Here is a 110,138-nt window from a genome sequence, read left to right on the forward strand (position 1 = left end):
CCCGGCACGATCAGGCGCTGGCCAAACGGAAACTCGCTGCTGTGGCCCTGGGCCAGGGGCGCGCGCCGGGGCAGGTAGGGCATGTCGGGGGCGGTCTCTTCCAGGCCTGCGGCGGCGATCACGTGGCGCTGCATCCAGCGGGCGTAGTCCGTGCCCGTAACCTGCTCCATCATCAGCCCCAGCAGGCCATAGCCGTGGTTGGAATACTTGAGCTGTACCCCTGCCTCCAGTGGCGGCTTGGCGCGCAAGTCGGCCAGCAGCTCGGCGCGGGAGAGGTACGGCCGCCGGTCCAGGAACTGGCCCGCATCGGGCCCGTCACGCGTCACGCCTGCGCTGTGCGACAGCAGCTCGCCAACGCGCGCCCGGGCCAGGTCCTTGTGCAGGCCATCAACATAGCGGCCAATGGGGTCGTCCAACCCAACCTTCCCCTGCTCGCGCAGCAGCATGACACCCGCTGCCGTGAAGCTCTTGGAGTGCGACGCAATGCGCAGGCGGTGCCGGGGCGTGAGGGGTTGGTGGGTGCGCAGGTCGGCCACACCCAGCGCCAGTTCTGCCACCGTTTTGCCACCGCGTGCGATGGCCACGGAACAACCGGGCTGGCGGTAGCGCTCCAGCTGCAGATCCAGCCATTGCGGCAGGTAGTCCAGCGCGGCGTTGATCCAGGCCGAATCGGCGGTGCTTTTCTTCATGGGTTGCTCGGCTCCATGCATCCAGAAACAGGGTGGGCAGTGTAGGCCACACATTGCGAAGGGCACGCGGACACACAAGGCAGGCAGCACTGCGGTCGGGTGCGGCGGCACAATCCTTTCTTTTCACACCCGCCCCCATGCCCCCCATCGCCGTCATCGACTTCGAAACCACCGGCATCTCGCCCGGCCAGGGCGCGCGCGCCACCGAGGTGGCGATCGTGCTGCTGGAGCAAGGCCAGGTGGTAGACCGGTTCCAGAGCCTGATGAAGACCGGGGTGTGGATTCCATCGTTCATCACCCAGCTCACCGGCATCACCAACGCAATGGTCAACGCCGCGCCCGACGCGGCGCAGGTGATGCAGGACGCCGCGCGGTTTGTGGGCAACGCGCCCATGGTGGCGCACAACGCGTCGTTTGACAGCAAGTTCTGGCAGGCCGAGCTGGCGCTGGCGGGGCTGCCTGCACCGCAGCCGTTTGCGTGCACGGTGCTGCTGTCACGGCGGCTGTACCCCGACGCGCCCAGCCACCAACTGGGCACGCTGGTGGACTACCACGGCTTGCCACGCACGGGCCAGGCGCACCGGGCGCTGGCCGATGCGGAGATGGCGGCCGCGCTGCTGGCGCGCATGCAGCACGACCTGCGCACGCGCTGGCGCGTGGCCGAGCCCAGCTACGCGCTGCTGCAAACACTGCAGCGCTGCGCCAAGCCCAAGGTGGGAGCGCTGCTGGCACGGCACGCGGTGGCCTAGCCAAGCCCGTGGGGGGCGCGCCAAACGGCGCACCAATACTATCAATTTGATAGCTATCAGGGCATGATGGACGCGCGGAGAAGGCCTTTTTTATTCAAACTTCTTGCATACTGGGGCCGCGACAGCCCCACACAAGGGGGCTGCGCCCACAACAACCCCGATGAAAGGTTTTGCCATGGGAATTCTGGTTTTGGGACTGGTGCTGTTTCTGGGTGTGCACTCGGTGCGCATCGTGGCCGATGGCTGGCGCACGCAAACGCTGGCGCGCATGGGCGAGATGCCGTGGAAGGGGCTGTATTCGCTGGTGTCGGCCGTGGGCCTGGCGCTCATCGTGTGGGGCTATGGCCTGGCGCGGCAGCAGCCCATGGTGCTGTGGGTGCCGCCCATCGGCATGCGGCACGCCGCTGCGCTGCTGACGCTGATCGCCTTTGTGCTGCTGGCCGCCACCTATGTGCCGCGCAATGCGATCAAGGCCCGGCTGCACCACCCCATGGTGCTGGGGGTGAAGGTGTGGGCACTGGCGCATCTGCTGTCCAACGGCAACCTGGCCGATGTGCTGCTGTTTGGCAGCTTCTTGCTGTGGGCGGTGCTGAGCTTTCGCGCCGCGCGCCAGCGCGACCGTGCCCAGGGCACGGTGTACGCCGCAGGCAGTGCTGCGGGCACGGCCGTTGCCCTGGTGGTGGGCCTGGTGGCCTGGGCGGGCTTTGCGTTCTGGGGCCATGCGTGGTTGATTGGCGTGGCGCCGCTGGGGCGGTGACCGGGCGCCGGAAAAGCCCCCGCCCCAAATGCCGGAGAATCCGCGCTTTGCGTTTTCTCCTTTCTCGCTGAGACCTCTATGACCGAAGCCACCACCCCCAACACCCCCGCCCAGCCGCCCCTGCCCGACCACCTGTCGGTCAACCCCCGCAGCCCGCACCATGTGGCCGCCGTGTTCGAGCACGACATCGGCATCCGCCTGAACGGCAAGGAGCGTTTTGATGTGGAGGAATACTGCATCAGCGAAGGCTGGGTGAAGGTGCCCGCAGGCAAGACGGTGGACCGCAAGGGCCAGCCGCTGCTCATCAAGATCAAGGGCACGGTCGAAGCGTTCTACAAGTGACGGCTGCACGGGCGGCCGCGCCGCTCTCCCCCAGCGCCTGGGTGATCCACTGCGACGGCAGTGCCTGGCCCAACCCGGGGCGCATGGGCCTGGGAGCGGTGCTGACGGGCCCCGACGGGACTGTGCAGCACCAGATCTCCGAAGTCACCACCTTCACCGGCTGCAACAACGAGGCCGAGCTGCGCGCGCTGATGTTGGCGCTGCAGTGGCTCGCGCAGCAGGGCATTGCCACATCAACCCCGGTGCACGTGTTCAGCGACAACAGCGTGCTGGTGGAACAGCTGGGCGGCCCACCCACGGCACCGATTGCGCGGCTGGCAGCGTTGTTTGATGAGGCGCGCCGCGCTTTGCAAGCCTTCCACCACGTTCGCCTGCAGTGGATTCCGCGCCACCGCAACGGCGCCGCCGACACCCTGGCACGCGCTGCGCTGGGGCTGGCGCCCAAGGCGGCCCTACCGCCGGGGCACCGCGAGAAGAAGAACAAGCGGCGCTGAACACGCCCCCCTCAATCCCCCGCCGCACGGGCCAGCAGCAAGGCCTTTTCCTGCGCATTGCGCGTGAGGCCCGCCGCGCGCTCAAACTCGGCCCGCGCTTCCGCCCCCCGGCCCAGCTTGGCCAACAGATCGCCGCGCACGCTGGGCAGCCAGTGGTAATGGCGCAGCGTCGGGTCGCGCACCAGCGCATCCACCAGCACGAGCGCAGCGCCGGGCCCCTCGGCCATGCCCACCGCCACCGCGCGGTTCAGCGCCACCACGGGCGAGGGCGCGACCTGCAGCAGTGCGTCGTACAGCGCCACGATATGGGGCCAGTCGGTGTCCTGCGCCTGCCGGGCGCGTGCATGGCAGGCGGCAATGGCGCCCTGCAGCGCGTACGGCCCCCAGGGCTTGCCGGTACGCGCGAGCTGCTCGGCCTTGTCGAGCGCGGCCAGACCGCGGCGCACCAGCAGGTGGTCCCAGCGCGCGCGGTCCTGGTCCATGAGCAGCACGGGCTGGCCCTGCGCATCAGTGCGTGCGGGCAGGCGCGAGGCCTGGATTTCGAGCAGGGCCACCAGGCCTTGCACCTCGGGCTCGTCGGGCGCGAGGCTGGCCAGCACCCGCGCCAGGCGCTGGGCCTCGCCGCACAGTGCGGGGCGCATCCAGTCGTCGCCCGCTGTGGCGGCATAGCCTTCGTTGAAGATGAGGTAGATCACCTCCAGCACCGAAGCCAGGCGTGGTGCACGCTCGGCCGCACCGGGCACTTCAAACGGCACATGGGCGGCCGTGAGGCTGCGCTTGGCACGCACGATGCGCTGCGCGATGGTGGGCTCGGGCACCAGGAAGGCGCGCGCGATCTCGGCCGTGGTGAGGCCGCCCAGCAGCCGCAGCGTGAGGGCCACACGCGCCTCGGTAGGCAGCACAGGGTGGCAGGCGGTGAACATGAGGCGCAGCAGGTCGTCGCCGATGTCGTCCTGCTCGGCGTGCATCAGGGTGTCCACCACGTCGGGAGCGTACTGGGCTTCGAGCGCTTCGAGGTCGTGGCCCAGGGCTTCGTGCTCGCGCTGGTGCAGGGCCTGCTGGCGCAGGTGGTCGATGGCGCGGCGCTTGGCGGTGGTCATGAGCCAGGCGGCCGGGTTGGCGGGCAGGCCGGTTTGCGGCCAGTGCTCCAGCGCAGCCAGCAGCGCATCCTGCGCCAGCTCTTCGGCCCGGCCCACGTCGCGCGTCATGCGCGCCACGCTGGCGATGATGCGTGCGGCCTCGATACGCCACACGGAGTCGATGCTGCGGTGCAGGGCATCACGGTCGGGCAGGGCGGGCGCGCTCACCGGCCGTCAGCCCAGGGCTTGGCTGGCATCCACCATGTGCACAAATTCCCAGGTGTGGCCATCGAGGTCATCAAAGCTGCGCGAGTACATGAAGCCAAGGTCCTGCGCGGGGCGGGGGGTGGTGCCACCTGCGGCCACGGCCTTGTCCACCAAGGCATCGACCTCTGCACGGCTGCCGCATGAGAAGCACACCAGCACTTCGGAGGTGGTGCGTGCGTCGGCAATCGTTTTGCTGGTGAAGGTCTGGTAGAAGTCTTTCACCAGCAGCATCACGAAGAGGTTCTCGCCCACCACCAGGCAGGCGCCCTGGTCGTTGGTGAACTGGGGGTTGAATTCATAGCCCAGGGCGCGGAAGAAGGCCTGCGAGCGGGCCATGTTCTCGATGGGCAGGTTCACGAAGATCTGTTGGTGCATGAGGGTCTCCTGAAGGAAGGGAAGGTATAGGGAAACGGGGGGGTTTGCAAAGCAGGTCGTTCAGCCCGCAGGCTTTTGCACCACGGCCTGCAGGTTGGCCAGGCCGTCCTCGAAGTCCTGCCCCACCATGCGGTCCATGTTGAAGAACAGGTGGGCGATCTTGGCGAGGTAGGGCACGGGGCCCTGCATGGCCCAGGTGACGCGGGTGGCGCCGACGCCCTCGGGCAACAGCGTGAACTCGACCTGGTTGTGGGCTTCAAAGGGCTTCACAAAGTCGAGCTTCATGCCCACGCGGCGGGGGGCCGTGGCGTCCACGATCTCCATGCTGCCGGTGCCCACCTTGTCGCCCTGCCAGGCGTAGCGTGCGCCGGGGCCGGCGGTGGTGGCGCTGTACTCGCCCTTGATGGCGGGGTCCTTGCGTTCGTAGGGGTTCCAGGTGTTGAACTGGCGCAGGTCGTGGATGAGGCCATAGAGCTGCTCGGGCGGGGCCGCAATCACGCGGCTGCGTTCCACGCGGAAGGTGTCGGGGCGTGTGGCGGCATAGGCCAGCAGCAGGGCCAGGGCGGCGAGCAGCACGAGGGCAACGGTCTTGATCATGGTGGGGTCTCCTGTGTCACAAGGCAGCAGGGCTCAGCCGCGTGCGGCGTCGAGGTCGCGAAAACGCTGCACGGCCTCGCCGGGTGCGAAGTCGTCCAGCTCAAAAACCGGGCGCACCTCGATCTCGGCCTCCAGGCCTTCGCCGCGCGGGTTGGGGAAGCGCCGCGCCCATTCCATGGCCTCTTCGCGGGAGCGCACCTGGATCAGCGTGTAGCCCGCCAGCAGCTCCTTGGTTTCAGTGAACGGGCCATCGACGACCGTGCGCTCGCCCCCCTTGCCGTAGCGCACCCGCCAGCCCTGGGCACTGGCCTTCAGGCCCACGCCGTCCAGCAGAACGCCCGCGCGGGCCAGTTCCTCGTGGTAGGCGCCCATGGCAGCCAGCAGGTCCTCACCGGGCATGACACCGGCTTCGCTCTCGGGGCTGGCCTTGACCAAAATCATGAATCGCATGGCATTTCTCCTGTGGTGGTGAACAAGTGGATGTGTGAGACGGCAGGTTTTTGCCGCTCTCATCCACCACGACGAACGGGGGTCGCCGGATTCGACATGTTTTTCGACAAACAAGGGTTTTCACCTAGAAAATCGGTACACCGAGGGAAAGGCTGCGCCCACGCAAGCCCAAAACCAGCCGCCTGTGCGCATGCCCCTCGCGATTACGTCCTATTACGTGTGTGTGGTGGTGCGTGGCTACGATCCGCGGCGGAGGAAACGGAGCCCATGCACAACACACAACAACACACCCAGAGCCCGGCCGCGCCCCCGCGCATCGCCAACATCCCGCTGTCGCCCGACGGTGCCCGCCATGCCTGTGTGATCGTGCACGGCCCCGGCCGCGCCAGCAGCCCGCCCGAAGGCCTGCAGATGGTGTTTCGCTTCAGCGCCGACGGACAGGGCGGCTGGATTGCGGCCGCCATGGCCGACGACGGCCGCTGGGGCTACATCGATGGCGAGGCCCGCTGGCGCACGCCCCCCACACTGGACAGCGCGCGCAGCCACTCGGACGATGGCATGGCGCGTTTTCTGCAGGACGGGCACTGGGGCTTTGTGAACCGGGCGGGCGAGGTGGTGATCCCGCCCCGGTTTGAAGACACGCGGCCTTTTCACGACGGCCTGTGTGCCGTGAAGGTGGGCCCCAATGCCTGGCGCATCATCGACCGCGAAGGGCGTTTTACCTGCGAGGACAGCTTCCACGACCTGAGCCTGTTCGGCGCCGAGGGCCTGGCCCGTGCTGTGGTCTGGAAGAAGGACAAGAACCAGCGCCGCCAGGGTTTTGTGGACCGCCACGGCCAGTGGGTGATCGAGCCCCGCTTCAAGGCCGTCGAACCCTTTGGCGAGCTGCCCGTCACCCCGGCATCGCTGGACGCGGAGACCTGGGGCCTGATCGACACCCGGGGCGAGTGGGTGCTGGAACCCCGCTACCCCCGCATCGATGCCTTCAACAGCGAAGGCCTGGCCTTTTTTGACGAACCCGACGCCTGGAACAACGGCCATGGCTACCTGGATGCGAAGGGCCACGTGGTGGTCAAGGGCGAACGCCATCTGTCGCACTACATGGCCTGTGGCTTGGCCGCCAACACCTACAACGGCACGGATTTTCTGCGCGCCGATGGCACCACCCTGCCCACACCACCCCTGGCGTTTGGCAGCCACTTCCGCACCGAAGGCCACTTTGCCGTGGCGCGCACCGCAATGCGCCGGGGCGACACGAGCCCGCCCACCTGGGCGCTGCTGCACACCGATGGCCAGCTCATCCCGCTGGGTGACCCGCTGCTGGAGCCGCTGACCAACAGCGACGGATGGCTGGTGGAGGAGCAGCCCGACACTCCGCTGGTGCCCTTTCTCACCCGCGATGGCCAGGTGGCCTGGATCGACAAGGACGGCGCCATGGTCTGGCGCGCCACCTACGACGGCCAGCACGCCACGCTGCAGGATGCCGATGGCACCCTCCTGTGGCGCAGCAGCGCTGGGGACAACTGCCAGCCCCCCCGGCATTTCTTTGAGCCCCCAGTGACGGAACACCTGGAGGGCATCGCCACGCTGGACGGCATCGCCCCCCTGGCCCAGACCCTGCTGGCCGAGGCCGAGACCCGCCTGCACCGGCTGGCGGCGGGCGAGACCCTGGAGCCCGAGACCGCATCGGACGAAGACGATGATGATGACGACGAAGAGGAAGACGAAGACACCGTGCAGGCCCACCGCGCGGTGGTGGTGCGGCGCGTGATGCGCACCTACATCAGCGAAGAGCACAACGGGCCCTACGAGTTCTTGTGCGGCCAGCTCAGCGACACGGTGGAACAGGCGCGCACGGCGATGGTCCGGGCCCTCACGGAGCCATACGGCACGCCCGACCCCGACCCGGAGCATGCCGCGCCCACCCAGTACAGCACCAGCCACACCCTGGCCTGGGCCGTGCCCCTGTCCCAGGCCCTGCCGGGCGACAGCGGCGTGCTGCGCGAAACGCGCGAGCAGTGGCTGAGCCTGTACAAACACGCCGACTCGGGCGATGGCGACGCCTGGTGGGAACTCTGGCTGATGGCCGCCCCCAGCCTGGATGCACTGGAAACCGCCCAGCGCGCCCGCCGCCAGGCCATCGCCCAGCACGCCAACGCAGAAGGCGCCGACGATGCCGCCAAGAACGGCGAGGACAGCGAGGGGGGCGACCCTCCGCAGGCCGAACGCCCGCTGCCCCAGACCCGCGAAGAATGGTTGCAGGCCGTGGCCAGCGACCGCTATGCCATCGCCCAGGTGCCCGCGCCCTGGTGCGACGATGCCATGGTGGATGCGGCACTGGCCAGCGACGTGGAGGCGCTCGCCTGGGTGCCCGCCGCCTTCCAGACCCCCGAGCGGCTGGCGACCCAGATCCGCCGGGGCGCAGAGATCGCCGCCAACATCCCGCCCCAGTGCATGACGACCGAGGGCCTGGCGCTGGCGCGCGCACTGTATGCGGGCCAGCACGAATGGGACTGGCGCGACGAGCGCAACAGCCGCCTGCCCACCGAGTGGGACCACAACAGCCTGTACGACCTGTGGGGCTGCCTGCTGACCCCCGCGCTGGCGCTCCAGGCCGTGCGCGCCGGGGCCCCGCTGCGCGCCCTGGCGCACTGGCTGCGCACCGACGCCGTGGAGCAGGCCGCCCTCAAGGCCGACATCTACAACATCAGCTACATCGACAAAAACCGGATCACGCCGGAGCTGGCCGCGCTGGCAGTGCGGCACGACTATGGCTGCCTGATTGAAGAGATTCCGCCCGCACTCATCACGCCTGCGCTGTGCCTGGCATCGGCCCGCACCAACGGCCTGTCGCTGGCCAAAATCCCCGCGCCGCTGCGCAGCGTGGAGGTCTGTGTGGCTGCGCTGCAGGACCGCTCGGACATGTTCCCGCACGTGCCCGAGCCCCTGCGCCTGGAGGTGACCACGCGGCTGATCGAGGATGACCTGGCCGAGGCCCGCAAAGAGGGCGATGCCCGCGAAGGCAGCCACTGGCATGGCGCCCGCGCCTGGGTGAAGCTCTGGGCCGGGGACTACCAAGGCGCCCTTGCCGACGCGCAGCGGGGCCGCCCCGAGATGCGCTACGAACAGCACGCGCACTATGTGATGGCCAGCGCCCACCGCGCGCTGGGCAACCACCAGGCAGCGGCGCTGGAGGCCTCCACGGTGCTGTCGCTGGACGCGACCTATCGCGCGCAGTGGGACGAAGCCGAAGACACCCGCTGGCTGCAGGCACTGGCCCAGGGCCAGGCCGCAACAGCCGACGATGCCGCGCTGGTGGCGCAACTGCACACGCACCCGCGCACGCTGGCCGACATTCCGCGCGAGCGCATCACCCACGCCATGGTGGACGCAGCCCTGGCGGCCGATGAAGACACGGTGCGGTTTGTGCCGCGCCGCCTGATGACCCCGGCACGCTATGCAGCCGCCCTGCGCCAGAGCGTGAAGGAGTTCGGGCAGATCCCGCCCGCCATGCTGAGCGAAGAGGCCTGCATCGAGCATGTGCGCAGCGGGGGCTGGCGGCTGGAATCGGTGCCGCAGGCCCAGCGCACGCTCACCGTGTGCGCCTGGGCCGTGCGAAGCAACGGAAGCGCCATCGAGCATGTGCCCGAAGCCCTGCGCAGCCAGGTGCCGGGCGCCATCCGGCAGTTGCCGCCCGAGAACGACGACGATTCCAGCAGCACCGCATCTGGCAGCGACTGGCTCACGCGCAAGCTGGTCGATTCGATGATGAGCAGCCACGAGACGGCCTCGGGGCGGCTGCGGCAAAAAGGCCTCTTCACGGCCTTTGCGCTCAAGACCATGCTGGGCGCCAAGTCGGCAGACTTGCCCACGCTGGGTGGACTGGCCGGCTGGTTCGAGGTGCGGCCCTTCCTGGCCATGGTGACCCACCTGGTGCTGGGGCTGGCCGCCCTCGTGGCCCATGCCTTCGTGTCGGTGGCTGCCTGGCGCGCCGAGGGCCCCTGGATCGGGCTGGGCACGGCGCTGCTGATGGGCTTTTCGGAGCTGTACTGGGCCTGGCGCTTCCTGTTTTCCGCACCGCTGAGCCCCTGGCTGGGCGCCGCCTGCGCGGTGGTGCTGCTCTACACCTTTGGCTGGCGCGGGCTGTACCGGCGCGTGGGCCTGGTCTATGCCGCCCGGGCCCGGGAACGGGGAGAGGACTGAGGGCTTTCCTAGGGACATCACCGATCCCGGGCCCTGTGATCTGTACCTCTGGCTGGATACAATTTGTAAAGACCTGATCCACGCTTGACGCGCCTCCCGCACGCCAGCCTCGAACGACAGAGCGCCAGCCAGCCACACACGGAGCCCAGCCCATGGCACGAGGATCGAGCAACCCGCAGCAGCCACCAAGGCCCCTGGTGGCCAGGGCTTTTTGGGCCCCCGGGGTGCTGGCCTGGCTGTGTGCTGCCGCTGCGGCCAATGTGTCTGCACAAACCCAGGTGGCCGTGGCCGACCTGCCGCTGGAGCAGCTCATGCAGATGCAGGTCACCACGGCCAGTCGCTATGCACAGACCGCACTCGAAGCCCCCGCCGCCGTGAGCGTGGTCACGGCCGACGACATCCGGCTGTTTGGCTACCGCACGCTGGCCGAGGTGCTGGGCAGCATGCGCGGGCTGTACATCTCCTACGACCGCGCCTACCACTACCTCGGCATGCGGGGTTTTGCCACCCCGGGCGACTACAACACGCGCGTGCTGCTGCTGGTCAACGGGGTGCGTTTCAACGACAACCTCTACGACCAGGCAGGCATTGGCACCGACTTTCCGCTGGACCTGGACCTGGTGGACCGGGTGGAGTTTGTGCCCGGGCCCGGGTCGGCGGTGTATGGGGCCAACGCCTTTTTTGGGGTGGTCAATGTGATCACGCGCAATGGCCGCCAGATTGCCGGGCCGCAGGTGAGCGCCGAAGCAGGCAGCCATGGCAGTGCCAAGCTGCGGTTGTCGGTGGGCACGGTGGATGCGCTGGGCGCCGACTGGCTGGTCTCGGCCACGCGGGCCACCACGCGCGGCGCCGACCAGTATTCCCCCGCCTTCGACACGCCCGGGAACCCCGGCGGCCTGGCGCAGCGGCTGGACTATGACCGCAGCACCCAGCTGTTCGTGCGCCGGGCGCACGGGGGGCTGGCGCTCACGCTGGCCCATGGCGAGCGCACCAAGGGCGTGCCCACGGCGGCGTTTTCGCAGGTCTTCAACGACCCACGTTCGCGCTTCATCGACCAAACCACGCTGCTGGCGGCCGAATACACCACACAGCTGCAGCCCACGCTGGCCTTCACCGGGCGGCTGCATGCAGGCCGCTACCAGTTCGTGGGCGACTATGTGTACGACTACCCGCCCATCACGCAGAACCGCGATGTGGGCACCGGCCAGTGGTGGGGCACCGAGTGGCAGTGGGTGAGCACGGCGCTGGCGCGCCACAAGCTGTCCTGGGGCCTGGACTACCGGCGCGACACACGCATCGACCAGACCAACATCGACCTTGCGCCGCCCGCCCAGTACCTGGATGCCCGCCGCAAGGGTGACGTGCTGGGCCTGTACTTCCAGGACGAGTTCGCGCTCAGTGCCGACCTCACGCTCCATGCTGGGCTGCGCTGGGGCAAGCAGTCGGGCAGCGCAAGCGCCGTCCACCCCCGCCTGGGGCTGGTGTATTGGTGGAACCCCGCCACCGCCGTCAAGCTGCTGCACGGCACGGCCTACCGCCCCCCCAACGCCTACGAGCGCGACTACCGCGTGGACCTGCCGGGTGGAGTGGTGGAGGGTGCTGGGCTGCGCCCGGAGCGCGTGCGCACCACCGAGCTGGCGCTGGAGCACGCACCCACCGGCGCCAGCCGCTGGCTGCTCACGGCATTCCGCTCTTCGGTGACCGATCTGATCGTGCTGGACGCTGCGGGCCATGTGGACCGGCTCACGGTGGGCAACACCCGCGCCGTGCAGGTGCACGGCCTGGAGGCCGAGGCCGAACAGCGCTGGCAGGGCGGCCAGCGCCTGCGCGTGGCCTACGGCTGGCAGCGGGCGCGCGACCCCTCGCAGGCCGGGCCGCTCACCAACGCCCCCCGGCACCTGCTCAAGCTGCAATGGTCGGACACCCTGCGCTGGGGCGCGGTGCCGGGTGTCGGCACGGGGCGCTATGCCATCGAGGCCATCGGCATCGGCCCGCGCAACACGCTGCGCGGCACGCGCCTGCCAGGGCACGTGCTGGCCAATGCCACCTACACCACCCGCGTGGCCGATGTCGATGTGTCGGTGGGGGTCTACAACCTGTTCAACCGCCAGCATGCCGATCCGGCCTCGTTCGAGATCCGCGACGACACCGTGCGCCAGGACGGGCGGACCTACCGCATCAAGCTCACCTACGCTTTCTGAGCCATGTGCCCCCCCCTGCGCCTACACACAAAGCTGGTGGCCTGGCTGTGGGTGGCGCTGTGCGCGGTGGGTGGAGGCGCCAGCCACGCCAATGAACCCGTGGGCGAGCTGGAGCTGAAGGCCGCCTACATCTTCAACTTCATTCAGTTCATCGAGTGGCCCGACAGCGAGGCGGACTCGCCCCAGGAGATAGGCCTGTGCGTGTCACCCTTCAGCCCGCTCAAGCGCCCCCTGAGTGCGCTGGAGGGCAAACCCGCCAGCAAGGGCCGCACCCTGCGGGTGAAGCTGCTGGAACCCGCCAGCCTGCGCCAGTGCCGGGTGGTGGTGCTGAGCAATGCAGATGTCGAGCCCGCGCTGCGCGCGCTGCGGGCCCTGCCTGCGGCGCACGGCGTGCTCACGGTCTCTGATGAGCTGACCTTCGTCAACCCCGAAATCGTCATCGCACTGGCCCAGCGCGATGGGCGCATCGTGTTTGGCATCAACCCCGATGCGGCCGCGAAAGCGGGGCTCACCATCAGCTCCAGGCTGTTGCGCCTGGCCCGGACGGGCAAATGACCCCCCTGCAGCCCACACCCACCCCCCAGGCACCGGCCCCGCTGCTGCCGCCCATCCTGCTGTCCTCGCGGCTGGTGGCCACGGGCATCCTGTCGGCGGGCCTGGCGCTGCTGACCGTGGTGCTGGCGCTCACGGCCATGGACTACTGGAGCACCCGCAGCTCCATGCTGCAGGACAGCCGCGTGGAAGCCGCCATCGTGGCCGACAACATCTCGGCAGCCGTGATGTTCCGCGACACGGGCACGGCCAATGAGATGCTGGGTGCGCTGCGCTCGTCGTCGATGGTGCTGGCGGCGGGTGTGTATGACAACAACGGCGTGCTGTTTGCCCACTATGTGCGCGAGCGCGACCCGGAGTTTCCGACCACGCTGCGCGCGGCGGACATGCATGGTGCGCTGGAGCGCTCCAGCTGGGAGAGGCTGGAGATCGCCCGCGCCATCCCGGGTGCGGTGGGCACGGCGAACCCCCTGGGCACGCTGTACATCCGCAAGTCGATGCGCGAGCTGCACACCCGGCTGGCCCTGCGTTTTGTCAGCGCACTGCTGGTGGCCGTGTGTGCGATGGGGGTGGCCACGGCCATGGTGCTGCGCAGCCGCGCCGCGGTGCGCGAGGCCGAGCACCGGCTGCACACGCTGGCCCACACCGACGCCGTCACCGGCACTGGCAACCGCCATGCGTTCAACGAACGGCTGGCTGCCGAGCTGGAGCAGGCCCGCAGCCAGGGGCACCGGGTGGCGCTGGTCTACATCGACCTGGACAACTTCAAGACGCTCAACGACACCTTCGGGCATGCGGCGGGCGACGGCCTGCTGCGCCAGGTGGCGCAGCGCCTGCAGTCCGTGGTGCGCAGCGACGACACTATCGCACGCCTGGGGGGCGACGAGTTTGCGCTGATCCTGCGGCTGGACATGGACGACGCCGCGCTGGACAAGTATGCGCAGCGCATCATCGGCGTCTTCCAGGCCGCCTACACCGAGGTGGGACAGCAGATGAATGTCACGGGCAGCGCGGGCATTGCGACTTTTCCCGACGATGCGCCCGACGTCAACGCCCTGGTCAGCAACGCCGACACCGCCATGTACCGCGCCAAGGAGATGGGCAAGAACCGCTGCGTGCGCTTCGAGCCGTCGATGAACCAGGCCGTGGTGCGCCGCCAGGCCATCGAACATGCGCTGCGCGCCGAGCTGGAGCAGCAGGGCGGCGGGCTGGCACTGCATTACCAGCCGCTGTTTTCCGCGCGTGGCCAGGCCCTGGTGGGGGCCGAGGCGCTGCTGCGCTGGACGCACGCCGAGCTGGGCCCCGTGTCGCCACTCGAAGCCGTGTCGGTGGCCGAGGACTGCGGCCTCATCGTGCCGCTGGGCTACTGGGTGCTGCGCACCGCCTGCCGCGACGCCGCGCGCTGGACCGCGCCCGGGCCGCTGCGGGTGGCCGTCAACATCTCGGCGCGCCAGCTGGGCGACCCACAGTTTCTGGAGCGCGTGATGGACATCCTGCGCGAAGAAGGCCTGCCTGCCCACCTGCTCGAAATCGAACTCACCGAAACCGTGCTCATGGAAAACATGGAGGCCGGTGCCCACACGCTGCACCGCCTGAGCCAGCTGGGCATCCACCTGGCCATCGACGATTTCGGCACGGGCTACTCATCGCTGGCCTACCTGCGCCAGTTGCCGATGCGGCGCCTGAAGATCGACCGCAGCTTTGTGCGCGACCTGCCCGAGCAGGAACACAGCCGCACCATCGTCACCGCCATCGTGGCGCTGGCGCATGGCCTGGGGCTGCAGGTGACTGCCGAGGGCGTGGAGACCCCGCAGCAGGCCGACTACCTAGTGCAGCAGGGCTGCGATGTGCTGCAGGGATATGCGCTGGCGCGGCCCATGCCGGTGGCGCAGTTTCTTGCGCTGCAGGCGGGCGCCACGGCCTAGCGTGCGGGGGGCACAGGGTGGTTCAAGCCTCGGCGCCGTGGTAGCAGGGTGCGACCTCGCGCACTTCGACGGTGGCCCATTCGGCGGCCGGGCATGCACGCGCAATGGCCACGGCCTCGTCGCGGGTGGCGCAGTCCAGCAGATAGAAGCCGCCCACCATTTCCTTGGTCTCGGCAAACGGGCCATCCACCAGCCGGGCCTGGCCCTCGCGCACCTGCAGGCGCACGGCCTGGTCGGTGGAAGCCAGCGACTCGGAGGCACGCAACAGGCCCCGCGCCTGCAGCCCTTCGCCAAACCGCTGCATGCGCGCATAGGCCTCCTGCCCCCCCGCCAGCCCCCGCTCGGCGCGTTGGCCGTGGGGTTCCATGATGAGCAGCATGTAGGGCATGGGGTGTCTCCTGAGCAGAAGGAAAAAAGGGGTAGGGCCCGCGTGGGCCGCCATCTGCGGGCGGTTTTAGCTATCATATCAATAGCTTAAAGTGCTTATCCGTCGCGCGGTAGCGGCCATTTTTTATCATATTCTTGCGCGCTGCAGCAGGCCTGTGCTATCTTTGGCGCCCTATGCAACGCAGCATCCTCCTATCCACCCTATCGCTAGGCCTAGTGCCTGGCCGGGGTCTGCCTGCGTTCGCCACCCTCGTTGCCTGACTCGCTCAGCGCAGCACCTGATCTCCCCCTGACCCCGGCCCGCGAACCAGCCTTTGCACACGCAAAGGGCTGCAGGGGATGTCATTCGTTTTGATTTCGTTTGACCCGTGCACCGTGCGTGATTTGCGCACCGCACACACCGTTCGTGGAGCCCCTCATGATTGCCAAACCCGCCACCAAATACCAGCCCATCGCCCCCATTGCGCTCGCCGACCGCCAATGGCCCAGCCGCAGCATCACCCGCGCCCCTGTGTGGCTCTCCACCGATCTGCGCGATGGCAACCAGGCCTTGTTCGAGCCGATGAATGGCGAGCGCAAGATGAAGCTCTTCCACGAGCTGGTGCGCATCGGCTTCAAGGAGATCGAGGTCGGCTTTCCCGCCGCGTCGCAGACCGACTTTGACTTCGTGCGCCGCCTTATTGACGAAAACCTCATCCCCGACGACGTGACCATCATGGTCATGACCCAGTCGCGCGAAGACCTCATCGCGCGCACCGTCGAGGCCGTGCAGGGCGCACCCCGCGCCATCGTGCACCTCTACAACGCCACCGCGCCCGCGTGGCGGCGCATCGTGTTCGGCATGAACGTGACGCAGGTGATGCAGCTGATTGCGCACCACGTGGGCTACCTCAAGCAGCTGACCGACGCGCAGCCCGAAACGCAGTGGACCTTGCAGTACTCGCCCGAGACCTTCAGCGCCACCGAGCTCAGCGTGTCGCTCAAGGCCTGCCAGACAGCGATTGCCGCATGGAACGCCGGCCCCGGCCGCCCCATCATCATCAACCTGCCCACCACGGTGGAGAACGCCACGCCCAACGTGTTTGCCGACCAGATCGAGTGGATGGACCGGCACCTCACACCCCGCGAGCACATCGTGCTGTCGGTGCACCCGCACAACGACCGGGGCACGGGCGTGGCGGCGGCAGAACTCGCGATGATGGCCGGTGCCGACCGCGTGGAAGGCTGCCTCTTCGGCAACGGCGAGCGCTGCGGCAACGTGGACATCGTGACCCTGGCGCTCAACATGTACACGCAGGGCGTGCACCCGGGCCTCGATTTTTCGGACATTACCTCGGTTGCGCGCATTGCGGAGGAATGCACGGCCCTGCCCGTGCACCCGCGCCACCCTTATGCGGGCGACCTGGTGTTCACCGCGTTCTCGGGTTCGCATCAGGATGCGATCAAGAAGGGCTTTGCCGCGCAGGACCCGAATGCCTTGTGGGAAGTGCCGTACTTGCCCATCGACCCGGCGGACCTCGGCCGCACCTACGACAGCGTGATCCGCGTGAACAGCCAGTCGGGCAAGGGCGGCATTGCCTTCTTGCTGGAGCGCGAACACGGCGTGGTGATGCCGCGCCGCATGCAGGTGGAGTTCAGCGCCGTGGTGCAGCGCCAGACCGATGCGAGCGAAGGCGAGATGACGGGCGATGCGCTGTGGAGCCTGTTCCAGGCCACCTACCTGCAGGCCCCCGCGCAGGCCGCCATCACCTGCCATAGCCACAAGCTGGATGAAGACGGGCAGGGCATCGAGCTGGACGTGACCATCGACGGCACACGCCAGACGCTGCGCGGCCAGGGCAACGGCCCGATTGCCGCCACGGTGGATGCGCTCGGCCTGCCGCTGCGGGTAGACCACTACGAGGAACGCGCCACCGGCACTGGCGCCAACGCGCAGGCGCTGGCCATTGTGGAAGCCGCGATGGAGGGTGTGGCGGGTGCCACCTTTGGCGCGGGGGCCAGCCACAACATCGTGACCGCCTCGGTGCTGGCCATTGTGGGCGTGGCCAACCGCTTGATGGCGCGGCGCACCGCATCCCATCCAACGGATTCCGCCATGGCAGCATGAGCGGGACCATGGAGATTCGCCCCGCTTTGGCCCGTGATGCGCCAGCCATCAGCGCCCTGGCATTGTCAGTGGCGCACTTTTTTACGCGCGACCGGGAGGGGCGGGGTGCCGAGGAGTTTTTGCAAACCTTGCGGCCCGAGGCGGTGGCACTGCGGCTGGCGACACCATCGTTCACGAGCTGGGTGGGATGGGGGCCCGGGAATACTCTGGCGGGCGTGGTGGTGGTGCGGGATGGCACCCACCTGTTTCACCTGTGTGTGGCCGAGTCCTTCCAGGGCCGCGGCTGGGCGCGGCAACTGTGGCAGCACGCGCTCTTCCACATCTCCACCGGCGCCGCACCCGACGTGACCGTCAACGCGACGCTCCGTGCCCGGGGCTTTTACGAACGCATGGGGTTTGTGGCGACAGGTCCCGCTGTGGAAACCCGGGGGATTGCCTTCGTTCCGATGCGCCGCCCTGGCGACGCATCAGGCAGCGCGCTCTGGCAAACCACGTAAGGTGCTTCTTCCTGCCAGGGACCAGCCGGTTGTCTCGCGCTGGCAGCGGTGCATGCAAAACCTGTTGTCAAAGACCTTGTGTCGCCTCGGGAAACTGCAGCGTGCCGCGCCAGTCCATTAACCTCGGGCCCATGCGCGTTTTTCACCGCCTGGCTCTTGCCACCTGCACCGCCGCCCTGCTGGTCCTTGCCGGATGTGGCACCTCACGGCCCCCGCCGTCGCCCGTATCCAGCGCGCCCTTGCGCACCACGCCGCCGCTCACGGCCGAGCAGGCGCACGACATCGCCATCCACGCGCTGGGCTTGGTGGGCACGCCGTACCGCTATGGCGGCAACACGCCGGACTCGGGTTTTGACTGCAGCGGCCTCATCGGCTACGTGTACCGCAACCAGGTTGGCGCGCCGCCGCCACGCACGGTGGCCCAGCTCAACACCTGGGGTACCCCCATCGACAGCAGCGAGCTGCGCACGGGCGACCTGGTGGTGTTCGGCACGGGCCGCCAGCCCAGCCATGCGGGCATCTATGTGGGCGAGGGGCGGTTTGTGCACGCACCCTCCACCGGCGGCACGGTGCGGCTGGATCACCTGCAGTCGCGCCACTGGGCGCGGCAGAATGCGGCGTTCCGCAGACCTTGAATTCGGACACCCCCTGAGCGGCTTCGCCGCTTCCCCCCGCTCTCGCATCGCTGCGCGCTGCGGGCAGGGGGACGACGCCCTTGCTGCGGGGCGGCCCTTGCTCGGCGTCTCTGGCCTGGGCCGCGCCAGTCTCTAGCAACGCACCTCAATTCGGCCAGCGACCGGGCTCCGCGACAATCGGGGCCACCATGACCCACGCACACCGCTCCGCCACCCCCATCTCCACCCACGACACGACGCGCATCGATGACACGCGCATCAAGGCCGTGAGGCCGCTGATCACGCCTGCGCTGCTGCAGGAATGGCTGCCCACGCCCGATGCGGCGCAGACCCTGGTCGAATCCAGCCGCGCCGCCATTTCGCGCATCCTGCACGGGCAGGACGACCGGCTCATCGTGGTGGTGGGGCCTTGCTCCATCCACGACCATGGCCAGGCCATGGACTATGCGCGCCAGCTGAAAGCACAGGCCGATGCACTGCAGGACGACCTGCTCATCGTGATGCGCGTGTATTTTGAAAAGCCGCGCACCACCGTGGGCTGGAAGGGTTACATCAACGACCCGCACCTCGATGGCAGCTTTGCCATCAACGAAGGGCTGGAGCTGGCGCGCCAGTTGCTGCTGGACGTGCTGGCGCTGGGGCTGCCGGTGGGCACCGAGTTCCTGGACCTGCTCTCACCGCAGTTCATCAGTGACCTGGTGAGCTGGGGCGCGATTGGCGCGCGCACCACCGAGAGCCAGAGCCACCGGCAGCTGGCCAGCGGCCTGTCGTGCCCCGTGGGGTTCAAGAACGGCACCGACGGCGGCGTGAAGGTAGCGAGCGATGCCATCCTGGCGGCCAGCGCCGCGCACGCGTTCATGGGCATGACCAAGATGGGCCAGGCCGCGATCTTCGAGACGCGTGGCAACAACGACTGCCACGTGATCCTGCGCGGTGGCAAGCAGCCCAACTACAGCGCCGCCGATGTGGATGCGACCTGCGCCGTGCTCAAGGCCGCCGGCCTGCGCGAGCAGGTGATGATCGACGTGAGCCACGCCAACAGCAGCAAGCAGCACCAGCGCCAGATCACCGTGGCCGAAGATGTGGCACAACAGATTGCTGCGGGCGATGCACGCATCACCGGTCTGATGATCGAAAGCCACCTGCAGGAAGGCCGCCAGGACATCGTGGCGGGCCAGCCACTCACGCCCGGCGTGTCGGTGACGGATGCCTGCATCAGCCTGGCGCAGACCGTGCCGGTGCTCGAAAGCCTGGCCGCCGCCGTGCGCGCCCGCCGCGCCCGCCCCTGACCGCAAACGGCAAGCACCGAGGGCGGGCGGGGCCTGCGGGGCATAGGAATGCAGGGGCCCGTTTCATTTGGGGCAAACCCCCATGCAGTGCCCCGGCGGGGGGTGCCTGTGCGGTGTAGCATTGCCCTTTCGACCCTTGGGGCTCCCCCCCTGGATTTTTCACTGCGGTGCTGGCATTGGGCCAGTGCCCACCTGCTGCCCGACTGCCTTGTTGTTCCCGCTGCCCTGCGCCTGCCTACCCACCCCGGTCGCCCTGGCCCGGCGGTGCCAGTGCACGCGCCTGGGCACCGTGGTTGCCTGACCACCATGCCACCAGCGCAAGCCACCGCAGAAGCCGCCAGGCTCCAGGCACTGCAGTCTTACGCCATCCTCGACACCCCGGCCGAAGAAAGTTTTGACCAGCTGGCCAAGCTGGCGGCACAGGTGTGCCGCTGCCCCATGGCGGTGGTCAACTTTGTGGACCATGAGCGCCAGTGGTTCAAGGCCACCGTGGGTGTGCCTTTTCGCGAGACCGACCGCGCGATTGCGTTCTGCGCCCATGCCCTGAGCGGCAGCCGCGAGCCCCGCGTGGTGCCCGACACCACCCTAGACCCCAGCTTTGCCCACAACCCTCTGGTGCTGGAGCAACCCCATGTGCGGTTCTACGCCTGCGTGCCCCTGGTGACGAACGAGGGGTTTGCGCTGGGCACCCTGGCGGTGCTGGACTCCGTGCCACGCAACCTGTCGCCCGAGCAGCTGGAGGGTCTGCGCATCCTGGCCGAGCAGACCATGATGCAGCTGGAGCTGCGGCGCCAGAAGCAATTGCTGGGCGAGCTGGTGCAGCAGCGCGACCAGATGCACGCCGAGCTGGCCGCGCAGGGCGAGGCGTTGCGCGTGACGGGGCAGATTGCGCGGGTCGGTGGCTGGACGGTCGAGCTGCCCGGCATGCAGCTGAGCTGGTCGGACGAAATCGTTGCCACCTATGGCATTGCACAGCGCACGGGCTCGGCCACCCAGCTGCTGCAGCTGTACACCCTGCCGCACCGCGCGACGGTACAGAAGGCGTTTGACGACTGCGTGCTGAAGGGCACGCCGTTTGACATCGAGGCCGAGGTGGTGATGCCCGGCGACCGGCATTTCTGGGTGCGCACGGCGGGCCAGGCGGTGCGGGATGCCAACGGCCACATCGTGCGCGTGCAGGGTGCGTTCCAGGACATCTCGGCACAGCACCAGGCCCACCAGGCGCGGCAGTTCAGCGAAGAGCGCTTTCACCTGGTGTCGCGCGCCACGGCCGATGCCGTGTGGGACTGGAACCTGCACACCGATGCGATGTGGTGGAACGAGGGCATGCAGAACCTGTTTGGCGTGCCGCTGGACCAGCTGCCGCCCGACAGCACCTCGTGGACCTTGCGGCTGCACCCCGACGACAGTGATGCGGTGCTGGACGGGATCCACGCCGCCATCGAAGGCACGGCCAACCACTGGTCGGACGAATACCGCTTTCGCCGCAGCGACGGCAGCTATGCCTGGGTGCTGGACCGGGGTTTCCTGATCCGCGACCTGCAGGGCAAGGCCGTGCGCATGGTGGGCGGCATGACCGACATCAGCGCCCAGAAGCTGGCCGACCTGGACGCCCAGCGCGATGCGCAGAACCATGCCGAGCTGCTGCGGGTGCAGCAGCGCATCTCGTCGCTGGACATGCCCTTGCCCGAGGTGCTGCAGCTGGTGGCCAGCACAGTGCTGCGCCAGACCGGGGCGCGCGGCGCGATGGTGGAGCTGCTGCAGGGCCGCCAGCTGGTGGCGCAGGCCTCGGCGGGCGACCATGTGCGGCCCGTGGGCAATCTGCTGCCGGTGGACCAGAGCCTGCTCTGGCCCGCGCTCAGCCAGGGCCAGACCGTGGTGTGCAACGACACCGAGGCCGAGGGCTGGGACATGGCGTCGATGCCACACCGCCACGGCGTGCGGTCGGTGATGGCCGTGCCGCTGCGCAGCGGCGATGCCATCGTGGGCTCGCTCAAAGTCACCTCGGACAAGACCAATGCGTTTTCGCGCCGCGACGTGGCCCACCTGGAGATCCTCACCGAATCCCTGGGGGCCATGGTGCAGCTGCGCCATGTGGCCGGGCAGCTGCACGCGTCCGAGCTGCAGTACCGCATGCTGTTTGACGAGCACCCGCACCCGATGTGGGTGTACGACAAGGAGACGCAGCAGCTGCAGGCGGTGAACCGGTCGATGGAAACCCACTACGGCTACACCGAGGCCGAGCTGCTGACCATGCAGATGACCGACCTGTGGCCGGCCGAGCGGCGCGATGCCATCCGCGCGTCCATCGACGCCATCCCCATGGACCAGCGCAACAAGCCGGTGATCAGCCGCCATGTCAAAAAAGACGGCTCGTTCATGGACGTGGAGATCACGGCGGGCAGCATCAGCTTCAACGGCCGCCCGGCCCGGCAGGTGCTGGCCACCGACGTGACCGAGCGCCTGCGCACCGAGCGCGAGCTGGCGCGCATGGGCCGCGCGCAGCGCCTCTTGAGCGCCTGCAACGAAACCCTGGTGCGCGCCACCTCCGAAACCGCCCTGCTGCAGGCCGTCTGCCAGATTGCGGTGGACATTGGCGGCTACCGCATGGGCTGGGTGGGGCTGGCGCTGGACGACGAACGCAAGTCCATCCAGCCCGTGGCCCACGCGGGCTACAACGAGAACTACCTGGAGAACCTGCACCTGTCCTGGTCGGCCGACGACCCCTACGGGCGCGGCCCGGCGGGCATGGCCATCCGCTCGGGCCAGCCGGTGATCGTGCAGGACATCCGCACCGAAGGCGACTTTGCCGACTGGACCGAACGCATGCTGGGCCACGGTTTCCATGGCGTGATCTGCCTGCCCCTGCAGCACCGCGACCAGGACCGCGCGTTTGGCCTGCTCTACCTGTACGCGCCCGACATCCTGCAGATCAGCCCCGAGGAAGCCGCGCTGCTGCAGGAGCTGGCCAGCGACCTGGCCTTTGGCATCACCAGCCTGCGCGCGCACAAGGCGCAGCAGCGGCTGCAGGCCTCGGTGCTCAAGGTGGCGGCGGCCGTGTCGGCCAGCACCGGCACCGAGTTTTTTGTGCAGCTGGTGCGCAACATGGCCGACGCCCTCGATGCCCAGGGGGGCTGCGTGGTGCGGCTGCTGCCCGCCACGGCGCGGGACCAGCCCCCCCGCGTGGTGACGCTGGCTGCCGTGCTCGATGGCCAGATGCTGCCGAACGACGAATACACCCTGGCCGGCACCCCCAGCCTGCTGCTGATGTCGCAGCGCACCCATGTAGTGACCGACAAGGCGCAGCAGCTCTACCCCGAGGCGCCCATCCTCGCCAAGGTGGGCGCGCAGGCCTATGCGGGCCAGCAGCTGTGCAATGCCGATGGCGAGGTGGTGGGCATTGTGTTCGTACTGTTCCGCCAGCCGATCGCCGAGACCGGCTTCATCGCCTCCACCCTGCAGATCTTTGCCTCGCGCGCCTCGGCCGAGATCGAACGCCAGCTGGCCGATGCCCGCATCCGCCACCAGGCCTCGCTGCTGGACAAGGCGCAGGACGCCATCGTGGTGCGCGACCTGGAGCACCGCGTGATCTACTGGAACAAAAGCGCCGAGCGCCTGTATGGCTGGTCGCAGCTGCAGGCGCTGGGCCAGTCCATCGAGACCCTGCTCTACGACGACCCCACCCATTTCCGCCACGCCACACAGACGGTGCTGGAGCAGGGCGAGTGGACGGGCGAGCTGATGCAGCGCCACCGCCACGGCGGCACCATCGAGGTCGAGGGCCGCTGGACCCTGGTGCGCGGCGACGACGGCCGCCCACAGTCCATCCTGGCCATCAACACCGACATCAGCCAGCGCAAGGCCAACGAGCGCGAGATCCAGCGCCTGGCGTTCTACGACGCCCTCACCGGCCTGCCCAACCGCATGCTGCTCATGGACCGCATGCACCAGGCCCTGGCCACGGCGCAGCGGCGCCACCAGGGCGGGGCGCTGCTGTTCATCGATCTGGACAACTTCAAGCAGCTCAACGACACCCTGGGCCACGATCAGGGCGACCTGCTGCTGCAGCAGGTGGCGCAGCGCCTGAACACCTGCGTGCGGGCGGTGGACACCGTGGCGCGCCTGGGCGGCGACGAGTTTGTGGTGATGCTCGAAGAACTCAGCCCCAAGCCGCACGAACTGGCCATGCATGCCCGCAGCGTGGGCGAAAAGATCCTGACCATGCTGGCCGTGCCCTATGCGCTGGCGGGTTACCAGTACCGCAGCACACCCAGCATCGGCATTGCGCCGTTTGCGGGCGAGCTGACCAGTGTGGGCGAGCTGCTCAAGCAGGCCGACCTGGCCATGTACCAGGCGAAGACCGCCGGGCGCAACACGCTGCGCTTTTTCGACCCCGATATGCAGGCCGTGGTCACGGCCCGCGCCGCGCTGGAGGCCGACCTGCGCTCGGCCCTGGCGCAGGAAGAATTTTTGCTGCACTTCCAGCCGCAGATGCGCCACACCGGCCAGTGTGTGGGGGTGGAGGCGCTGGTGCGCTGGGCCCATCCGCAGCGCGGCATGGTCTCGCCCGCGCAGTTCATCCCGCTGGCCGAAGAAACCGGGCTCATCCTGCCCCTGGGCCGCTGGGTGCTGCACAACGCCTGCCAGTTGCTGGCCAGCTGGCAGCAGGACCCGGCCCTGGCCCACCTGACCATGGCCGTGAACGTGAGTTCGCGCCAGTTCCGCCACGCCAGTTTTGTGGACGACGTGGCCCGGGTGCTGGCCATCACGGGTGCGCCGTCGGGCCAGCTCAAATTGGAGCTGACCGAAAGTGTGCTGGTGGAGGACATGGAAACCACCATCGCCACCATGGAGGCGCTGCGCAGCTATGGCGTGGGCTTCTCGCTGGACGACTTCGGCACCGGCTATTCCAGCCTGAGCTACCTGAAGCGCATGCCGCTCGACCAGCTCAAGATCGACCAGAGTTTTGTGCGCGACCTGCTCACCGACCCCAACGACGCCGCGATTGTGGACACCATCATCGGCCTGTCGCGCAGCCTGGGCCTGGAAGTGATCGCCGAGGGCGTGGAAAGCACCGAGCAGCGCGAGCTGCTGGCCCGCGCAGGCTGCCAGCTCTACCAGGGCTACCTGTTCAGCCGCCCCCTGTCTGTGGACGTCCTGGACGCCTTCCTGCGCACTCCGGCTGCTTAGGTGGCCTGCCCTCGGGGCAGGCCCCTCACTTTTCCTTTTTTAAAACTGGACAAAACCACAGCCAAGGCTGTGGTTTTTTGCTTTCCGAAGGCGCCGGGGCCATCGCCAGGCCGACGGCCGACCATCCGTGGGCTGCGAAGGCCCTTGGGTTGGGCCCACACAGCACCTCCCCAGCGGCCCGGGAGTTGTTCCCTGTCTTTCTTCTTATATCTTTTATAAATACATAGTCGTAGTAGTAAGGGGTGGCCCTTGCTGTGGACAACTGGTTTTTCTGCAGTCTGGGCGCGCACTTAGCCATCTGCCAACTCTGTGCACCGATCCCTGCTCCCGCTGTCACGGCAACGGGGACAAAAGCCAGCCGTCGCCTTTTTCTGTGGATAACCCGGCGCTTGTGCCAGAACTATCCCCAGTTTTACGCACCGGACGTCAGCGAGGCAAAAATAGCAGTCAAAAACGCCTTCTCCGCGCAATGGATAAGCGCTTATAGCTATTTAATTGATAGCAATCAGGGCTCTCTGTGCAACCAGACACCCTGCATTCCCCTGCGCCAGGCACCCGCCCGTCCTGACCGGCCCCGACCGATCGGATCGCCGTGCGGAATCCCTTCTTCCTTTTTTGCCATCAGCCCACCGGGGTACCGCCGCCTTCCTGTGTGCAGGGATGCCCGAGGGGCCCGGGAGTTGGGGTTCTGGTTATTCTTTGATAGCTCTATATATAGATAGCAGTAGTAATAGAGTCGGCCCTTTTCTGTGGACAAGGGCTTTTTCCTGAATGCTGGCGCGGGCTTGCGTCGCCGCAAAGTCTGTGCGGCGGGCTGCACAAAGCGCGGGGCCCAGGTACAACAACTTTTCGGCAGCGGCTGTTCGTGTGGATAACTGCCCGGTTGTGCCAGAACTCTTCCCAGACTTATCCACAATCCGGGGTGCTGGCCTCGATTTTTTGGGGCTCCCGGGACCTGAGAGGCGTCTGCAGAGCGAAAAAAAAGCCCGGCGTCTGCGGAAAGACGCCGGGCGGGTGGGGATGCAGCGGCTGGCCGCTGATTCGTGTCTTACTGGGCGGGTGCCGGGCCGGGCTTGCCGCCAGGGCCACCGTGGCCCCCATGGTGGCGGCCTTCGCCCCCCTTCATGCCACCCATGCGGTGTCCTCGGTGCGCCTGGGCGTCAAAGGTCTTTTGCTGCTCGGGCGTCAGCGCGGCGTAGAAGGCCTTGGTGGCCTCGCCCCGGCGGTCGGCCTCGGCAGCGTGCTGGGCGCGCAGGGCCCGCATGCGGTCGATGCGTTCGGGGGTGGTGAGCTTGTCCATGTCCTGGCGGTCCAGGCGCGCGGGGCGCTCGCCGGGCTGCATCGCGGTGGTGAAGGTGGTCCAGGCGGGTTCCTGGGCAGCGGTCAGCTTGAGCTGGGCCTTGAGTTCGGCCAGGTGCTTGGCATGGCGCTGGGTATGGTCGCCGTGGCGGCGCTCGTGCCGGGCTTCGGGGGCCTTGGCGGAAGCGGCAGGAGGCGTGGCGGGCGGCTGCTGCGCCAGAACGGGCAGGGCCATGGCCGCCAGCAAGGCGGTGGCAGCAAAGCGGCGTTGGAAGGGGGATGCCATGGTGGGAGTCCTTTCACGGGGGGTTGGCTCGCTGCAACGACCGTTTCAGCGATTGAGGTGCAGTGTCTGCCCCGCATGTAACGCCGCCGTGCGCGTTGGATGAGGCTGTGTAAAGTTGTGACAAGAAGCTCCATCGGTGGGCGGCTTCTTCCCCTGGCCAATCATGGTAAAAATGCCGCCTCCCGCTCTATGGGTAAGTCTTTATAGCTATCAAACTAATAGCTTTTGACAAGCGTCAAGCTGCCGCCCCCGCAGGCGGGCGACTGGCCCGGGGTGGCGACCGCCGACAATGGCGGGTTCCGAGCCCGTTGGCTTGTTTTTTATTCACCAACGCCCCCAACAAAAGGTTTTCCGTGTTCAAGAACATGATCGTGTACCGCATTGCTCCGCAATGGCAGGTGGAATTGACGCAGGTCGAAGAGGCGCTGGCCAAGGCGCCCTTCATGGAATGTGGCGCCACGCAGGAAAAATCCCTGGGCTGGGTGCCGCCGCGCGGCGAACCGCATGGCCCGTTGGCCGAGTCGGTCGGGGGCCAGTGGATCCTGCGCTTCATGGTCGAATCCAAGGTGCTGCCCGGCAGCGTGCTGGCGCGCAAGGTCAAGGAAAAAGCCGAACGCATCGAGCAGGAAACCGGCCGCAAGCCTGGCAAAAAGGAAAGCAAGGAGCTGAAAGACGAGGCCAAGCTGGACCTGCTGCCCATGGCCTTCACCAAGCAGGGCTCGATGTGGGTGTGGATCGACACCGCCTCGCGCCTGCTGGTGCTGGACACCTCCAGCCAGGGCCGCGCCGACGAGGTGGTCACGCTGTTGGTCGAATCCCTGCCCGGCCTGTCGGTGTCGCTCATCAACACCCAGACCAGCCCCCAGGCCGCCATGGCCCACTGGCTCAAGGAGCAGGAGCCGCCCGTGGGCTTCACGGTGGACCGCGAGTGCGAACTCAAAAGCGCGAATGAAGAAAAAGCCGTGGTGCGCTACGCCCGCCACCCGCTGGACATCGAGGAGGTGCAGGCCCACATCGACGCGGGCAAGCTGCCCACCAAACTCGCCCTCACCTGGGACGACCGCGTGAGCTTCATGCTCACCGAAGGCCTGCAGATCAAGAAGGTGTCGTTTCTTGACACCGTGTTCGAAGGCACCAAGGCCGACGACGGCGGTTTTGACACCGACGTGGCGATTGCCACGGGCGAGCTGGTGAAGCTGATCCCCGATCTGATCGAGGCGCTGGGGGGTGAGGCGGAGAGCGGCGTGGCCAGCGCGGCTGAGGCCGTGGCAGCCGCTGCCACTGCTGCCCCAGCCACGGCCGCGCCACGGGCTCCGGCGCCTTCTGCGCCCATCGCACCTGCACGCAAATCAGCGGGCGGCGGCGTGGTGACCGGGCCCCGGGAGGCCCCGGTGGATACGGATCCGGGGGCGGCGCCGTTTTGAGTTGATCACGTCCGCAGCAAGGTATGCCCGGCAGGCGCTCAGGTGCAGGGTTCAGAGGGCATCGCTGCAGGCCATGGCACGCACCAGCGCTGCCAGCTCGTGCACATACCCATCCCTGATCCCCAGCACCTCGCACTGCCGCACCAGCTGCTCCAGATAGTCCCGGTTGCTGCCAACGCGCCCGCAGGCCGTTGCAATGGTCGCTGCGGTGGCCTGCATCGACAGGTCGCCCCGGTAGAGGGGGTGGGTGGTGTTGGCCACCAGAACCAGCGCCTGCACATCACCCTGGGGTGTGGGCAGTGCAAGCAGTTGTGGGCAGTAGGCGCCGGTGATCATCTCGCGGCGCCAGAGCAGGCGGGATTCGGTATCGACCAGTGGCGCGGGAATCCTGAATGCCAGGCCTTCACAGGTCTGGCTGGCGTCCGGCTCCAGCGTCAGCACCAGCCCGGGGCAGTCGGGCGTGCCCCGGCCGATGGTGGTGCCCAGGGCAAAACGGCGTGCGTACCCGGGCAGGTGGGCCCGGCGCACTTCGTCGAAATGAAAACCCGGGTTCCACATCAGCGAACCATAGGCAAACACCCACAGGTCGAGCGATTGCGCGGTGATGGTGGCGAGCACCTCGCGGCGCGAGCGTTCCACCTCGCTGTCGGGCAGGCGCCAGTGGGCAGGCAGGCCCTGGCTGCGGGCCTGGGCGTCCCATTCGGCCAAGGCCTCATCGGTCAGGCGCAGGCCCGAGTCGTGGGCCGGGGTGAGCCGGCCTTGCAGCTCGGGCAGGTGGAGGAAGGCGTTGGGGCGGGGCATGGTGGCGGGCCGCAGCTTACCGGCGGGCCAGGTCGAACACCAGCACGTTGGCGCCGGTGCCATGCCGCAGGGTCAGCTGGTTTTCATCCTCCAGCAGCGCACCGTCGCCTGCGGCCAGTGGCACGCCGTTGACCTGCACGGTGCCCTGTGCCACGTGCACGTACGCCAGGCGCTGGGGGTCGAGGGCCTGTGTGGCCGTTTCGGCATCGCCGTCGAACAGGCCTGCCCAGAGGGTGGCGTCGGCATTCATGCTGAGCGAGCCGTCGATGCCCTTGCGCGAGGCCATGCGCACGAGTCGGCCCCGGCGGTCTGCAGCCGCAAAATGCTTTTGCTCGTAGCTGGGGCGGATGCCGGTGAACAGGGGTTTGAACCAGATCTGCAGGAAGTGGGTTTCTTGGTCCTGCAACGCGTTGAATTCGCTGTGCTGAACGCCCCAGCCTGCGCTTATGCGCTGCACATCGCCGGGGCGCAGGATGCCGGTGGGGGGTGTTGGCGCAGGGGGGGCGCCGTCCGGATGGCTGCGCTGCGGCAGGTTGTCCTGGTGGGCCAATGCGCCGCTGAGCACATAGCTCACGATCTCCATGTCGCGGTGGCCGTGGCTGCCAAAGCCCTGGCCAGGGGCCATGGTGTCGTCGTTGAGTACCAGCAGGTTGCCATGGCCCTGGTGGCGCAGGTCAAAGTAGCTGCCAAACGAGAAGCTGTGGGCGCTGTGCAGCCAGCCGGTGGAGGAGCGGCCCCGGTCTGCGGCTGCGCGGACGGTGATCACAGTGAAGGTGTCCTGCTGTTGGAGAAAGGGTTGTGCACATCGGGCGATGGCATGCACCCACTGTAGAGGGCGGAGCGGCCCGGATAAACGGGCCGCACGCAAACGGAGTGTTCCGTAAACGGGGCTAATAGGGGCCCGTGAGAATGGTGCGCGAGCTGGCGCGTGTCCTGCGTTGGAAATTTTGTGTAGAACGAGTTATCAATTCAGGACACCAGGCGCTACCGCCCCGCGAATGACGGGCTCTGGCGCTGGTGAAACGCCTCCACCCCCGCACGAAAGTCCTCCGTGCCCGCGCACTGCACAAAGGCGTCTTTTTCGGCCGCCAGCTGTTCGGGCAGGGCGCGCTCCATTGATTCGCGCATCAGGCGCTTCATCGCGCCGTAGGCCAGGGTGGGTCCAGAAGCCAGACGCTGGGCCAGGGCCGTGGTGCTGCTCTCCAGCTCGGCGGCGGGCACCACGCGGTTGATGAGGCCCAGGCGCAGCGCGTCGTCAGCGGCGAAGGCCTCGCCCAGCAGCGCAATCTCCAGCGCCTGGCGCAGGCCCACGATGCGCGGCAGCGCCCATGAGGCACCCACATCGCAGCTGGTGCCCAGGTGGATGTAGGCCAGGTTGAAGCGTGTGCCTTCGGCAGCGATCACGTAGTCGGCCATGAGCAGCAAACTCAAACCTGCACCGGCGGCCGCACCGTGCACCTGCGCGATGACGGGGGCGTTCATCTGCGTGAGCAGCAGCAGGGCCTGGTTCAGCGGCGTGAGGATGTCGATGGCGCCCTGCACGGGCGCAGCGCGCAGTGTGGCCAGGTCGCCCCCGGCCATGAAGCCCCGGCCGTTGCCAGCCAGCACCACGGCGCGCACACCCGGGTCGGCGGCGATGGCCTGCACGGCGGCGAGGAAGGCGTTGGCCATGGGCACGTCGATGGCGTTGAGTGCCTCGGGCCGGTTGAAGCGCAGGGTGGCGATGGCGCCGTTGCGCTCCATCAGCAGGGGCTGTGTGGCAGGGTGGGTGGCGGTGTTTTTCATGTCAATTTGGCCCTCTGCGCGCAACAGTAAAGCGTTTTTAGCTCTTGTTTTTATAGTGAATGGCCTGAGTGGGGCTGCCAAAGCGATTCGGATCGCCTCAAGAACTCTCAGTGGTACAGCGCCTCGATCTCGGCCGCATAGGTTTTGTAGATGCTCGCGCGGCGCACCTTCATGGTCGCAGTCACCTCGCCGTCGTCGTGGTCCAGCTCCTTGGTGAGCAGGTGAAACTTGCGGATCTGCGACACCTGCGCGAGGCGCTGGTTGCCCTGGTTGATTTCGGCATCGATGAGGCCGCGCACCTCGGGGTGTTCCACCAGCGAGCGAAAGTGCGTGAACGGTATGCGCCGAGCCTCGGCCCACTTGCCCACGGTCTCGTAGTCGATCATCACCAGTGCGCCGACGAACTTGCGCGCCTCGGCGACGATGATGCATTCCTTGATGAAGGGGCTGCCCTTCATCGTGTTCTCGATTTCGGACGGCGTGAGGTTCTTGCCGCCAGCCGTGATCATGATGTCTTTGAGGCGGTCCACGATCTTGATCTGGCCTTGCTCTTCGCGCACCACGTCGCCTGTGTGCAGCCAGCCGTTCACGATGCTGCTGGCGGTGGCTTCGGGGTTTTTGTAGTAGCCCGCAAACACCATGTTGCCTCTGAGCTGCAGTTCGCCGTTGTCGGCAATGCGGTGCTCCACGCCCAGCGTGGGCACGCCCACGGTGCCCACCGCCACATGATCGAGCCGGTGGCCCGTGACCATGCCGGTGGATTCGGTGAGGCCATACACCTCGATGAGCGGCACGCCCAGCACGCGGAAAAAGCGCACCACATCGGGCGGAATGGGCGCGGCACCGGTGAGTGCCACATGGGCGTTGCGCAGACCGATGAAGTTCTGCAGCGCGCGGAAGATGAGCCAGTAGCTCGCGGCAAAGGTGAGCTTGTCGGTTGCGCTCCAGGCACTGCGGGGTTTCTCGGCCAAAGGCTTGCAGGCGTTGTAGGCCTTGTGGAACAGCGCGCGGCGCAGGCCACCAGTCTCTTGCAGCTTGATGTGGATGGCGGCGTGCAGCTTTTCCCAGATGCGCGGCACGCCCAGGAACATGGTGGGCGCGACCTCGCGCAAGTCCTCCTGCACGGTGCGGATGGACTCGCCAAAGTTCACCTGCGAGCCGATGTACACGGGCACAAAGCTGGTGAGCATCTGCTCGGCCACATGGCACAGCGGCAGGTACGACAGGTGCGTGGTGCCTTGCGACAGCTCCAGCCGGTCCACGATGCCGGGCACCACGCCCCGGATGTTGCGGTACGAAATCATCGCGCCCTTGGGCTTGCCGGTGGAGCCCGAGGTGTAGATCATCAGGCCCACGTCATCGAGCCGCTGGCGCGCCAGGGCGTCGTCGATGATGGCTTGTTGGCCCGACGCTGCGCCCAGCTGCTCGACCTCGTCAAAGGTGGTGATGAACTGCCGCACCTCGGGCGCAAAGCTGCGCAGGCCCTTGGTTTCCATGACCACGATCTTTTTCAGGCGCGGCAGATCGGGCAGTGCGGCCAGCAGCTTGTCGGTCTGCTCCTGGTCTTCGCAAACCATGATCTCGATGTCGGCATGGCCCACCACATAGGCCACCTCGTTGGTGGGGCTGGTGGGGTACACGCCCACCGTCACGGCGCCCACCAGGCCTGCGCCCATCTGGGCCAGCACCCATTCAATGCGGTTCTCGGCGATCACGCCCACATGCCCGCCCGCAGCCAGGCCCAGAGCGCGCAGGCCCAGGCCGAAGTGGCTGGCGCGCTGGTGGTACTGCGCCCAGGTGAAAGGCTTCCAGATACCGAAGTCCTTTTGCCGGATGGCGATGCGCTGTGCGTCGGTGCGCGCGCGCTCGCGCAGCAATTGAGGCAGGGTGAGGTCGGGGAGCGTCATGACAGCCATCTCTTGCGGCGCTTGTAGTGTTTGATGTCCTTGAAGCTTTTCGCCTCGCCACCGCCACCCATGCCGAGGTAGAACTCGCGCACATCCGGGTCGTTGGCCAGGCGCTCGGCCGTGCCGTCGATCACGATCTTGCCGTTCTCCATGATGTAGCCCCGGTGCGCTACGGCCAGCGCTACGGTGGCGTTCTGCTCCACCAGCAGCATGCTGGTGCCCCGCTCGGCGTTGATGCGCGCAATGATGGTGAAGATGTCTTCGACGAGCTTGGGAGACAAGCCCAGCGAGGGTTCGTCGAGCAGGATGAGCTGGGGCTGCGCAATCAGCGCGCGGCCGATGGCCAGCATCTGCTGCTCGCCGCCTGACAGGTACCCAGCCAGGCCCTTGCGCCGCTCATGCAGGCGCGGGAAGTAGCTGTAGACCAGGTCGAAATCCGGCGTCGCATCCTTGCGCCCTGTGAGCGCATAGGTCGCCGCCACCAGGTTCTCTTCGACCGTGAGGTCTTCGAACACGCGGCGGCCTTCCATCACATGGCTCAGGCCGTTGCGCACCAGCTGCTGCGGGGCCACGGCGGCCGTGGGCTGGCCGTTGAAATGGATGCTGCCGCTTTCGACCACACCATCCTCCAGCGCCAGCAGGCCCGAGATGGCCTTGAGCGTGGTGCTTTTGCCTGCCCCGTTGCTGCCCAGCAGCGCCACGATCTGCCCCCGCGGCACGGCCAGCGACAGGCCGCGCAGGGCCTGCACCACCTTGTTGTAGATGACCTCGATGTTGTTGACTTCGAGGACGTTGGCCGGGGTTGGCTGGGTCATGGCAAAGGCGAGGTCAGAGCTTGATCCAGTCAGATGCGGCAACCATCTTCTGGGCCTTCATATCGGCGCGGTACACACGGCCCACGGGGATGGAGTTGCCACTGATGGTGATTGGCACGCCGATCAGCCCGCCGGTGTCGAAGTCCTTGATGGAGTTGAGCGCGGCCTTGAGGTTGGGGCCTGTGAGGGGCTTACCTGCATCCAGCGTGCGCTTGGCTGCCTCGGTGAACAGCATCGCCGCCAGGAAGCCCTGGATGTAGGCCGTGCTCTGGTACTCGGGGCGCACGGCACGGATCTTCTCCAGCATGGGCGCCTTTTCGGTGTCGTAGTAATAGCGGTAGGGCATCACGCCCATGAAGCCGTCGGCGGCCTCGCCCATCTTCATGACGGTGGAGCTGTCCATGGTCCAGAACGTGCCCATCCACTTGCTGGTCATGCCCTGTTGCTTGCCCTGGGTGATGAACTCAGGGATGGGCGCGAGGATGTAGCCGTGAAAGATGGTGTAGTCGGGCGCCGCGCGACGCAGCTTGATGACCTCGGTGGACACGTCCACGCTGCCGGCGGGCGTCATGATCTTGATGGGCACCGACAGGCCCAGCTGCTTGGCCATGGCTTCGCTGGACTCGATGGGGTCGCGGCCGAATTCCGAATCGGAGTACACAAACGCCACCTTGGCGCCGGGCTTTTCTTTGGCGATGTGTTTGAGCAGGATGCCGAACATCTCTGTGTAGTCGGGGCCCACGAGGAACTGGTTGGGGTACTTCTTGGGGTCGTTGAGTTCGGTGGCAAACGATGCGCCCGCCATCAGGATGTTGCCGTTGCGGTCCAGCTCGGGGTTGATGGTTTTGGAGAAGCCGGTGGAGTCGCCGTAGTACAGGTTGACCTTGTTCTGGCTGGTGATCTTCTTGAACGCAGCCACCGACACATCGACCTTGTAGCCCGTGTCTTCGGGCACGTACTTGACCTTGCGGCCCTTGATGCCGCCCGCGTCGTTGAGCATCTTCACGTAGTCGCCCATGCCAGCGTTGATGCCAACCCCCGCAAACGCGAACACGCCGGTGAGCGGGATGGAGCCGCCGATCACGATCTCTTCAGCGCCTTGGGCCAGTACCGACAGCGGGCTGGTGAGGGCAGCGGCGCCAGCGGCTCCGAGCAAGAGTTGGCGGCGCTGGAAGGAAGTGCGTTGTGTGTCCATGGTTGTCTCCTGTGGATTTAGTTGCGGAAAGGCCAGAGATGGAAGAAACGACGGACGCGCCGCCACACTTCGGCCAGGCCATGGGGCTCGAAGACGAGAAAACCGATGATGAGCAGGCCAAAGATGACCGTGCGCACGGGCGAGAGAAACACGGTGAGTTCGCTGCCGCCGGGCAGCATGTCCACCACGAGCTTGAGCAGCTCGGGCACCATGGTCATGAACACGGCGCCCAGGATGCCGCCCAGGATGGAGCCCATGCCGCCGACGATGATGGCCGCGAGGAAGAAGATAGACATGAGCAGCGGAAAGCTCTCGGGCGTGACCACGCGAAAGAAGTACGCCCACAGCCCACCTGCCACGCCCGCGTAGAACGACGACAGCCCAAACGACAGCAGCTTGTAGCGCAGCAGCGGAATGCCCAGCACCTCGGCCGAGATGTCGCGGTCGCGAATCGCGATGAAGGCTCGCCCCACGCGCGTGCGGAACAGGTTGGCCGCACCCAGCAGCATGAGGATGGTGACCGGCACGATGAGCCAGTACAGGCGGAACGAGGTGTCGAGCGCCATGCCAAACAGCTTGGCGGGCGGCACGCTCAGGCCTCCGGTGCCGCCGGTGAACTTCCAGTTGGCAAAGATAAAGTGCGCGATGAACGATGCGGCAATGGTGGCAATCGCCAGGTACAGCCCCTTCACACGCAGCGAGGGAATGCCCACCACGATGCCGCCCAGCATGGCGACCAATCCTCCGGCCAGCAGGTTGAGCACAAAAGGCGTGCCGACCTTGGTTTCGAGGATTGCCACGGTGTACGCGCCCAGGCCCATGAAGGCGGCCTGCCCCAGGCTGACCAGCCCTGTGTAACCCGTGAGGATGTTGAGGCCTGTGGCACTGGCCACATTGATGCTGACCAGGCAGGCCAGGTACAGCCAGTAGTCGCTGGCCATAAAGGGGAACAGCACCAGCAGCGCAGCACCCACGGCCAGCCACACTTTTTGCGTGCGCGAGTCGAACAGCGCCGCGTCGGCGATGTAGGTTTCCTTGAGGGTTCCGATTCGCATGGGGGCGGCCTTAGAGTCTCTCGATTTCGTGGGTGCCGAACAGGCCATACGGGCGCACCAGCAGCACCGCGACCAGCACGATGAACGTGGCCAGCAGCTTGTATTCGCCGCCCAGGTAGGCCCCGGCCAGCGCCTCTATCAGGCCGATGAGGATGCCGCCGACGAGCGCGCCCAGCACGCTGTCGAGCCCGCCCACGATGACGACGACCAGCACCGACAGCCCGAACACGCCCATGCTGGACGAGATGCCGCCAATCGAGCCAACGATGATCCCGGAGATGGCCGCCAGCATGGCGGAGGCCACCCAGGCCAGCGAGAACACACGCGGCACGTTGATGCCCACCGAATATGCGGCGGCCTGGTCGCTGGCCGTGGCGCGCAGCGCCACGCCGCCACGCCAGAAGCGGAACACCACCAGCACCGCTGCAATGAACACGATGGCAATCACGGCGCCCCAGAACACCTTGGGCGCGAGAAAGGCATCGCCCACCATGATGGGCTGCGTGGGCATGAAGTCGGGCAGGCGGCGCTGGTCGGCCGTCCAGATCATCTCGACCAGGCCCACCAGCACCGAGGCCAGGCCCACGGTGACCATGAAGACGGAGATCGGCGGCTCGCCCAGCAGCGGGCGGATCATGGTGCGCTCGATCACCGCGCCCAGCAGGCCCGTGCCCAGCACGGCGGCGGGGATGGCCAGCCACAGCGGCAGCGCAAACATCGATGCAAAGGTGAAGAACAGGTACGCACCCACCATCAGCAGCTCACCAATGGCAATGTTGACCACGTGGGTGGCCTTGTAGACCATGACGAAAGCCAGTGCGGCCAGCGCATAGAGCCCGCCACCGGCGATGCCGGTGAGGCTGATCTCAAACAGGTAGGCCCAGTCGAAGTTGCCGGTCATGCGGTGGTCACTCCCTGCAGCTTGGCACGCAGGTCGCCCACGTCGCCCGCGCCCAGGTAGGCGCGGATGACTTCGGGATTGGCCTGCACAGCGGCGGGCGTACCCTGGGCGATGACCTGGCCGAAGTTGAGCACCACTACGTGGTCCGACAGGTCCATCACCATGCCCATGTCGTGTTCGACCATGAGCACCGTCACGCCCCATTCCTCGCGCACGTCGAGAATGAAGCGCGCCATGTCTTCGGTCTCTTCGCGGTTCATGCCGGCCACGGGCTCGTCCAGCATCAGGATCTGCGGCTGCATGGCGAGGGCGCGTGCCATTTCCACGCGCTTTTGCAAGCCGTAGGGCAGGGCCGAGACGGGGGCGTGGCGGATGTGGTCGATTTCGAGAAAGTCGATGATGCGCTCCTCGATGTCGCGGCGCAGCTCGGCCTCTTCGCGGCGTGCGCGGCCCAGGTAGAACAGCGCGTCGAGCACGTTGGTTTGGAGGTGCGCGTGGCGACCGAGCTTGATGTTGTCGAGCACCGTCATGCCGCGAAATAGCGCGATGTTCTGAAAGCTGCGGCCCAGGCCCAGCTTGGCGCGTTGCGGCGCCGGGATGCGCGTGATGTCCTGCCCCTGAAAGCGGATGGACCCCTGGCTGGGCCGGTAAAAGCCCGAGATGGTGTTGAACAGCGAGGTCTTGCCCGCACCGTTGGGGCCGATGACGGCGGTGATGGAGCCGGGCTGCACGTCAAACCCCACGCCGGTCAGCGCCTTCACGCCGCCAAACGCCAGGGTCACGCCCTGCACCTGCAGCAGGGGCGTGGCAGCAGCGGGGCCGGAAGGGGTTGTCTCCATTGGCTTTCTAATACGGGTTGTCCGCAGCTTCTGAACAGAAATTTCTTGCAGACCCTGCAGAAATTTCCTACTTGTGCGTAAACTGTTTACTCGTGAGTAGATTCTGGAAGCCGCCACCCCGTTCAGCATCCGTACTTTCCCGAGGAATCGCCCCCCATGCCCCAGGCCAAAGCGGCATCGACCCGACGCAGCAGCAAAAGCAGCACGAGCAGCGGCAGCAGCCTCCAGCGCGCGGTCCCCAAGCCCTTATCCGCAGCCCCGGCCCCCGGGCCCGAAGACGCGCCCGACGCCGCTTCGCCCTGGGCTCCTGTCTCGCACCGCGAGCGACAGCGAGAAGCCAAGCGCAACGCCGTGCTGCAGGCGGCGGCCCAGCTGTTCAACGAGCGCGGCTTTCACGCCACCTCGCTCGACGACATCGCTGCGCGCCTGAACGTGACCAAGCCCACGCTGTACTACTACGTGAAGAACAAGGACGAGATCCTGTTGCAGTGCGTGGGCAAGGGGCTGGCGATGATGCTCGAAGGCATCGACGCATCCCGCGCCGCAGGCGGCAAGGCCATCGACCAGCTCATGACCTGCATGCAGGTGTATGCGCGCATCGTCACCATGGACTTCGGCATGTGCCTGATCCGCGTGGGCGACGAGCAGGTGCCCCCCGAAAGCCGCAAAGAGCTGCGCCGCCTCAAATCCGCCATCGACCAGGAGTTCCGCCGCCTGGTGGCCGAAGGCGTGGCCGAGGGCTCGATCCAGCCATGCGATCCCAAGATTACGGCCTTTGTGATTGCGGGTGCGCTGAGCTGGATCGGCCGCTGGTACCAGCCCGGCGGCGAGTACACAGCCGAGCAGGTGGCGCAGCAGTGCATTGCGACTTTGTGTGACGGTGTGCTGCGGCGGCCTGTCCAGGCTGCTGTGCCGGAGGTGGTGCCTGTCCCTGCCGCCCAGCGCAAGGTGGGGGGTGCCAAGGCCAAGATCCCGGCGCGGTCCGGCAAGGCCTGATGCTTCCCAGGGGCTAGTATCTCAAGGTTTTTTGGCCTCTTCCACTCGATGGCTATGCCTTTGTAGCTATTTGTTTGATAGCGTCTTGCGCGGCGCCGTGCTGCGGGGCTCGCTGTGCCCCGCCGCCAGGTCGTCCAGGATGGGGCAGTCCGGCCGGTCGTTGCCTTTGCAGCAGGAGACCAGCGTTTGCAGGCTGCGCTGCATGGCCTGCATCTGGGCGATGCGTTCGCTCAGGTCGTCGATGTGTTGCTGCGCGATGCGCTTGACCTGGCTGCTGGCGCGGCTGCGGTCGTGCCACAGGCCCAGCAGCTCGGCGATTTCTTCCATCGAGAAGCCCAGGTCGCGGCTGCGGCGGATGAAGTGCAGGGCGTGCACATCGGCCTCGGTGTACTGGCGGTAGCCGCTGTCGGTGCGCGCCACGCCGCTGATGAGGCCCAGCGATTCGTAGTGCCGCACCATGCGTGCCGAGATGCCAGCGCGCCGGGCGGCGACGCCAATGGGCACGGGCCAGGTGGTGGCGCGGGGCGTTGCGGCCTTGGTGCGCGGGGCCCGTGCTGTATCTGGGGACTGGGGCGTGGTCATGGTGTGGCCCTCGCTGGGGTGTGTGGTGGCGGGGCGCTCAGGCCGCGACGGTGTAGCCTTCTTCGGCAATGGCGGCGGCCAGGGCTTCGCGGGGGGCGGTGCTGTCCACGTCTACCTTGCCGCTGGCGCGGTCAATGCGCACCTGGGCTTCGGGATCTATCTGCTGCACGGCCTGGGTGACGGCGCGTTCGCAGTGGCCGCAGGTCATGCCTTGAACTTGGAAAGTAGTGGTGGTTGTCATGGGGTGTCCTCGGGTTGGTTTTCAAGAGGGCCGTTAAAGCGACCGAAGTGAATGTTGAAGCTTGACATCGTGGCAGAGTCAAACGCCGTTCAAGACACTCATGATGTGAGGGTTGATCAATATCAATGCTTGACCTTGCCATCACGTCAAGGATCAGCATCCCGGCCATGAACACTCCAACTCTCCATTCCTCAGAGGCAGTCCATTCGCTGGACCTCGGTATCTCCGGCATGACCTGCGCAAGCTGCGTGGGCCGCGTGGAGCGTGCGCTGCGCAAGGTGCAGGGCGTGCAGGAGGCCTCGGTCAATCTGGCGACCGAGTCTGCGCGCATTGCCTTTGTCACGCAGGTGGGCGCTGATGCTGCCGCCATGGAGGCGGTGCTGCGCCGCGCGGTGCGCAACGCGGGCTACGAGCCGCGTGCGGTGGGGCAGGAGGACGCACCCGAGGACTTGTCGCCCTGGGCGGGCTTCATGCCCGTGGGCATTGGCCTGCTGCTGTCGGTGCCGCTGGTGCTGCCGATGATCGGCGACCTGTTTGGCCAGCACTGGATGCTGCCCGCCTGGGTGCAGTTCATGCTGGCCACGCCTGTGCAGTTCATCCTGGGGGCGCGGTTTTACAAGGCGGGGTGGCATGCGGCCAAGGCGTTGAGCGGCAACATGGATTTGCTGGTGGCACTGGGCACCAGCGCGGGCTGGGGCCTGTCGATGTGGCTGTGGCTCACGGCGCCCACGGACCATCCGGGGCATGTGCCGCACCTGTACTTCGAGGCCTCGGCCGTGGTGGTCACGCTGGTGCTGCTGGGCAAGTGGCTGGAGGCGCGCGCCAAGCGCCAGACCACGGCGGCCATCCGTGCGCTGCATGCGCTGCGGCCGGATGTGGTGCATTTGCTCACCAAGCAGGGCGAGGTGGATGTGCCGGTGGCCGAGGTGCTGGTGGGCGACCAGCTGGTGGTGCGGCCGGGTGAGCGCATTCCCGTGGATGGCCGGGTGTATGAGGGCCATACGCAGGTGGATGAATCCATGCTGACCGGCGAGCCGCTGCCCGTGGCGCGTGATGTGGGCGCGGCCCTGACGGGCGGCTCGATCAACGGCGATGGTCGCATCGTGATGGCGGTGACGGCCGTGGGCGCCGAGACGGTACTGGCCCAGATCATCCGGCTGATGGAAGATGCCCAGGCCGCCAAGGCGCCCATCCAGCGGCTGGTGGACCAGGTGTCGGCCATTTTTGTGCCGGTGGTGCTGGTGGTGGCGCTGGTGACCCTGGCGGGCTGGCTGGCCATGGGCGCAGGGCTGGAGGCGGCGCTGATCCACGCCGTGGCCGTGATGGTGATCGCCTGCCCCTGTGCGCTGGGGCTGGCCACGCCCGCGGCCATCATGGCGGGCACGGGCGTGGCGGCCAAACACGGCATCCTGATCAAGGACGTGCAGGCGCTGGAGCTGGCGCACAAGGTGGACACGGTGGCCTTTGACAAGACCGGCACGCTGACCGTGGGCCAGCCCCGGCTCACGGCGTTTGAGGTGGTGCCTGGCCTGGACGACGCTGCGGTGATGGCGGCTGTGGCGGCGGTGCAAAGTGGCAGCGAGCACCCGCTGGCGCGCGCGGTGGTGGCGGCTGCGGGCGAGCGGCAGATCCACGTGGCCACCGCGCAGGACGTGCGCGCTGTGCCGGGGCGTGGCACCGAGGGCGAGGTGGACGGCCAGAGCTACCTGGTGGGCAGCCTGCGCTGGATGCAGGAGCTGGGGGTGGGCCTGGGCTCGCTGTCTGACCGCGCGGAGGCGTTGCAACGCGAAGGCGCCACGGTGTCCGCCGTGGCCCAGCGTGTGACTGAGGGATTGGCATTGTGCGCGGTCATGGCCTTTGGCGACGAACCCAAGCCGGGCGCGCGTGATGCGTTGGCGGCACTGAAGGCGCGTGGCATCCGCACGGTGATGGTGTCGGGCGACAACCGGGGCGCGGCCGAGGCCATGGCGCGCAGACTGGGCTTGGACCCGGCGGCGGACGAGGTGATGGCCGAGGTGCTGCCGGGGGACAAGGCGGCCAAGGTGGCTGCGTTGCAACAGGGGAGCGACGGCAAGCGCCATCATGTTGCGATGGTGGGCGACGGCGTTAACGATGCCCCGGCATTGGCTGCAGCGGATGTGGGCATGGCCATGGGCAACGGAACCGATGTGGCCATGCATGCAGCGGGCATCACGCTGATGCGTGGCGATCCGATGCTGGTGGCGGCGGCGCTGGATATTTCGCACCGTACGGTGATGAAGATCCGCCAGAACCTGTTCTGGGCCTTTGCATACAACGTGGCGGGCATTCCGCTGGCGGCGCTGGGGTATCTGAACCCGGTGGTGGCAGGGGCGGCCATGGCGCTCAGCTCGGTCAGTGTCATGGCGAATGCCCTCTTACTCAAGCGGTGGCGCATGTGATAAATACGTACAGCACGGTCATCGATGTCTGGCAAACTGCAACGTTTTGTTGCATATCCGTGGCCTCGGGGGAGGTGCGGCGACCGCATTGGCATAGCTATATCAAGGACGACAGATCATGAATCTCTTCTCGCTCATGCGGCAGTTCACCATACGTTTGCGCATGCTGGGCGCCATTGGCGTGGTTCTGGGGCTGCTGGGGCTGCTGGGGGGCGCGGGCATGCTGGGCATGTTCCGCATCCATGACATGAGCCAGAACTTCATGGACAACTCGTTCGCCAAGGTGAGCAACATGGCCGAGCTGCGCGGCGAGATGGGCGCCATCCGCCAGTATGAGAAGGACATGATCATTGGCTACGAGAAGCCCGAAGCCGTGAAGGCCGCCCACACCAAGTGGCTGGCCAGCCACGACAAGGCCAAGAAGATTGCGGGCAAGTTCCTGGAAGGGGGCGAGGATGCCGACAACGTGGTGGTGCGCAACATCATCACCAAACTCGACAGCTACAAGGACTTGTTTGCCCATGTGGCGCGCCAGCTCGAAGCCAGCGGCTACGACACGGCCACCATTGCCAACCGCATGAGCGGCAAGGCCGTGGCCGAGTTCGATCAGGCGGACAAGCTGATGCTGGAGCTGGACACGGTGTTGCGCAACGAGGTCACGCAATCCGTGGCACAGCAGGGTGAGGTGTCCAACCAGACCAAGTGGCTGTTTGTGCTGGCCGTGCTGATCACGGTGGTGGTGGTGGTGCCTACCACGCTGATGAACATGAACTCCATCTGCAAGCCCCTGGAAGAAGCGCGCAAGATGGCGCAGGCGATTGCAGGGGGCGACCTCTCGCAGCACATTGCGGCCGAGGGTAAGGACGAAGTGGCCGACCTGCAGCGCGCACTGCGCGAGATGCAGCAGGGCCTGGGCGCGCTGGTGGCGCAGGTGCGCGATGCCAGCGGCAACATCGCCACGGCCAGCCAGGAGATCGCCACGGGCAACCAGGACCTGTCGCTGCGCACCGAACAGACAGCCAGCAACGCGCAGGAGGCCGTGGCCTCGCTGTCGCAGCTGACCTCCACCGTGCAACAAACCGCATCGTCGTCGCAGATGGCCAACCAGCTGGCAGCATCGGCCTCGCAGATCGCCACACACGGCGGCGGTGTGGTGCAGCAGGCCGTGGCCAGCATGCATGAAATCTCGGCATCGAGCCGCAAGATCGGCGACATCATCGGCCTGATCGACTCCATTGCTTTCCAGACCAACATCCTGGCGCTGAACGCGGCCGTGGAGGCCGCCCGCGCAGGCGAGCAGGGCCGGGGCTTTGCCGTGGTGGCCAGCGAGGTGCGCAGCCTGGCGCAGCGCAGTGCCGCAGCGGCCAGCGACATCAAGGGCCTGATCCAGAGCAGCGTGACGGCGGTGGATGGCGGCGTGCGCCATGTGGAAGAAGCGGGCACGGCCATGAAGGACATCGTGAGCAGCGTGCAGCGCGTGGGCGACATCATTGGGGAGATCACGGCGGCTGCGTCCGAGCAGTCGGCCGGCATCGGCCAGGTGAACAGCTCGGTGGGCGAGATCGACCGCATGACGCAGCAGAACGCCGCGCTGGTGGAAGAGTCTGCCGCCGCCGCCGAGTCGCTGCGTGAGCAGGCCGCGCGCCTGTCGCAGGTGGTGCAGCAGTTCCGCCTGGCCGAGGCCATGGGGCATGGCCAGCACCACGCCTCCCGCAGCGTGGCCGCGCCGTACCAGGAAGAGCCCCAGGCACTGGCGGCGGGCCCTGCCCAGGCCCGGCTGACGCGCTGAGTCTGCCCACCCATCCCCCTGGCGCCCTGTGCGCCCAAGGCCCCGCAGGCTTGGCTTGCGGGGCCTTTGTTTTGGGCGGGTTGCGCCGCGCCGCCATGCACCGGGTTTGTTGACCTGCGTCATGGGTGCGGCCACCCTGCCGTGGCACCCTTGGCTTCCCGTTGTTTATCCTGGAGCGCGCGCCATGCCATCGATCAGCCTGCGAACCATTCGCGAAGAGCATGCGTCGCTGTCGGCCATGCTCCACTCCCTGCGCCTGATGCTGGACCAGGGCCCGGGCGACGAGCCCGCCGCGTTTTTTGATGTGATGCGGGCGATGCTGTTCTACATCGACGAGTTTCCCGAGCGACAGCACCACCCCAAGGAATCGCAGTGGCTGTTCCCCCGGGTGGCCGAGCGCTCGCCCCAGGCCGCCGAAGCCATTGCGCAGCTGGAGCGCGAACACGCGGGCGGCGAGGCGGCCGTGCGTGAACTGCAGCATCTGCTGCTGGGCTGGGAACTGATGGGCGATGCGCGGCGTGAGGTGTTTGCCCAGGCGCTGCAGAAGTACGTCCGCTTCTACCTGGACCACATGCGGCTGGAAGAATCCGTGGTGTTGCCTGCGGCCCAGGAATGCCTGCAGCCGGGCGACTGGGTGGCCATCGACGCGGCCTTTGCCAGCAACACCAACCCGCTGGCCCCCGGCAAGCCGCGCGATGCGGCGTATGACAGGCTGTTTACCCGCATCGTGATGCGGGCTCCCAGTCCGATAGGGTTGGGGTGAGTTGACTGCGCACGCCGCCAATGCAAAACCGTTCACGCTGAGCTTGTCGAAGCGCTGCGCGAGGCTTCGACTGGCTCAGCCCGAACGGTCGGGAAGGGCGGAGCGCGAGGGCACATGGCTGCGCCCCGCGACGCGATCTCAGGCGCTCAGCGCCGGATAGTCCGTATACCCCTCGGCCCCACCACCGTACAGCGTGGCCCGGTTCACCTCGTTGAGCGGTGCGTTGGCGTGCAGGCGCGCCACCAGGTCGGGGTTGGCGATGAAGGGGCGGCCAAAGGCCACGATGTCGGCGCCGTGGGCCAGGGCGGTGTCGGCCAGCTCGCGGGTGTAGGCGTTGTTGACCATCCACGCACCCTGGCCGCCCGCTGCGCGGTAGGCGGCCTTGAGGGCAGCGTAGTCAAACGGGCGGCCTTCCACTTCGCGCGGGCCGCCGGTGGCGCCTTCGATGAGGTGGAGATAAGACAGGCCCAGGGGACCGAGCTGGCGCACCACGTAGTCGAACAGCGGTTGCGGGTCGGCATCGACGATGTCGTTGGCGGGCGTGACGGGCGAGAGGCGGATGCCGGTGCGGCCGCCGCCGATTTCTTCGGTGATGGCGCGGGTCACTTCCAGCAGCAGGCGGGCGCGGTTCTCGATGCTGCCGCCATAGGCGTCGGTGCGCTGGTTGGCGCCGGTCTTGAGGAACTGGTCGATGAGGTAGCCGTTGGCGGCGTGGATCTCGACGCCGTCAAAACCCGCCTCGATGGCGGCGCGGGCTGCGCGGCGGTAGTCGGCCACGATGCCGGGGATCTCGGTCAGCTCCAGCGCGCGGGGCATGGAGGTGGGCGTGAAGGTGGGCACGCCGTCCTTGATGAGCACGGTCTTGGTGTTGGCCTGGATGGCCGAGGGCGCCACGGGTGCAGCGTTGCCGGGCTGCAGGTCGGTGTGCGAGACGCGGCCCACATGCCACAGCTGCACCACGATCTTGCCGCCTGCGGCGTGCACGGAGGATGTCACCTTCTTCCAGCCCGCGATCTGCTCGGGCGCATACAGGCCGGGCACGTCGGCATAGCCCTGGCCCTGGTGGCTGATGGCCGTGGCCTCTGAAATGATCAGGCCCGCACTGGCGCGCTGGGTGTAGTAGGTGGCGACCAGGTCGGTGGGGATGGCGTTGGGCGAACGGTTGCGCGTGAGCGGCGCCATGGCGATGCGGTTGGCCAATTGCAGGTCACCGGCTTGGACGGGGTCAGACAGAAAAGGCATGGGTCGAGGCTTTCGGAAAAAGGGTTGCAGACCAACGATGGAACGGGCGCAAGCGTAATGCTGCAGCGCAAAATCTGCAGCGCACATGCGTCAACAAGGCTTCTGTTTTTGTGATAGCCGCACGGCCAGGTTGGCGTGCCGGGCGCAGGCCCCGGCACGCTCTGCCGGGCTGCGGCAGAATCAAAACGCCATGCCCACACGCCCCGCCTCCGTTGACGTTTCGCCTGTCTCCACCGCGCCCCTTCCCGCCCTGTGGCTGGCCGTGGCGCTGTCCATGGGGGCGGCGATTTCGCTGGGCATTACGCGCTTTTCCTATGCCTTGCTGCTGCCGCCCATGCGCGAGGACCTGGGCTGGTCGTACACCCTGGCCGGGGGCATGAACACGGCCAATGCGCTGGGCTACCTGCTGGGCGCGCTGGCCACGCCGCTGCTGCTGCGGCGGGTGGCGCCGGGCCGGGTGCTGCTGGTGGGGGCGGTGCTGGCCTCGGTGTTCATGGGGCTCAGCGGGTTTTTTACCGCCGCGCCCTGGCTGCTGCTGCAGCGCCTGCTGGCGGGGGTGGCCAGTGCGCTCGTTTTCATCGCCGGGGGGCTGCTGGCCGCGCGGCTGGGCGCGCACGAGCCGGGGCGCAGCGGCCTGCTGCTGGGGCTGTACTACGGGGGCACGGGCTGGGGCATCAGCCTGTCGGCGCTGCTGGTGCCGGGCGTGCTGGCGGCAGCGGGGCCCGTGCCGCACCCCTGGGCATGGGCCTGGTGGGCGCTGGCGCTGGCCTGTGCAGCGGCCACGGCGGTGTTGTGGTGGCCCGCGCAGGCGCTGCAGGTGCTGGCGCCGCCACCGGTCAGCCCCACGGCATTCAACATCACGCCGCCGCCCGCCAGGCTGCGCTGGCGGGCCCTGGCCCCTGCGCTGCTGGGCTACGGGCTGTTTGGCGTGGGCTACATCGGTTACATGACCTTTGTGGTGGCGCTGCTGCGCGAGCAGGGCGCCAGCGGGGGGGCGATCACGGCCTTTTATGCGCTGCTGGGTCTGGCCGTGGTGCTGTCGTCGCGCATCTGGGCCGGGCTGCTGGACCGCAGCCGGGGCGGCGAGGCGCTGGCGCGGCTCAATGCGCTGCTGGGCCTGGCCACGGTGCTGCCTGCCGTCACGGGCGCCTGGCTGGTGGTGCTGGCCTCGGGGCTGCTGTTTGGCGGGGTATTTTTGTCGGTGGTGGCATCCACCACCGCGCTGGTGCGCCACAACCTGCCGCAGGCGTTGTGGGCCAGCGGCATCAGCGCGTTCACCATCGTGTTTGCGGCCGGGCAGATCGTGGGGCCCACGGTGGTGGGCTGGATCGCCGATGGGCCCGGAGGCCTGGCGCGCGGGCTGGTGTTCTCGGCCTGCGCGCTGTGGGTGGGGGCGTTGGTAGCGTGGCGGCAGAAGCCGTTGTAGCGCATCTGAAGTTTTGGCCGCGTGGAGCTACGCGCTCCCAATCGATACTGGCGCGGCCCAGGCCAGGAGCGGCGAGCAAGGGCCGCCCCACAGTGAGGGCGGGGGGAAGACGCGCAGCGCCTCAGGAGGGTGTCCCTATTTCAGCAGCCCTTCGGCCTTCATGGCCGCCTGTACTGCGGGGCGGGCACCCACGCGTTCGCGGTAGGCCGCCAGGTTCGCCAGGCCGGAGATGTCCAGGTTGGTCGGCTTGGCCCAGTTGGTCACGGTGAACAGGTAGCCGTCGGCCACCGTGAACTGGTCGCCCATCAGGTACTGCTTGCCAGCGAGCTGGCCATCCACCCACTGCAGGCGCTGCAGCAGCCGCTCGCGCACCAGGGGCTTGTAGTCGTCGGGCGTGGCGGGGTTGAACAGGGGGCTGAAGCCCTTGTGCAGCTCGGTGCCGATGAAGGTCAGCCACTCTTGCAGGCGGTAGCGCGCCAGGGTGCCGTTGGCGGGGGCCAGCTGCTTGTCGGGCACCTGGTCGGCGATGTACTGCACGATGGCCGGACCTTCGCGCAGGCGCTCGCCGCTGTCCAGCTCCAGCAGGGGCACATAGCCCAGCGGGTTGATGGTGTAGTAGTCGGTGCCGTCCTGCAGCTTGTGGCTCTTGGTGCTGGCCAGCACGGGGGTGTAGGCCAGGCCGGCCTCTTGCAGGGCGATGTGGGGGGAGAGGGAGCAGGCGCCGGGGGAGTAGTACAGCTTCATGGATCGGTCCTTGAAAACAGTCGGGAATCGCTGATCCTATGCGCTGCGCAGCTTTCTTGCTGGCCGCCTACGCTGCACAGGCCGCCGGAGGCGGAAACTGGCACGGCCCAAGTCAGTGCCGCCATGCAAGGGCCGCCCCGCCGCACGGGCGGCGTCCCCCTGGGGGGAGGGCGCCGAAGGCGACACAGGGGGGTTAGGTGTCGTAGCCTGGCATTTCGCGCTGCACCTTGCGCAGCAGCGCAGGCCAGGCAAACGCGCCGCCCAGGCCGCCGGTCTGCACGCGCATGGCCTGGGCCACGCCGCTCACGATCTGGGGATTCACGTTCGTCAGTGCGCCGCCGGCCTGGGCGTCGATCTGGATGCGGCAGGTGTTCTCGAAGGTGTACATCGACAGGAAGGCGTCGGCAATCGTCTTGCCCACCGTCAGCAGCCCGTGGTTGCGCAGCATGAGGAAGTTGGCGTCGCCCAGGTCGGCCTGCAGGCGCGGCTTTTCCTCGTCGCGGAAGGCCACGCCCTCGTACTCGTGGTAGGCCAGCGAGCCCAGCACGAAGGTGCTTTGCTGGCTGATGGGCAACACGCCGCATTGCTGCGCGCTCACGGCCACGCCCGCGCGCGTGTGGGTGTGCAGCACGCAGCCCGCCTCGGGCCGCGCCTCGTGCACGGCGCTGTGGATCACAAAGCCCGCCGGGTTCACGGGGAAGGGCGAGTCGTGCAGCTTGTTGCACGCCATGTCCACCTTGATGAGGCTTGACGCCGTGATCTCGTCGAACATCAGGCCATAGGGGTTGATGAGGAAATGGTGCTCGCCCGGGCCCGATACCGACTCGGGCAGCTTGGCGCTGATGTGGGTGAAGACCAGGTCGCTCCAGCCGTACAGCGCCACGAGCCGGTAGCAGGCGGCCAGGTCGCAGCGCAGCTGCCATTCTTCGGGGCTGACGCTGTCTTGCAGCGAGGGGATGGTGAGCATGGGGTGGTGTCTCCGCTGTAGTGGGTTTCGGGAGGCACCACTGTAGGCCGCCCGCGCGCGTGTGACTGTCAGCCAGGCTACACAGGCGGGGTGTGGCCTTGGATAAGATGTGCTATAAAAAAAATAGCTATCGAGGCAATGCGGTCGAGCGGTAACGGCCTTTTTTGCTTGAAGTTACACCGCCGGTGTCTCCGGAATCGGCGCGCGCATGCCCGCGTTGATCAAGTTCCAGCCGTTGATGACCGCAATGGCGAAACCCAGGTCGGAGATCTCCGCATCGCTGAACACGGCCCGCAGTTGGGCGAACTCTTCATCGCTTGCATCGCTGTGGGGCGTGGCGGTGATGATCTCGGCCCAGCGCAGCGCGGCGCGCTCGCGCTCGCTGAAAAACGGCGCCTCGCGCCAGCCCGCCACCGCGTTCAGGTGGCGCGGCTCCATGCCGTCCTTCACCAGCACATGCCAGTGCATGTCCATGCAGTAGGCGCAGCCGTTGATCTGCGAGACGCGCAAAAACACCAGCTCGGTCAGGCGCAGGCCCAGCGGGCCCTTCTTGATGGTTTCGGACAGGCTCACAAGGCCCATGAAGGCCTTGGACGACAGCTGGTGGTAGGGGAGGCGGGCGGTGTGCTGGGACATGGAAAACTCCTGAAGGGGTGGAAAGAAAACAAACTGCTCTGGAAGAAGCCGCACTGAACGGGTTGCTGCTGCCTTCCATACCCTTCAAGACGGTGCGCGGTGCGTGGTTGTGACAGATTGGCCCGCAAAACCGTCGCTTCTTTGGCCTCAGCGTTGGTCCAGCACCGCCGGCACCCCCACCAGCTTGTCCGGGTTGCGCACCGCATAGATCGCCACGATCCGCTCGCCGTCCGTCACCAACGCCTGGGCCGACTCGATGCGGCCGTTCACATAGCGCAGCAGCCCGGGCTCGCCGTTGATGAGCGCCATGCGGTAGGCCACCTGCGTGCCCAGGCGGCGGAACAGCGCCCAGTACAGGTTGGCAATGCGGAACGGCCCCACCAGCGGCTTGGGGAACGAAGGCACCTTGCCTCCGCCGTCGCCGATGAGCTGCGCGTCCTCACTCAGCAGGGCCTCGATGGCGTTGCGGTCGCCGCTGTGGGCGGCTTGCATGAAGCGCTGCAGCAGCTGGTGGTGCACGTTGCGTGGCACCTCGAAACGCGTGCGCGCCTGCTGGACGCGCTCGCTCGCGCGGTGCACCATCTGGCGGCAGGCGGCCTCGGTCTTGCCCAGCTGGGCGGCGATCTCGGGGTAGTCGTAGTCGAACACCTGGCGCAGCAAAAACGCCGCGCGTTCCTCGGGCCCCAGGCGCTCCAGCACGTACAAGAAGGCCACCGACAGCTCGCCTGCCAGCTCGGCAGCGGCCTCGGGCGTGTGGTGGTGCTGCGCGTCACCGGTGCCGGGGTCGTGCAGTTGCACCAGCGGCTCGGGCAGCCACCAGCCCACATAGGCCTCACGCTCGGCCTTGAGCGCGCGCAGCCGGTCGATGGACAGCCGCGTGACCACCGTCACCAGCCAGGCCTCGGCAGACTGCAGCGCGGTGGGGTCCTGGCGGCTCCAGCGCAGCCAGGCGTCCTGCAGCACATCCTCGGCATCGGCGCGCACGCCCAGCATGCGGTAGGCAATGCCGAACAGGCGCGGCCGCAGGCTGGTGAAGGGGTCGGCGGGGGCAGAAAGCGTCATGGCAGTGGAGCGGGGGGAGGTAGAGTGTGCGCCCAAAGCACCAAATCGGGCGGGGCCTGGGCATAGACGCGCGGGGCCGCCGCTGTGTGACACCAGAGTATCAAGCGCTTCTGTTTTGATAGCTATCAGGGCATGATGGATGCGCCGAAGAGCCCATTTTTCTTCCAATCCAGAGAGGACCACCCATGCCACCCATCCCCACCCCGCTGCGGCGCCACGCCCGCCCTCTGGCGCTGGGCGCCACGCTGCTGGCTTGCGCCGTGGCCGCCATGGCCCAAAACACTGCTGTGCCATCGACCAACCGCGCTGCCCCGCTCGAAAACCGCTGCGGCTGGTTCCACAACCCCACCCCCGGCAATGCCACCCTGACCGACCGCGACGGCGAGTGGGTGATCTCCATCCAAGGCGGCGCCAGCGCCGAAGGCGACTGGCCCGTGTTCACCGACGCGCAATGGAAAAAGACCAACGGCCACTATGGCCACGGCTGCGCCTGCATGAAGGTGGTGGTGGACCGCAGCGAGCAGCGGGTACTGCGCATTGCGTCGGCCACGGCCAAGCCGCTGAAGGCGTGCCGGGAGGATCGGGCGTTGCCGAGGCCGTGAATCGGCGCAGGCACAGGTTTGGTGACGGTCTTGTTTGCTGCTCGAAGCTGGGTCAACATCGGCAGGTTTTCTTTTCTTCCACCCATCCCAGGAGCCACCCATGCCCCACGTCCTGAACTGGTTCGAGATTCCCGTGACCGACTTTGCCCGCGCCAAGGCCTTCTATGAGACGGTGCTGGGCATCAGCATTGCGCCCATGGCCATGGGCCCGACCATGATGGGCATGTTGTCCACCGACCCCGAGGCCGTGGGCGGTGCCATTGTGCAGGGCGAGGGCGGCGTGCCGTCGCAGAACGGGACCATGGTGTACCTGAACGGCGGCGATGACCTGGCCCCCCTGCTGGCGCGTGTGGCGCAGGCCGGTGGCCAGGTGGTGGTGCCCAAGACGGAGATTGGTAGTGACTTCGGGTTCTTTGCCCACTTTGTGGACACCGAGGGCAACAAGGTAGGTCTGCACTCGATGAAGTAGCGGTCACCTGGTCAGGCGGTAAGAGGAGGAAGACCGGCTATGCCACCGGTTCGCCCACACTTCCCGGTTGAGTCAGTCGCTCCAGCCGCGTCAGATACACCAGCGCTTGCTCGTTGCTGGCGCCGCACATTTCAGTGGAAGGCATCAACCCGCCGCACACTGCCGGCCGCTCGGGTTGCCCAAAAATGAGGCAGCGCGCATCCTCCCCCAGCTGGATGCAGCGCACCCCCGCCGGTTTACCCTGGGGCATGCCCGGGATGGGCGAGCTGATGGAAGGGGCGGTGCAGCAGGCGCCGCAGCCGGGGCGGCAGTCCATGGGTGTTTGCTCTTGTTTGTATAGCTATCGAGGCATACGGGGTGCGCGCAAGGGCTTATTTTGACTCTTGTTTTTATGCTCACTGGCCTGTGGCCGCCTCAGCATTCAGCCGGGCCGATGCCCACAGCACCTGGTCCACCACGGCGCGCACGCGGTCGCGGTGGGTTTGCTGGATGAGGGCGCCGCTGTCGTCAAAGGCGCTGCCCGCCGAGCCCAGCGCAAATGCCTTGGGTGCGAGCCAGCATTCGGCATTGATCAGCAGGGGCGCCAGGTGGCTTTGCGAGCGCAGGCCGCCCAGGGCGCCGGGCGAGGCGCTGAGCATGCCCACGACCTTGCCGCGAAAGCTCTTGCCGCCGTCTTGCCAGTCGGGGTTGCCCTTGACCGGGCTGGAGGCCCAGTCGATGGTGTTTTTGAGCAGGGCGGTGTAGCTGCCGTTGTATTCGGGAGAGCAGATCACCCAGGCCGGGTGCTGCCACAGGATTTCCTTGAGGCGGATCACGTCGGCGGGTGTGCCCTGGGCTTCGAGGTCGGCGTTGTACAGCGGGATGTCGAAGTCGGACAGCTCCAGCAGCGTGACGCTGGCACCCGCATCGCGCGCGATGGCGGCGGTGGCATGGGCTAGCTTGCGGTTGAAGGATTGCTGGCGCGTGCTGCCGGCAAAGACGAGGAGGGAGGAGGGGGTGGTGGTGTTGGGCATGGTGCCTGCGATTGAATCACAGGCGGGCGGCAGGAATCCTGCATGCGGGGAGCGCGTTGCGGTTTTTTGGCTCGGTGCTGTGCGGGGGATGACGGCGGCCAGCGTTGACCACGTCAGCCCGGCATGCGGCGACCGGCCAGGCGCCCCACCAGCGTGCCCAGCGCCGCGGCAAAACACCCCAGGCTGAGCCACGCCCGCCACAGGTTGGCGGCATTCCACTGGTCGCGCACGCGGCTCCAGTCGGCGGGCAGGGCCTGGGGGTTCCAGGCTTCGGTGGTGTAGTTCAGGGGCAGGTTGACCTGCTGGGTAAAGAACACAATGCCCAGCAGATAGGCCACGCCGACCAGGGCCAGCAGGCGCCACCACAGCGCGCGGTGTTCACGCCAGGCCGTGCCTATGGCGAGCGCACACCACAAGGGCGGGCCAAAGAACAGACCAAAGAACAGGGCGTGCCGCACGTTGCGGTTGAAGGCGGACTGCACGGTGGCGTAGGTGGCGCCGTCCATCTGCAGCAGGGCCAGGTTGACGTTGGCGCTGTAGGTGCCGAAGAACCCGGCCATGAGGCCGAGCCAGAGCACAGCGAGTGTGTGGGGGATCAGAGCGAGCGGGGCGGGCGTGGGTTGGGCACGTAGGGCAGTTGTCATGGGCGCGGGCATTTGGTGAGATGCCCGCAGTCTGCCGATGAGCCGCCCCCAGCGCCTTATCCTTTGATAAGCCCCATCTCACTGCGCAGGCGCGATAGCGACACATCGGTCACGCCCAGATAGGACGCGAGATGCCTGAGTGCGATGCGTTCGGCCCAGGCCGGGTGTTGCTCCAGCAAGCGGGTGTAGCGCTGGCGGGCGCTGAGCTGAAGGAACTCCTGTTCGCGCTGCATCTTGTGGTCGAGCAGTGCGCCCAGTACCCGGTGCTCCAGGGCGGCCCATGCAGCCCAGTTGGCTGACGGCAGTGGCGTGTGTGGGTCGGCGGGCAAGGGCAGGGCCCACACCACACTGTCTTCCAATGGTTCCACGTGAAACATCACCGGTTGCTGGCGCAGTGAGGGGGTGATGGGCCAGCACAGGGCGCTGTCCAAAAAGAAGTTCTTGTTGGACTCTGCGCCATCGCGGTCCAGGTAGTACAGCCGCAGCGCGCCGCGCTCCACCCACCACAGGTGCCGCCAGTGTTCGCCCGCCCGCAGCAGGGGCTGGCCACGCTCCAGCACGCGCCGCTCGGCGTGTGCCCACCAGGCCTCTATGGCTGGGGGCGGGGCACCAAGCAACTCGGTCAGGAAGAGGGTGAGGGGGCTGGAAACAGACACGGCCTGCGCAAAGTGGGAAAATCGCGGGTTGCCTGCTGGGGCGCCAAGTGCGCCCGCCACCAGCAGGGCCGGTATGCGGCGCCTTTGACAGGGTGCCCGCGTGCACCGGGTGTTTTGATTATCGGGCCCGCCAGGCCCCGGAGTGTCCCCATGTTGTATCCCCAGGAATTTGATGTGATCGTTGTCGGCGGTGGCCATGCAGGCACCGAGGCCGCGCTGGCCGCTGCGCGCATGGGCAGCAAAACGCTGCTGCTGACCCACAACATCGAGACCCTGGGGCAGATGAGCTGCAACCCCAGCATCGGTGGCATCGGCAAGGGCCACCTGGTCAAAGAAGTGGATGCGCTCGGCGGCGCCATGGCGCTGGCCACGGACGAGGGCGGCATCCAGTTCCGCATCCTCAACAGCTCCAAAGGCCCTGCGGTGCGTGCTACGCGGGCGCAGGCCGACCGCATTCTGTACAAGGCCGCTATCCGCCGCATGCTGGAGAACCAGCCCAACCTCTGGCTGTTCCAGCAGGCGGTGGACGACCTGATGGTGGAGGGCGACCGCGTGGTGGGTGCCGTGACGCAGGTGGGCATCCGTTTCCGCAGCCGCACCGTGGTGCTGACGGCGGGCACCTTTCTGGACGGCAAGATCCATGTGGGCCTGAACAACTACGCGGCGGGCCGGGCAGGGGACCCACCGGCGGTGTCGCTGTCGGCGCGCCTCAAGGAGCTGAAGCTGCCCCAAGGGCGCCTGAAGACCGGCACGCCACCGCGCATTGATGGACGCAGCATCGACTTCTCAAGGTGCACCGAACAACCCGGGGACGGCATGCCCGGCGGCGTGAACGAGGGCACGGTGCCCGTGTTCAGCTTCATGGGCCATGCGGCCATGCACCCCCAGCAGGTGCCTTGCTGGATCACCCATACCAACGAGCGCACGCACGAGATCATCCGCAGCGGCTTTGACCGCAGCCCCATGTTCACCGGCAAGATCGAGGGCGTGGGTCCGCGCTACTGCCCGAGTGTGGAGGACAAGATCAACCGCTTTGCGGACAAGGACAGCCACCAGATCTTTCTGGAGCCCGAAGGCCTGACCACGCACGAGTTCTACCCCAACGGCATTTCCACCAGCCTGCCGTTCGACATCCAGTACGACCTGGTGCGCAGCATGCCGGGGCTGGAGAACGCGCACATCCTGCGCCCCGGTTACGCCATCGAATACGACTACTTCGACCCCCGCTCGCTCAAGAGCAGCTTCGAGACGCGGCAAATCCAGGGCCTGTTCTTTGCCGGGCAGATCAATGGCACCACCGGTTATGAAGAGGCGGCCGCGCAGGGCCTGTTCGCCGGCATCAACGCCGCATTGCAGTGCCGGGGCGATGCGCCCTGGCTGCCCGGCCGGGACGAGGCTTACCTGGGCGTGCTGGTGGATGACCTCATCACCAAGGGTGTGACCGAGCCTTACCGCATGTTCACCAGCCGGGCCGAGTTCCGCCTGCAGCTGCGCGAAGACAACGCGGACATGCGCCTGACGGAAGTGGGGCGCCAGATGGGCCTGGTGGACGACGCGCGCTGGGATGCGTTCAGTCGCAAACGTGATGCGGTTTCACGTGAAACAGAGCGCCTGAAAGCCACCTGGGTGAACCCGCGCAACCTGCCCGCCGCCGAATCCGAGCGCGTGCTGGGCAAGAGCATTGAGCACGAGTACAACCTGTTTGAACTGCTGCGCCGCCCCGATGTGAGCTACGCCAACCTGATGTCGATGGACGGCGGCAAGTACGCAACCGCCGATGTTTCACGTGAAACCCTGGGCGACCTGAGCGAACCAGTGGTGGAGCAGGTGGAGATTGCCGCCAAGTACGCGGGCTACATCAACCGCCAGAAGGATGAAGTGGAGCGCGCCGCACACTTCGAGAAGCTGCGCCTGCCGCCCGACCTGGACTACATGCAGGTCACGGCCCTGAGCATCGAGGCGCGCCAGGTGCTCAACCGCCACCGGCCCGAGACCCTGGGCCATGCCTCGCGCATCACGGGCATCACGCCCGCGTCGATTTCGCTGCTGATGGTGCATTTGAAGAAGGGCGGGTTCAAGGAGTTCGCCGTGGCACCGGCAACGCCCACCAAGGCAGAAGGCGAAGTGGCGGCATGACGATGGTGGCGAACAGCAACAACGACAGCCTGCGCCAGCAACTCCAAGCCGGGGCCGATGCCCTGGCGCTGGGCTTGAGCGATGCGCAGGTCGGGCTGTTGATGGACTTCCTGGCGCTGCTGCAGAAGTGGAACAAGGTCTACAACCTGACCGCCGTGCGCGACCCGCAGGAGATGATGACGCACCACCTGCTGGACAGCCTGGCCGCCGTGGCGCCGCTGCGGCGGCATGTGGCAGGCCTGCAGCAGGGCGGGGTGGCTGCGGTGAAGCTGCTGGATGTCGGATCGGGCGGCGGCCTGCCCGGTGTGGTGTTTGCCATCTGCTGCCCCGACGTGGATGTGAGCTGCGTGGACACCGTGGGCAAGAAGGCCGCGTTCATCCAGCAGGCAGCGGTGGCGCTCAAGCTGCGCAACCTGCACGGCGTGCATGCGCGGGTCGAGACGCTGACCACGCCCTTTGACCTCATCAGCTGCCGCGCGTTTGCCTCGTTGCCGGACTTTGTGACCTGGTCGCGCAGCGCACTGGCCGCGCCCCACGGGGTGTGGCTGGCCATGAAGGGCAAACACCCGGAGGACGAAATTGCCGCGCTGCCTGCAGATGTGGCGGTGTTTCACGTGGAACAGCTCGCGGTGCCGGGCCTGGATGCCGAGCGTTGCATCGTCTGGATGAAGCCCGCCTGATCACCCGGACCACCGGACTGCCGACTTTTCGGCAGCCGAAGCAGGGGGCTCGCGTAAACTCGGCTGCTCACCCGGGTGCATCTTTTGACCGCACCCTCCCCGCGCACCAGGAGAAACCATGTTCGGCATCGCAGACTACGGCGCCTTTGTCGCCGCCATCGTGTTGTTTCTGCTCATCCCAGGCCCTGGCAATCTGGCGCTTATCACCTCTACCAGCAAGGGCGGCATCCGGGGTGGTTTGGCCGCCACCATGGGCGTGATTGCGGGCGACCAGGTGCTGATGTGGGCGGCGGTGGCTGGGGTGGCCACGCTGCTGGCCACTTACCCGGCGGCCTTCAACGCCGTGCAGTGGCTGGGCGCGGCCTACCTCGCGTGGCTGGGTTTCAAGATGGTCACGGCCAAGCCGGGCGCCCAGCCCATCCTGAACATCGAGCCGCGCCACTACTTCAAGCAGGCCGGGCTCATCACCTTGCTCAACCCCAAGGCCATCGTGTTCTACATGGCGTTCTTCCCGCTGTTTGTCGATCCTGCGCGCCACCAGGGCATGCTGACCTTTGGCGTGATGGCGGCCACCGTGGCGGCATTGACGTTTCTCTATGGCCTGGTCGCCGTGCTGCTCACGCACCACCTGGCCGAGCGCATGCGCGCCAACCCGCGCATCGGCCGCGTGCTGGAAAAGATCGCGGGCGTCTTCCTGATCGGCTTTGGCATCAAGCTGGCCATCTCCAAATAACACCACACGAACTGCAGCACCCACATGGCCAAGATCTTTTGCGTTGCCAATCAAAAGGGTGGGGTGGGCAAGACCACCACCACCGTCAACCTCGCCGCCGGCCTGGCCAAGATCGGCCAGCGCGTGCTGATGGTGGACCTGGACCCGCAGGGCAACGCCACCATGGGCTCGGGCGTGGACAAGCGCAGCCTCGACCTCACGGTGTACGACGTGCTGCTCGAATCCGCCTCGGTCAAAGAGGCGGCCGTGCTGTCGGACAAATGTGGCTACTGGGTGCTGGGCGCCAACCGCGAACTGGCGGGCGCCGAGGTGGAGCTGGTGACGCTGGAGCACCGCGAAAAGCGCCTCAAGGCCGCGCTGGCCGAGGCGGATACTGACTTCGACTTCGTGCTCATCGACTGCCCTCCGTCGCTGTCGATGCTCACCCTCAACGGCCTGTGCAGCGCCCACGGCGTGATCGTGCCCATGCAGTGCGAATACTTTGCGCTCGAAGGGCTCACCGATCTGGTCAACACCATCAAGCAGGTGCATGCCAACCTGAATGCCGACCTGCAGATCATCGGCCTGCTGCGCGTGATGTTCGACCCGCGCATCACGCTGCAGCAGCAGGTGAGCGACCAGCTCAAGGGCCACTTTGGCGACAAGGTGTTCAACAGCGTGATCCCGCGCAACGTGCGCCTGGCCGAGGCGCCCAGCTACGGGCTGCCCGGTGTGGTGTTTGACCCGTTGGCCAAGGGCAGCCAGGCGTTTGTCGAGTTTGCCGAGGAGATGGTCGCGCGCGTCAAAACCATGCCGGCGGCAACGGCTTCCATGGCAAAAATGGCTGCTGGCGCCTGATAGGAAAGCGCTGATAGCTATCAAATTGATAGTAATGAAGCCCGCCACCATCCTGCTGCTGCCCGGCTGGCAGAACTCTGGCCCCGACCACTGGCAAAGCCGCTGGGAGGCCCAGCACGGCGACCAGCGCGTGGAGCAGCACGACTGGATGCGCCCGCTGCGCGGCGACTGGTCTGCGCGCCTGGAAGAAACCGTGGCCGATGCCGATGGCCCCGTGGTGCTGGCGGCGCACAGCCTGGGCTGCATCCTCACCGCCTGGTGGGCGGCGCACACCCGCCATGCGGCCAAGGTGCGCGGCGCGCTGCTGGTGGCGCCGGGCGATGTGGAGCGGCCCGACCTGGCGGCGCAGATCCACGGCTGGGCGCCCATTGCGAGCCAGCCCCTGCCGTTCCCGGCCGTGCTGGTGGGCAGCCGCAACGACCCGTACTGCAGCTTCGAGCGCGCCGAAAGTCTGGCCCAGGCCTGGGGCGCGCGGTTTGTGGACTATGGCGAGCGGGGGCACATCAATGCCGAATCCGGGCTGGGCAACTGGGACGAGGGGCGGGGCTGGCTGATGCAGCTCGCCACCCCGGCATGAGCCGCTGGGCTTTTTGGCGCAAGCGCCCGCCAGTGACGGCGGGCGATGCTGTCCCTCCACCTCGGCGGGTCACGGCTGACTTCTACTGGCTTGGCGACGCCTTGCAGCTGGTGCTGGCCTGGCTGCTGCCCAGCGGGGCGGTGGTGGTGGGCGCGCTCGGGCAGTTCATGCTGGCCCTGGTGCTGCTCACAGTGGCTTTCGGTGTGTGGCTGCGTCTGTGGCGCAGCCGAAAAAAGCGCCGTGCCATGGGCCGTGCGCCGCGTTGAAAACCCCCTGTACCGCTTCGCATCCATGTCCAAAATCGCTCTCGCCGCCATCGCCGACCAACTGCCCCGCGCCTGGAACTCCACGGTGGTGGGCCAGGCCGCAGGCGCCAACCTCAAGGTGCTGCGCATGGACGACGCGGCCTACCCCGACGAATCGCACGACTTTGACGAGGCGCTGCTGGTGCTGGACGGCTGCATGCGCCTCGCCCTGCAAGGCCAGGTCACCGAGGTGCACGCGGGCGAGGTGTTCATCGTGCCTGCAGGCGTGCCCCACGCCGTGGCGCCCGGCAGCCACGGCACGCTGGTCATCATCGACCGCTGAAGATTTCCCTCTCCCCATTCCTTTTCGAGAAGAAGACATCGCATGGTCACCAAAAAACCCAAGGGCCTCGGCCGAGGCCTCGAAGCCCTGCTGGGCCCCAAGGTCGAAGACAAAGTGGAACAGGCCCAGGCCGCCGAGGCGGGCCTGCCCAGCAGCCTGCCACTGAGCGAACTGGTGCCCGGCGTGTACCAGCCGCGCACGCGCATGGACGAGGGCGCGCTGTACGAGCTGGCCGAGTCCATCAAGGTCCAGGGCGTCATGCAGCCCATCCTGGTGCGGCGCCTCACGGGGGGTGAACACGCGGGCAAGTACGAAATCATTGCGGGCGAGCGGCGCTTTCGGGCCTCCCGCCTGGCGGGCCTGGCCGAGGTGCCGGTGCTGGTGCGCGATGTGCCGGACGAGTCGGCCGCCGCCATGGCGCTCATCGAAAACATCCAGCGCGAAGACCTGAACCCGCTGGAAGAAGCCCAGGGCCTGCAGCGCCTGGTGCGCGAATTCGGCCTCACGCACGAGCTGGCCGCGCAGGCCGTGGGCCGCTCGCGCAGCGCCGCCAGCAACCTGCTGCGCCTCTTGAACCTGGCCGAGCCGGTGCAGACCATGCTCATGGCGGGCGACATCGACATGGGCCACGCGCGTGCGCTGCTGGCGCTGGACCGCGCCGCGCAGATCACGGCGGGCAACCAGATCGCGGCCAAGAAGCTGTCGGTGCGCGAGGCCGAGGCGCTGGTGAAAAAGCTCAGCGCCGAGTTCAGCCTGGTGCCGCAAAAGCCCAAGAAGGAAAAGTCGCGCGACCTGAGGCGGGTGGAAGAAGAACTCTCGGACCTGCTCATGGCCGAGGTCGAGGTGCGCGTCAAAAAACGCGTCAAGCGCCATGGCCGCGTAGAAGACATGGGCGAGCTGGCGATCCAGTTCGGGTCGCTGGAGGCCCTGAACGGGCTGATCGACCGCCTGCGCGGCTGATCCACCGCCGGGGGCGGGGCGCGGTGCTGTCGCCGCGCAAACATGCGTGAAATAGCGCACAGAAACGGTTTCCAGCCGTAACTTGCGCAGGCAAAATGCGTCAGTGCGGGGCCTACACTGCGCTGCGTTCAACACACCCGGGTTGACCGCAAGGCCTTGGCAGGCAGCGATCTGACGCTGCGCTGCGGCCCACGATGGTTTGCCGGGTGATTCCTGTATCTCCTGGAACAGACCACCATGACTCCTTTGCGCTTTGTCCTGACCCCCGCCTGCCTGGCCGTTGGCCTGAGCATCGCCAGCCTGGGCGCCCAGGCCCAGAACACCAAACCCCCCAAGGTCCAGCTGTGGATGGACCTGTCCACCGGCACCATGGCGGGCATGCCCGAGATGGACAGCCTGCCCGGCGGCGGCGGAATGCTCGGCGGCCTCATGGGCGGTATGGGCGGCGGCGCGCAGGGCAGGGCGGGTGGCGGCAACACGGCCTATGGCCATGCCCGCGCCATGTCCATCATGCCGCCGCGCGTCATCGACATCGCCTTGCACAACAGCCTGCGCCCCGGCGTGGAGGCCAGCCAGGCCATCCCGCCCGGCATGCGCATGGGCGAATCCCTGCCGCTGATCCCACCCCGCGCGCAGCCCACCCAGACCGAGCCCGGTGACGTGCCGCAGGAATACCAGCAGCACCAGCCCAAGGGCCGCATCCTGCTGTACTGGGGCTGCAGTAGCGCGGTGCGTGCGGGCCAGCCCCGCGTGATCGATCTGGCGCGTGCCAAGCCCTCCGACTACGCCCAGGCCTTTGCAGGCCGCGCCGTGCCCGACCGGGGCCCGCGTGTGGGCCCGGCCTATGCGCTGTACCCCAACGAACGCAACCAGGTCAGCCTGTCGCGGGACAGCTCGGTGGTGGGCGAGCACCAGGTGCGTGGCGACGGCGTGCCTGCGTCCATGAAGTTCACGCTGGGGGCCGCGCAAGACTTGATGCCCGCCATCGACCTGCGCACCAGCGGCAAGCCGCAGGACAGCATGGGCACCAGCTGGCAGCCCGTGCGCAATGCGCGCGCCTATTACCTGCACGCCATGTCGCAAAGCGGGGACGACCTCATCATGTGGTCCAGCGCCGAGACGCCTGATACGGGCATGGGCCTGTTCGACTACCTCTCGCCCGCCACCATCGACCGCTGGCTCAAGGAGCGTGTGCTGCTGCAGCCCGAGACCACGCAGTGCGCCATTCCCCAGGGCATCTTTGCGGGCGGCGGGCGCGATGCCACGCCCATGCTGCGCATGATGGCCTATGGCGGCGAAAGCCACATCGTGCACCCACCCCGCCCGGCCGACCCCAAGGCCGCGTGGGAGCCTGAATGGTCGGTGCGTGTGCGTGTGAAGTCGCACACCATGGCCATGCTGGGCGAAGAGATGCAGGGGCAGCGCGGGGGCATGGGCGCCACGGCTCCGGCGGGCGCTGGCGCCGGTGGCGGGGCGTATTCGAGTGGCATGGGCAACAGTGGCCAGTCCTCGGGCGGTGCGCCGTCGGATGCGGGCACCCCTGGTGAGGTGGTGAATCCCGTCAACCTGCTGCGCGGCCTGTTCGGGCGCTGAGCCGAAAGCAAAGACACCCCATGCTGGCCCTGCGCATGCCCTGGCCCTTGCCCGCGCTGATGGCGTGGGCGGGTGCGTGGCTGGTTTTTGTCGCGCTGCAGCGCGCCGCCGTGCCGCCCGTGGGCGCCTTGGTGGCCGCTTGCCTGCTGGGCACGGCCGCCAGTGTGCTGGGCGGCAGCTGGTGGCGGCGGGGGTTGATTGCGGCAGGGTTTCCGCTGTCGCTGGCACTGCTGGGCGCCGCCAGCCTGCCCACCTGGGCGTGGCTGGTGCCGCTGGCGCTGCTGTTGCTGGTCTACCCGCTCAACGCCTGGCGCGATGCGCCGCTGTTCCCCACCCCGCGCCACGCGCTGCAGGCCCTGGCCGTGCAGGCACCGCTGCCGCTGGGCGCGCGTGTGCTCGATGCGGGCTGTGGCCTGGGCGACGGCCTCAAGGCCCTGCGCCATGCCTACCCTGCGGCCCAGCTCGAAGGGCTGGAGTGGAGCTGGCCCCTGCGCCTGGCGTGCGCTGCGCTGTGCCCCTGGGCCCAGGTGCGGCGCGCCGACATGTGGAAGGCCGACTGGAGCCCTTACCGCATGGTCTATCTGTTCCAGCGCCCCGAAAGCATGGCCCGCGCCGCCGCCAAGGCCCAGGCCGAGCTGGCCCCGGGCGCCTGGCTAGTGAGCCTGGAGTTCGCCGTGCCCGGCTGGTTGCCCAGCGCCCAGCTGCGCGCACCCGGTGGGCGGGTGGTGTGGCTGTACCGCATGCCGCTGAACCGTGTGGAGGCATGACATGCACCGCGCCCGGCTTTGTGTGTCAGCCTGTGTCAGAGGCCCCGAACGGTTACAGAAAAGATACAAGCTTTTGCTACATTGCGCCCCTGGCTACAACCCCATACACAAGAACCAAGAAACTCACAGCCAGAGGGGGACGCACAGAGCGCCGCTGCGCATCGGGAGGGATGCAGGCGGGCTGTCGGCAACTTCCTTGTCCGGTTTTCCTACGCCACACCCTGCAGCGCTGCAGACACGGTGTGTTGCCTTGCTGCTGGCCAACAGGCCCGGCAGCCGCAGGGCGCGTGGGCCACGCCGGGGTTTTTCTGGTGCCTAACCGATCGTCGTGCAAGGAGCATCCATGACCACCCCCCTGTCCCGTTTCCGCCCCCGTCTGCTGTGGGTGCTGACGCTGAGCGCCGCCCTGACCGGCTGCGCCACCATGCAAAGCCACGACAAGCTGGCCACCGACATGCAGACGGCTGGGCGCAGTGGCGGCATTCCTGCCGCCATCGCCCAGCTGGAAAGCACGGCCAAGACCGAAGAAGAAAAAACCGCGCTGCTCTACAACATGGAACGCGGCGAGCTGCTGCGCATGGACCGCCGCTACCCTGACAGCACCAATGCCTTCCTGCTGGCCGACAACAAGGTCAAGGAATGGGAAGAAACCGCCAAGACCAACCCCAGCAAACTCATGGGCACCGTGGGCGCTGCGCTGATCAGCGAACGCCTGAAGGTCTACGAAGGCCAGGACTACGAAAAAGTGTGGGTGACCACGCGCCTGGCCCTGAACCGCATGGCCGTGGGCGACTTTGAGAATGCCCGCGTGGACATCAAGCGCACGCACGAGCGCGAAGCCATCATTGCCGAATTCCGCGCCAAGGAAACCCTGGCCGCTGAAGAAGAAGCCAAGTCCAAGGGCGCCACGTCGGGTGGCAAGGAACTGAACGGCTACCCTGTCGAGACGCTCAACGACCCCGAGGTGCTGGCGCTCAAGAACGGCTACTCCAACGCCCTGAGCCACTACCTGGCGGGCTTCCTCTACGAAATGCTCAATGAGCCCGGCCTGGCCGCGCCCGGCTACCGCAAGGCCATCGAGCTCAAGCCCGACACCCCCGTGCTGGAAGAAGGTCTGCGTGGCCTGGACAGCCGCACCGGCTTCACCTGGAAGCGCCGCCAGCGCATGACCGACGTGCTCTTCATCGTCGAGGCGGGTGATGCCCCTGCGCGCAAGCCCAAGGCCTTCACCATCCCCGTGCCGACGGGGCGTGGCATGGTCACGGCCAGCATCTCCTACCCCGTGATCGAGCCGTCCAAGGATGCCTTGCTGACCACCATCTCTGCCGCAGGCACCGACCTCAAGCTGGAAAAAGTGGTGGACGTGAACGTGATGGCCCGCCGCGCGCTGAAGGACGAAATGCCCGGCATGGTGTTGCGTGGTTTCACCCGCGCCGTGGCCAAGGGCGTGCTGCAGAACGAGCTGCAAAAGCGCGGCGGTCTGGTCGGCGGCCTCATCGGCGCAGCCGCCTCGGTGGCCACCGAGCAGGCCGACGACCGCATGTGGCGCATGCTGCCCGGCCGTGTGTACGTGGCCCGTGGCTACCTGCCGCCCGGCGAGCATGTGGTGAGCGTGAATGGCCGCCAGCTGCCCCAGCCCATCAAGATCGACGGCCAGTACGCCCTGGTGCCTCTGCGCATGTACGACAACAGCGTGCTGACCGGCGACGTGGCCATGCTGGGCCAACTGCCCACCGTGGCCGCTGCACCGCAGCCCGCCGCCGCCGAACCCGCCGCCACCGTGCGCACGACGACGACAACCACTACCACCAGCCGCACGCGTGTGGTGCCCAAGGCAGCGGTCAAGTCCACGTCCACCGCGCCGGCCGCCAAGAACTGAAACCGAACATGTCCCATTTTCAAGGAGCCTCTGGCATGAGAACCCGTTTTGCCCTTGCCGCCGCCGCACCCGCCGCTGCGTGTGCCGTCCTCGCGATGACCCTGGCCTCCGCGGCCCAGGCCCAGCTGCACGACCCGGCCACTCCGCTGGCCGTAGCCGCCAAGGTCGCCCTGCGCGGCGAAGCCAACAGCATCGCCGTGCGCGAGATGCGCATCGTGCGCAAGAACGACATCCTCGTTGTGCAGGCCGACATGGCCAACATGGGCCGCACCGACCGCACCGTTTTCTACCGCTTCAAGTGGCTGGACAACGTGGGCAACCAGGTGGGCGATGGCGAATCCTGGAAACAGATGAGTGTGCTCGGCCTGGGCCAGCAGACCGTGAAAAGCGTGGCGCCCACGAGCGCTGCTGTGGACCTGCGCCTGGAAATGAATGTGGAGCCGCGCTGAGCGCCGGTGCCCGACCCCAAGATTGAGTGAGGAGTAAAAAACCATGACCACCAAGAACCCCATCCAGCGCAGCGCGCTGATCCTGGCCTTTGCGGCCAGCACCCTGGCCCTGTCGGCCTGCCAGAACCTGTCGTCCCCCACCGTGCGTTTTGACCGCCAGGTCAACTACGGCGACGCCAAGGCCGTCGAGCTGGTGACCAACGAGTTCGGCTCCACCGACCTGCAGATGATTGCCGAGAAGATGACCGGCGGCTTGCTCGAAACCGGCATCTTCCAGGGCCGCCCCACTGTGACCATTTCCACGGTGAAGAACAAGACCAGCGAGTACATCGACACCACCAACGTGATGAACTCCATCCAGACCGCGCTGGTCAAGTCGGGCAAGGTGCGTTTTGTGCGCTCCATCAACGAGATGCAGGCCGGTGTGGACGAGCTGCAGCGCCAGAACCAGAGTGGCCTCTACAAGCAGGGCACCACCGCCAAGGTCGGTCAGATGACCGCCGCCAAGTACAGCATGGAAGGCGAGCTGACCAGCATCGTCAAGCAGAACAACACCACCAAAGACGTGTACTACAAGTTCACGCTGAAGCTGTTTGATGTGCAGGAAGGCACGATCGAGTGGCAGGACGAGAAAGAGATCCGCAAGACAAGCAAGAGATAACCCCCTGAGCGGCTGCGCCGCATCCCCCTTTCTCTCGCGCTGCGCGCGGGAAGGGGGACGCCGCCAGTGCGGCGGGGCGGCCCTTGCACGACGGCCGCTGGCCTGGGCCGTGCCAGTTTCGAAGGATGTTGGTGCTGAGGCCACATCGCTCGATGAATTCATGACTTTCCGTTAGCTCACAAGGAGCACACCATGCAACGCAGAATCACCCTCCACACGGCCCTGGCCGTGATCGCGGCCACCACGCTGGCCTGGGGCACGGGCGCGCAGGCGCAGCAGCCCGGCGCGGCGCCCAAGATCGCCGTGACCGACCTGGCCTACGCCCAGCGCGTGTCCGAATACTTCCTGGCCGGCACCTACCAGCGCAGCAGCCAGATGAGCGCGGGCGGCAGCCACAGCGGCGGCTACAGCCACGGCCCCTATGGCGGCGGCGGCTCGCACTCGGGCAGCCACTCGATGCAGGCCTCCGAGCAGGCCAGCGGCACCTATGTGGCCGGGCGCTACAGCTACATCGAGCAGCGCGAGCTGGGTGGCTACACCAACGACATCAAGGGCGCGATCCTGCAGGGCACCTACTTCAAGCTGGTGCAGGGCAAGGGCTTTGACGCGGGCAAGCCCCAGCCCAGCAAGGCCGAGCAGGTGCTCAACCAGGTGCAGGGCGGCAAGATGGCCACACCGCAGGCGCAGCCCCAGGTGGCCGATGTGATCAGCCGCATCAAGAAGGGCGAGTTCAACGGCGCCGACTACGTGCTGTTCGGCGTGGTGTCCAGCATCGACTTCACCGACGCGCTCTCGCCCCTGCAGGGCACGACCAGCGCCACGCGCCAGTACGGCCTGCAGCTGCTGGCCGACTTCTCGCTCATCAACACCAAGACCTACGAGATCAAGGCTGCGTTCTCCGCCCAGGGCGAAGGCAACGACACCAAGATCCTGTCGGTCCGTGGTGACATTGCCCCGCCCAACCGCGCCAAGGTGATGCGCGAGACCTCGCTGTCGCTGGCGCAGGACGTGTACCACCAGCTCGCCGGACAGCTGGGCTACACCGACGCCAACCTGGCGCGCGGCGTGCGTCCTCCGCCGGTGTACCAGCAAGGCGGCCAGCCTATGCCCGTGCCGCAGCCCCAGCAGCCCGAGCAGGTGCTGATCCTCAAGTAAACACAGCTCTTTGGGGGTGATACGCCGTGGCGCACTGCTTCGTCGCTGTACCCCCATCGCGCCAGGCCAGCCGCGTGCTGGCCTTTTTGTTGGGCGCACGGCGGTGGGCCACAGGGGCGGTTCTGGCCGCTGCCTTCGGGGCGGTTGCGGCCCAGCCCACGGACTCGCCGCTGTCTCCGGTGCTGGCCGAGCCTCCGCACGCGGCCCCTTCGGGCCGCTTTGAGCCCCTGGTTTTGCCCGGCGAGCGCGGCGTAGTGCTGCAAGCCCTGCAGCGCAGCGAACGGGTGCCGCCCCTGCGCTACCGGGTGATTGTGGTGCCCGGCTCTGGCTGTGCGGGCCTGGGATCGTTTGCCGACCGCTACTTTGCCGGACTGCTGCACGCCCAGGTGTTGGTACTGCACAAGCCCGGGGTGAGCCCTGGCGACCGCACCGCCCCCGCCGACTGCCCGCACAGTTTTGTGTCGCGCGACCGGCATTCCACCTGGCTCGCGCACGCCCGTGCGGCCCTGCGTGCCGATGCCCTGCAACGCCAGGGGCAGCCCGCGCTGCCGCAGCTGCTGGTGGGCATCTCGGAAGGGGCCGAACTGCTGCCCGCGCTGGCGCCCGAGGTGCCACAGCTCGCCGGCCTGGTGCTCATCGGCTCCAGCGGGCTGGACCCGCAAGAGGCCGGGGCTCTGCAGGCACGCCGCCTGGGGGTGGAGGGCGACTGGGCCGCGCTGGCGCAGATCGTGGCGGGTGCTCCGCACGACAGCGTGGTGGTGCAGGGACGCAGCCTGGGCTACTGGCGCGACCTGTGGAACTGGCCCCTGACCCTGCCCCTGCTGCGCAGCCCCTGGCCGCTGCTGCAGGTGTGGGGGGGCGACGACGCACTGGTGCCCGCCGTGGCCTACACGCAGTTTGAAGCGCTGGCGGCCTTGCGCACCGCGCCCTATTGCGCGCGGCGCATGGAGGGTGCCGACCACGGCCTGCAGGGCCCCGCATCGGGCGTGGACGGCGTGCAGCAGGTGTGGGTCTGGACCGAGCAATGGGCCCGTCAACCGGCCGCCGGGCTGTGTGCGCCGTTGCGACTGTTGCGAGAGCAGCAGCAGGCTCCTAGCGCGGCCGGAACATCCTGAACAACTGCTCCGGCCCCACCGTGAAGTAATCGGCCGGGCCGCCGCCGCGCAGGATGTGGCCAGCGTTGGCGGTGTCGTACACGCCGTTTTTCAGCAGGGTGGTGTCGATGTGCACAGCCACCACCTCGCCCAGCACCAGCCAGGTGTCCACCTGCGCGCCATCCACCCCCTGCAGCTGCAGGCTCTGCGTGCTGCGGCATTCAAAGGTGACCGGGCTTTCGGCCACACGCGGGGGGCGCACGCGGGTGGAGGGCAGGGGGGTGAGGCCGGTCAGGTCGAACTCGCTCACTTCGGGGGGCACAGCGGCGCAGCTCTGGTTCATCTGCTCGGCCAGGTCGCGCGTGGCCAGGTTCCACACAAACTCGCCCGTGGCCTGCACGTTGCGCACTGTGTCTTTGAAGCCGATGCTGGCAAATCCCACGATGGGCGGCACGTAGTTGAACGCGTTGAAGAAGCTGTAGGGCGCCAGGTTGGTGGTGCCTGTGGCGTTCTGTGTGGAAATCCAGCCGATGGGGCGCGGCCCCACGATGGCGTTGAACGGGTCGTGCGGCAGGCCATGGCCCAGGCGGGGTTCGTAGCTGTGGAAGGTGCGCGGGGGCTGTGGGGTGGTCATGGGGCTTTGCGGGCAGGAGCAGACAGCCAGCACCTTAGCGGCAGACGCAGCACGCTGCGGTCACGGGGGTATCAAAACGCTCACTTTTTAATAGCTGTTCAAGCTTATTGGATGCGCGGAGAGGGGTTGTTGGAGTGCTGAAGCACCGTCCCTTGGCTCAGCGGGGCGGGCTGGGCGCAGCGCAAATGCCGGGGGTGGCGGGCGGAGGCACCACACACACCATGCGCAGCAGGGCAGAGAACGAGCCCTGGCCAATGCCATAGCTCGACGCCGTCAACCAGGGTATCTGCTGGCGCACGCGCTCCAGCGCCGCGCGGACCTCTGCCTCGCTGCCGCCTCCCTCCAGCTCGACAAGCTGGCCGCGCTTGCCGTCGCGCAGCACCAGCTTGGTCAGGGTCACCCCGTTACCCAGCACCGGGCGCAGAGCGTCTTCCACCTGCTGTTGGGTGTAGGCGCTGCCCGTGGCTGGCAGGCACACGCTGCGCTCGCCCGGCGCCGCGCACAGAAAGTTGACGAGCACGCGGTAGGCCACCTGCTCACCCTCGCGCCGGACCCAGGCCACCTGCGGGTTGCGCACCTCGCCCGAGCGCTCCAGCACCTGCACCCACTGGCGCACGGCCGCGTCATCGGGCGCTCGGCCCTCCAGCGCTGCGCCGTCCTTCCACAGGTCGATCTTGCCCAGGGTCATGCCGCTGGGCAGCAGCGGCTGCAGCACATTGCTGACCCGCTGGCGCGGCGAGACGGGCTCACCGCTGGCAGCCTGCGCCCCTGGGGGTGGCGCAGAGCCCGGGTCAGGCGCTGGCAGCACCGGCCGACTGCCCGCAAGGCCCATCACGTCCTGCTGCAGCGCGCGGGTTTCATCGCGCAGGGCGCTGGTCAGGGTCATGGGGTTCACGCGGCCCGCAGGCATTTTGAGCGCGCTGACGGGGCCGTCGATCCAGATCGGATATTCCAGTGCGATCTTGCCCGGCGCGCTGGCCGGTTGGTAGTAGCCTGCGTCTGTGTCTGCGCCAATGCGGATGGAAAACCGTACCCGTGTGGTGGTGGCGGTCACGCCCGCGTGGCGCACGTCCATGTCGTGGAACAGCAGCGCTGTGTTTCTTTGCGCGCTGGCCAGCTGCAGCCACTGCGCCTGGCCCGTGCCACCCGCCACGACCGATGCGTTCGAGCTCACGCTCAGCAGGCCCAGGCGCACGTCGTGAAACCACAGCTTCACGCCATGGCTGGGGTTGACGTACATGCGCAGCACCGGCAAGTCCACCCGGTCAAACAGCACTTTGAGGTTGTCCCCGCGCAGCAACAGTTCGTGGGCCGTGGCCAGCTGCAGCGTGAAGCACACGGCCGCGTTGTCAGCGCCCACGCGCGGGATGGCCGACGCGCCCTGCGCGGCGCTGATCGTCACGTCGTACGGCCGCAGCCTGGCAGTGCGCTGGCGGTCCCCGCTGTAGGTGCTGTCGGCTGCCCGAAAGGTGCCACTGCCCAGGAACAGCCGGTTCTCCGCGCCGGACACCACGCGCACCGTGCAGTCGTTGGCGATGATGTGCACGTGCCGCAAGTTTCCCAGTCGGCCGCTGTCAGGGTCCCAGGGGCGCTCGCGTGCGTCGCGCAGGAGGTTGGCGCGCTCGATCAGCGTGTCGGGCGTCACGTCCAGTGGCGCGGCGTGGGCCAGCGAAGCCGCTGCGCACCCCAGTGCGGCCAGCAGAGCTGAAAGATGGGGGCGTGGGTTGCGGTGGTTCGTCATGCTCAACGCATCGTATCGGCGTCGGCACGCTTTGCCCAGGTTATGGCGCCGGCCCCGGGTGCTGCTGCCCCAGAAACCGCCCCGGTGGCTGCCCCACCGACTTGCGCACCATGGCGCTGAAGGCGCTCGCGCTATAGCCCAGCTCGGCGGCGATCTGGCCCATGGGCATGCGCCCGGCGGCCAGCGACACGGCCTTGGCCAAAATGACCTGCTGGCGCCACTGGGTGAAGGTGCTGCCCAGTTCGGAGCGGAACAGCCGCGCCACGGTGCGGGGGCTGGCGCCCGTGTCCTGCGCCCAGTCGGCCAGGGTCTCGTGGCGCGTGGGGTCGGCCAGCACGGCCTCGCACAGGTGGCGCAGGCGCTTGTCCTGGGGCAGGTCCACGCCCAGCTTCACGGCGGCGGCGCGGGCCAGTTCGCCCCTGACCAGGGCGCTCAAATGCTGTTCACGCCGCAGGTCGGCGGGGCTGATCGCGGGGCCACCATCGGGTGCGGTGGGCATCTCGCGCACCAGGGCGCGCAGCAGGTCGGACACCTCCAGCACGCGGCACTGGCGCCAGGCGTCTTCCTGGTCGCGTGGCACGCCGGGGCCGCAGCGCCCCCGGGGCTGGTGAAAGTACAGCGTGCGCAGGTCGGCGTCTTCCACCATGGTCACCGCATGCTCCACGCCGGGCGGAATCCACAGCGCGCGCGAAGGCGGCACGATGTAGGTGCCGTGGTTCACCGTGAGCCGGATCACACCCGTGGTCGAAATCGCCACCTGCGCCCAGGGGTGGCTGTGCGGCATCACCTGCGTGTCGGCGGCCAGCCAGCGCAGCTTGGCGCGCACCGGGCGCGCTGCGGTGGGCACAAACAGCTCGGGCGTGAGCGAGTCCACATACGACAGGCCGCGCGGCTTTCCGGCCTGCGCACGCGGCACGACCTGGGCGGCAAAGTGTTCCACCGCCGGCTCGGAGGGCAGGGTGCGCGGGTTTGGCATGTTTGCGACAAAAGTTGTCTGCCTATCGTAAACCTGCCGGGGCCACCCTGCCTAAGATCAGCCCCATGACCGCTTCCTCTTCCTCTGGCACCCTCGCCAACCCTGTCCCGTTGCGACAGGACGCCCGCACCATCGGCCTCGTCGGCCTGGCCCATGGCAGCTCGCATTTCTTCCACATGCTGCTGCCGCCGCTGTTCCCGTGGCTGATCGGCGAGTTCGGCTTCAGCTACTCCGAGCTGGGCCTGCTGGTGTCGGTGTTTTTTGTGATCTCGGGCGTGGGCCAGGCGCTGTCAGGCTTCATCGTGGACCGCGTGGGCGCGCGGCCGGTGATGTTTTTTGCGCTGTCGAGTTTTGCGGCAGCGGGCCTGGCGGCGGGCACCGCGCAGGGCTACTGGGGCCTGCTGCTGGCGGCCGCGCTGGCTGGGCTGGGCAACGCGCCCTTCCACCCGGTGGACTTCACGATCCTGAACAAACGCGTGTCGCCCCAGCGCCTGGGGCACGGCTTTTCGGTGCACGGCATCAGCGGCAACCTGGGCTGGGCGACGGCGCCGGTGTTCATGGCGGGCATTGCCACGGCCACGGGCTCGTGGCGCACGGCCTGCCTGTGCGGGGGGCTGTTCGCGCTGGTGGTGCTGGCCATCATGGTCTGGAACCGCGATGCGCTGGATGACCGCCAGGGCGCCTGGGCGCACCAGGGCAAAGGCGGGGCAGGGGCAGCCAAGCCCGAGCACCCCATGGCCTTCCTCAAGCTGCCTTCGGTGTGGCTGTGTTTCTCGTTCTTCTTCTGGAGCACCTGCGCACTGAGCGCCATCCAGAGTTTTGCCAGCCCCGCGCTGCAGTCCATGTACGGCCTGCCGCTGAGCGTGACGGCCATGGTGGTCACGGGCTACATGCTGTGTGGCGCGGCCGGCATGCTGGTGGGCGGGTTCCTGGTGGGGCGTGTGCAGCGGCTGGAGAAGATCATCTCGGTCTGCCTGCTGGGCTCGGCCGCGCTGCTGGTGCTGGTGGGCCTGGGCTTCCTGCCCGGCATGGCGGCGGTGGTGGTGGCCTCGGTGGCCGGGCTGGGCACGGGCCTGGCCGGGCCCTCGCGCGACATGCTCATCAAGCGCGCTGCCCCGCCCGGCGCCACGGGCCGGGTGTATGGCACGGTGTATTCGGGGCTGGACCTGGGCTTTTGCCTCGCGGCCCCCGCGTTTGGCGCCATGCTGGACCATGGCATGACCTCGGGCATCTTCTACGGCTCGGCCTTCACGCTGGTGCTGAGCGTGGTGTCGGCAGCGCTGGTGGGTGTGGGCGTGGCGGCAAGGGCCGCGCGGCCCCTGGCAACCGCTGCCTGATCGGGAGAGGTGAAGCGCTCTGAAGCGCTCTCTCGTTGGTGGATCGTCGGTGGGGCATCCATCAATGGGCCGGGTGCGCCGGGGCTTCTGCGTGCGCGCCAACAGGCTTGGCGGGCTTGTGTTGCAATCGCTGCGACTGCGCGGGGGCCTTTGCATGGCCTGCAACGCGCAGCCCTCACACCACTTCCAGGACCCCCCATGACCTCACCCCTCTACAACGCCAGCATTCCCGTGTTCCGCCAGATGCTGGGCTCGCTCAAAGACATCCTGGCCAAGACCGAGACCCATGCCACGGCGCGCAAGATCGAGCCCGATGCTTTGCTGCAGGCGCGGCTGTTCCCCGACATGTTCCCCCTGGCGCGCCAGGTGCTGATTGCCTGCGACTTCGCCAAGGGCGTGGCCGCGCGCCTGGCCGGGGTGGAGGTGCCGTCCTTCCCCGACGCCGAGCGCCCCGGTTTTGCCGAGCTGAACGAACGCATCGCCACCGTGTTGGCGTTCATCGAAGGCCTGCCGCAGGCTGCATTTGCCGATGCCGCCACGCGCGCCATCACCATCCAGCCCGGCACGCCGCGCGAAAAGCAGTTTGTGGGCGAGCACTACCTGCTGCACTACGGCCTGCCGCAGTTCTTCTTCCACGTGAACGCGACCTACGCCATTGCGCGGCACAACGGCGTGGAACTGGGCAAGCGCGACTACATGGGCCAGTATTGATCCGGGCCATCGCGCAGGCGGCCACCACCCGGTGTGGCTACTGCGCGTAGTTCAGCGGCAGCGCGGTGGTGAACTTGATCTCCTCCATCGCAAAACTCGAACTTACATCCGACAGCGCCACCGCCTGCGTGAGCCGCTTGTAGACCGCGTCGTAGGCGCGGATGTCGGGCACCACCACGCGCAGCAGGTAGTCCACATCGCCGCTCATGCGGTAGAACTCGACGATCTCGGGGATGCCCATCACCACGTCGCGCAGGGTGTCGAACCACTGCTGGTGGTGCTGGCTGGTTTTCACGGCCACGAACACCGTCACGCCCACATTCACCTTGCGCGGGTCCACCAGGGCCACATGGCGGGTGATATAGCCCTTCTCCCGCAGCCACTGGATGCGCCGCCAGCAGGGCGTGTTGGACAGGTGCACGGCATCGGCCAACTCGGCCAGCGGCGTCTCGGCGTTCTGCTGCAGCATCGCCAGCAGCTGGCGGTCAATGGAATCCAGATTCTGTTTCACGGCAAGTAAGAAAAATCGTTTCTCGTATTTGGCGATATACGGGGCATAAAAGCAAAATGATTTTCATGCCCGTGTCACATACTGGACGGGCGTTTCTGGCACGGAATCTGCGGTCTGTGCCTGCAGCTCCGGGGCCTGCATCCACCGTGGTGCGGCGTGTTTTGCGCCCGATGGCCCGTGTTCCCCTCCCCTTCCTTTTCTTCCAAGGACTTCATCCATGACGGCTTCTGTTTTTCGACGCAAACCCTATGCCCTGGGCCTGAGCATCGCCGCACTGGCGGTGCTGGCGGCCTGTGGCGGCAGCGATGGCCCCACCACGCCGGTGGCGACGCCCGAACCCGTCGAGCAGTACGTGCCGCCCGAGCCGCCCTCGGGCTACACGCCCAAGGCCATCAGCTATGCCAACAAGGACATGGTGGCGGCGGCGAACCCGCTGGCGGTGAAGGCGGGCGTGGACATCCTGGCCAAGGGCGGCACGGCCACCGACGCTGCGATTGCCGTGCAGATGGTGCTGAACCTGGTGGAGCCGCAGTCCTCGGGCATTGGCGGTGGCGCCTTCATGCTGCACTTTGACAAGGGCGCCAACAAGCTGCTGGCCTACGACGGCCGCGAGACCGCGCCCAAGGCCGCCACGCCCAACCTGTTCATTGGCGCCGATGGCAAGCCGCTGGCGTTTCTGGCGGCGGTGGACGGCGGCCTGTCGGTGGGCACGCCGGGTGTGCTGCGCATGCTCGAAGCCGCCCACAAGGCCCACGGCAAGCTGCCCTGGAAGGACTTGTTCGAGCCCGCCATCAAGCTCAGCGAAGAAGGCTTTGCGATCTCGCCGCGCATGAGCGTGTCGATTGCCGGGTCGGCCGCGCGCATCAAGGCCCAGGGCGAGCCCGGTGCGAGCTACTTCCTCAACGCCGACGGCACGGCCAAGGCGGCGGGCACCTTGCTCAAGAACCCCGAACTCGCGGCCACCCTCCGGGCCATTGCAGCGGGCGGTGCCGACGCGTTCTACAAGGGCGACATCGCCAAGGACATCGTGGCCAAGGTCACCAGCCACCCCACCAACCCCGGCAAGCTCGCGCTCGATGACCTGAGCGGCTACACCCCCAAGGTGCGCGAGCCCGTGTGCGGCGTCTACCGCGTGCAGTACCGCGTGTGTGGCATGCCCGCGCCCAGCTCGGGCGGCATTGCGGTGCTGCAGACCCTGGGCCTGCTGCAGGGCTTTGACCTGGCGGCCATGAAGCCCAACACGCTGGATTCGGTGCACCTGGTGTCCGAGGCCTATCGCCTGGCCTATGCCGACCGCGCGCTGTATGTGGCCGACCCCGACTTCGTGAGCGTGCCCCAGGCCGGCCTGATCAACGCCGACTACCTCAAGGAGCGCGCCAAGCTCATCAGCATGAGCAAGAGCATCGGCACGCCCGTGGCGGGCACACCACCGGGTGTGAGTGGCGCTAAGGGGCGGGACAACTCGCTGGCCCTGCCATCGACTACCCACCTGTCCATCATCGACAACGCAGGCAATGCGGTGTCCATGACGACCACGATCGAAAACGGCTTTGGCAGCCTGCAGATGGTGCGCGGCTTCTTGCTGAACAACCAGCTCACCGACTTCTCGTTCACGGCCACCGATGCGGCGGGCAACCCCATTGCCAACAGCGTGCAGCCCGGCAAGCGCCCGCGCAGCTCCATGGCGCCCACCATCATCTTCAATGCCGCCACGGGTGACCTCGAAGGCGTGGTCGGCTCGCCCGGGGGCAGCGCCATCATCCAGTACACCACCAAGACCATCCTGGGCATGACGGACTGGGGCCTGAACGTGCAGCAAGCCATCAACCTGCCCAACTTTGGCGCGCAGACCAATGCCACCACATCCATCGAAAAGGGCTCGGTGATCGACACCGCCGCCATCCGCGACGGCCTGAAGGCGCGCGGCCACACCGTGGCGCAGACCGACACCTTCACCAGCGGCCTGCATGGCGCGGTGTTCAACGGCCTGCGGTCCAATGGCAATGCGGGCCTGCTGTCGCGCAACCCAGGTGCAGGCACCTATGCCGGTGGCGCCGACCCCCGCCGCGAGGGGATTGCGCAGGGCAACAACTGACCCGCACTGTGGTGATGTTGTGATGATTGGCGGCCGCACCCGAACCGGTGCAGTGCCGATGCAGGAAGAGGCTGCCGGGTGGACTACCGGGCAGCCTTTTTTTGTGGGGGCTCCGTGGCCGCCACCGGGTGTTGTTCGTGTGCCAGCGTGCGCAGCAGGGTGGTGAACGTGGCCGTGGGTCCCACGTTGTCGTCCGCGCGGTAGACCAGGGTCAGCGGCACATCCAGTCGCCCGCCATCCACCAGCGGCCGGTAGGCAATCGCATGCCGGTGCACGCCCAGCATGGACGACGGCACCACGGAGATGCCCGTGCCTGCCGCCACCAGGTTCAGGTTGGTCAGCATGCGCGCCACCTCGGCCACCACGCGGGGGCGCACGCCTTGCTCGGCACACAGCGCCAGCAGGTTGGCATACAGGCCGGGCGCGCCCGGGCGGCGCACCAGGATCATGGGCTCGCCTCCCAGGTCGGCAATCTGGATGGGCAGCGGTTTGCCGCGCCGCTGGCGTTGTGCCAGTGGGTGGTCGATGGGCAGGGCCACCATGGCGGGCTCGTGCTGCAGGGTCTCGAACACCAGGCCCGCAGGCCGCGCCACGGGCACGCGCAGCAGGCCACAGTGCAGGCGGCCATCGGCCACGGCCTCGGTGATTTCGGCGGCATTGTTTTCGCCAATCTCCAGCACCAGTCCGGGGTGGCGCGCGCGGCACTCCCGCAGGGCGAACGGGGTGAATTCATGGGCGGCGGCCGAGCTGGTGAAGGCAATCACGAGCCGGCCGGTCTTGCCCTCGGCCAGCAGCTGCATGCGGCTTTGCAGTGCGTCGAAGTCATGCACCAGTCGGGCGGCATCCGCCTGGAGGGCATGCCCGGCCTCGGTCAGGGTGACGCCCTTGGCGTGGCGCTTGAACAGCACCAGGCCCACCGTGTTTTCCAGGGCCTTGATTTGTTGGCTCAGCGGCGGCTGGGCCATGCCCAGCAGCTCGGCCGCACGGGTCATGTGCCCGGCCTCGGCCACGGCCAGAAAGTAGCGCAACTGGCGGATGTCCATGTCAGTGCCTGCGGGTGGCTGGGAGGGTGGTCATATGCAAATCGTATCGCCAGGGCCATTTTTGCCTATTTGACGTATTGGAAGCCGGTTTCTACGATGCAGCGGCATCCGGCTCGCACCCCAAGAACTTTTCAGGAGACACCCCCGCCATGACTGCACTGCAGCCCCATTCCCTGCCACCCCTTTTGCCTCTTTTGCCCCGAGGGCCCCGCTGGGCCCTCGCGGGCCTGGCCTGCCTGGCGATGGCGGCCTGCGCACCCATGGCCACCACCCCCCCGCCTGCCACCACAGCAGAGGCAGCGCCCGTGGCGGCGGCCTGCCCCAAGGATGTGGCTGCCATCGCCCGCTGCCTGGCGGGCCAGGACTCGGCCGGGGCCTACTACCTCATCGCCATTCCGCAGAAGTGGAACGGCCACCTGGTGCTGCACGCGCACGGCGGGCCCACGCTGGGCGCGCCCAAGGCCGAGCGTGCGGTGGAGGACCTGGAGCGTTGGTCCATCATGGTCCGCGCGGGGTATGCCTGGGCGGGCAGCACCTTCCGCCAGGGCGGGGTGGAAGTGCGTTCCGCTGCCGAGGACACCGAGCGCCTGCGCCAGATTTTTGTGCAGCATGTGGCCCAGCCGCAGCGCACCGTTTTGCACGGCCAGTCGTGGGGCGCCAGTGTGGCGGCCAAAGGGGCCGAGATGTTCCAGCGCACGGCCGATGGAAAACGCCCCTACGACGCCGTGCTGCTGACCAGCGGCGTGCTTGCGGGCGGCACGCGCTCGTACGACTTCCGCACCGACCTGCGTGTGGTCTACCAGTACCTCTGCAACAACCACCCGCGGCCCACCGAGGCGCAGTACCCGCTGAACACCGGCCTGCCGCGCGATGCCGCAATGACCCAGGCTGACCTGGCGGCGCGCATCAACGAATGCCTGGCGCTGAACAAGCCCGTGGCCGAGCGCACGCCCGAGCAGCAGCGCAAGGTGCAGACCCTCGTCGATGTGATCCGCATCCCGGCCAGCTCCATTCCGGGCCACATGAACTGGGCGACCTTCCACTACCGCGACGTGGTGCAGCACCGCACCGGGGGCGCGAGTCCGTTTGGCAATGTGGGGGCGGTCTACAAGGGCTCGCCGGACGATGCGGCGCTCAATGCGGGTGTGCTGCGCTACCGCGCCGACCCGCAGGCCGTGGCGCGTTTTGCCGCAGACACGGACCCGACGGGCCAGATCCCCGTGCCCGTGCTCACCGTGAAGGGCGTGGACGACCCCACGGCCTTTGTCGAGCTGGACGCGCAGTTCAAGGCCACGATGGACAAGGCGGGCAGCGGCGCGCGCCTGGTGCAGACCTTCACGCGCCACAGCGGCCACAGCTACCTGAGCGACCCCACCTATCCCACGCTGATGGCGGCGCTGCTGCGCTGGGTAAATGAAGGCGAGGGCGCCAAGCCCACGCCCGCAGGCATCGCCCAGCAATGCCCTGCCTACGAGGCTGAGTTTGGCAAGGGCTGCGCCTTCTTGCCTGCCTATGTGCCCGCACCGCTGGCCAGCCGGGTGGTGGACCGCGACCGGCCGTGACGCCACAGGCCTGAAGGGCCGACCGGTGGCCGCAACGGTGCCAACGACCCCATCGGTGTCACCCAAAACAAAAGGGCCCCGCGTTGCGGCGGGGCCCTTTTGTTGTTTGCTATTGAATATATAGCTATATGGGCAATGTGGTCGCGCGGTGGGGGCCATTTTGATGCCTGAAACCCACCAGCGGACCCCTTGCGCTGTTGCTGCGCGCCTCCGGCAAGCCCAGGCGCCCAGCAACCCAGCGGCTCACGCCACCGCTCACTTCACCGTGTTGAGCGCCTCGTTCAGCGTCTTGCTGGGGCGCATCACGGCGTCCAGCTTGGTGACATCGGGCATGTAGTAGCCACCGATGTCGGTGGGCTGGCCCTGCACGGCGTTCAGTTCATCCACGATCTTCTGTTCGTTCGCGGTGAGCAGCTTGGCCAGGGGCGCAAACTTGGCGGCCAGGTCAGCATCTGCCGTTTGCGCGGCCAGTTCCTGGGCCCAGTACATGGCCAGGTAGAACTGGCTACCACGGTTGTCCAACTGGCCGGTCTTGGGCGAGGGGTTCTTGTTGTTGTCGAGCAGCTTGCCCGTGGCGGCGTCCAGCGTCTGGGCGAGGATCTTGGCCTTGGCGTTGCCCGTTTTCAGGCCCAGGTCTTCCAGCGACACGGCCAGCGCGAGGAACTCACCCAGCGAATCCCAGCGCAGGTGGTTTTCTTCCACCAGCTGCTGCACATGCTTGGGCGCCGAGCCGCCCGCACCGGTTTCGTACATGCCGCCACCGGCCATCAGGGGCACGATGGACAGCATCTTGGCCGAGGTGCCCAGTTCCATGATGGGGAACAGGTCGGTCAGGTAGTCGCGCAGGATGTTGCCGGTGGCGCTGATGGTGTCCAGGCCGCGGATCACGCGCTCCAGCGTGTAGCGCATTGCACGCACCTGGCTCATGATCTGGATGTCCAGGCCGGTGGTGTTGTGCTCGTGCAGGTACATCTTGACCTTGGTGATCAGCTGCGCTTCGTGCGGACGGTACGAGTCGAGCCAGAACACCACGGGCATGCCGGAGTTGCGGGCACGGTTCACGGCCAGCTTCACCCAGTCGCGGATCGCGGCGTCCTTGACCTGGCACATGCGCCAGATGTCGCCTTGCTCCACGTTCTGGCTCAGCAGCACTTCCCCCGTGGCCAGGTCGGTGATGTTGGCCACGCCGTCTTCAGGGATCTCGAAGGTCTTGTCGTGCGAACCGTACTCTTCGGCCTGCTGCGCCATCAGGCCCACGTTGGGCACCGTGCCCATGGTCTTGGGGTCGAACGCGCCATGCCACTTGCAGAAGTTGATGATCTCCTGGTAGATGCGGGCGAAGGTGGATTCGGGCATCACGGCCTTCACATCCTTCAGGCGGCCGTTGGCGTCCCACATCTTGCCGCCGTTGCGGATCATCGCGGGCATGGAGGCGTCCACGATGATGTCGTTGGGCGAGTGGAAGTTGGTGATGCCCTTGGCCGAGTCGACCATGGCCAGCTCGGGGCGGTGCTCGTGGCAGGCGTGCAGGTCGCGCTTGATCTCGTCGCGCTGGCTTTGGGGGAGCGTTTCGATCTTGCTGTACAGATCGACCATGCCGTTGTTCACGTTCACGCCCAGCTCCTCAAAGGTCTTGGCGTGTTTGGCGAACGCATCCTTGTAGAAGATGCGCACGCAGTGGCCGAACACGATGGGGTGCGACACCTTCATCATCGTGGCCTTCACGTGCAGCGAGAACATCACGCCGGTCTTGCGCGCGTCTTCGATCTCCTTTTCGTAGAAGGCCAGCAGCGCCTTCTTGCTCATGAACATGCTGTCGATCACTTCGCGGTCGAGCAGGCTGACCTTGGGCTTGAGGATGATGGTCTTGCCGCTCTTGGTGATCAGCTCCATCTTCACGTCACGGGCGCGGTCCAGCGTCATGGACTTTTCGCCGTGGTAGAAGTCGCCCGCGTGCATGTGCGACACATGCGAGCGCGATGCCTGGCTCCACTCGGCCATGCTGTGCGGGTTCTTGCGTGCGTATTCCTTCACGGCCTTGGGGGCGCGGCGGTCGGAGTTGCCTTCGCGCAGCACGGGGTTCACGGCGGAGCCGATGCACTTGCCGTAGCGCGCCTTGATTTCTTTTTCCTTGTCGTCCTTGGGCTGATCGGGGTAGTCGGGCAGGGCATAGCCCTTGGCCTGCAGTTCGGCGATGGCCGCCTTGAGCTGCGAGACAGATGCGCTGATGTTGGGCAGCTTGATGATGTTGGCATCGGGCTGCAGCGTCTTCTTGCCCAGCTCGGCCAGGGTGTTGGGCACGCGCTGATCTTCCTTCAGGAACTCGGGGAATTCACCCAGCACACGGGCGGCCACCGAGATGTCGGACTCCACCACGTTGATGCCCGCTGGCGCGGCAAACGTGCGGATCAGGGGCAGGAAGGAAGCCGTGGCCAGACGGGGGGCTTCGTCGGTCAGGGTGTAGATGATGGTGGGTTGCTGGGTCGTCATGGCTTGTCTCACGAAACAGAGTATGTAAATGCCCCCGGCTGGGTCACAGCGGGGCCAAACGCGGATGCTCTCTGATTCTCCTTGCTCGGGGCTGTCTGGAACCCCTGTTTTTGCAATCGAATCTCACAATGCAAAATTATCATAAGCCCGGGGCACTTTTTTTCACCAAATAGGTGGTAATCACCCTGCGGCGCTCTGCAGTTTGACCGCGTTGGCGGCAGCGCGCCACCCCCTGTACACCCTATGAAAGGCCCCCTGGAACAGCCACCACGCGGCCAGGCAACACCGCAAACTGCGCCCAGTGCGCAGGCAGGGTGTCGGGCGCCGTGCCGGTGAAGGCCCCGAAGGCGGGCAGGATCAACTGCCCATCTCCCCAGCCAAAGCAGGGCGCCCGCAGCGCATCCCGCGCCGGGCCGCGCAGCCGCAGCGTGGGGTGCAGGTGCCCGGCGAGCACCGTGTGTCCTGCCACCGCCTGCGGGTGGTGGCAGGCCAGCACCGGCGCATCGGCACAGGGCCACCAGGGCTCGTTGACCAGCGCCAGAGCCAGCGCGGCCGGCGGGTCGCCCGCATGTTGGTCATGGTTGCCGCGCACCAGGGTCATCGCCACATGCGCATGGCGTTGGCGCCAGGACAGCAACTGCTGCCACAGCGCATCGGCCGCGCCGCTGCGAGCGTGCAGAAAGTCGCCCAGAAACACCAGGTGGTCGGCACCGGTGGCAGCGAGCACCGCATCCAGCCGCGCCAGGTTGTCGGCCGTGGTGCCGTGTGGCACGGGCTGGCCCGCGCGGCGGAAGGAGGCGGCCTTGCCGAAATGCACATCCGCCACCATCACCATGCGCGCGGCAGGCCACCACAGCGCACGCTGGGGCAGCAGCTGCAGCGGGGTGCCGCAGGGCAGGGTGATGGCGTGCGCACCGATGGTGTGCGTGGGGGTGGCCAGCGAGGTCATGGTGCTCAGAATCCGTGGCGTCTGCGGGCGCGACGAGGGCTGTCCCCGGCCGGGTCTCGGCGCGTGCGCCGTGCCGGGGTGGCGGAGCCTTCAGGGAGGTCCCACGCCATGTCCGTGGATTGCACAGGGTGCTGCGCAAGGTGGGTGCCCGTGGTGGCGTCGGCCGCCTGCTCCAGCGCCTGCACCATGCGCGCCAGCCGGTCGGCCAGGGTCTCGGTGCTCAGGCGCTCGCGAAAGCGCTCCACCATCAGCGGCAGGGCAAACGGGGTGGGGCGTTCCAGTGCATGGATGGACAGGGTTTGCGCCTGCATGCCGCGCAGCGTGCGGGCCAGTCGCTCCATGTCCAGTTCGTTGGTCAGCAGCTCGGCACGGGCCTGGGCCAGCAGCAGGTTGCCCGGGTCGTACTGGGCAAACACGTCGTAGTACAGCGACGACGAGGCCTGCAGCTGGCGGCTGCTGCGCTGCTCGCCCGGGTGGCTTTGAAAGATGAGCCCGGCAATGCGCGCGATCTCGCGAAAGCGCCTGCGCGCCATTTCGGTGGCGTTCAGGCTGGCCAGCACTTCCTCTTCGAGCCCGCGACCCGCGGTGGTGTGCGTGCCTTCGCCGATCAGGCGCGGCAGAAGCGCGGGCCAGTCCACTGGCTTGGCCGACAGCAGCTCCAGCCCGTAGTCGTTGACCGCGATGGAAAAGGTGTTGGGCACCTGCTGCGATGCGCGCCAGCCCAGCAGCCCGGCCAGGCCCAGGTGCACCAGGCGGCCCGCCAGCGGGTACAGGTACAGGTGCCAGCCCTCACGGGTGTGCAGGGTCTCGGCCACCAGGCGGCTGGGTGTGGGCAGGGCCGACCAGGCCTGCTGCAGCGCCAGCAGCGGCTGGGCGCAGCGCATCTCGGGCGTGGAGAACTCGCCGCGCTCGGCCTGTGCCAGCTGCTCCAGCATCGCATCGGCCAGCGTGTTCGACAGCGGCATGCGCCCGCCGCTCCAGCGCGGCAGTGCGGCGCTGCCCTTGGGGGCGATGCGCACATAGGCCGTCATCTGCTGGGTGCGCACCAGCTCCAGCAGGCGGCCTGCGAACATGAACACATCGCCCTTGCGCAGCCGGGCGATAAAGCTCTCTTCCACCGACCCCAGGCGCCCGCCGCTCACAAACTGCACCTGCATGGCGGTGTCGCTCACGATGGTGCCGATGTTGCTGCGGTGGCGGCGCGCCAGGCGCGCATCGGGCACGCGCCATACCCCCTCGTCGTCTGGCACCACACGGTGAAAGTCCGGGTAGGTGGCCAGCGATGCGCCGCCCTGGCGCACAAACTGCAGCGCCCACTGCCAGTCGTTGTCGGCCAAGGCAGCGTAGGACGGGGCGCGGCGCACTTCGGCCAGCAGCACATCGGGCACAAAGCCGCCGCCCAGCGCCACGGTGACCAGGTGCTGCACCAGCACGTCCAGCGGGGCACGCGGTGTGTGCCGGTCTTCAATGCGGCCCTGCGCCAGCGCATGGCGCGCGGCGGCGGCCTCCACCAGCTCCAGGCTGTGCGTGGGCACCAGCGTGATGCTGGAGCAGCGCCCCGGCGCATGGCCCGAGCGGCCCGCACGCTGCAACAGCCGCGCCACCCCCTTGGCCGAACCGATCTGCAGGACCTGCTCCACCGGCAAAAAGTCCACGCCCAGGTCCAGGCTGGACGTACAGACCACGGCCTTGAGCTGCCCGGCCTTGAGGCCTTGTTCCACCCAGTCGCGCACCTCATGCCCCAGCGACCCATGGTGCAGCGCAATCGTGCCCGCCCAGTCGGGCCGCGCCTGCAGCAGCGCCTGGTACCAGCGCTCTGCCTGCGACCGGGTGTTGGTGAACACCAAAGTGGACGCCGCCGCTTCGATCGACTGCACCACCTGCGGCAGCAGGCTCAGCCCCATGTGGCCCGCCCAGGCAAAGCGGTCGGCCCGCGCGGGCAGCATCACCTGCACCTCCAGCCGCTTGTCGATGCGGCCCTGCACCAGCACGGCGGGCGGTGCTCCTGGTGCGTTGGGCAAGGGCTGGGGCAGCAAGGTGTGCAGGGCCTCCTCCAGGTTGCCCAGCGTGGCCGACATGCCCCACACCTGCAGCGCCGGGTTCCAGCCCGACAGGCGCGCCAGCGCCAGCTGCACCTGCACGCCGCGCTTGTTGCCCACCAGCTCGTGCCACTCGTCCACCACCACCAGGCGCACGCTGGCCAAGCGCTCACGCGCATCGGCGCGGGCCAGCAGCAGCGAGACGCTTTCGGGCGTGGTCACCAGCAGCGTGGGCAGGCGGCGGTCTTGCGCAGCGCGCTCGCCGCTGGCGGTGTCGTCGGTGCGCAGGCCGCTGGTCCAGGTGGGGGCCAGGTCGGGCAACGGTGCCTGCAGGGCGCGCAGCGAATCGGCAGCGAGTGCGCGCATGGGCGTGATCCACAACACGGTGAGGGGCGGTGCCGCAGCGCGGTGCGTGCGCAGGGCGGTGCGGGCATTGGGGACTTTGGGGGCTTCTTCAGGCGCAGGTGCAGCATCTGCTTGCGCCAAGTGCTGCAGCGCGCCCAGCCACACTGCATAGGTCTTGCCCGCGCCTGTAGTGGCGTGCAGCAGGCCCGAGCGGCCCTCGCCCATCGCGCGCCACACGTCGTGCTGGAAGCCAAAGGGCTGCCAGCCCCGCGCCGCCATCCAGGCGGCTGCGGCACTCGGTGCCACTGGGGTCAGGGCCTTGCGCGGGCGGCGGATGGTGCTCATGTCGCAACGTCCTGCCCGGGCAGCAGCGCCATCAGCGTTTGCAAGGTATCGGCCTCGGCCACGGGCTTGTCCTGCCGCCAGCGCAGCATGCGCGGAAAGCGCACGGCAATGCCGCTCTTGTGGCGCGGGCTCTTTGCGATGCCTTCGAAGCCCAGCTCAAACACCAGCGTCGCGTCCACGCTCCGCACGGGCCCGAAGCTCTCGCGCGTGGTCTTGCGGATGATGGCGTCCACCTGCGCAATCTCGGCATCCGTGAGGCCCGAATAGGCCTTGGCAAACGGCACCAGTTGCCGCTGCGGGTCGTCCTGCGGCCCGGTCCACACGGCAAACGTGTAGTCGGTGTACAGGCTGGCGCGGCGGCCATGGCCGCGCTGGGCGTAGATGAGCACCGCGTCCACGCTCATGGGGTCGATCTTCCACTTCCACCACACGCCCACATCCTTGGTGCGGCCCACGCCGTACTGCGCGCTGCGGTGCTTGAGCATGAAGCCTTCGGTGCCCATGCTGCGCGCGGCCTCGCGCTGGCGCGCGAGGTCGGCCCAGTCGGGGCCATGCAGCAGCGTGCTCAGACGCAGGGTGGGTGGGGTTACGGGTTCTGCGATGGCGTCGGGGGGCTGCAGCACCGCTTCCAGCAGCGCGCGGCGGGCCTGTTGCGGCTCCTGCCGCAAGTCCTGGCCGGCGTGTTCGAGCAGGTCGTAGGCCACCAGCACCACGGGCAGCTCGCGCAGCAGCTTGGGGGTCAGCGTCTTGCGGCCCAGGCGCTTTTGCAGGTCGGCGAAGGGGCGGGGCTGGGGCTCATCGGGCAGCCATACCAGAATCTCGCCATCGACCACCGTGCCATCGGGCAGCCGCGCCATCGCGGCTTCGGCCAGTTCGGGGAAGCGGTCGGTCACCAGCTCCTCCCCGCGCGACCAGATCCACACGGCACCGCCCCGTCGTACGATCTGCGCACGGATGCCGTCCCACTTCCACTCCACCAGCCAGTCGCCGGGTGTGCCCACCAGTGCGGGCATCTCGGCCACGGGCTGGTTGAACGGGTGGGCCAGGAAGAACGGGTAGGGCTGCCCTGCATCGGCGGCATCCGGCGTACTGGCATCGTCGTCCACCGGCGCGATCAGCGCCTGGTAGTCGCTGGCCTGCGGCTGCCGCCCGATCTGCGTGTAGCCCATCAGCCGGTGCGCGATGCGCTTGGGGTCGAGCCCGCTCACGGTGGCCAGCGCCTGTGTGACCTGCAGGCGCGACACCCCCACGCGGAAGTTGCCGGTGATGAGCTTGAAGTACACAAAGCGCTGCTCGGGCGCCAGCCTGTCCCATTGCGTGCGCAGGCGGTTATCCGCTTCATCGGGCGGCAGGGCGCGCAGGAGCAGCAGCTGGGCCATCCATTCGGCCAGTGTCAGCTCGGTGGGCTGCTCAGGTGGCGGCAGCAGCAGCGCCAGGGTTTCGGCCAGGTCGCCCACGGCCTGGTAGCTTTCTTCAAACAGCCACTCGGGCAACCCGGCCGCCTCTTGGGCCAGCGCCTTCAGGCGCTTGGTAGGCACCATCTGGCGCGGTTTGCCGCCTGCCAGAAAGTAGGTGGCCCAAGCCGCATCGGCGGGCGGTGCAGCACGCAGGTACGCCACCAGCGCTGCGAGTTTGGCCGATTGAGCGGTGGTGGCGTCGAGCGCCTGGAACAGCTGGGCAAAGGCCTTCATGCCGTCCCTTCGGGTGCGGACTCGCTGCCAGCTGCCGGCGCAGCCCCTGCATCGTCCTCGTTGTCATCGGCACCGTATTCGGTCGCGAACACCTGGGCGTCCAGCCCCTGCTCGCACAGCCAGCGCACCATCACGGCCGTGCTGCCATGCGTCACGATGACGCGCTCCGCGCCCGTGGCGCCAATGGCCTTCTGCAAACTGGGCCAGTCGGCGTGGTCGCTCATCACAAAGCCCCGGTCCACGCCCCGGCGTCGGCGTGCGCCGCGCACCAGCATCCAGCCGCTGGCAAACGCGTCGGAGTGTTCGCCAAACCGCTTGAGCCACGGTGTGCCCGCAGCCGAGGGCGGGGCCAGCACCAACGCGCGTCTCAGGTCCGCCTTGGTCAGGCCCGGGTCCGTCACCCGCAGCGTGGGCGGCAGGTTCACACCGGCCGCGCGGTACACGGCGTTGAGCGGCTCCACCGCCCCATGCACCACAATGGGCCCGATGCTGGCATCCACCCCGTGCAGCAGCCGCTGCGCCTTGCCGAAGGCATACGCATACAGCACGCTGGCCTTGCCCGCCGCCGCATTGGCCGCCCACCAGGCATTGATGTCGGCAAACAGCGCGGGCTGCGACGGCCAGCGGTAGATGGGCAGGCCAAAGGTCGATTCGGTGATGAAGGTGTGGCAGCGCACCGGCTCGAACGGCGGGCAGGTGCCATCGTCTTCCAGCTTGTAGTCGCCCGAGGCCACCCACACCTGGCCGCCATGTTCGATGCGCACCTGGGCCGAGCCCAGCACATGGCCCGCAGGGTGCAGCGACAGGCGCACGCCATGGTGGTCGATGGTCTCGCCGTAGGCCAGCGTCTGCAGTGCGATGTCCGCCCCCAGCCGGTTGCGCAGCGTGCCCGCGCTGCCCTCGTGTGCCAGGTAGTGGGCCGAGCCCATGCGTGCGTGGTCTGAGTGGGCGTGCGTGATCACGGTCCGCTCCACCGGCCGCCAGGGGTCGATGTAGAAGTCGCCAGGCGGGCAGTACAGGCCTTCGGGGCGGTGGACGATCAGGTCGTTGCGGTGCATGTGGGTGGGATCGTAGGCGCCCGGCCAAAGCCGAGGTGCCACTTGGGATATCTGTGGCGCACCGGTAAAAATATGGAAGAAAATGGCCGTCTCCGTGCGTCCATTGCTGCTTGTTTGCTATTGAATTGATAGCTGTTCGCGTTGCAGCCTAACTGGCCGGGCGTGCGGTGCAACGCTGGGGGTCATGATGGGAGGAGGGCTCTGCATGCACAGTGTCGAATCGGGCGGGTTGCGGGGTGCGCTCCTGTCCCTGCTGACTGTTCTCGCTGTGTCGTCGGCCAGCGCCCAGCATGGCGCTCCTGTGCAGGCGCGCACCAACGCCTTCAACGACCCCTTCGTGCAGGTCACCCGCGCCATCCCGCACTGCCCCGTGCCCGAAGGCCCGCTCTACACCGAGGCCGAGGTGCGTGAGCTCGCCCATGTGCGATCACAGCACGGCGGCAGCTGCCACCGCGTGGGGCGCTGCCGCCTGCCCAACTCCTACCTGTACGACGCCGAGATCATCCCGCGCGTGCAGCGCTACATCCAGCAGGATGGCCGCTTTGACGACACCAGCGTGTGGGTGCTGGGCGAGCGGCGGCTGGTGACACTGATGGGCTGTGTCCAGTCGCAGGCGCAGGCCGAGGCGCTGGAGAAAGCCGTGTGGCTGGTGGACGACGTGATGGGGGTGATCAACCTGCTGCAGATCGGCGCTGAGCGCGATGGCGTGCGCTACCCGGTCTTACCGCCGTAGTGCTGGCGGTAGGGCTGGACAGCGCAATCGTGGCGATGGAGCACGACGGGGCGTGGCGCAGCGCGGCCAGGCCCATGACCCTTCAGACAAACAAAGTAGACAGCATGTGCACCGGCACAGGCAGGCCGGGCGTGGCCTCCGTTGCTTCGAAGAAGTCCGCGCCTTGCTGGGCTGGACGAATGGACGAAAAAATGGGCGGAAACTGAGGCTGGGTGATGTGGTGCTTGGTCTTGCACTCTTCGCAGGCATGTAGCTTGGGAACAAACTGGCGGTTCTTGCGTGAACCCACGGGGCCCAGGGTGTCCCAGACGACGCGGGAAGCTTCTGCCGACACTGGCTTGCAATGGTTGCGCCAATCCACATTGCCCAAGACAGCCACATAGAAGCCAAGAAGGTTTGACACCAGATCCTCTTCGCTGAAACCACTGTCTGTAAAGGCAGAGAGCGAGGCCTGGACATCCTCGAATCCCATCGACACTTCTTTGAAGATGGCCAGCGCCACCGAGCGTTGGGTGGCCAGCGGCAGACCCTTGCGGATGAAGTAGAACTTTGTGAAGTCGCGAGAGAGGCCGAACTTTCGCATTCCCTGCCGGTACATCACGAGATGGTGATCCGGCCGGCCTGCGACCTGCAGGCCTCGCTCGAGCGAGACGTCCTTCCAAAGATAGCTTGCACTCGCATGGCGGTTCGCCGGTTTCTCGACCGAAACCAGGTGACCTATGTCGATCCAGCCGCAATTGCACGTATAGATGAGGCGATTAGGAATGTCCGATCGAGATGACATGGATGTTCAACGAGGAGGTAAAAGGGAAGAGGGGTGCCGCGTGTCACCTGCGTCTAGAGCGAATCAATCAAAGTGAGTGATTTCAAAGCGGATCGATGGTGTGCCTGCATCGTTGTCCTGGTAGGTGGTCAGCAAGATCAGGTCATGCTTTTCGGAGGTGTACTGTGCTTCCCGGATTCCCGGGGAGACGGTGTTCTTGTTGCTGACAACAGCCGTTGATTCATTGCCTGCCGTACTCACGGAATGCAGTGCCAGCTTCTGTAGTTGCTGAGTCATCTGGTCCCAGACCGCGTCGGCGGCTTCAGGCTGTACCTTGAAGCTCAGCTGTGATTGGGCTGGCTTGTTCCCGTCGCCGACAGAGCCGAAATATTCGCGGCTCTGAGCGCCATCCGGCACCTGTATGTCGCGGACCAGCGAAGAGATTCCCAGGTAGTAAACAGGCGAGCCAGGCCTTGTCACGTAGTCCTCCTCGGAGAAGAGGTAGCCCAGCGTGGCAATCCCAGCAAGGAGAAGTGCGGCGGCCGCAATGGCGGTCAATCGAAAGACAGTGCGGAGGGGATGCCCAGGCATGGTGGGGTTGAGGTCGTGCGGCGGGAGGAGCGGCGATTCTGGCCGTGAAACCCCTTGGTCAGGGTGTAAGAGATGTAATGGGCCGTATGGCGCGTTGGTTGAGGGCATGTAGATGCCACCAGAGACCCTTCCACCCTCACCAGGTAGCACCAACCGAGGGATTTCCATATCTGCAGGAGAGGAGAGATATTGCACATTGCGTGCTACTAACATTTTGGAGCCTTGTATGCCCTTGCGTTTTGATTTTTCCTCACTGCTATCTGCCCCCGCACTGGTGGCAGCCCTGGTGTGCATGATGCCCGCCATAGGGTCGGCAAAACCGTTCAAGTGGGCAGGCTCCAGCGACATCCAGACCATGGACATCCATTCGCAGAACAGCGCCTTGGGCAACGGCATCCATGCGGCGGTGTACGAGTCGCTGGTGATGTTCAACAGCCGCACGCTCAAGGTCGAGCCGCTGCTGGCCACCTCGTGGCAGCAGGTCAGCCCCACGCAGTTGCGCGTGAAGCTGCGCCAGGGGGTGAAGTTCAGCGACGGCTCGGCCATGACGGCCGATGACGTGGTCTATTCGCTGCAGCGCGCGATGAGCCGGACCTCCACCTACTCCATCTACACCCAGGGCATGGACCGCATCGCCAAGGTGGACGGCGAGACCATCGACATCTTCCTGAAGAACCCCAACCCGGTCATCCTGAACCAGCTCACCGAGCTGCGCGTGATGAGCAAGGCCTGGGCGGAGAAGAACAACTCGGTGGAGCCCAAGGACATCAAGGCCAAGGAGGAAACCTTCTCCCACCGCAATGCCATGGGCACCGGGCCCTTTGTGCTCAAGGAATGGGTGCCCGACCAGAAGCTCGTGTTCACGGCCAACCCCCACTGGTGGAATGCGGGCAAGGCCGAGGGCAACGTCACCGAAATCACCTACACCCCCATCAAGTCCGAAGCCACGCGCATCGCCGCGCTGCTGTCGGGCGAGGTGGACATGGTGCGTGACACCAGCATCCAGGACCTGGCCCGCATCAAGGCCAACCCCAATCTCAAGGTCATGGAGATGGTGGAGAACCGCACCGTGTACCTCGCCATGGACCAGTTCCGCGACGAGCTGGTGGGCAGCAACATCAAGGGCAAGAACCCGCTCAAGGACCTGCGCGTGCGCAAGGCGCTCTACCAGGCCATCGACAGTGCCACCCTGCAGCGCGTGACCATGCGCGGCATGTCCAAGCCCACCGGGGCCATGGTGTCGCCGCTGGTCAATGGCTGGACGGAAGCCGTGGACAAGCGTCTGCCCTTTGACGCCAATGCCGCGAAGGCCTTGCTGGCCGAGGCGGGCTACAAGGACGGCTTCGAGGTGGACTTTGCCTGCAGCAACAACGCCATCGTGCAGGACGAAGAGCTGTGCCAGGCGATCACCTCCATGTGGTCGCGCATCGGCGTGAAGGCCAAGCTGCGCACGCTGCCGGCGGTCACCTACTACCCCATGGCCCAGCGGCACGAGGCCAGCATTGCACTGCTCAGCTGGGGGGTGCCCACCTTCGACGCGCTGTACACCCTGCAGTCCCTCGTCCGCACCAAGACCACGGGCGGTGACGGCAACTACAACCTGGGCCGCTACAGCAACGAGCGCATGGACTACATCGTGGACCGCGTGAAGACCGAAACCGACCAGCCCGTGCGCAACCGCCTGCTGACCGAAGGCCTGCAGCTGCAGAACGACACCGTGGCCCACATCCCCCTGCACAACCAGATGTTGGCCTGGGCCATGAAGAAAAACGTGGAGCTGGTGCAGCGGCCGGACAACCGCATTGACTGGCGCCTTATCAAGGTGAACTGAGGCCCGGGCGCTGCAGCATTCGAGACTGGCGCGGTGCAGGCCCGTGCCCTCTCCCGCAGGCAGGGCGGAGGCGCCGAAGGCGACTCAGGGGGTGTTCACTCCATGGGTTGGAACATGATGATCGCCATGCCCGCCAGCGCCACCAGCACCCCCGCCACATCCCACGGCGTGGGCCGGATGCCATCCACGGCCCACAGCCACCCCAGCGCCACGCCGATGTAGACGCCGCCGTAGGCCGCATACACGCGGCCTGCCCCGGCGGTGTCGTGCAGCGTGAGCAGCCAGGCAAACAGCGCCAGGCTCACAGCCGCAGGCAGCAGCAGCCACACCGGCTTGCCCTGGCGCAGCCAGAGCCACGGCAGATAGCAGCCCACGATCTCGGCCAGGGCGGTGGCCAGAAAAAGTGCCAAGGTTTTCATCGGCCGGACCGGCCTCGCGCCGCAAGGGGGCGGGGTGGTTCATTGCTGGCGGCCTCGCCCGCAGCGGGCGCGAGCCAGGCGCGCAGGGCCAGCTCGCCCTCGGCGGAGAAATGCAGCACCCGCGAATCCTTGTCGCGCCGTGCCCAGCCGCGCTCCAGCAGGCGCTGCAGCAATGCCGAGCCCAAGGCGCCGCCCAGGTGGTGGCGCCGCTCGCTCCAGTCCAGGCAGGGGCGGCACAGCATGCGCCGCTGGCGTGCGGCTGCGGTGGTGTCGATGCCCTGGTGGGCGAACCACTCGGCGCCCGCTGGCGTCACGGCCAGGCCGTCGTCGGCAGCGTGCAGGTAGCCCTGGCGCAGCAGCGCCTCGTGCAACTGCACGCCCACCTCGCCTGCCAGGTGGTCGTAGCACACGCGGGCACGCCGCAGGGCCGGTTCGCGCGGGCTGGCGCGCAGGCGCACGGCACCGGCGCGGAAGGCCACGTTCATCAGGGACTCCAGCAGCTGCGCCACGTCCCGGTCTGCCAGCCGGAAGTAGCGGTGGCGGCCCTGGTTTTCCACCGTCAGCAAACCGGCATCGAGCAGCTTGGCCAGGTGGGCGCTGATGGTCTGTTTGGTCACGCCCGCGATGTCGGCCAGTTCGGTGGCCGTGAGTGCGCGGTCGGCCATCAGGGCGGTGAGGACTTCGGCGCGTGCGCTGTCGCCGATGAGCGCGGCAATGCGCGCGATGTGGGGGCCGTCTTTCATGGTTCGATCTTGGGCGAACCATTGAGGGCCGTCAACCGCCTATCGTGAAGCCCTGTCCACCCACAACGTCTGAACACCATGATCACCTGCTTCATCCGCTACGACATCGACCCCTTCCAGCGCGAGGCGTTTGCCGAATACGCACGCCGCTGGGGCCAGATCATTCCCCGCTGCGGCGGCCACCTGCTGGGCTACTTCCTGCCGCACGAAGGTAGCAACTACGAGGCCTGGGGCCTGATCGGCTTTGACTCGCTGGCCGCCTACGAGGCCTACCGCACCCGCCTGCGCGCCGACCCCGAAGGCCGCGCCAACTTTGCGATGGCACAGGAGAAACGCTTCATCCTGCGCGAGGAGCGCACCTTCACCCAGGCCGTGGAAGGCACGCTGGGCCTGCCTGCCCATCCGCAAGGGGCCGCCACATGATGGCCGTGATCTTCGAGGTGACGCCCGCGCCGGGCCAGCGCAGTGCCTATCTGGATGCAGCCGCAGCGCTCAAGCCGCTGCTGGCGCAGATCGACGGCTTTGTTTCCATCGAGCGCTTCGAGAGCCTGAGCGCGCCTGGCAAGCTGCTGTCGCTGTCCTTCTGGCGCGACGAGGAGGCCGTGGCCCGCTGGCGCCAACAGGAGGCGCACCGCAGCACCCAGGCGGCTGGGCGCGACCATGTGTTTGCCGACTACCGGCTGCGCGTGGCGGCGGTGGTGCGTGACTACGGCATGAACAACCGGGCGCAGGCGCCCGCCGATTCCCGTGCGGTGCACGGCTGACCGCGCGCAACTCTTCACACAGGCATGAGTCCCGTGCGCAGCGCGTGGGCCCACTCCGGTCTGCCATTCTTTTGCGCCAGCACTGCCATGGGCTCGTGGTTGTAAGGCACCCGGTGGTGCGCCACCTGCCAGCCCTGGGCTGTGCGCTCCGCAATGGCGTAACACGCATCCGGCGTGCCGTTCTCTACCTTGTGCGCCACAGGGTGGTCGTCTCCATAGGCCTGCAGGCCCACGCTGCCGGGGTTGATCAGCAAGATGCCTGCCCCCAGCCGCACCTGCCGCGGCACATGGGTGTGGCCGCAGGCCACCAGCGGCGCATAGTGGCCTGCCAAGCGCTCGTCGATCTCGGCCGTTGTGGCGGCGCGCACCGTGGGGCCGTCCAGCGTTTCGAGCAGGTACTCATGGTCGCTGCGCGGCGAGCCGTGGCACAGCAGCACGTCTTCGTCCAGGCGCAGGGTGTGTGTCAGGCTGCGCATCCAGGTGAACTCCGTCTCTGTGAGCTGCGCATGCGCGTACCGGTCCGATGGGCCGCCGTGGCCAGGGCGCAGCTGCAGCACCTGGCGCTCGTGGTTGCCCGCCAGCGAGAGCCAGTCCGATGCCATGAGCCACTGCGCCGTCTCGCGCGGCAGCAGCGGGCCCGAGAGGTTGTCGCCCAGGTTCACCACGCGGTCGGCACCGTGCAGGGCGATGTCGGCCGCCACAGCTTCAAGGGCCGCGAGGTTGCCGTGGATGTCGGAGACAAAAGCGATGCGCATGGGTAAAAAATGAGGGAGTGATGGACTGCGGGTGAATGGTGGGTCAGCACGGCGATACAGCACCACCCGCGCTGCTGAGCAGGTGCGCTGTCAGCTGCGCCCGGTTGAACAGCAGGTCGCACAGCCATGCGTAGACCAGCGCAATGTAGCCCAGCAGCGCCCAGCCCATGTAGTCGCCGAAGACGATGGTGTGCAGCCAGTCTTGGCCGAACAGATACATCCCACTGGTGGCCAGGGTGGCCAGCAGCAGGGTGGCCGTGGCGGGCAGCAGCTGCAGGCGGGCGCCCGGACGCCGCAAGGCGGCCACGCCCAGCAGGGCAAAGGCCAGCGCGTTGGCGCCGCTGAAGATGCGCAGCCCGCGCAGCAGCTGGTCGGCCGTGTCCAGGTACTGCGTGCGGATGAGGTCCGAGAGCTGCGCCTGCATCTGCTGCAGGCTGCCCAGCCGCAGTTGCATGCGCTCGGCATGGCGTTTGCGGCATTCACAGTCGGGGATGCTCATCTCGGCGGCGATGGCCGCGATGCGCGCGGGCAGGCCATCGGTCAGCGCCTTGCGCGCGGCAGCGATCTCGCGTTCACCTTCGCGCAGCAGTGCGCGGGCCTTGCCATCGAGAAAGCGCGCATCCAGTGCCGCGATCTGCTCGCCGGTCTTTTTCTCGATCTGCGCCCGGATCATGGTGCGGGCTGTCTGCTCAACCCATGCGGGCTGTGCCAGCGACACCGCAAGCAGTGCACCAAAAAACAAGCCGCCCGCGAGGGCGATGAACAGGACGAGAGGGCGGATGACAGTGTGCATGGCAGTCGGAGTCATGGATGGGGCCGGGTCGCTCACCTTATGCCAGCACGGGGGCCAGTGTCCGCACCGCGCCACCGAAGTTCGTGACTCTTGCCCGCCGATCCAGCATAGAACATGGAATAGGGGCGGTGGCCTCTAGCTGTTTTCCTGTGCCGCCGCCAGCGCCATCGGCAGGTACTGCGCCAGCTGCTTGTGCGCCAGGTCGTCGATGGAGCGCAGCTTCAGGTGCCTGCGCCCCTTGCCCGCGCCCTCCAGGTGGCCGAAGGGGTCGCTGATGCGCGCACCCTGCCCAAACTCCACCGACACATGCGCCTGGTAGGCGAACACGCCGCAGAAGGACACCCCCTGCGCGGCAAACAAAATGCCGCCGTACTTCACCTCTTCCGTAGGCGCTTCAAACGGCGGCTGCAGCACCAGGGCGCGCACGGCCTGCACGATGGCGTACTGGGTTTCGCCGAGGAAGCGGATGTCTTCAAGCAATGCGGGGACAGAGCGTGTGGCCATGGGGTGCGTGTGCGGGCTGCGGACAGGGCGCAGCGTAGGCGAAGTTGCTGACAACGGGGTGGCAGCAGGGGGGACAAGCCGTTCCTGGATCGGGGGGCTGTTCTCCGGGTTCCCGGTGGTCAGACCGTGCTCCCGCCCTGCGATGGCGCCTGCCGTGCCAGAAAGGCCAGCAGGTCGGCGGGGGTGTAGTCGGCGGCGGAGTGGTGGTGCCAGAAGCGGATGGAAAGGTCGCGGAACGCCATGGGCGTGTGGTCGGCTGGGGCCTGCTCCGCCGGTCCATTGCCGGGTAGCAGCGCTTGAAAGTGCTCAGCGGCCGTTGGCTCTTGGGGTTTGAGGGCTTGCCGGTTCAACGTGTTCCGCAAGCAGGTAGCCTCGGCCCGGAGGTAGTCAAAACGGTCGTGCTGCAGGGTGGCCAGCAGCGCGTCGATGGGGGCTCCGGGCGGGCAGGGGGTTGTGTCTTCAATCGCCTGCAGCGCCGCCCATCGGCAGACACCTTCGGGCGCGTCGGCGAGCCACTGGATGCGCCGCCAGTGGGCCTCGTCGTCCCACTTCAGCCAGCGGATCTCGAACAGGAGCTGGGGTGTCAGCAGTGGGTCTGTTTCGCGCCGCTCCTCCAGAACACGGATGAGGCGTTCCGCGTTGTCTGGGTAGCTCAGTTTTCCAAACGTGTAGGTCGCTTGGCTGCGCAGATGAAAAGTGGGCGCGCGCAGGCATCGGTCGAGCGCGTCGAACAGGCCCGAACCGGGGAGCAGCGTGCGAAATGCGAGCGTGATCTCTTGCTGAAAAAGCCCAATGGAGACATCACGGATGAACAGGACAGCGTCATCGAAGCGCTCCGTCTCCAGGCTGCGCACGAGGCGGACGGCGGCATCCACCAGCGCCGCCGCGCCATGGCGCGCCAGGGCTGCCTCGATATACGCTTCGTCCTGGATGTGGTCCAGGTACGAAGCAATCACGGCTTCGGGGGCGGTCATGGTGTGCGTCCCTGCATGGGCAGGACCCACAGGGACGGGCGAGGTGTGCCTGAGCGCCCGGCTGTCGGCAGTGTGCTACCGTAATACAAGAAAAAATGGCCTTCTGCGACTGATGGTATTGTGTTTGTAGCTATAAATACAATAGCAATCACAGGGCGAAAATCTTCCCCGGGTTCAGGATGTTCTTCGGGTCCAGTGCCCGCTTGATCGCGCGCATCATGTCCACCGCACCCGTGCCGGTCTCGTCCAGCAAAAAGCCCATCTTGTGCACGCCCACGCCATGCTCGCCCGTGCAGGTGCCGCCCATGCTGAGGGCGCGGGCCACCAGGGTGTGGTTCATGGCTTCGGCCTTGGTGCGTTCTTCGGCGCTGTTCGGGTCGATGAGGTAGCCGAAGTGGAAGTTGCCGTCGCCCACGTGGCCGACGAGGAAGTAGGGGATGCCGCTGGCTTCGACTTCGTCCACCGATTCGAGCAGGCAGTCGGCCAGGCGGCTGATGGGCACGCAGGTGTCGGTGCTGATGGCGCGGCAGCCGGGGCGGCTTTGCACGGCGGCGAAGTAGGCGTTGTGCCGGGCCGTCCACAGGCGGGTGCGTTCCTCGGGCGTGCTGGCCCATTCAAAGGCCTGGCCACCAAACTCGCTGGCGATGTCCTGCACCATCTCGGCCTGTTCTTTCACGCTGGCGGGCGAGCCGTGGAACTCCATGAGCAGCATGGGTTCTTCGCGCAGATTGAGCTTGCTGTGCGCGTTCACCATGCGCACCGTGTGGTGGTCGATCAGTTCCACGCGGGCGATGGGCACGCCCAGCTGGATGGTCTGGATGGTGGTGCGCACGGCGGCCTCGATGCTGGGGAAGGAGCAGATGGCGGCGCTCACCGCCTCGGGCAGCGGGTACAGGCGCACGGTGATCTCGGTCATGACGCCCAGCGTGCCTTCGCTGCCCACCATGAGGCGCGTGAGGTCGTAGCCCGCGCTGCTCTTTTTGGCGCGCGTGCCGGTGTGGATGACTTCGCCGCTGGCGGTCACCACCTCCAGCGCCAGCACGTTTTCGCGCATGGTGCCGTAGCGCACGGCGTTGGTGCCGCTGGCGCGCGTGGCGCACATGCCGCCAATGCTCGCATCAGCGCCGGGGTCGATGGGGAAGAACAGGCCGGTGTCCTTGATGGCTTCATTCAAGGCCTTGCGCGTGATGCCGGGCTGCACCGTCACTGTGAGGTCTTCGGCGTTGATGCTGAGCACCTGGTTCATGCGGCTCACGTCGATGCTGATGCCGCCCTGCACGGCCAGCAGGTGGCCTTCGAGCGAAGAGCCCGCGCCGTAGGGGATCACAGGCACTTCGTACTGGCTGGCCAGCTTCACCGCATCGGCCACATCCTGCGTGCTTTCGGCAAACACCACGGCGCTGGGCGGCGGGGCCTGCAGCGAGCCCTCGTCACGCCCGTGCTGCTCGCGCACGGCCTGGGCCAGCGAGCACTGCGCGCCAAAGCGGGCCTGCAGCGCATCGATGAGGGCCTGGGGCACGTCGCGCAGCTTGATTTCGGGCAGCAGGTGGGCGGCAGCGGTGGGGGCGTTCATGGTGTGTGTCTCCGGTGGGTGCGGTCAGTGAGAAGCATTCTAGGTTCGGCCCCGTGCAAGGGCTCTGGGTGATCCAACTTGGGCCTGTGCGGGGATGCGGGTATTCACGGGCTTGTTGGTCGGCGCCTGCATAAATACATTACGTTCGAAATGTATATTGTGAAAGCGCCATGAACCACCGTGTTTCCCCCAAGGCCGGGGTGCGCCGCACCCATGCCGAGCGCAGCGCCGCCACGCGCCAGCACCTGATTGCCACGGCCATCGACGTGATCCAGCACCGCAGCCTGGAGGAGATGTCCATCCACGAGCTGGCCAAGTCAGCGGGCATGACCTCGGGCGCGGTGCAGCACCACTTCGAGTCGAAGGCGGTGCTGATGATGAATGTGCTGAGCGAGCTGATCGAGTCCACCGTGCGCTCGGGCGAACTCTGGCCCAGCCCCGCGCTGCCCGCGCGCGAGCGCGCTGCGAAGTTTGTGCAGGCGGTGTGGGGCCTGGTCTATGCGCAGCCGCGCTTCATCGTGGCCTGGAACATCTACCTGGGCTGCCGCAACCAGCCCGAGGTGCTGGGCCACATTGCCGAGCTGCGCCAGAGTGTGCAGGCGCGCATGCACGAAGGCTTCTTCACGGCCTTCCCCGAGCTGGCGGCAGAGCCCGACCGCGACGGCCTGCTGGGCCTGGTGCTGTCGTCGTTGCGCGGGCTGGGGATGCTGCAGCTGTTTGCGCCTGCACAGCCATCAGCGCCCGATGCTGTCCAGCAGGCGCAGCTGGCCTGTCTGGCCGACTGGATTGCCACCCGGTGCGAGGCCGCAGCAACCTCTGCGGGCACACCCACGAAGGTGCGCACGCGCCGCCGCTGACCCGTCTTTGCTGATCCCTATTTGCCTGCACGCCGCGCCGATCAGGCATCCCTCGCCTAAAACATCACCAGGAGACACACCATGACTTCGGCTTCCACGCGCGCTCCGCGCCTCCTCGCGCTCGCCGCACTGGCCTGCGCTGCTGGCAGCGCCCTGGCACAGCAGTCTGCGGCCTACCCGGCCAAGCCCATCCAGCTCATCGCCCAGCAACCGCCCGGCAGTGGCTCGGACGCGATGACGCGCGTGTGGGCCGACTGCGCCGCGCGCGAGCTGGGCCAGGCCGTGGTGGTGCAGAACAAGCCCGGAGCCAATGGCATCCTGGCCATCAACTACCTCAAGTCCCAGCCGGCCGACGGCTACAGCCTGCTGAGCATCGGCATGTCGCAGATGACGATCACGCCCTATGTCTACAAGCAGCCGCCGTATGACCCGCAACACGACTTTGACGGTGTGGCCGTGCTGGGCACCTCGCCCCTGGTGCTGGCCGTGCCGCCCGGCATGGGCATCGCCAGCCTGGCTGACCTGCAGAAGCTGGCGCGGTCCACGCCCGGCGGCATCAACTTTGGCTCACCGGGCAAAGGCAGCCCTGCGCACCTGCTCACCTCGGCGCTGGTGGACAAGCTGGGTGTGCCCGGCACCCATGTGCCCTTCGTGGGCGAGGGTGCGGGCCTGACTGCGCTCATGGGCCAGCAGATCCATGCGATGACGCTGGTCATTGGCACGGCGGCGGCGCAGGTCAAGGCGGGCAAGCTGGTGCCGCTGGCGCTGTTTGGTGCGCAGCGCTCGGCGCTGCTGCCCGATGTGCCCACCATCGCCGAGGCCCTGCCCGCCGCCAGCGATCTGGCGCGCCCCGCGTGGATTGCGGTGGTGGCCAAGGCAGGCACGCCGCCCGAGCTGCTGCACCGGCTCAATGCCGTCACCGAAAAATGCCGTGGTGGTGATGCGCAGTACAAGTCCCGCCTGGAAGCCATGAACGTCACATTGACCACTTCCGTACCCGGCGATGCCCGCACCTGGGCGGCCCGCGATGCGGCCGTGTGGCGCCCGCTGATCGACAAGCTGGGCCTGGCCACGGAATGAGTGCGAGCACAGCGGCGCCGCTGGTCACGTTGTCCCATGGCGGGCAGTTGCGCGGCCTGTGGGAGCAGGGTGTGCGTGTGTTCCGGGGTGTGCGGTATGCGGAGGCGCCGAGCGGCGCGCTGCGGTTTGCGGCACCGGTGCCTGCATCGCCGTGGCTTGGCGTGCGAGATGCCACCGAGTTTGCGCCGATGGCACCGCAGCTGCCCCGCACGGCGCGTGCAGATGCGCCCATGCTGGGTGGCGAAGACTGCCTGGCCGTGAACATATGGGCCCCGCCTGCCGAGCCCGGCGCCCGCCTGCCCGTGATGGTGTGGGTGCATGGCGGCGGGTTCTTTCGCGGCGCGGCCAGCGAGCCGCTGTACGACGGCGCTTCATTTGCCCGGCAGGGCGTGGTGTTTGTGTCGCTGCAGTACCGCTTGGGCATCGACGGTTTTCTGCATTTCGAGGACGAGGGTGAGGCTGGTTCGCCGGGCGGCGCAGCGCCCGCCAATCGCGGCCTGCTGGACCTGTTGGCCGCGCTGCAATGGGTGCGCGAGCATATCTCCGCCTGGGGCGGCGACCCGGCGCAGGTCACGGTGTTCGGCCAGTCGGCCGGTGCAGGCGCACTGGCCTGTGTGCTGGGCATGCCCGCATCGCGTGGGCTCTTGTTACGCGCCATCTTGCAAAGCCCCAGCGTGGCGTGCCAGACGCTGCAGGAGGCCGCCGCTGCACGCCGCGCCGTGGCTGCGCTGGTGGGGGTGGCGCCCACCCTGGCTGCGCTGGGTGCGGCAGCCCGGCCTGCCGTGCTGCACGCGGTGCACCGCCTCGCGGCAGACCCGGCCCTGCGGGAGCAGCACGGCCTGGGCATCCGCAACTTCTTTCCCCTGCGGCCCGTGGTGGACGGGCAGGTGCTTGTTGCGCCACCGCTGCAGGCGCTGGCGCAGCAGTGGGCAGCGCACCCGCCAGACTTGCAGGTGCTGGTGGGCAGCAATGCCGAGGAGATGCGCCTGTACCACGTGCCGGGCGGCGCGATGGACCGCGTGACCGAGGCGCAGGTGCTGGCTTTTGCGCAGGAGGTGGGTTTGGGCGCGGACGCAGTGCAGGCCCTGCGCGTCACATTGCCGCCCACACATGAAACGCCCGGCGAACTGCTGTGTGCCCTGCAGTCCGACTTTTACTACCGCGTGCCCGCCCAGCGCATTGCAGCGCTGGCCAGCCGCTGGGCCCGCAGTGCCCATGCCTACGAATTTGGCTGGCCTTCGCCGCAGTGGCGGGGGCGCCTGGGGGCGGCGCATGGGGTAGAGCTGCCGTTTGTGTTCGGCAACCTCTACACCGCCACGGGACAGGAACTGACAGGGTCCAGGCCACCCACCGCGCTGGCTGCGACCCTGCACCAGGGCTGGGTGGCGTTTGCACAAAGGGGCGACCCCGGATGGGCGCCGTATGCGGGCGCGCAACCGCTGGTTCGGCGGTTCGGTGTGGCGTCGCCTGCGTGTGCCCCCCACCCGGAGCCTGTGCGACTCTCGCTGTGGGACGGTCTTCTTTGACAAAGTAGCCGCCGAGGTGGCTGCAGAGGTAGATGCCAAAGCGGTAGCTCGCTACACTGGTCCGGCGTCTTGTTGACGACTTCAAACAGAGGGGGTTGCCATGGCTTCAGCCAATGTGGGGGACTGCCTGTCGGGTGCCTGGGGCATCTTCAAGAACAACGCCATCACCCATGTGGTGTGCACCTTGCTGGTGATGGTGGTGGCCAGCATCAGCGCGGGCCTGCTGGCCGGGCCCATGGTGGTGGGTTATATGCGCATGATCGATCGCGAGACGCGCGGTGAGGCGGTGCAGATCGGCGACATCTTCCGGGGTTTTGACGACTTTGTGCCCGCGTTTGTGGCCGGTCTCATCAGCTCGCTGGTGGTGTCGCTGGGCTTCATGCTGTGCTTCATTCCCGGCCTGCTGGTCATGGCCCTGCCCCCGGTGGCGCTGTTCCTCGTGGCGCGCGGCGAGCGCGATGGTGTGGCGGCTTTCAACCAGGCCTGGAGCATCGTGACGAAGAACCTGGGCTCGGCGTTTTTCTGTTCACTGGTGCTGGGCATCGTGGGTTCGCTGGGCTTTTTGCTCTGCGGGGTGGGCGCGCTGCTGACGCTGCCGATCTCCACCATCGGCTCCTACTACATGGCGCGCCAACTGGTGGGCGATGAACCGGTGGCACTCCCTCCCCTCTGAACCACACCCGGTGATGGCGCCAGTCGGCAGCCCGCCTGCCTGGCAGCCGCTGGACGGGAGCGCGCGGCGGCTGCGGCTGGCGTGGGGCCCGGGCTGGCCGCTGGCGATGGCCGCCACGCCCTGGTGGCTGGGGCAGGGCGGGCTGGGCCTGGGCTGCGGGTTTCGCGCGCTGACGGGCATGCCCTGCCCGCTGTGCGGCGGCACACATGCCTGTGCAGCCCTGGTCCAGGGCGACTGGGCGGCCGCCTGGGCCGCCAACCCGGGCGCGGTGCTGTTGCTGGTGTGGCTGGTGCTGCTGGCGGGCCAGGCGGTGGTGGAAGGCACGCTGGGCCACCACCGCACGGTGCGCTGGCCGTGGTGGCATCCGGCAGTGCTGGTGGCGGTGGGCGGCGGATTGCTGCTGCCCTGGCTGCTGCGCCTTGCGGGGCTGGCGTAGCCGGGTGCCCAGCCTTCTTTTTCGTTCTTCTTTCTCTATTCCTTTCCAACTTTTCGGGCACGCGCGTGCACCGCTTGTGATGTGCGCGCACCACTTGCATGCAAAGGAGCGTGTCCGTGGTGCCAGGGAACCGCCCGGTGCACAGCCTCCGTGCGCCAGTCTGGTGCATTCAGCTTGTATACCAGTTGGCACGGAACCTGCGATACCGCAGGCAATGACCACCGCCACCGAGATCAGCAACCGCATCATCGAAGCCGTGATGGCGCAAAAGCTCGCGCCCGGCTCCCGCCTGGGCGAGCAGCAGCTGGCCATGCTGTTCGACTGCAGCCGCACCATCGTGCGCGAGGCGCTCACCCGGCTCGCCACACGCGGCATCGTCACCGTCAGTGCCCGGCGCGGCTGGTATGTGATCGAGCCGTCGCAAGACGAAGCGCGCGAGGCCTTCGAGGCGCGCCGCGTGATCGAACTGGGCCTGCTGCACCAGCTCAAGGTGGTGGACAAGACGGCGCTGCGCCAGCTCAAAAGCCACCTGCAGCGCGAAAAGGCTGCGCTGGCGGGCACTGATGTGGGCATGCGCAGCTTTTTGCTGGGCGACTTTCATGTGTGCCTGGCCGAATGCCTGGGCAACAGCCTGCTGGCCGACACGCTGCGCGATTTCACGGCGCGCACCACGCTCATCGCCATGCTCTACCAGTCGTCGCACGATGCGGCGCAGAGCTGCGCCGACCACGTGCGCATCGTCGAGGCGCTGGAGGCGGGCGACATTGCCCGCGCCGAAGCGCTGATGTCCGAACACATCGGCACCGTGCAGTCGGCCCTGCGCCTGCAGGCCAGCAGCGACCCGCTGGCCGGGCTGCGCGATGCGCTGGCACCGGTGCGCAAGAGCCCCGCACAAGCCACCCCACCGGCTCGCGCGCGCAAGCCCCGCGCCACCCCCAAGAGTTCCACCCCCCCAGCGTCTGACCCAGACGCGCCTGCCGACGCATCCACCTACCTAGGAGCCCTGCTATGACCACCGTCCGCACCGTCACCTCGTCCACCCGCCGCCTGACCCTGGGCGTGCTTGCCGCCACCGGCCTCGTAGCAGCGCTAATGGCACCCGCCGCCCACGCGCAGAACGCGCTGGACAACATCCTCAAGGCCAAGGAAATCAAGATTGCCATTCCCACCGACTACCCGCCCTACGGCTTTGTCGGCACCGACCTCAAGCCCCAGGGCCTGGACGTGGAGATGGCCCACTACATCGGCGCCAAGCTGGGCGTGAAGGTCGAGCTGATCCCCGTGACCAGCGCCAACCGCATCCCCTACCTGCAGACGCAGAAGGCCGACCTCGTGATCTCCACGCTGGGCAAGAACCCCGAGCGCGAGAAAGTGATCGACTTCACTGCGGCCTACGCACCGTTCTTCCAGGCCGTGTTTGCGAGCAAGAGCCTGAACATCAAGAGCTTCGCCGACCTGGCGGGCAAGACGGTGGCCGTGACGCGCGGCGCCATGGAAGACCAGGAGCTGGCCAAGGTCGCGCCGCCCGGTGTGGACGTGAAGCGCTTTGAAGACCACGCCGCCAGCATTGCGGCCTTTGTCTCGGGCCAGACGCAGGCCATTGCGACCAGCGCATCGACGGCGGGCACCATCATGGTCAAGAACCCCAATCTGGCCACCGAATACAAGCTGCTCCTCAAGGACAGCCCGAACTTCATCGGTGTGGCCAAGGGCGAGGACAAGCTGCGCCTGCGTGTGAACGAAATCATTGCCGAGGCGCGCAAATCCGGCGACATCGACAAGCTGTCCAGCAAGTGGCTGGGCCGCCCTGCGGGCGACCTGCCCCTGTGATGCGGTGCACAGGATGAATTGCTGAAACCCAAGGGCCTGCGGCGCGACAAGCGGCGCAGGGCACAAGCATGCTGATTGCGCTCGACTTTTCTGCCGTCCTCGCGTCGTGGCCATTGCTGGTGCGCGGCGTGGTCTGGACCATTGGCCTCACCATCGTGGGCACCGTGCTGGGCCTGCTGCTGGGCACGGCCTGCGCCTGGGCGCGTGCGCGCAACCTGGGCCATCGGCCCACTGCGCTGCGCTGGGCTGTGGCCAGCTATGTGGAGTTGGTGCGCAACACGCCCTTCATCGTGCAGCTGTTCTTCCTGTTCTTTGGCCTGCCCGCGCTGGGGCTCAAGCTCACGCCCGAGTTCGCGTCGGTGCTGGCCATGGTGATCAACCTGGGCGCGTACTCGGCCGAGATCATCCGCGCGGGCATCGAGGCCACGCCACATGGCCAGATCGAAGCCGCGCACAGCCTGGCGCTCACGCCGGGCCAGACCTTCCGCCGTGTGGTGCTGCCGCCGGCGCTGCAAAAGGTGTGGCCCGCCATGGTCAGCCAGATCATCATCGTGATGCTGGGCTCGGCCGTGTGCGGGCAGATCTCCACGCCCGAGCTGAGCTACGCCGCCAACCTCATTTCCAGTAACACCTTCCGCGCTTTCGAGGCCTTCATCCTGGCCACGGCGGTGTACCTGGTGCTGTCCATGGCCACGCGCCGATTGCTGATGTGGATCGGCGCACGTTTTCTGGTGGGGAGATAAGCCATGGTGGACTTTTCCTTGTGGGACATCCTGCGCAACCTGCTGCTGGCAGCGCGCTGGACGGTGTCCCTGTCCCTCATCGCCTTCATCGGTGGCGGCCTCGTAGGCCTGGTGCTGCTGGTGCTGCGCCTGTCCAAAGTGCGTGGCGTGGACCGCGCGGTGGGCGCCTATGTGCAGGTGTTCCAGGGCACGCCGCTGCTGATGCAGCTGTTCCTGGCGTACTTCGGCATTGCGCTCTTTGGCATCAAGACCTCGCCATGGACAGCCGCTGCCGTGGCGCTCACGCTCTACACCAGCGCCTACCTCACCGAGATCTGGCGCGGCTGTGTGGCCTCCATTCCCAAGGGGCAGTGGGAGGCCGCGCAGAGCCTGGCGCTCAACTTTGGCGAGCAGCTGCGCCATGTGGTGCTGCCCCAGGCACTGCGCATTGCGGTGCCGCCCACGGTGGGCTTTCTGGTGCAGGTGATCAAAGGCACGGCGCTGGCCTCGGTCATCGGATTTGTGGAGCTGACCAAGGCGGGCAGCATGATCTCCAACGCCACCTACCAGCCCTTCCTCGTTTACGCCTGCGTGGCGTTGCTCTACTTCGCCCTGTGCTTCCCCGTGAGCCTGGTGGCGCAATCGCTTGAAAGGAAACTCCATGGCAACCGCCGTTGAAACCACCCCGGTCCCCGCGCACGATGGCATCGTGGTGGGTGATCCGCCCATCGTGGACATTACGGCCTTGCGCAAGTCCTACGGCAGTAACGAGGTGCTCAAGGGCATTGACCTCAAGGTGCAGCGCGGCGAGGTGATTGCCATCATCGGCAAAAGCGGCTCGGGCAAGAGCACGCTGCTGCGCTGCGTGAACGGTCTGGAAGAGTTCCAGGAAGGCGCGCTTAGCGTCAACGGCCAAAAGCTGTTGCACGACAGCCCCACGGCCATGCGCGCGCTGCGCCAGCAGGTGGGCATGATCTTCCAGAGCTTCAACCTGTTTCCGCACCTCAGCGTGGGCCGCAACATCATGCTGGCGCCCACCTTGGTGAAGGCGCGCGATGCCAAGGCCGCCGAAGCGCAGGCGCGCCAGCTGCTGCAGCGTGTGGGTTTGGCTGAGAAGTTTGACGCCATGCCCGACCAGCTCTCGGGCGGCCAGCAGCAGCGTGTGGCGATTGCGCGCGCGCTGGCGATGGAGCCGCAGGTGCTGCTGTGCGACGAGATCACCTCGGCGCTGGACCCCGAACTGGTGGGCGAGGTGCTGCGCGTGGTGGAGTCGCTGGCGCAGGAAGGCATGACGCTGATGATGGTCACGCACGAGATGGCGTTTGCCCGCAAGGTGAGCGACCGCGTGATCTTCATGCACCAGGGGCGGGTGCACGAGACCGGAGCGCCCGCCGCGCTGTTTGGCAATCCGCAGACGCCGGAGCTGCAGCAGTTCTTGTCGTCGCTGCATGATTGACCGGGCTGCGCAGAACGCGAGAAAAGCGCAAAGGCCTGCCCACGCCCTGGAGGTCCGGCGCAGGCAGGCCTTGCGTTAGGTAGTTGCACCCGCGCTGGTGCGAGGCTCAGCGCGGGCTGTGGAGCGAGGTCAGGATTGAACGCCCTTGTCGAACTCGGCACGTGACAGCGCACCGTTCTTGTCGGTGTCCAGCTCCTTGAAGCGCTGGCTGATGGCAGGCAGGGTGGTGGCTTCTTGCGCACTCAACTGGCCGTCCTTGTTGGTGTCGGCCCGTTCAAAGGCCGCAGCAGCCGTGGTGGGAGCGCTGCTGCCGGGCCCGACAGTGAAACCCGAGCCCGCCTGGGTTGTGCCCTTGCTCTGTGGGCCGAACTGCGGGGGAGACGAAGACGCGGCGGTCTGCGCATGCAATGCACCCATGCCGCCCAGGGAGAGGGCCGCAAAAAGCATCACGCTGCGGGTATCGAACGAATAAGTGCGTCGTTGCAGTGCTTTCATGGGAAGCGAAGCTCCTTCAAAGTTGAACAGGGTTTCATTGCACCGCAGCCGGGCCCTGCACGCCAGCACTCTTGCCTGCTGTTGCCTGGGCCAACATTTGCCTGCGCCATGTAACGGTGGGGGCCCGTTTTGTGTGGTTATGTGGCCGGGATGTGCCAAGACGTAGCTCAGCGGCCCTGTGGTGCTGGCGTGGCTGGCGGAGAATCACGCTTCTCTCTCTTCCACGTTTTCAGCAAGGCACCGCCATGGCCAACCGACTCTCACAGATCGCCACGCGCACCGGCGACGCAGGCACCACGGGCCTGGGCAACAACCAGCGCGTCTCCAAGAACAGCTTGCGCATCCACGCCATGGGGGATGTGGATGAACTCAATTCCCACATCGGCCTGCTGTTGTGCGAGCCCATGCCCGATGGCGTCCGCACCCTGCTGGTCGAGGTGCAGCACCAGCTGTTCAACCTGGGCGGCGAGCTGTCGATTCCGGGCTTTGAACTGCTCAAGGCCGACGCGGTGCTGGCGCTGGACGAGGCCCTGGCCCACCACAACGCCGCGCTGCCGCGCCTGCAGGAGTTCATCCTGCCCGCGGGCACGCGCGCTGCATCGCAAGCGCACATCTGCCGCACTGTGGCCCGCCGTGCCGAACGCGCCGTGGTCGCCCTGGGCAACGAAGAGGCCCTGAACGACGCCCCGCGCCAGTACCTCAACCGCCTCTCCGACCTGATGTTCGTGCTCGCCCGGGTGCTCAACCGCATGGACGGCGGTGACGATGTGTACTGGAAAAGCGAGCGCCTGGCGCAGCAGAATGCTACTGAATAGATAGCTATCAAGGCATGATGATCGCGCGGTAGCGGCAAATTTCACGGCGGTTTAAACAACGAAGTGCACGCAGCCCAAAGGTAGGCCCAGACAAGTAAGTGAAGATGACTTGTGTGACCTGCCAGTCAACCCAAGTGCACCATGAACTACACCCATCTGAGCCAAAGCGAACGTTACCAAATCCAATGCCTTCGCGACCTGGGGCTGTCGATCACGCAGACAGCCCTGCGCCTGGGGCGCCACCGCAGCACCATTGCCCGCGAGATCCGGCGCAACAGCGGCGCCAGCACTGCGTACCAAGCCCACAGTGCCCATCAGCAGGCTCTTGCGCGCCAAAGTGGCCAGACCAACGCTCAGCGCTTTGACGGTGCCCAGTGGGCGCTGGTGCTGTCGTATCTGCAGCTGGACCTGTCGCCCCAGCAGGCAGCCGCCCGCCTGGGGCTGGAAAGGCGCCTGCGCATCAGCCACACCTGCATCTATAACCGGCTGCGCCGCATGGGACAAGCTGCACCGCGCCTGCGTTGCGGCCAGCGCCGACGCAAGACACCCTCGGGTGCGGGGCAACTGCGCGATCGCGTGGGCATCGCACAGCGCCCCGCCATCGTGGACAAGCGAGCGCGCCTGGGTGACTGGGAGGGCGACACCATCGCCTCGGGCGCGGGTGGGCTGGCAGGGCTGGTGACCCTGACCGAGCGGCGCTCGCGCTACACACTGGCGCAGCATGTGCAGCGGCGCCAGGCCGAGCCGGTGGGCCAGGCCATCATCGAAATGCTCAGGCCCCATCCCAGGCGCCGCCACACCCTGACGCTGGACAACGGCAAGGAGTTCGCCGAGCACAGGTGGGTGCATAGACGCCTGAAGACGAAGGTGTACTTCGCCGATCCGCACAGCCCCTGGCAGCGTGGGCTCAACGAGAACCACAATGGGCTGCTACGCCATTACTTCCCCAAGGGCAGCGATTTGGGCATGGCCAGCGAGCAAGAGGTGCTCCAAGCCGTGTACCGGCTCAACCACCGACCCCGCAGATGCCTGGGCTGGAAGACTCCGCATGAGGTGTTCCATGGCTACAAAGTGACGCCACTTACACTGGGGACTGGCGCACTTCGTTGTTGAAACCGCCGGTCGATTACAGCGGCCAGTCGCCCTATGTGGGCTCGCGCTTCATCGACCTCGGGGTGCTCAACGGCGCGGGCCGTTTCCTGGGCTGAGCCGCAGCCATGGCCCGCCTGGCGGCGGGCATGGCACCGGGTCAGCCGATAAAACGACCGTTGGCGCCCATCACGCCCAGGTCCAGAAAACGCGATCCCACATAGGGCGCACCGCCCGCGTAGTCGATGGACAGGCCGCCCAGGTCATTGCTGCGGATGCCTGCGAGGGCGTTGCGCAGCTTGGCGCGCGTCAGGTCGCGGCCGGCGCGCTCCAGGCCCTCGGCCAGCACGCGGGCGTTCACATAGCCTTCAAAGCTGCGGGCCGAAAACTCCTGGTAGCCCAGTGCGCGCATGGCCTTCTGGTAGTCGCGCACCACGGCAAAGCTGGTGCGGGCCGCGTCGGGCAGCACCATCGACAGCGCAATGCCCGAGGCCTTGCCGCCCAGCTGGCGCAGGTTGTCACCCGACAGCGCCACGCTGGTGGCGGCCAGCGGCGTGCTGGGCGAGACCTTCTTGAACTCATTGACCAGTGTGGCGGTGATGTCGCCTGCCGTGCCCAGCAGCACCGTGTTGGGCTTGGTGGCCACCGCCTGCTTGACCACTTCGGCGGTCTGCGCGCCCTGTGCGTCGAGCTTGAAGGCCTTGGGCGCAGGCTGCTTGGCTGCTGCCATCGCCTTGTTCACATCGGCCAGAAACTCGCGGCCAAAGGCCGTGTCCTGGTAGACGATGGCCAGATCGGTGATGCCCATGGCCACCAGCTTCTGTGTGAGGCGCTGGGCCTCGTCGGTGTAGCTGGCGCGCACGTGGAACACCGAGCGGTATTCGGCCTTGCGCAGCGATGTGGCACCGCTTTGCGGGGCCACGTAGGGGATCTGCGCCTCGTCCACCAGCGGCAGGATGCGCTGGTTGTTGGCCGTGCCCATGCAGGAGATCAGCGACACCACATTGGCGTCGGCAATCAGCTTGCGCACGTTGTCTTCGGAGCGCGCCGCGTCGTAGCCATCGTCCATGGCCAGCAGCTTGATCTCACGGCCGTGGATGCCCTTGGCGTTGGCCTGCGCAAAACCTGCATCCAGCCCCTGCTTCAGTTCCTTGCCCAGGCTGGCCAGCGCACCGCTGGTGCCCAGAGAGCAGCCAATGGTCACGCTCTTGGCGTCCATGGGGTCTTGCACGCCCACGGCGCGCGACGAGGTGGCAAGCAGCAGGCCGGTGCTGGCGGCCACGAGGGATTGGGTGAATTGACGGCGTTGCATGGTGAAAAACGGGCAGACAAAAAAGCCACCAGCCCCGGGCACGGGCTGGTGGATGTTGAACAGGGGAGGTCGCTAGACCTAGGGTTAACCCTGATTTTATCTGCCCAAGCTGCCGTTTCGCTGTCAAAGGCCTGCGGGCTGGGGGGCGATCTTTACGCCGGGTTGGGGGGGGGGCGCTGCCGCGCGCATGCTGCCCGTCTCCACATACCGCTGGTGCCACGACAACGCTTCATTCAGCAGGTGCGGTGTGTGCTGGCCCACGGCGCCGCGTTTTGCGCGGGCCACGTAGTCGTGCAGCGCAGGGCGGAAGTCGGGGTGCGCGCAGCGGTCGATGATGATCTGCGCCCGTTGCGAGGGCGAGTGCCCACGCAGGTCGGCCAAACCCTGCTCGGTCACAAGGATCTGCACATCGTGCTCGGTGTGG

General features: G+C 67.2%; 105 protein-coding genes (2 of these 105 cut by a window edge). 56 read left to right on the forward strand and 49 right to left on the reverse strand.

Features of this window, described 5'->3' with window-relative positions:
• Positions 1–689, reverse strand: the beginning of a protein-coding gene (locus tag AC07Z7_RS00500; RefSeq protein WP_494764948.1) for a serine hydrolase domain-containing protein. Its footprint begins 733 nt before the window's first position; the window shows 689 of its 1,422 coding nt (coding positions 1–689); its start codon is at positions 687–689; the stop codon falls past the left edge of the window.
• A 137-nt stretch (positions 690–826) separates the two neighbouring features.
• Here AC07Z7_RS00500 and AC07Z7_RS00505 point away from each other — a divergent pair, with 137 nt between their 5' ends.
• The 4 genes from AC07Z7_RS00505 to AC07Z7_RS00520 all read left to right on the forward strand — a co-directional run bounded on the left by AC07Z7_RS00505 (position 827) and on the right by AC07Z7_RS00520 (position 3,031).
• Positions 827–1,438 carry a 3'-5' exonuclease gene (locus tag AC07Z7_RS00505; RefSeq protein WP_094289905.1) on the forward strand — a complete coding sequence of 204 codons (612 nt, stop codon included), beginning with the start codon at positions 827–829 and terminating at the stop codon, positions 1,436–1,438.
• A 175-nt stretch (positions 1,439–1,613) separates the two neighbouring features.
• Complete coding sequence (locus AC07Z7_RS00510; RefSeq protein ID WP_494764949.1) at positions 1,614–2,195, forward strand: NnrU family protein; 582 nt, start codon at positions 1,614–1,616, stop codon at positions 2,193–2,195.
• Positions 2,196–2,273: 78 nt separating this feature from the next.
• Positions 2,274–2,537, forward strand: coding sequence for a DUF3297 family protein (locus tag AC07Z7_RS00515; RefSeq protein WP_056742544.1), 264 nt, complete (start codon positions 2,274–2,276; stop codon positions 2,535–2,537).
• Positions 2,534–3,031 (forward strand): ribonuclease HI family protein, encoded by a 498-nt coding sequence (locus AC07Z7_RS00520; RefSeq protein WP_494764950.1) that lies wholly within the window; start codon positions 2,534–2,536, stop codon positions 3,029–3,031. The genes AC07Z7_RS00515 and AC07Z7_RS00520 overlap by 4 nt, the downstream gene beginning before the upstream one ends.
• An 11-nt stretch (positions 3,032–3,042) precedes the next feature.
• On the opposite strand, the gene AC07Z7_RS00525 is transcribed toward AC07Z7_RS00520, so the two are convergent.
• The 4 genes from AC07Z7_RS00525 to AC07Z7_RS00540 are packed head-to-tail and all read right to left on the reverse strand — an operon-like array spanning position 3,043 to position 5,799.
• Positions 3,043–4,338, reverse strand: coding sequence for an RNA polymerase sigma factor (locus AC07Z7_RS00525; RefSeq protein WP_494764951.1), 1,296 nt, complete (start codon positions 4,336–4,338; stop codon positions 3,043–3,045).
• A gap of 6 nt (positions 4,339–4,344) precedes the next feature.
• On the reverse strand, positions 4,345–4,752 hold the full coding sequence (locus AC07Z7_RS00530; protein WP_094289907.1) for a VOC family protein: 408 nt from the start codon (positions 4,750–4,752) through the stop codon (positions 4,345–4,347).
• A gap of 60 nt (positions 4,753–4,812) precedes the next feature.
• Positions 4,813–5,349, reverse strand: coding sequence for an SRPBCC family protein (locus AC07Z7_RS00535; RefSeq protein ID WP_494764952.1), 537 nt, complete (start codon positions 5,347–5,349; stop codon positions 4,813–4,815).
• Positions 5,350–5,382: 33 nt separating this feature from the next.
• Positions 5,383–5,799 carry a YciI family protein gene (locus tag AC07Z7_RS00540; protein ID WP_094289909.1) on the reverse strand — a complete coding sequence of 139 codons (417 nt, stop codon included), beginning with the start codon at positions 5,797–5,799 and terminating at the stop codon, positions 5,383–5,385.
• A gap of 267 nt (positions 5,800–6,066) precedes the next feature.
• Between AC07Z7_RS00540 and AC07Z7_RS00545 the strand changes: the two genes are divergently transcribed.
• The 4 genes from AC07Z7_RS00545 to AC07Z7_RS00560 all read left to right on the forward strand — a co-directional run bounded on the left by AC07Z7_RS00545 (position 6,067) and on the right by AC07Z7_RS00560 (position 14,680).
• Positions 6,067–10,002 (forward strand): WG repeat-containing protein, encoded by a 3,936-nt coding sequence (locus tag AC07Z7_RS00545; RefSeq protein ID WP_494764953.1) that lies wholly within the window; start codon positions 6,067–6,069, stop codon positions 10,000–10,002.
• 152 nt (positions 10,003–10,154) lie between these two features.
• Positions 10,155–12,203, forward strand: coding sequence for a TonB-dependent receptor plug domain-containing protein (locus AC07Z7_RS00550; RefSeq protein ID WP_494764954.1), 2,049 nt, complete (start codon positions 10,155–10,157; stop codon positions 12,201–12,203).
• A 3-nt stretch (positions 12,204–12,206) separates the two neighbouring features.
• A complete protein-coding gene (locus tag AC07Z7_RS00555; RefSeq protein ID WP_494764955.1) occupies positions 12,207–12,758 on the forward strand; it encodes a YfiR family protein in 552 nt (183 codons plus the stop codon).
• Positions 12,755–14,680: a putative bifunctional diguanylate cyclase/phosphodiesterase gene (locus AC07Z7_RS00560; RefSeq protein ID WP_494764956.1), complete on the forward strand. Its 1,926-nt coding sequence runs from the start codon at positions 12,755–12,757 to the stop codon at positions 14,678–14,680. The genes AC07Z7_RS00555 and AC07Z7_RS00560 overlap by 4 nt, the downstream gene beginning before the upstream one ends.
• Positions 14,681–14,702: 22 nt before the next feature.
• Here AC07Z7_RS00560 and AC07Z7_RS00565 read toward each other — a convergent pair whose 3' ends face one another.
• Positions 14,703–15,068, reverse strand: coding sequence for a YciI family protein (locus AC07Z7_RS00565; RefSeq protein ID WP_494764957.1), 366 nt, complete (start codon positions 15,066–15,068; stop codon positions 14,703–14,705).
• 417 nt (positions 15,069–15,485) lie between these two features.
• Between AC07Z7_RS00565 and leuA the strand changes: the two genes are divergently transcribed.
• From leuA to AC07Z7_RS00590, 5 genes are all read left to right on the forward strand, one after another.
• On the forward strand, positions 15,486–17,174 hold the full coding sequence (leuA, locus tag AC07Z7_RS00570) for a 2-isopropylmalate synthase (protein ID WP_494764958.1): 1,689 nt from the start codon (positions 15,486–15,488) through the stop codon (positions 17,172–17,174).
• Between the two features lie 8 nt (positions 17,175–17,182).
• Positions 17,183–17,671 carry a GNAT family N-acetyltransferase gene (locus AC07Z7_RS00575; protein WP_494764959.1) on the forward strand — a complete coding sequence of 163 codons (489 nt, stop codon included), beginning with the start codon at positions 17,183–17,185 and terminating at the stop codon, positions 17,669–17,671.
• 131 nt (positions 17,672–17,802) lie between these two features.
• On the forward strand, positions 17,803–18,306 hold the full coding sequence (locus AC07Z7_RS00580) for a C40 family peptidase (RefSeq protein WP_494764960.1): 504 nt from the start codon (positions 17,803–17,805) through the stop codon (positions 18,304–18,306).
• A gap of 188 nt (positions 18,307–18,494) precedes the next feature.
• Entirely contained in the window at positions 18,495–19,595 is a 1,101-nt protein-coding gene (locus AC07Z7_RS00585) for a 3-deoxy-7-phosphoheptulonate synthase (RefSeq protein ID WP_494764961.1), read from the forward strand.
• A gap of 306 nt (positions 19,596–19,901) precedes the next feature.
• A complete protein-coding gene (locus AC07Z7_RS00590; RefSeq protein WP_494764962.1) occupies positions 19,902–24,785 on the forward strand; it encodes an EAL domain-containing protein in 4,884 nt (1,627 codons plus the stop codon).
• 1,048 nt (positions 24,786–25,833) lie between these two features.
• On the opposite strand, the gene AC07Z7_RS00595 is transcribed toward AC07Z7_RS00590, so the two are convergent.
• A complete protein-coding gene (locus AC07Z7_RS00595; RefSeq protein ID WP_494764963.1) occupies positions 25,834–26,370 on the reverse strand; it encodes a Spy/CpxP family protein refolding chaperone in 537 nt (178 codons plus the stop codon).
• A 353-nt stretch (positions 26,371–26,723) separates the two neighbouring features.
• Between AC07Z7_RS00595 and AC07Z7_RS00600 the strand changes: the two genes are divergently transcribed.
• Positions 26,724–27,794, forward strand: a complete 1,071-nt coding sequence (locus AC07Z7_RS00600; RefSeq protein WP_494764964.1) for a recombination-associated protein RdgC — start codon at positions 26,724–26,726, stop codon at positions 27,792–27,794.
• A gap of 51 nt (positions 27,795–27,845) precedes the next feature.
• On the opposite strand, the gene AC07Z7_RS00605 is transcribed toward AC07Z7_RS00600, so the two are convergent.
• From AC07Z7_RS00605 to AC07Z7_RS00645, 9 genes are all read right to left on the reverse strand, one after another.
• Positions 27,846–28,595, reverse strand: a complete 750-nt coding sequence (locus AC07Z7_RS00605; RefSeq protein ID WP_494764965.1) for a gamma-glutamylcyclotransferase — start codon at positions 28,593–28,595, stop codon at positions 27,846–27,848.
• Positions 28,596–28,611: 16 nt separating this feature from the next.
• The gene (locus AC07Z7_RS00610) at positions 28,612–29,361 is read right to left on the reverse strand and encodes a pirin family protein (RefSeq protein WP_252660030.1); all 750 of its coding nucleotides are present in this window, start codon (positions 29,359–29,361) and stop codon (positions 28,612–28,614) included.
• A gap of 218 nt (positions 29,362–29,579) precedes the next feature.
• The gene (locus AC07Z7_RS00615; RefSeq protein WP_252660031.1) at positions 29,580–30,380 is read right to left on the reverse strand and encodes an enoyl-CoA hydratase/isomerase family protein; all 801 of its coding nucleotides are present in this window, start codon (positions 30,378–30,380) and stop codon (positions 29,580–29,582) included.
• A 107-nt stretch (positions 30,381–30,487) separates the two neighbouring features.
• Positions 30,488–32,287, reverse strand: coding sequence for an AMP-dependent synthetase/ligase (locus tag AC07Z7_RS00620; RefSeq protein WP_494764966.1), 1,800 nt, complete (start codon positions 32,285–32,287; stop codon positions 30,488–30,490).
• Positions 32,284–33,102, reverse strand: a complete 819-nt coding sequence (locus AC07Z7_RS00625; RefSeq protein ID WP_055398825.1) for an ABC transporter ATP-binding protein — start codon at positions 33,100–33,102, stop codon at positions 32,284–32,286. The genes AC07Z7_RS00620 and AC07Z7_RS00625 overlap by 4 nt, the downstream gene beginning before the upstream one ends.
• 13 nt (positions 33,103–33,115) lie before the next feature.
• The gene (locus AC07Z7_RS00630) at positions 33,116–34,297 is read right to left on the reverse strand and encodes an ABC transporter substrate-binding protein (protein WP_494764967.1); all 1,182 of its coding nucleotides are present in this window, start codon (positions 34,295–34,297) and stop codon (positions 33,116–33,118) included.
• A gap of 17 nt (positions 34,298–34,314) precedes the next feature.
• Entirely contained in the window at positions 34,315–35,352 is a 1,038-nt protein-coding gene (locus tag AC07Z7_RS00635) for a branched-chain amino acid ABC transporter permease (RefSeq protein WP_494764968.1), read from the reverse strand.
• Between the two features lie 10 nt (positions 35,353–35,362).
• Positions 35,363–36,253, reverse strand: coding sequence for a branched-chain amino acid ABC transporter permease (locus AC07Z7_RS00640; RefSeq protein ID WP_252660039.1), 891 nt, complete (start codon positions 36,251–36,253; stop codon positions 35,363–35,365).
• On the reverse strand, positions 36,250–37,092 hold the full coding sequence (locus AC07Z7_RS00645; RefSeq protein ID WP_252660040.1) for an ABC transporter ATP-binding protein: 843 nt from the start codon (positions 37,090–37,092) through the stop codon (positions 36,250–36,252). The genes AC07Z7_RS00640 and AC07Z7_RS00645 overlap by 4 nt, the downstream gene beginning before the upstream one ends.
• Before the next feature lie 156 nt (positions 37,093–37,248).
• On the opposite strand from AC07Z7_RS00645, the gene AC07Z7_RS00650 reads away from it, so the two are divergent.
• Positions 37,249–38,088: a TetR/AcrR family transcriptional regulator gene (locus AC07Z7_RS00650; RefSeq protein WP_494764969.1), complete on the forward strand. Its 840-nt coding sequence runs from the start codon at positions 37,249–37,251 to the stop codon at positions 38,086–38,088.
• 66 nt (positions 38,089–38,154) lie between these two features.
• Here AC07Z7_RS00650 and cueR read toward each other — a convergent pair whose 3' ends face one another.
• Both cueR and AC07Z7_RS00660 read right to left on the reverse strand, forming a co-directional pair.
• Positions 38,155–38,670, reverse strand: a complete 516-nt coding sequence (gene cueR / locus AC07Z7_RS00655) for a Cu(I)-responsive transcriptional regulator (protein WP_494764970.1) — start codon at positions 38,668–38,670, stop codon at positions 38,155–38,157.
• Positions 38,671–38,707: 37 nt separating this feature from the next.
• Positions 38,708–38,911: a heavy-metal-associated domain-containing protein gene (locus AC07Z7_RS00660; RefSeq protein ID WP_494764971.1), complete on the reverse strand. Its 204-nt coding sequence runs from the start codon at positions 38,909–38,911 to the stop codon at positions 38,708–38,710.
• 167 nt (positions 38,912–39,078) lie between these two features.
• Here AC07Z7_RS00660 and AC07Z7_RS00665 point away from each other — a divergent pair, with 167 nt between their 5' ends.
• The 3 genes from AC07Z7_RS00665 (at position 39,079) to AC07Z7_RS00675 (ending at position 43,883) form a co-directional block, all read left to right on the forward strand.
• Positions 39,079–41,331, forward strand: a complete 2,253-nt coding sequence (locus tag AC07Z7_RS00665; protein ID WP_494764972.1) for a heavy metal translocating P-type ATPase — start codon at positions 39,079–39,081, stop codon at positions 41,329–41,331.
• Positions 41,332–41,449: 118 nt separating this feature from the next.
• Positions 41,450–43,120 (forward strand): methyl-accepting chemotaxis protein, encoded by a 1,671-nt coding sequence (locus AC07Z7_RS00670; protein WP_494764973.1) that lies wholly within the window; start codon positions 41,450–41,452, stop codon positions 43,118–43,120.
• A gap of 184 nt (positions 43,121–43,304) precedes the next feature.
• On the forward strand, positions 43,305–43,883 hold the full coding sequence (locus AC07Z7_RS00675) for a hemerythrin domain-containing protein (RefSeq protein WP_094289938.1): 579 nt from the start codon (positions 43,305–43,307) through the stop codon (positions 43,881–43,883).
• Between the two features lie 138 nt (positions 43,884–44,021).
• Here the strand turns inward: AC07Z7_RS00675 and AC07Z7_RS00680 are convergent, their stop codons facing one another.
• Positions 44,022–45,125: an alkene reductase gene (locus AC07Z7_RS00680; RefSeq protein WP_494764974.1), complete on the reverse strand. Its 1,104-nt coding sequence runs from the start codon at positions 45,123–45,125 to the stop codon at positions 44,022–44,024.
• Positions 45,126–45,315: 190 nt separating this feature from the next.
• Here AC07Z7_RS00680 and AC07Z7_RS00685 point away from each other — a divergent pair, with 190 nt between their 5' ends.
• Positions 45,316–46,551, forward strand: coding sequence for a YbfB/YjiJ family MFS transporter (locus tag AC07Z7_RS00685; RefSeq protein ID WP_494764975.1), 1,236 nt, complete (start codon positions 45,316–45,318; stop codon positions 46,549–46,551).
• Between the two features lie 135 nt (positions 46,552–46,686).
• Here the strand turns inward: AC07Z7_RS00685 and gstA are convergent, their stop codons facing one another.
• The 4 genes from gstA to AC07Z7_RS00705 all read right to left on the reverse strand — a co-directional run bounded on the left by gstA (position 46,687) and on the right by AC07Z7_RS00705 (position 49,960).
• Positions 46,687–47,295 carry a glutathione transferase GstA gene (gstA, locus tag AC07Z7_RS00690; protein ID WP_252660051.1) on the reverse strand — a complete coding sequence of 203 codons (609 nt, stop codon included), beginning with the start codon at positions 47,293–47,295 and terminating at the stop codon, positions 46,687–46,689.
• Between the two features lie 193 nt (positions 47,296–47,488).
• On the reverse strand, positions 47,489–48,262 hold the full coding sequence (locus AC07Z7_RS00695) for a class II aldolase/adducin family protein (protein WP_494764976.1): 774 nt from the start codon (positions 48,260–48,262) through the stop codon (positions 47,489–47,491).
• Positions 48,263–48,436: 174 nt separating this feature from the next.
• Complete coding sequence (locus tag AC07Z7_RS00700) at positions 48,437–48,898, reverse strand: carboxymuconolactone decarboxylase family protein (protein WP_494764977.1); 462 nt, start codon at positions 48,896–48,898, stop codon at positions 48,437–48,439.
• 147 nt (positions 48,899–49,045) lie between these two features.
• Positions 49,046–49,960, reverse strand: a complete 915-nt coding sequence (locus AC07Z7_RS00705) for an RNA polymerase sigma-70 factor (protein WP_494764978.1) — start codon at positions 49,958–49,960, stop codon at positions 49,046–49,048.
• 185 nt (positions 49,961–50,145) lie between these two features.
• On the opposite strand from AC07Z7_RS00705, the gene AC07Z7_RS00710 reads away from it, so the two are divergent.
• Both AC07Z7_RS00710 and AC07Z7_RS00715 read left to right on the forward strand, forming a co-directional pair.
• Positions 50,146–50,562, forward strand: a complete 417-nt coding sequence (locus AC07Z7_RS00710; protein ID WP_494764979.1) for a DUF4087 domain-containing protein — start codon at positions 50,146–50,148, stop codon at positions 50,560–50,562.
• A 100-nt stretch (positions 50,563–50,662) separates the two neighbouring features.
• Positions 50,663–51,031 (forward strand): VOC family protein, encoded by a 369-nt coding sequence (locus AC07Z7_RS00715; protein ID WP_494764980.1) that lies wholly within the window; start codon positions 50,663–50,665, stop codon positions 51,029–51,031.
• A 37-nt stretch (positions 51,032–51,068) separates the two neighbouring features.
• Here AC07Z7_RS00715 and AC07Z7_RS00720 read toward each other — a convergent pair whose 3' ends face one another.
• The 4 genes from AC07Z7_RS00720 to AC07Z7_RS00735 all read right to left on the reverse strand — a co-directional run bounded on the left by AC07Z7_RS00720 (position 51,069) and on the right by AC07Z7_RS00735 (position 53,344).
• On the reverse strand, positions 51,069–51,347 hold the full coding sequence (locus tag AC07Z7_RS00720) for a YkgJ family cysteine cluster protein (RefSeq protein ID WP_494764981.1): 279 nt from the start codon (positions 51,345–51,347) through the stop codon (positions 51,069–51,071).
• Between the two features lie 79 nt (positions 51,348–51,426).
• Positions 51,427–52,044, reverse strand: a complete 618-nt coding sequence (locus AC07Z7_RS00725; RefSeq protein WP_252660062.1) for an NADPH-dependent FMN reductase — start codon at positions 52,042–52,044, stop codon at positions 51,427–51,429.
• A 113-nt stretch (positions 52,045–52,157) separates the two neighbouring features.
• The gene (locus AC07Z7_RS00730; RefSeq protein WP_494764982.1) at positions 52,158–52,688 is read right to left on the reverse strand and encodes an anthrone oxygenase family protein; all 531 of its coding nucleotides are present in this window, start codon (positions 52,686–52,688) and stop codon (positions 52,158–52,160) included.
• A 56-nt stretch (positions 52,689–52,744) separates the two neighbouring features.
• Complete coding sequence (locus AC07Z7_RS00735) at positions 52,745–53,344, reverse strand: Crp/Fnr family transcriptional regulator (protein ID WP_494764983.1); 600 nt, start codon at positions 53,342–53,344, stop codon at positions 52,745–52,747.
• 150 nt (positions 53,345–53,494) lie between these two features.
• Between AC07Z7_RS00735 and mnmG the strand changes: the two genes are divergently transcribed.
• The 15 genes from mnmG (at position 53,495) to AC07Z7_RS00810 (ending at position 67,474) form a co-directional block, all read left to right on the forward strand.
• Positions 53,495–55,480 (forward strand): tRNA uridine-5-carboxymethylaminomethyl(34) synthesis enzyme MnmG, encoded by a 1,986-nt coding sequence (gene mnmG, locus AC07Z7_RS00740; RefSeq protein ID WP_494764984.1) that lies wholly within the window; start codon positions 53,495–53,497, stop codon positions 55,478–55,480.
• A gap of 2 nt (positions 55,481–55,482) precedes the next feature.
• On the forward strand, positions 55,483–56,160 hold the full coding sequence (rsmG, locus tag AC07Z7_RS00745) for a 16S rRNA (guanine(527)-N(7))-methyltransferase RsmG (RefSeq protein WP_494765067.1): 678 nt from the start codon (positions 55,483–55,485) through the stop codon (positions 56,158–56,160).
• Positions 56,161–56,278: 118 nt separating this feature from the next.
• Positions 56,279–56,893, forward strand: coding sequence for a LysE family transporter (locus AC07Z7_RS00750; protein ID WP_422848283.1), 615 nt, complete (start codon positions 56,279–56,281; stop codon positions 56,891–56,893).
• Positions 56,894–56,917: 24 nt separating this feature from the next.
• Positions 56,918–57,730: a ParA family protein gene (locus tag AC07Z7_RS00755; protein WP_494764985.1), complete on the forward strand. Its 813-nt coding sequence runs from the start codon at positions 56,918–56,920 to the stop codon at positions 57,728–57,730.
• Between the two features lie 34 nt (positions 57,731–57,764).
• Complete coding sequence (locus tag AC07Z7_RS00760; RefSeq protein ID WP_494764986.1) at positions 57,765–58,307, forward strand: RBBP9/YdeN family alpha/beta hydrolase; 543 nt, start codon at positions 57,765–57,767, stop codon at positions 58,305–58,307.
• Complete coding sequence (locus AC07Z7_RS00765) at positions 58,304–58,573, forward strand: hypothetical protein (protein ID WP_494764987.1); 270 nt, start codon at positions 58,304–58,306, stop codon at positions 58,571–58,573. Before AC07Z7_RS00760 ends, AC07Z7_RS00765 begins: the two co-directional genes overlap by 4 nt.
• A 25-nt stretch (positions 58,574–58,598) precedes the next feature.
• Positions 58,599–58,895: a cupin domain-containing protein gene (locus AC07Z7_RS00770; RefSeq protein ID WP_345067576.1), complete on the forward strand. Its 297-nt coding sequence runs from the start codon at positions 58,599–58,601 to the stop codon at positions 58,893–58,895.
• Between the two features lie 42 nt (positions 58,896–58,937).
• A complete protein-coding gene (locus AC07Z7_RS00775) occupies positions 58,938–59,855 on the forward strand; it encodes a ParB/RepB/Spo0J family partition protein (protein WP_494764988.1) in 918 nt (305 codons plus the stop codon).
• A gap of 237 nt (positions 59,856–60,092) precedes the next feature.
• Positions 60,093–61,448 carry a hypothetical protein gene (locus AC07Z7_RS00780; RefSeq protein ID WP_494764989.1) on the forward strand — a complete coding sequence of 452 codons (1,356 nt, stop codon included), beginning with the start codon at positions 60,093–60,095 and terminating at the stop codon, positions 61,446–61,448.
• Between the two features lie 20 nt (positions 61,449–61,468).
• The gene (locus AC07Z7_RS00785) at positions 61,469–62,215 is read left to right on the forward strand and encodes a class I SAM-dependent methyltransferase (protein ID WP_252660074.1); all 747 of its coding nucleotides are present in this window, start codon (positions 61,469–61,471) and stop codon (positions 62,213–62,215) included.
• A gap of 343 nt (positions 62,216–62,558) precedes the next feature.
• Complete coding sequence (locus AC07Z7_RS00790; protein ID WP_494764990.1) at positions 62,559–64,094, forward strand: COG3014 family protein; 1,536 nt, start codon at positions 62,559–62,561, stop codon at positions 64,092–64,094.
• 35 nt (positions 64,095–64,129) lie between these two features.
• The gene (locus AC07Z7_RS00795) at positions 64,130–64,543 is read left to right on the forward strand and encodes a YcfL family putative periplasmic lipoprotein (protein ID WP_094289959.1); all 414 of its coding nucleotides are present in this window, start codon (positions 64,130–64,132) and stop codon (positions 64,541–64,543) included.
• A gap of 43 nt (positions 64,544–64,586) precedes the next feature.
• Entirely contained in the window at positions 64,587–65,204 is a 618-nt protein-coding gene (gene lpoB, locus AC07Z7_RS00800) for a penicillin-binding protein activator LpoB (protein ID WP_494764991.1), read from the forward strand.
• 192 nt (positions 65,205–65,396) lie between these two features.
• Positions 65,397–66,359, forward strand: coding sequence for a hypothetical protein (locus tag AC07Z7_RS00805; RefSeq protein WP_494764992.1), 963 nt, complete (start codon positions 65,397–65,399; stop codon positions 66,357–66,359).
• 26 nt (positions 66,360–66,385) lie between these two features.
• Entirely contained in the window at positions 66,386–67,474 is a 1,089-nt protein-coding gene (locus AC07Z7_RS00810; protein ID WP_494764993.1) for an alpha/beta hydrolase, read from the forward strand.
• On the opposite strand, the gene AC07Z7_RS00815 is transcribed toward AC07Z7_RS00810, so the two are convergent.
• The 3 genes from AC07Z7_RS00815 to AC07Z7_RS00825 form a co-directional block, all read right to left on the reverse strand.
• Positions 67,452–68,087, reverse strand: a complete 636-nt coding sequence (locus tag AC07Z7_RS00815) for a flavin reductase family protein (RefSeq protein WP_494764994.1) — start codon at positions 68,085–68,087, stop codon at positions 67,452–67,454. The two genes, AC07Z7_RS00810 and AC07Z7_RS00815, sit on opposite strands and share 23 nt — an antisense overlap.
• 157 nt (positions 68,088–68,244) lie before the next feature.
• On the reverse strand, positions 68,245–69,828 hold the full coding sequence (locus AC07Z7_RS00820) for a hypothetical protein (RefSeq protein WP_494764995.1): 1,584 nt from the start codon (positions 69,826–69,828) through the stop codon (positions 68,245–68,247).
• A gap of 40 nt (positions 69,829–69,868) precedes the next feature.
• Positions 69,869–70,804, reverse strand: a complete 936-nt coding sequence (locus AC07Z7_RS00825; RefSeq protein WP_494764996.1) for an AraC family transcriptional regulator — start codon at positions 70,802–70,804, stop codon at positions 69,869–69,871.
• A gap of 65 nt (positions 70,805–70,869) precedes the next feature.
• On the opposite strand from AC07Z7_RS00825, the gene AC07Z7_RS00830 reads away from it, so the two are divergent.
• On the forward strand, positions 70,870–72,141 hold the full coding sequence (locus tag AC07Z7_RS00830) for an MFS transporter (protein WP_494764997.1): 1,272 nt from the start codon (positions 70,870–70,872) through the stop codon (positions 72,139–72,141).
• A gap of 198 nt (positions 72,142–72,339) precedes the next feature.
• Positions 72,340–72,852, forward strand: a complete 513-nt coding sequence (locus AC07Z7_RS00835) for a DUF1993 domain-containing protein (protein ID WP_494764998.1) — start codon at positions 72,340–72,342, stop codon at positions 72,850–72,852.
• Positions 72,853–72,889: 37 nt separating this feature from the next.
• On the opposite strand, the gene AC07Z7_RS00840 is transcribed toward AC07Z7_RS00835, so the two are convergent.
• Positions 72,890–73,351, reverse strand: coding sequence for an Lrp/AsnC family transcriptional regulator (locus AC07Z7_RS00840; protein ID WP_063462278.1), 462 nt, complete (start codon positions 73,349–73,351; stop codon positions 72,890–72,892).
• Between the two features lie 229 nt (positions 73,352–73,580).
• Here AC07Z7_RS00840 and ggt point away from each other — a divergent pair, with 229 nt between their 5' ends.
• Entirely contained in the window at positions 73,581–75,458 is a 1,878-nt protein-coding gene (ggt, locus tag AC07Z7_RS00845; protein WP_494764999.1) for a gamma-glutamyltransferase, read from the forward strand.
• 83 nt (positions 75,459–75,541) lie between these two features.
• Here the strand turns inward: ggt and AC07Z7_RS00850 are convergent, their stop codons facing one another.
• Positions 75,542–76,501, reverse strand: coding sequence for a LysR family transcriptional regulator (locus AC07Z7_RS00850; protein WP_494765000.1), 960 nt, complete (start codon positions 76,499–76,501; stop codon positions 75,542–75,544).
• 242 nt (positions 76,502–76,743) lie between these two features.
• On the opposite strand from AC07Z7_RS00850, the gene AC07Z7_RS00855 reads away from it, so the two are divergent.
• The gene (locus AC07Z7_RS00855; RefSeq protein ID WP_494765068.1) at positions 76,744–78,063 is read left to right on the forward strand and encodes a hypothetical protein; all 1,320 of its coding nucleotides are present in this window, start codon (positions 76,744–76,746) and stop codon (positions 78,061–78,063) included.
• A gap of 255 nt (positions 78,064–78,318) precedes the next feature.
• Here AC07Z7_RS00855 and AC07Z7_RS00860 read toward each other — a convergent pair whose 3' ends face one another.
• From AC07Z7_RS00860 to AC07Z7_RS00880, 5 genes are all read right to left on the reverse strand, one after another.
• Entirely contained in the window at positions 78,319–80,553 is a 2,235-nt protein-coding gene (locus tag AC07Z7_RS00860; protein ID WP_094289970.1) for an NADP-dependent isocitrate dehydrogenase, read from the reverse strand.
• 241 nt (positions 80,554–80,794) lie between these two features.
• Positions 80,795–81,502 (reverse strand): ligase-associated DNA damage response endonuclease PdeM, encoded by a 708-nt coding sequence (pdeM, locus tag AC07Z7_RS00865; RefSeq protein ID WP_494765001.1) that lies wholly within the window; start codon positions 81,500–81,502, stop codon positions 80,795–80,797.
• Between the two features lie 5 nt (positions 81,503–81,507).
• Entirely contained in the window at positions 81,508–84,231 is a 2,724-nt protein-coding gene (locus tag AC07Z7_RS00870; protein ID WP_494765002.1) for a ligase-associated DNA damage response DEXH box helicase, read from the reverse strand.
• Positions 84,228–85,922 (reverse strand): ATP-dependent DNA ligase, encoded by a 1,695-nt coding sequence (locus AC07Z7_RS00875; protein ID WP_494765003.1) that lies wholly within the window; start codon positions 85,920–85,922, stop codon positions 84,228–84,230. Before AC07Z7_RS00875 ends, AC07Z7_RS00870 begins: the two co-directional genes overlap by 4 nt.
• The gene (locus tag AC07Z7_RS00880; RefSeq protein WP_494765004.1) at positions 85,919–86,980 is read right to left on the reverse strand and encodes a ligase-associated DNA damage response exonuclease; all 1,062 of its coding nucleotides are present in this window, start codon (positions 86,978–86,980) and stop codon (positions 85,919–85,921) included. The genes AC07Z7_RS00875 and AC07Z7_RS00880 overlap by 4 nt, the downstream gene beginning before the upstream one ends.
• Before the next feature lie 205 nt (positions 86,981–87,185).
• Between AC07Z7_RS00880 and AC07Z7_RS00885 the strand changes: the two genes are divergently transcribed.
• A complete protein-coding gene (locus AC07Z7_RS00885) occupies positions 87,186–87,713 on the forward strand; it encodes a BON domain-containing protein (protein ID WP_494765005.1) in 528 nt (175 codons plus the stop codon).
• An 82-nt stretch (positions 87,714–87,795) separates the two neighbouring features.
• On the opposite strand, the gene AC07Z7_RS00890 is transcribed toward AC07Z7_RS00885, so the two are convergent.
• Positions 87,796–88,497 carry a hypothetical protein gene (locus AC07Z7_RS00890; RefSeq protein WP_094289975.1) on the reverse strand — a complete coding sequence of 234 codons (702 nt, stop codon included), beginning with the start codon at positions 88,495–88,497 and terminating at the stop codon, positions 87,796–87,798.
• 63 nt (positions 88,498–88,560) lie between these two features.
• Positions 88,561–89,424: a hypothetical protein gene (locus tag AC07Z7_RS00895; protein WP_494765070.1), complete on the reverse strand. Its 864-nt coding sequence runs from the start codon at positions 89,422–89,424 to the stop codon at positions 88,561–88,563.
• Between AC07Z7_RS00895 and AC07Z7_RS00900 the strand changes: the two genes are divergently transcribed.
• Positions 89,363–90,898 carry an ABC transporter substrate-binding protein gene (locus AC07Z7_RS00900; protein ID WP_240515728.1) on the forward strand — a complete coding sequence of 512 codons (1,536 nt, stop codon included), beginning with the start codon at positions 89,363–89,365 and terminating at the stop codon, positions 90,896–90,898. The genes AC07Z7_RS00895 and AC07Z7_RS00900 overlap by 62 nt on opposite strands.
• A gap of 95 nt (positions 90,899–90,993) precedes the next feature.
• Here AC07Z7_RS00900 and AC07Z7_RS00905 read toward each other — a convergent pair whose 3' ends face one another.
• Together AC07Z7_RS00905 and AC07Z7_RS00910 are read right to left on the reverse strand one after the other, a co-directional pair.
• Positions 90,994–91,317, reverse strand: coding sequence for a YnfA family protein (locus AC07Z7_RS00905; RefSeq protein WP_494765006.1), 324 nt, complete (start codon positions 91,315–91,317; stop codon positions 90,994–90,996).
• A complete protein-coding gene (locus AC07Z7_RS00910) occupies positions 91,314–92,060 on the reverse strand; it encodes an ArsR/SmtB family transcription factor (RefSeq protein WP_494765007.1) in 747 nt (248 codons plus the stop codon). The genes AC07Z7_RS00905 and AC07Z7_RS00910 overlap by 4 nt, the downstream gene beginning before the upstream one ends.
• Before the next feature lie 78 nt (positions 92,061–92,138).
• Here AC07Z7_RS00910 and AC07Z7_RS00915 point away from each other — a divergent pair, with 78 nt between their 5' ends.
• Both AC07Z7_RS00915 and AC07Z7_RS00920 read left to right on the forward strand, forming a co-directional pair.
• Positions 92,139–92,483: an NIPSNAP family protein gene (locus tag AC07Z7_RS00915; protein ID WP_494765008.1), complete on the forward strand. Its 345-nt coding sequence runs from the start codon at positions 92,139–92,141 to the stop codon at positions 92,481–92,483.
• Positions 92,480–92,824: an antibiotic biosynthesis monooxygenase family protein gene (locus tag AC07Z7_RS00920; RefSeq protein WP_494765009.1), complete on the forward strand. Its 345-nt coding sequence runs from the start codon at positions 92,480–92,482 to the stop codon at positions 92,822–92,824. The genes AC07Z7_RS00915 and AC07Z7_RS00920 overlap by 4 nt, the downstream gene beginning before the upstream one ends.
• Before the next feature lie 14 nt (positions 92,825–92,838).
• Here the strand turns inward: AC07Z7_RS00920 and AC07Z7_RS00925 are convergent, their stop codons facing one another.
• The 5 genes from AC07Z7_RS00925 to AC07Z7_RS00945 all read right to left on the reverse strand — a co-directional run bounded on the left by AC07Z7_RS00925 (position 92,839) and on the right by AC07Z7_RS00945 (position 97,423).
• Positions 92,839–93,579 (reverse strand): metallophosphoesterase family protein, encoded by a 741-nt coding sequence (locus AC07Z7_RS00925; RefSeq protein ID WP_494765010.1) that lies wholly within the window; start codon positions 93,577–93,579, stop codon positions 92,839–92,841.
• A gap of 43 nt (positions 93,580–93,622) precedes the next feature.
• Positions 93,623–94,372, reverse strand: coding sequence for a hypothetical protein (locus AC07Z7_RS00930; protein ID WP_494765011.1), 750 nt, complete (start codon positions 94,370–94,372; stop codon positions 93,623–93,625).
• Positions 94,373–94,507: 135 nt separating this feature from the next.
• Entirely contained in the window at positions 94,508–94,876 is a 369-nt protein-coding gene (locus tag AC07Z7_RS00935; protein ID WP_494765012.1) for a DUF1801 domain-containing protein, read from the reverse strand.
• Between the two features lie 119 nt (positions 94,877–94,995).
• Positions 94,996–95,850, reverse strand: coding sequence for a hypothetical protein (locus AC07Z7_RS00940; protein WP_494765013.1), 855 nt, complete (start codon positions 95,848–95,850; stop codon positions 94,996–94,998).
• A 148-nt stretch (positions 95,851–95,998) separates the two neighbouring features.
• Positions 95,999–97,423, reverse strand: a complete 1,425-nt coding sequence (locus AC07Z7_RS00945; protein ID WP_494765014.1) for an FAD-binding oxidoreductase — start codon at positions 97,421–97,423, stop codon at positions 95,999–96,001.
• A 170-nt stretch (positions 97,424–97,593) separates the two neighbouring features.
• Between AC07Z7_RS00945 and AC07Z7_RS00950 the strand changes: the two genes are divergently transcribed.
• The 10 genes from AC07Z7_RS00950 to AC07Z7_RS00995 all read left to right on the forward strand — a co-directional run bounded on the left by AC07Z7_RS00950 (position 97,594) and on the right by AC07Z7_RS00995 (position 106,003).
• Positions 97,594–98,280, forward strand: coding sequence for a TetR/AcrR family transcriptional regulator (locus tag AC07Z7_RS00950; RefSeq protein ID WP_494765015.1), 687 nt, complete (start codon positions 97,594–97,596; stop codon positions 98,278–98,280).
• 81 nt (positions 98,281–98,361) lie between these two features.
• A complete protein-coding gene (locus AC07Z7_RS00955) occupies positions 98,362–99,360 on the forward strand; it encodes a Bug family tripartite tricarboxylate transporter substrate binding protein (RefSeq protein ID WP_494765016.1) in 999 nt (332 codons plus the stop codon).
• A complete protein-coding gene (locus AC07Z7_RS00960) occupies positions 99,357–100,886 on the forward strand; it encodes a carboxylesterase/lipase family protein (RefSeq protein WP_494765017.1) in 1,530 nt (509 codons plus the stop codon). The genes AC07Z7_RS00955 and AC07Z7_RS00960 overlap by 4 nt, the downstream gene beginning before the upstream one ends.
• 100 nt (positions 100,887–100,986) lie before the next feature.
• A complete protein-coding gene (locus tag AC07Z7_RS00965) occupies positions 100,987–101,559 on the forward strand; it encodes a hypothetical protein (protein WP_494765018.1) in 573 nt (190 codons plus the stop codon).
• Positions 101,560–101,572: 13 nt separating this feature from the next.
• A complete protein-coding gene (locus AC07Z7_RS00970) occupies positions 101,573–101,995 on the forward strand; it encodes a DUF2752 domain-containing protein (RefSeq protein ID WP_494765019.1) in 423 nt (140 codons plus the stop codon).
• 214 nt (positions 101,996–102,209) lie between these two features.
• Complete coding sequence (locus AC07Z7_RS00975) at positions 102,210–103,007, forward strand: GntR family transcriptional regulator (RefSeq protein ID WP_494765020.1); 798 nt, start codon at positions 102,210–102,212, stop codon at positions 103,005–103,007.
• A complete protein-coding gene (locus tag AC07Z7_RS00980; RefSeq protein ID WP_494765021.1) occupies positions 103,004–103,825 on the forward strand; it encodes a transporter substrate-binding domain-containing protein in 822 nt (273 codons plus the stop codon). The genes AC07Z7_RS00975 and AC07Z7_RS00980 overlap by 4 nt, the downstream gene beginning before the upstream one ends.
• 68 nt (positions 103,826–103,893) lie before the next feature.
• The gene (locus AC07Z7_RS00985; protein ID WP_494765022.1) at positions 103,894–104,568 is read left to right on the forward strand and encodes an amino acid ABC transporter permease; all 675 of its coding nucleotides are present in this window, start codon (positions 103,894–103,896) and stop codon (positions 104,566–104,568) included.
• A 3-nt stretch (positions 104,569–104,571) separates the two neighbouring features.
• On the forward strand, positions 104,572–105,225 hold the full coding sequence (locus tag AC07Z7_RS00990) for an amino acid ABC transporter permease (protein ID WP_094289993.1): 654 nt from the start codon (positions 104,572–104,574) through the stop codon (positions 105,223–105,225).
• On the forward strand, positions 105,209–106,003 hold the full coding sequence (locus AC07Z7_RS00995) for an amino acid ABC transporter ATP-binding protein (protein ID WP_494765023.1): 795 nt from the start codon (positions 105,209–105,211) through the stop codon (positions 106,001–106,003). Before AC07Z7_RS00990 ends, AC07Z7_RS00995 begins: the two co-directional genes overlap by 17 nt.
• A gap of 129 nt (positions 106,004–106,132) precedes the next feature.
• Here AC07Z7_RS00995 and AC07Z7_RS01000 read toward each other — a convergent pair whose 3' ends face one another.
• Entirely contained in the window at positions 106,133–106,498 is a 366-nt protein-coding gene (locus AC07Z7_RS01000; RefSeq protein WP_494765024.1) for an EF-hand domain-containing protein, read from the reverse strand.
• 245 nt (positions 106,499–106,743) lie between these two features.
• On the opposite strand from AC07Z7_RS01000, the gene AC07Z7_RS01005 reads away from it, so the two are divergent.
• Both AC07Z7_RS01005 and AC07Z7_RS01010 read left to right on the forward strand, forming a co-directional pair.
• On the forward strand, positions 106,744–107,313 hold the full coding sequence (locus AC07Z7_RS01005) for a cob(I)yrinic acid a,c-diamide adenosyltransferase (protein WP_494765025.1): 570 nt from the start codon (positions 106,744–106,746) through the stop codon (positions 107,311–107,313).
• A gap of 141 nt (positions 107,314–107,454) precedes the next feature.
• Entirely contained in the window at positions 107,455–108,426 is a 972-nt protein-coding gene (locus tag AC07Z7_RS01010) for an IS30 family transposase (RefSeq protein WP_494765026.1), read from the forward strand.
• 136 nt (positions 108,427–108,562) lie between these two features.
• On the opposite strand, the gene AC07Z7_RS01015 is transcribed toward AC07Z7_RS01010, so the two are convergent.
• Positions 108,563–109,714 (reverse strand): ABC transporter substrate-binding protein, encoded by a 1,152-nt coding sequence (locus AC07Z7_RS01015; protein WP_494765027.1) that lies wholly within the window; start codon positions 109,712–109,714, stop codon positions 108,563–108,565.
• Between the two features lie 123 nt (positions 109,715–109,837).
• Positions 109,838–110,138, reverse strand: partial view of a succinyl-CoA:acetate CoA-transferase ScpC gene (gene scpC / locus AC07Z7_RS01020; protein ID WP_494765028.1) — the end only. 1,271 nt of this gene lie beyond the right edge of the window; 301 of the gene's 1,572 nt are visible here — the last part of the coding sequence; the start codon falls outside the window, past its right edge; it ends in the stop codon at positions 109,838–109,840.

This window comes from Acidovorax sp. GW101-11A03, from assembly GCF_059424825.1.

What these genes read in the sequence shown, in the direction of transcription:
- AC07Z7_RS00505 (WP_094289905.1), top strand. Translation starts at nt 827, where the DNA reads ATGCCCCCCATCGCCGTCATCGACTTCGAAACCACCGGCATCTCGCCC.
- AC07Z7_RS00510 (WP_494764949.1), top strand. Translation starts at nt 1,614, where the DNA reads ATGGGAATTCTGGTTTTGGGACTGGTGCTGTTTCTGGGTGTGCACTCG.
- AC07Z7_RS00515 (WP_056742544.1), top strand. Translation starts at nt 2,274, where the DNA reads ATGACCGAAGCCACCACCCCCAACACCCCCGCCCAGCCGCCCCTGCCC.
- AC07Z7_RS00530 (WP_094289907.1), bottom strand. Translation starts at nt 4,752, where the DNA reads ATGCACCAACAGATCTTCGTGAACCTGCCCATCGAGAACATGGCCCGC.
- AC07Z7_RS00535 (WP_494764952.1), bottom strand. Translation starts at nt 5,349, where the DNA reads ATGATCAAGACCGTTGCCCTCGTGCTGCTCGCCGCCCTGGCCCTGCTG.
- AC07Z7_RS00540 (WP_094289909.1), bottom strand. Translation starts at nt 5,799, where the DNA reads ATGCGATTCATGATTTTGGTCAAGGCCAGCCCCGAGAGCGAAGCCGGT.
- AC07Z7_RS00545 (WP_494764953.1), top strand. Translation starts at nt 6,067, where the DNA reads ATGCACAACACACAACAACACACCCAGAGCCCGGCCGCGCCCCCGCGC.
- AC07Z7_RS00550 (WP_494764954.1), top strand. Translation starts at nt 10,155, where the DNA reads ATGGCACGAGGATCGAGCAACCCGCAGCAGCCACCAAGGCCCCTGGTG.
- AC07Z7_RS00555 (WP_494764955.1), top strand. Translation starts at nt 12,207, where the DNA reads ATGTGCCCCCCCCTGCGCCTACACACAAAGCTGGTGGCCTGGCTGTGG.
- AC07Z7_RS00560 (WP_494764956.1), top strand. Translation starts at nt 12,755, where the DNA reads ATGACCCCCCTGCAGCCCACACCCACCCCCCAGGCACCGGCCCCGCTG.
- AC07Z7_RS00565 (WP_494764957.1), bottom strand. Translation starts at nt 15,068, where the DNA reads ATGCCCTACATGCTGCTCATCATGGAACCCCACGGCCAACGCGCCGAG.
- leuA (WP_494764958.1), top strand. Translation starts at nt 15,486, where the DNA reads ATGATTGCCAAACCCGCCACCAAATACCAGCCCATCGCCCCCATTGCG.
- AC07Z7_RS00575 (WP_494764959.1), top strand. Translation starts at nt 17,183, where the DNA reads ATGGAGATTCGCCCCGCTTTGGCCCGTGATGCGCCAGCCATCAGCGCC.
- AC07Z7_RS00580 (WP_494764960.1), top strand. Translation starts at nt 17,803, where the DNA reads ATGCGCGTTTTTCACCGCCTGGCTCTTGCCACCTGCACCGCCGCCCTG.
- AC07Z7_RS00585 (WP_494764961.1), top strand. Translation starts at nt 18,495, where the DNA reads ATGACCCACGCACACCGCTCCGCCACCCCCATCTCCACCCACGACACG.
- AC07Z7_RS00590 (WP_494764962.1), top strand. Translation starts at nt 19,902, where the DNA reads ATGCCACCAGCGCAAGCCACCGCAGAAGCCGCCAGGCTCCAGGCACTG.
- AC07Z7_RS00595 (WP_494764963.1), bottom strand. Translation starts at nt 26,370, where the DNA reads ATGGCATCCCCCTTCCAACGCCGCTTTGCTGCCACCGCCTTGCTGGCG.
- AC07Z7_RS00605 (WP_494764965.1), bottom strand. Translation starts at nt 28,595, where the DNA reads ATGCCCCGCCCCAACGCCTTCCTCCACCTGCCCGAGCTGCAAGGCCGG.
- AC07Z7_RS00615 (WP_252660031.1), bottom strand. Translation starts at nt 30,380, where the DNA reads ATGAAAAACACCGCCACCCACCCTGCCACACAGCCCCTGCTGATGGAG.
- AC07Z7_RS00620 (WP_494764966.1), bottom strand. Translation starts at nt 32,287, where the DNA reads ATGACGCTCCCCGACCTCACCCTGCCTCAATTGCTGCGCGAGCGCGCG.
- AC07Z7_RS00625 (WP_055398825.1), bottom strand. Translation starts at nt 33,102, where the DNA reads ATGACCCAGCCAACCCCGGCCAACGTCCTCGAAGTCAACAACATCGAG.
- AC07Z7_RS00630 (WP_494764967.1), bottom strand. Translation starts at nt 34,297, where the DNA reads ATGGACACACAACGCACTTCCTTCCAGCGCCGCCAACTCTTGCTCGGA.
- AC07Z7_RS00635 (WP_494764968.1), bottom strand. Translation starts at nt 35,352, where the DNA reads ATGCGAATCGGAACCCTCAAGGAAACCTACATCGCCGACGCGGCGCTG.
- AC07Z7_RS00640 (WP_252660039.1), bottom strand. Translation starts at nt 36,253, where the DNA reads ATGACCGGCAACTTCGACTGGGCCTACCTGTTTGAGATCAGCCTCACC.
- AC07Z7_RS00645 (WP_252660040.1), bottom strand. Translation starts at nt 37,092, where the DNA reads ATGGAGACAACCCCTTCCGGCCCCGCTGCTGCCACGCCCCTGCTGCAG.
- AC07Z7_RS00650 (WP_494764969.1), top strand. Translation starts at nt 37,249, where the DNA reads ATGCCCCAGGCCAAAGCGGCATCGACCCGACGCAGCAGCAAAAGCAGC.
- cueR (WP_494764970.1), bottom strand. Translation starts at nt 38,670, where the DNA reads ATGACCACGCCCCAGTCCCCAGATACAGCACGGGCCCCGCGCACCAAG.
- AC07Z7_RS00660 (WP_494764971.1), bottom strand. Translation starts at nt 38,911, where the DNA reads ATGACAACCACCACTACTTTCCAAGTTCAAGGCATGACCTGCGGCCAC.
- AC07Z7_RS00665 (WP_494764972.1), top strand. Translation starts at nt 39,079, where the DNA reads ATGAACACTCCAACTCTCCATTCCTCAGAGGCAGTCCATTCGCTGGAC.
- AC07Z7_RS00670 (WP_494764973.1), top strand. Translation starts at nt 41,450, where the DNA reads ATGAATCTCTTCTCGCTCATGCGGCAGTTCACCATACGTTTGCGCATG.
- AC07Z7_RS00675 (WP_094289938.1), top strand. Translation starts at nt 43,305, where the DNA reads ATGCCATCGATCAGCCTGCGAACCATTCGCGAAGAGCATGCGTCGCTG.
- AC07Z7_RS00680 (WP_494764974.1), bottom strand. Translation starts at nt 45,125, where the DNA reads ATGCCTTTTCTGTCTGACCCCGTCCAAGCCGGTGACCTGCAATTGGCC.
- AC07Z7_RS00685 (WP_494764975.1), top strand. Translation starts at nt 45,316, where the DNA reads ATGCCCACACGCCCCGCCTCCGTTGACGTTTCGCCTGTCTCCACCGCG.
- gstA (WP_252660051.1), bottom strand. Translation starts at nt 47,295, where the DNA reads ATGAAGCTGTACTACTCCCCCGGCGCCTGCTCCCTCTCCCCCCACATC.
- AC07Z7_RS00695 (WP_494764976.1), bottom strand. Translation starts at nt 48,262, where the DNA reads ATGCTCACCATCCCCTCGCTGCAAGACAGCGTCAGCCCCGAAGAATGG.
- AC07Z7_RS00700 (WP_494764977.1), bottom strand. Translation starts at nt 48,898, where the DNA reads ATGTCCCAGCACACCGCCCGCCTCCCCTACCACCAGCTGTCGTCCAAG.
- AC07Z7_RS00705 (WP_494764978.1), bottom strand. Translation starts at nt 49,960, where the DNA reads ATGACGCTTTCTGCCCCCGCCGACCCCTTCACCAGCCTGCGGCCGCGC.
- AC07Z7_RS00710 (WP_494764979.1), top strand. Translation starts at nt 50,146, where the DNA reads ATGCCACCCATCCCCACCCCGCTGCGGCGCCACGCCCGCCCTCTGGCG.
- AC07Z7_RS00715 (WP_494764980.1), top strand. Translation starts at nt 50,663, where the DNA reads ATGCCCCACGTCCTGAACTGGTTCGAGATTCCCGTGACCGACTTTGCC.
- AC07Z7_RS00720 (WP_494764981.1), bottom strand. Translation starts at nt 51,347, where the DNA reads ATGGACTGCCGCCCCGGCTGCGGCGCCTGCTGCACCGCCCCTTCCATC.
- AC07Z7_RS00725 (WP_252660062.1), bottom strand. Translation starts at nt 52,044, where the DNA reads ATGCCCAACACCACCACCCCCTCCTCCCTCCTCGTCTTTGCCGGCAGC.
- AC07Z7_RS00730 (WP_494764982.1), bottom strand. Translation starts at nt 52,688, where the DNA reads ATGACAACTGCCCTACGTGCCCAACCCACGCCCGCCCCGCTCGCTCTG.
- mnmG (WP_494764984.1), top strand. Translation starts at nt 53,495, where the DNA reads ATGTTGTATCCCCAGGAATTTGATGTGATCGTTGTCGGCGGTGGCCAT.
- rsmG (WP_494765067.1), top strand. Translation starts at nt 55,483, where the DNA reads ATGGTGGCGAACAGCAACAACGACAGCCTGCGCCAGCAACTCCAAGCC.
- AC07Z7_RS00750 (WP_422848283.1), top strand. Translation starts at nt 56,279, where the DNA reads ATGTTCGGCATCGCAGACTACGGCGCCTTTGTCGCCGCCATCGTGTTG.
- AC07Z7_RS00755 (WP_494764985.1), top strand. Translation starts at nt 56,918, where the DNA reads ATGGCCAAGATCTTTTGCGTTGCCAATCAAAAGGGTGGGGTGGGCAAG.
- AC07Z7_RS00760 (WP_494764986.1), top strand. Translation starts at nt 57,765, where the DNA reads ATGAAGCCCGCCACCATCCTGCTGCTGCCCGGCTGGCAGAACTCTGGC.
- AC07Z7_RS00765 (WP_494764987.1), top strand. Translation starts at nt 58,304, where the DNA reads ATGAGCCGCTGGGCTTTTTGGCGCAAGCGCCCGCCAGTGACGGCGGGC.
- AC07Z7_RS00770 (WP_345067576.1), top strand. Translation starts at nt 58,599, where the DNA reads ATGTCCAAAATCGCTCTCGCCGCCATCGCCGACCAACTGCCCCGCGCC.
- AC07Z7_RS00775 (WP_494764988.1), top strand. Translation starts at nt 58,938, where the DNA reads ATGGTCACCAAAAAACCCAAGGGCCTCGGCCGAGGCCTCGAAGCCCTG.
- AC07Z7_RS00780 (WP_494764989.1), top strand. Translation starts at nt 60,093, where the DNA reads ATGACTCCTTTGCGCTTTGTCCTGACCCCCGCCTGCCTGGCCGTTGGC.
- AC07Z7_RS00785 (WP_252660074.1), top strand. Translation starts at nt 61,469, where the DNA reads ATGCTGGCCCTGCGCATGCCCTGGCCCTTGCCCGCGCTGATGGCGTGG.
- AC07Z7_RS00790 (WP_494764990.1), top strand. Translation starts at nt 62,559, where the DNA reads ATGACCACCCCCCTGTCCCGTTTCCGCCCCCGTCTGCTGTGGGTGCTG.
- AC07Z7_RS00795 (WP_094289959.1), top strand. Translation starts at nt 64,130, where the DNA reads ATGAGAACCCGTTTTGCCCTTGCCGCCGCCGCACCCGCCGCTGCGTGT.
- lpoB (WP_494764991.1), top strand. Translation starts at nt 64,587, where the DNA reads ATGACCACCAAGAACCCCATCCAGCGCAGCGCGCTGATCCTGGCCTTT.
- AC07Z7_RS00805 (WP_494764992.1), top strand. Translation starts at nt 65,397, where the DNA reads ATGCAACGCAGAATCACCCTCCACACGGCCCTGGCCGTGATCGCGGCC.
- AC07Z7_RS00815 (WP_494764994.1), bottom strand. Translation starts at nt 68,087, where the DNA reads ATGACCACCCCACAGCCCCCGCGCACCTTCCACAGCTACGAACCCCGC.
- AC07Z7_RS00820 (WP_494764995.1), bottom strand. Translation starts at nt 69,828, where the DNA reads ATGACGAACCACCGCAACCCACGCCCCCATCTTTCAGCTCTGCTGGCC.
- AC07Z7_RS00825 (WP_494764996.1), bottom strand. Translation starts at nt 70,804, where the DNA reads ATGCCAAACCCGCGCACCCTGCCCTCCGAGCCGGCGGTGGAACACTTT.
- AC07Z7_RS00830 (WP_494764997.1), top strand. Translation starts at nt 70,870, where the DNA reads ATGACCGCTTCCTCTTCCTCTGGCACCCTCGCCAACCCTGTCCCGTTG.
- AC07Z7_RS00835 (WP_494764998.1), top strand. Translation starts at nt 72,340, where the DNA reads ATGACCTCACCCCTCTACAACGCCAGCATTCCCGTGTTCCGCCAGATG.
- ggt (WP_494764999.1), top strand. Translation starts at nt 73,581, where the DNA reads ATGACGGCTTCTGTTTTTCGACGCAAACCCTATGCCCTGGGCCTGAGC.
- AC07Z7_RS00850 (WP_494765000.1), bottom strand. Translation starts at nt 76,501, where the DNA reads ATGGACATCCGCCAGTTGCGCTACTTTCTGGCCGTGGCCGAGGCCGGG.
- AC07Z7_RS00855 (WP_494765068.1), top strand. Translation starts at nt 76,744, where the DNA reads ATGGCGGCCTGCGCACCCATGGCCACCACCCCCCCGCCTGCCACCACA.
- AC07Z7_RS00860 (WP_094289970.1), bottom strand. Translation starts at nt 80,553, where the DNA reads ATGACGACCCAGCAACCCACCATCATCTACACCCTGACCGACGAAGCC.
- pdeM (WP_494765001.1), bottom strand. Translation starts at nt 81,502, where the DNA reads ATGACCTCGCTGGCCACCCCCACGCACACCATCGGTGCGCACGCCATC.
- AC07Z7_RS00870 (WP_494765002.1), bottom strand. Translation starts at nt 84,231, where the DNA reads ATGAGCACCATCCGCCGCCCGCGCAAGGCCCTGACCCCAGTGGCACCG.
- AC07Z7_RS00875 (WP_494765003.1), bottom strand. Translation starts at nt 85,922, where the DNA reads ATGAAGGCCTTTGCCCAGCTGTTCCAGGCGCTCGACGCCACCACCGCT.
- AC07Z7_RS00880 (WP_494765004.1), bottom strand. Translation starts at nt 86,980, where the DNA reads ATGCACCGCAACGACCTGATCGTCCACCGCCCCGAAGGCCTGTACTGC.
- AC07Z7_RS00885 (WP_494765005.1), top strand. Translation starts at nt 87,186, where the DNA reads ATGCACAGTGTCGAATCGGGCGGGTTGCGGGGTGCGCTCCTGTCCCTG.
- AC07Z7_RS00890 (WP_094289975.1), bottom strand. Translation starts at nt 88,497, where the DNA reads ATGTCATCTCGATCGGACATTCCTAATCGCCTCATCTATACGTGCAAT.
- AC07Z7_RS00900 (WP_240515728.1), top strand. Translation starts at nt 89,363, where the DNA reads ATGCCCGCCATAGGGTCGGCAAAACCGTTCAAGTGGGCAGGCTCCAGC.
- AC07Z7_RS00895 (WP_494765070.1), bottom strand. Translation starts at nt 89,424, where the DNA reads ATGGTCTGGATGTCGCTGGAGCCTGCCCACTTGAACGGTTTTGCCGAC.
- AC07Z7_RS00905 (WP_494765006.1), bottom strand. Translation starts at nt 91,317, where the DNA reads ATGAAAACCTTGGCACTTTTTCTGGCCACCGCCCTGGCCGAGATCGTG.
- AC07Z7_RS00910 (WP_494765007.1), bottom strand. Translation starts at nt 92,060, where the DNA reads ATGAAAGACGGCCCCCACATCGCGCGCATTGCCGCGCTCATCGGCGAC.
- AC07Z7_RS00915 (WP_494765008.1), top strand. Translation starts at nt 92,139, where the DNA reads ATGATCACCTGCTTCATCCGCTACGACATCGACCCCTTCCAGCGCGAG.
- AC07Z7_RS00920 (WP_494765009.1), top strand. Translation starts at nt 92,480, where the DNA reads ATGATGGCCGTGATCTTCGAGGTGACGCCCGCGCCGGGCCAGCGCAGT.
- AC07Z7_RS00925 (WP_494765010.1), bottom strand. Translation starts at nt 93,579, where the DNA reads ATGCGCATCGCTTTTGTCTCCGACATCCACGGCAACCTCGCGGCCCTT.
- AC07Z7_RS00930 (WP_494765011.1), bottom strand. Translation starts at nt 94,372, where the DNA reads ATGCACACTGTCATCCGCCCTCTCGTCCTGTTCATCGCCCTCGCGGGC.
- AC07Z7_RS00935 (WP_494765012.1), bottom strand. Translation starts at nt 94,876, where the DNA reads ATGGCCACACGCTCTGTCCCCGCATTGCTTGAAGACATCCGCTTCCTC.
- AC07Z7_RS00940 (WP_494765013.1), bottom strand. Translation starts at nt 95,850, where the DNA reads ATGACCGCCCCCGAAGCCGTGATTGCTTCGTACCTGGACCACATCCAG.
- AC07Z7_RS00945 (WP_494765014.1), bottom strand. Translation starts at nt 97,423, where the DNA reads ATGAACGCCCCCACCGCTGCCGCCCACCTGCTGCCCGAAATCAAGCTG.
- AC07Z7_RS00950 (WP_494765015.1), top strand. Translation starts at nt 97,594, where the DNA reads ATGAACCACCGTGTTTCCCCCAAGGCCGGGGTGCGCCGCACCCATGCC.
- AC07Z7_RS00955 (WP_494765016.1), top strand. Translation starts at nt 98,362, where the DNA reads ATGACTTCGGCTTCCACGCGCGCTCCGCGCCTCCTCGCGCTCGCCGCA.
- AC07Z7_RS00960 (WP_494765017.1), top strand. Translation starts at nt 99,357, where the DNA reads ATGAGTGCGAGCACAGCGGCGCCGCTGGTCACGTTGTCCCATGGCGGG.
- AC07Z7_RS00965 (WP_494765018.1), top strand. Translation starts at nt 100,987, where the DNA reads ATGGCTTCAGCCAATGTGGGGGACTGCCTGTCGGGTGCCTGGGGCATC.
- AC07Z7_RS00970 (WP_494765019.1), top strand. Translation starts at nt 101,573, where the DNA reads ATGGCGCCAGTCGGCAGCCCGCCTGCCTGGCAGCCGCTGGACGGGAGC.
- AC07Z7_RS00975 (WP_494765020.1), top strand. Translation starts at nt 102,210, where the DNA reads ATGACCACCGCCACCGAGATCAGCAACCGCATCATCGAAGCCGTGATG.
- AC07Z7_RS00980 (WP_494765021.1), top strand. Translation starts at nt 103,004, where the DNA reads ATGACCACCGTCCGCACCGTCACCTCGTCCACCCGCCGCCTGACCCTG.
- AC07Z7_RS00985 (WP_494765022.1), top strand. Translation starts at nt 103,894, where the DNA reads ATGCTGATTGCGCTCGACTTTTCTGCCGTCCTCGCGTCGTGGCCATTG.
- AC07Z7_RS00990 (WP_094289993.1), top strand. Translation starts at nt 104,572, where the DNA reads ATGGTGGACTTTTCCTTGTGGGACATCCTGCGCAACCTGCTGCTGGCA.
- AC07Z7_RS00995 (WP_494765023.1), top strand. Translation starts at nt 105,209, where the DNA reads ATGGCAACCGCCGTTGAAACCACCCCGGTCCCCGCGCACGATGGCATC.
- AC07Z7_RS01000 (WP_494765024.1), bottom strand. Translation starts at nt 106,498, where the DNA reads ATGAAAGCACTGCAACGACGCACTTATTCGTTCGATACCCGCAGCGTG.
- AC07Z7_RS01005 (WP_494765025.1), top strand. Translation starts at nt 106,744, where the DNA reads ATGGCCAACCGACTCTCACAGATCGCCACGCGCACCGGCGACGCAGGC.
- AC07Z7_RS01010 (WP_494765026.1), top strand. Translation starts at nt 107,455, where the DNA reads ATGAACTACACCCATCTGAGCCAAAGCGAACGTTACCAAATCCAATGC.
- AC07Z7_RS01015 (WP_494765027.1), bottom strand. Translation starts at nt 109,714, where the DNA reads ATGCAACGCCGTCAATTCACCCAATCCCTCGTGGCCGCCAGCACCGGC.